This is a genomic window from Veillonella intestinalis (assembly GCF_943193155.1).
GTDB classification, from domain to species: domain Bacteria; phylum Bacillota; class Negativicutes; order Veillonellales; family Veillonellaceae; genus Veillonella_A; species Veillonella_A intestinalis.
On sequence record NZ_CALPDB010000004.1, the window covers coordinates 57672 to 173014 of the forward strand.

The window sequence follows — 115343 nt, forward strand, 5'->3', positions numbered from 1 at the left end:
CGCAGAAGAAATCCCTGTGACTGAGTTTGTATATACTTCGCGTCGCGCTCAGAAGGGCTTACTTAATTATTTATATAATCATCGCTCCCAAGGAAGTTCTATTCGTTGGAATGAAGGGTTACATGACGAGTCGTACATTTTTCATCCTAATGGTAAAATAGGTCATACAACTATGCCGTATATGATGAGTCGTATTGTGGATGTCAGCACTGCTATGGCTAGTGTACCAGTTCATATTGATGGCCATTGGCGTCATATTCCTTGCGTTTCAGAGTCTGGTACATATACTTTTACATTAGGTGTGAAAGATACATTAGCTACTTGGAATGAAGGAACGTATGAAGTAACAATTCAAAGCGATGGTAGTGTTCAGGCCAAAAAAATAGCTGACCAGATACTAGAGAGTGCACAAGTCGTTAGTGAAGTGGGAGCGTTAAGTTTAATCCTTATAGGCCGCATGACAGCTACCGAATTAGTATTTGAAGGAAAAATTAAGGGTGATGAAACGGCTTTAATGATGCTGAATCGTGTATATCCAAAACAAAAAACATACATTAATGAATGGTGGTAAGGCTAATCAGTGTTATAATGGATATAATGGAGTTATAATACTGTATTGTCATTAAAAGCATGGAGGACCGAATGAAAGATTTATATTGCATGTTAGAGAGAGAGGTACTACCTGCTTTTGGTTGTACAGAGCCGATTGCTTTGGCTTTTGCAGCGGCTAAAGCTGTAGAGGTTTTGGGAACATTTCCTACCACCTTACACGCTGATTGTAGTGGTAATATTATTAAAAATGCTAAAAGTGTGACTATCCCTAATGCAGAGGGACGCACAGGTTTTTATTATAGCTTAATTTTGGGGGCCATCGTTGGTGATGCATCTAAGGAGTTAGAAGTTCTGGAAGGCCTTACAAGTGCTGATGTAGCACGAGCTGATGAGTTATTTGACAGCAATTTCTGTACGGTTGCCTTAGCTGAAGGGGTAGCTAATTTATATATTCATGTGACAGCTAAAACGGCAGATCATGAGGTACAAGTTACTGTTCAGCAGAAACATACGAATATTACTCATATTGAAAAAGATGGGGTTGTATTGTTAGATATTCCTATGGAGCAAATATTAGCTGATGAACTTCAAATGACCTTTGATGATTGTTATGAATTTGCAGAAGAAGCTGATTTAGGGCGTTTAAAAGAAATTTTAAGCCGCCAGTTTGAATATAATATGGCGATTGCCGAAGAGGGAATGAAAAATTCTTATGGCTCTAATATTGGCAAATTAATTATAGAAGAGTCTGCCTCTATTGCTGATAAGGCACGCGCTTATGCAGCCGCTGGTTCTGATGCGCGGATGGGTGGCTGTAGCATGCCAGTTATGATTAATTGTGGCAGTGGTAATCAAGGTATTACCTTGTCAGTGCCTATTTTAGTATATGCAGAAGAATATAAGATTTCAGAAGAACGTCGTTATCGAGCATTGGCTCTAGCTAATGTATTAGCTTTATATATTAAGCATGATATTGGTCGTTTAAGTGCGTATTGTGGCGTGGTTAGTGCAGCGTCCGCTACGGCGGCGGGGATTGCCTATCTTTTAGATGAGCCTAAAGAAGTTGTTTGGGAAACCTTATCTAATGCTTTAGTAGGTACATCTGGGGTTGTTTGTGATGGGGCCAAAGCATCTTGCGCTATGAAAATCGGTATGTCCTTAGGCAATGCTCTGTTATCATATCGTCAAGCTAAGACGAATAATAGTTTTAAAAATGGCGATGGTATTGTGAAGGGCTCCATTGATGATACAGTGCACACAGTAGGGCGCATTGCTCGAGATGGAATGCGTGAAACCGATATTGTTATTTTACAATCAATGATTGAAAAATAAATTGTTAGTAATTCAAGCGTTACTGAATCGTTGTAGAGAGGATGAGAGTTATGAGTAAAACAGTGTTTATTACAGGAGCTACCTCTGGTATTGGTCGAGCTACGGCTGAAGCATTTGCTAAGGCAGGTTATAATTTGTTATTATGTGCTCGCCGCTTAGACGTGTTAGACAATTTAAAGTCTGAGTTTGAACCAGAATACAAGATTAAAGTAACTACCTTTGCACTTGATGTAACCGATCGTGAAGCGGTAAGTTCTGAAATACCTAAACAAATTGAAGCCGTTGGTGGTGTAGATATTTTAGTAAATAATGCAGGCCTTGCTCAAGGGTTAGATTCTTTTGAAACGAGCTCCATTGATGATATGGAAACTATGATTGATACGAATGTAAAAGGCTTGTTGTATGTGTCCCGTACAGTATTACCATTTATGATTGAAAAAAATCAAGGCCATATTGTTAACTTAGGTTCTACCGCTGGTATTTATGCCTATGCTAAAGGGGCTGTATATTGTGCCACTAAAGCGGCTGTTAAAACGTTAAGTGATGGTATTCGTATTGATACGATTGAAACAGATATTAAAGTGACTACTATTCAGCCGGGTATTGTAGAAACGCCATTTAGTGAAGTTCGTTTCCATGGTGATAAGGCTAAAGCGGCTGCTGTATATGCTGGTGTAGAAGCATTACAAGCTGAAGATATTGCTGAAATCATCGTATTTGCCGCTACACAACCAAAACGAGTACAGATTTCAGATATTACGATTATGGCAAATCAGCAAGCGACAGGCTTTATGATTGCGAAGAAATAAAATTATAGATTGACGCCAACTACAACCTTAATTTGGCTATAGTTGGCGCCTTTTTAAAAGTGAGGAGAATATATGAGTTCATTACCAATTGTTGACAATTTTAAAATGTGTATGACTAAAAAATACATGACTTTTCAAGGGCGTGCGAGTCGTGGTGAATATTGGAAGTTTGTTTTAGTGCAGTTTATTATTATGCTCATAGTAGGTATTATCGCTTGGATGTTTACCTTCGATGAAGGCACATTAGACATTATTACGACTCTTGTAGGCTTGCCATTTTTATTGCCTTCCCTAGCGGTACAAGTTCGGCGCTTGCACGATTTGGGCCGTAGTGCTTGGTGGCTGTTACTTCATTTAGTCCCTTATGCAGGCTCTTTCGTATTGTTTATTTTCTCGATTATGAAAGGGAAACCAGAGGCTAATGAATATGGTCCTGTCCCTAATTATAGTTATTATGGGGAATAATAAAGATTAGCAGTATGAAAAAGCAGATGCCTCTTAGCATCTGCTTTTATTGTATAAGGACTGTTACTTTGATAAAAATCATGTATAATAAAGAGTATCGTACAGTAGTTTATTTTAGAGGAGTGAGCTATATGCCATGTAAACAATGTGGGCGTGAACAGCAGGGTGGTCATTTTTGTTCTCATTGTGGTCAGCCTTTGGAACCAGGGGCTCGCTTTTGTACCCATTGTGGTCAAGCAACTATTATTACATCAGTGCCTATCGTAACTGATCGTATAGGCTCGTTAGGTTTAATAGATAATTTTAAAATGTGTATGACTAAAAAATATTGGTCAGTTCAGGGTCGTGCCACTCGCGGTGAATATTGGAAATTTCAATTATTATTGGTAGCTCTTTGGGTTTTAATTGGAGGGCCTTGCCTATTTGCTGCCATTATGTTAGGTGATACGGTAGGACATGATCTGTCTATGGGGCTATTTTTTCTGTTGTTAGTCGTGCTTTTTATAGCTTTTATACCACCTAATCTATGTTGTGAAATTCGTCGTTTTCATGATGCTGGTTTTAGTGGTTGGTGGCTACTTTTGAATTTTATACCAGGCGGTAGCATGGTTTGCTTTATTTTTACCTTGTTGCCAAGTCAATTAGGGCCTAATGAGTATGGGCCATTACCAGATTATTCTGAAATTAAGTCAAATATGCAAAATATCTCTTGACAAAGTATATGTGTTTGTGAGAGAATAACAACCATCAAATGAAATAAGCGATGAGCAGGTATAAAGAACTATTTAGTGGCTTACAGAGAGTTGCCGGTTGGTGTGAGGCAATAGGACGAATAGTATCGAAACTCTCCTGTGAGCTTTGTGGCTGAATAGAAGTAAGCCATGACGGTAGTTCCGTTATAACTAGAAGAGAACCAACTAGGGTGGTACCGTGTTATAGTTTATGATGCCCCTGGAACACAGTAATGTGATTCCAGGGGCTTTTTTGATACTTTCATTTGATACGATGATTAAGAAGAATATACATAGTGATTCTTCTTAATTATGGTATTCATTAATTGTATCAGCTATATCTATTAACTTATAACGCCCCTGGACGTGCAGTTATGCTGTGCTTCCGGGGGTGTTTTTTAGTATCAGTATTACATCAAGTAGTACGGGTCATTTATTTGCTACGTGTTAGTAATAGTGTAAATTAGTTAAGTCTAAGAGTAATTATTGAGAAAGAAGAGAGAGCCATTAAGAAAGACGAAGGAGAGAGCGTCATTTCTTAGCAAAATAAGGGGGCTATATTGAGTGAGAAGAGAGGTAATCTTATGAGCCAAGTACAAGCAATAACTAACAAACAAGACGTGAATCGAGTGTATTTTTTCGATACTACTTTACGTGATGGCGAACAGAGCCCTGGTGTATCTTTACAGACTCCGGAAAAAATTGAAATCGCTCAGAATCTAGTGCGACTTGGCATTGATGTTATTGAAGCGGGGTTTCCAGCGGCATCACCAGGTGATTTTGAAGCGGTAAAGACCATTGCTGAACAAGTGAAAGGAGCTACTATTTGTGGCTTAGCAAGAGCGAATAAGGCGGATATTGAGCGGACTGCAGAAGCATTACAGCAGGCTGAACGCAGTCGCCTTCACGTATTTATTGCTACTAGCGATATTCACTTGGAATACAAATTGAAAAAGACTCGTGAAGAAGTGATTGCTATTGTGAAAGAGTGCTTGGCTTTTGCAGCGGGGAAATTTGATGAAATTGAATTTTCCGCAGAAGATGCATCCCGTACAGATTTAGATTATTTATGTGAAGTCTTTGAAGTTGCCATTGTTGGTGGCGCTACTATACTTAATGTACCTGACACAGTGGGCTATATGACACCTGATGAATTTGCTTATAAAATTCGCTACATCAAGGAGCATGTGAAAGACATTGATAAGGCTATCATTAGTGTTCATTGCCACGATGACTTAGGTATGGCTAATGCCAATACCTTAGCAGCTATTCAAGCTGGGGCACGCCAAGTAGAAGGGACTATTAATGGTCTTGGCGAACGGGCTGGTAATGTGGGGATTGAAGAAGTGACAATGGCCCTTAAAACACGGCAAGATGTGTATGGTGTTACTACGGCTATTGATACGAAGCAGTTCACACGGGTTAGTAAATTAGTGAGTAAGCTAACTGGTATGGTCGTGCCGCCGAATAAAGCTATTGTGGGGCGCAACGCTTTTGCTCATGAGTCAGGCATTCATCAACATGGTATGTTAAATAATCCTACCACCTATGAAATTATGACTCCAGAGAGCGTAGGGGCTGAAAAAACGAGTATCGTCCTCGGCAAACATTCTGGTCGCCATGCTTTTGACAGTCATTTGGAAACAATGGGCTTCCATTTTACAGCTGAAAAAGTGAACGATTTATTTGCAAAATTCAAAGCCTTAGCGGATCGCAAGAAAGAGATCTTTGATGAAGATATTTTAGCATTGGTTATAGATAATATTGACCATGTAAAAGCTATTGAATTAGTGCATCATCACTATAAATCCAATGAGCGTGGCTATGCATATGCTGATGTGCGCCTTAAGACCCCACAGGGCATTCGTGAAGATGCCGCCGTTGGGGATGGCTCTGTTGATGCATCCCTTAAAGCAGCACAGCGTGTCATTGGTTTACCAATAGAACTTATCGACTATCAGGTGCGAGCGGTAACAGCTGGTCAAGATGCTCTTGGTGAAGTACAAGTGACTATTGCTTATAATGGGCGCCAATATAATGGGCGTGGTGTGAGTACTGACGTTATTTTATCTAGCGTGTTAGCTTATATTAATGCGGTTAACTATGTGTATTTAACAGAAGAAATTGAAAAAGAATTTGAAGAACAAGAAAATTAAATCAAAAGAATTATACCGTGAGAAGCAAATCAAGAGTATTACATTAAAAGCATTAAATTAAGAATAGCCAATTTAAGCAAAATAAATTAAGAGAATTAATGAGAGTAATATAAGGAGGCATTCGTTATGGGGATGACGATGACAGAGAAGAATATGGCGCGCCATGCAGGCGTAGCAACGGTGAAGGCAGGGGAAATTATAGAGTGTAAAGTAGACGCCGTGTTGATGAATGATATTACCTTTCCGCCAGCGTTAAAAGAATTTAAAAAGATTGGTAAACCTGTTTTTGATAGAGAGAAAATTTATCTAGTGCCAGATCATTTTACACCGAATAAAGATATCAAATCAGCGGAACAAGCGAAAGTTATGCGTGATTTTGTACGGCAAGAGAAAATCACTCATTACTTTGAAGTAGGCCGTATGGGCATTGAACATGTACTATTACCAGAGCAAGGATTGGTGGCGCCAGGTGATATGATTATTGGTGCCGATTCTCACACCTGTACATATGGTGCGCTAGGCGCGTTTGCTACGGGTGTAGGTTCTACTGATGCAGGCGTGGCGATGGCTATGGGCCAGACCTGGTTTAAAGTACCAGAAGCCATTAAAGTGGAGCTGACGGGTAAGCCTAACCAGTGGGTAACAGGCAAGGATATTGTCCTCGAACTTATTGGTCGCATTGGCGTTGATGGGGCGCGTTATAAAGCGATTGAATTTTGTGGCGATGGCATTGCCCATTTGACTATGGCCGACCGCTTGACTATTTGCAATATGGCGATTGAAGCAGGTGGCAAATGTGGTGTTTTCCCTTATGATGAAGTGACGGAGGCCTATGTGTCAGGTCGTGTGAAACGGGCTTATACGCCTGTGGTAGCGGATGAAGATGCCGTATATAGTGAAACGGTAGTTATTGACCTAGCTACTTTACAGCCAGTGGTAGCGTTCCCTCATTTGCCATCGAATACGCACTACATTACAGATATTGCTAACGATATTGCCATTGACCAAGTAGTAATTGGCTCTTGTACTAACGGGCGTTATGAAGATTTAGAAGCAGCGGCGTCCATTTTTAAAGATAGAAAAGTGGCGGACTTTGTACGTTGTATTGTAGTTCCAGGCAGTCAAGATGTGTATGATCAAGCCATAAAAACAGGTTTGGTAGATATCTTTATTGAAGCAGGCTGTGCCGTTAGTACGCCAACTTGTGGGCCTTGTTTAGGTGGTTATATGGGCATTATGGCAGCGGGGGAGCGAACTGTTTCCACAACGAATCGTAATTTTAGAGGGCGTATGGGCCATGTAGATAGTGAAGTATATTTGGCTAGCCCATATGTGGCAGCAGCTAGTGCTGTACTTGGGCGTATTGCAGGGCCAGAGGAGGTTTAATATGGATTTTCAAGGTAAAATTTGGCGCTACGGCGACAATGTAGATACAGATGTAATCATTCCCGCTCGATATTTGGCGATTGCTGATATGGCGGAGCTAGCTACCCATGCGATGGAAGATATTGATACGACCTTCGCTCCTAATGTAGAAGCTGGCGATTTGATGGTAGCTGGTAAGAATTTTGGCTGTGGTTCTTCGCGCGAGCATGCACCAGCGGTCATTAAAGCGAGTGGGGTACCTTGTATTATTGCCCATAGTTTTGCACGAATTTTTTTCCGTAATGCCATTAATATTGGCTTGCCGGTGATTGAAATTGGTGATGCGGTTGAACATATTAAGGCGAACCATGAAATTGGGATTGATATGAGTTCAGGTGAAGTGCATAATTTAACCACTGGTGAAACGTACCAAGGTACAGCGTTGCCTCCTTTCGTACAAGCCATTGCCAAAACGGGTGGCCTTGTAAACTTTGCTAAACAGCGGGGCTAAGTAAGGAATCCGCTTAAAAGAAAGCATGAAATAGAAAAAAGAGAAATACAACGGTAATAGATAGAATAAAACAGGAAAAATAGAATAAGATATAAAAAGATAGAATAAGCTATAAAAAGGATAGAGTGAAGTAGAAAAATAAACAAAAGAGAATAGAAGAGAGAAAGAGAGCATTTATATGAGTATAGAGAAACGAGTAGTCGCCATTAATGGCGATGGTATAGGGCGTGAAATTGTTAATTCCGCTCGTCGTGTTGTGGACAAAGCGGTGGCTAAAGATAATATCGTAATTCGTTGGGCGGAGCATAAGGCTGGTGGAGAAGCGATTGATGCCTATGGTGAGCCTCTACCACAATCGACCATTGAGGCTTGTAAAGCGGCAGATGCTGTGCTATTGGGGGCTGTAGGTGGCCCTAAATGGGATGCGGTAGATCCAGCCATTCGACCAGAAAAGGCTATTCTTGGCCTTCGTAAAGCGTTGGGCTTATTCTGTAATTTACGCCCTGTTCGTATTTTCAAAGCCTTGCAGGACTATTCTCCACTAAAACCTGAATTGGTGCAGGATGTAGACTTTGTTATCGTTCGTGAACTGACTGGAGGCATTTATTTCGGTGAACGTTCGGAAGCTAGCGGTGAAGGGGCCAATGAAGTGGCGTGGGATAAAGAAACGTATCATCGCTATGAGATTGAACGAATTATGGATGTAGCTATTAATACAGCCAAACAGCGCAAAGGAAAGGTAACGAGCGTAGATAAGGCCAATGTATTGGCATCCTCTCGTTTATGGCGTAAAGTGGCACAAGAAAAAGCCACTGCTAATCCAACAGTAGCTTTTGATTATTTGTATGTAGATAACACAGCCATGCAATTAGTAGTTAATCCTGGTCAGTTTGACGTGATTGTGACGACTAATCTATTCGGAGATATTCTAAGTGACGAAGGGGCGGTTGTTTCAGGATCCCTTGGTTTATTGCCATCAGCTTCGATTGGTACGGGCACAGCACTTTATGAGCCTATCCATGGCTCAGCGCCAGATATTGCGGGTCAGGGCATTGCCAATCCATTAGGAACGATTTTATCAGCGGCTATGATGTGTCGCCATTCATTAGGCGCTCCTAAGGCGGCTGCTGCGATTGAAAAAGCAGTGGAAGACGTACTTGTAGCGGGGTATCGTACGGGTGATATTTACAAGGCTGGCATGAAAAAAGTAAATACCGAAGGCATGACGGAGGCGGTGTTAGCATATATTAAATAAGTTATGTAACTAGTTTTATATTTATAGATTTTTGTGAATTGATGTTTTAAGATTTTATTAATTTAAATATTGTAAATATTATAAGTATAAAGAGATTATAGAGGACTTTTCTAAAGTAGAACGGTTAATGGTAAGATTGGTTTGCGGCAAGAAAGGTCCATTCTGTAATCTAGTTACTATCGGTTTTAATGTTTGAGATAGATTTAATGAGTCTAGCCTTTGAGATATAGGGAGTTATGTAAGGTTTTATAAACTTTTAAACTTTATATTGACTTCTTTTCCCTACCTGTGTATAATTGAAAAAAACATAAAGATATCGTCGACGAACAGGAAGAGTAATTATAAGAGTTCGGCTACAGCGAGTCGGGAATGGTGGGAGCCTGATGCAAGAGTTTATAATGAATGGACCTGGGAGACGTGGCCCGAACTTTGGTAGGCGCCACCGGTCATCTCCGACCGTTAACAAAGGAGCGCGTATCGCCTATGGGTAGGCCGTACGTAGTGAGCCGGGTCTTTATGACCAATTGGGGTGGCACCGCGGATAACCTTCGTCCCTAGATTTTCTGGGATTGAAAGGTTTTTTTTATACCCATTTTTAGGAGGAAAGAAGTATGGAGCGAATTCAAGATGTTTCAAAATTAGTATATACACATGTGCAAGGCGGTCAATTTCGCTGGGTTACAGTGAGCACGTTAATGTTGGCCTTGGGTACGATTTTGCACTTAGTTAGCCCTAGTGTAGCAGGGATTACACCAAACTGGATGATTGCTACTTATTGTGTAGCTATTCATTTGACACGACCTAATTTTCGTCAGTCTTTGGGGATTGGCTTAGTAGCAGCGCTCATCAATTTGATGACCTCTAAATCGGCTTTTCCTTATGCTAACTTATTAAGTGAACCAGCTGGTGCTTTAACTTGTGCTTTCATTGTGCATATGTTTAGCAAAGTAAAAATTGGTGGGAATATGATTCCTCCTGTTGTATCTGGGTTTTGTAGCACTTTAGTGTCAGGAGGTATTTTCGTAACCATTTTATTTTATGTACTAGCTTTACCGCTTGATGTATATCTTAAAGGGATGTGGCCTTTAGTTTTAATTGTAGCGCTTTGTAATGCAGTAGTAACGCCATTACTCTATGTGCCAGCCCAACGTTTGTTTGCTCGTCGTGGCTATTTACCAAATGCAGATGAAGTCATTTCTAGTGATCATAGTCAGTATGAATTAGTACCAACCACTGATGCTAAAATTTCAATTGAACATTTTTCCTATTACTATGGTAAACAAACGAAGCCCGCTATTAAAGATATTAACTTAGTTGTTAATGATGGCGATTTTCTAGTAATTACGGGACCTGCAGGCTGTGGTAAATCCACTTTGTGTATGGCTATGATTGGGGCCGTGCCTAAATTCTATGGTGGTCGCATGGAAGGCATGGTATATGTTAATGGCAAGGCGACAACGCAAGCGGAAATTTCCGAATTGGCTACTGAAATCGGTGTTGTGTTAGCCGATTACGATACGCAGCTTGTGACGATGACCGTAGCGGAAGAAGTAGCGTTTGCTATGGAAAATCGTGGGTATACGCCAGAGCAGATTAAAGAACGCAGTGCTATCGTGTTTAAACAAGTCGGCCTTGAAGGCATGGAACAGCGTAAGATTACAAGCCTTTCTGGTGGCCAACGTCAACGCTTGGCGATTGCCTCGGTGTTAGCTACGAATCCTTCTATTTTAGTGTTGGATGAGCCAACCAGCTCACTTGACCCAGAAGGTACCGATGAATTATATCGTTTAGTAGGTTCTTTGAATAAAGAATATGGCATTACCGTTGTGGTTATTGATCATGATTTACATGCTGTATTACCATATGCCAATCGTATGGCCCTTATGGTGGACGGGGAACTTCGCTGTGATGATGTGCCTGAAAACACATTGCGTTATATGTATAACCATACTATTTATGTAGATGCCTTACCATCTATCTTTACAACCTATATGCGCTTAGAAGAAGCCGGTTATGAATTTGAACAGCCATGGCTCAGTGTAACCGCTGCTAAATCTGGTTTACGCGTATCATAAGGAGGTTACTATGCTAGAAGTTAAAGGCTTGCGCTTTGGCTATGTCCTAGGGCAAGATATTATAGATAATGTAGATTTTACTATCGGTGAAGGTGAATTTATTGCCGTTGGCGGTCGTAATGGCTGTGGTAAAACAACAGTTACTCGTTTGCTGATGGGTCTTGAAAAGCCACGAAGTGGCAAGATGTACTATGATGGGGAAGATATTACTAATTTATCCCCTGCTGATCGTGGTCGTTTTATCGGGTATGTGTTTCAACAACCAGACCGTCAGATGTTTCGTCCTACCGTAGCTGAAGAAGTAGGCTTTGGCCCTGAACAATTAGGTTATACGAAAGCAGAAGTAGCTGATATTACGTCGAAGGCATTGGCAGCCACAGGGATTAGCCATTTGCGTGATGCTTATCCGCCAACGCTTCGCCGTGGGGAAAAACAGCGAGTAGCGATTGCATCGGCTTTAGCTATGAAGTCTAAAATTTTAATTTTAGATGAGCCAACGAGTGGCCAAGATGGCAAAGAAACACGGGAATTATTAGAGTTATTAGAAACCTTACGCTCTACAGGGCTTACCATTTTGTTGGTAACGCATGATATGGAGATTATGGCGGCCCATTGTACACGGGCTATCATTATTGGTTATGGAACCAAAGCGTTTGATGGTACACCAGAAGAATTATTTACTGCTCGTGAAGATTTATTTGATTTAGGTCTTACGAAACCACCTTGTGTGGAATTAGCCGAAGCGGTACCAGGCCTTGGTTATTGTAAGTCTATGAAAGATTTTGAAACAAAAATGCTAGCTCGTAAGGGTCGCAGTTAGGAGGAAACCCATGCAACGATTAGTACCTTTTACCAAAATATTGATGACTATTGCGTTTTCCGTATGGGCTGTTCTATTCCAAACTCCTTACGAATTAACGTTATTACTAGCCTTAGAGCTTATTATTTTATTAGTAACGGGCCTTTTGGGCAAACAGTTTAAAGCTGTTTTAGTCTTAGCGGCCTTTGCCGTATTCTTAGCAGTTGTACAATATCTTGGCGGTGGCACCTTAGAATCTGCTTATGTGACAGGGTTGCGCATGCTTTGTATGACGATGGTATTTATTATGCTCTTGGCTACAACTAAGTTGCAGGATTTAACGGCAGCTTTGGTGACACAATGTAAAATTCCTTATGAATATGCGTTTATGTTTACTGCGGCACTTCGCTTTGTGCCAGATTTTATTGCAGAAAGTAAAGCCGTACAAGAAGCACAGGCTTGTCGTGGTTTAGCGTTAGACGGGAACATTTTCAAACGATTTGCTTCCTACGGTTCGGTTATTCAGCCATTATTATTGAAATCTTTAGGCCGTTCTGAAACGATGGCACTTTCCCTAGAGTTACGTGGTTTTGGTAATAAAAATCACAGCTTTGTTGCTACAGTAGGGATGCGCGGGCTTGATTATGTAGTTGTATCTGTGTTAGCTATTTTAACAGTAGCTATTATTATGTATGTGCGTGGCGCTTTCTAAGATATTGTTGTACACTATAGGTAAGTATGTATTATCTAAGTGGGCCTCTCATAAGTACAAGACGTTAGGCCTTGTTGTTAGCAAGTAGGAGCCATTTATGAGTAAACAATATTCCATCGTAGGTCACAATCAATATGAGGGGCAATTGGTTGATGGTCATTTACACACTGAATTATGCCCCCATGGGAGTGGTGAAAAGGTTGCTCTTTTAATTGAAAAGGCTATTGAACTGGGGTTTTATAAATTGTGTTTAACAGAACACGCCCCCCTACCTAATGGTTTTACTCGGCGGTATAAAGGGGATAAAGAAGCCTATGATACGGCGTCAATTCGTATGGATCAAGTAGAACCCTATTTAGCCTTAGGTACTGAATTACAAAGAGAGTATGGTCAATATATTAATCTATCTATCGGCTTTGAAGTGGATTATTTGCCTGGCTTTGAGGAAGCGACTCGCGAATTTTTAGATTTGGTAGGGCCCTATACGGGGGATAATTTGTTGTCTGTTCATTTTATGCCCGGTGTGGACGATGGCTTTTGGTGTGTAGATTACAGTGAAGCGGAGTTTGCGAAGGGCTTTGGACCGTGGCTTACTAAGCAAGATGTGCTGTATCGTCGGTATTTCCAACTGGTTTTAGAGGGCGTGCAGACTGACTTTGGGCCTCACACACCAGTGCGTATTGGTCATTTAGATTTGATTAAAAAGTATCAGCACCATTTTAATTTTAAAAACACTTATGATAGTGTTACGCAGCAAGTGATTCGGCAGATTCTTGAAACGTTACGCTTCCAGAATCGTACCCTTGATTATAATATTGCTGGCTTATTCAAGACAAATTGTCGTGAAATGTATCCTAGTTCCTTTATCCAAGGGATGGCCTATGCGTTGGGCGTGCCGTATATGGTGGGATCTGACTCCCATGGGGTGAGTGCTTTTGAAACGGCTTGGGCTTAGAGTTATATAGCGCCGGTTACCTGATATAAATTGAAATATAATTAATAGATAGCGATTCAGAAAAATAAAAACATCCTTTAACTATTGTCATGAAGTTCACGTTGAATACGTGACGACATATAGTAAAGGATGTTTTTGTATATATGGCTTTAGGAGGTTCTGGCTTACTCACCTATGTTTTCGTTTATAGAGATAGGAGATGTTAGGGGATATGACTATAAGAATATAAAGATGTAAGAATATAAGAGTATAAGGATAAAGAGTATAAAGGCATAAAGATATAATAATATAAAGGTATAAGAACATAGGTCTTATACCTTTATATGACTGGAAGGCATAAAATCTATGCGTAATATTATATTGACGAAGTGTGTCTTACAGTGTATTATATCTTTAACACTTTAGTTAGATGAAGTGATAAAGAGTTAAATGCAAGATTAAAATTTAAGTAGTAGTCACATTATCATTTCTATTTGATGATGTATATAGATAGGCAGTACGAGTAAAGAGAGGGTTTGGGATATGAAACAAAAACGCTTGCCTCAAGGCTTTCGTGATGAGTTTGGTGAGGAAGCGCAGAAGAAGGCGCTCCTTAGCAATTTATTATCGAAATGCTTTTACAAACGAGGATATACAAAAATTATAACACCTTTAATTGAATATAAAAATGTCTTTGATGATTATGATTTAGCCATTCAACAAAAGCTCTATGAATTGGTTGATAGTTCGCAAGAGCGTTTAGTTGTGAGACCAGACTTAACCTTACCAATTGCGCGGTTTTTATCCAACATACAAGTAAGCTTGCCCACTAAATTTTACTATATTGGTGACGTGTTGGCTATGAATCAGGCTCACCGTGGCTGGGCAAATCAAGTGACACAGGCGGGCATTGAATTAGTTGGTTATGAGTCGAATCGAGCTGAACTGGAATGTTTGCTAGTTATCAATCAAGTAAATCGATTGTTATTAAATAATCGCCTGTATTTAGAATTAAGTGATGCTCGTTTTGCTCCTGCGATTGTGGAAGCCTTAGGCTTAACGGCTGATGAGGAAGAGACCTTGTTTGATGCTTTATTCAATAAGAATTTGCCACGGTATGAAACGATTATTGAAAGTTATGCTGAAAATGCTTTATATCCGCTTTTAGTGGTTTGGCCTCGTTTATTTGGCTCTGTAGAAGAAGTACAGCAAGAGTTAAATCAAGTGATTTTACCCATGACAGCCCAACGAATTGTCAATCAATTGATGGATTTAGCGAAAACGGTACAACATATGTCAAATCAGCAGGTTCGCCTTGATTTAAGTAGTCGACCACCGCAGCCGTATTATACGGGCTTGACCTTTAGAGGTTATGTTGATGAAGTGGCTAGCTATATTGTCAGTGGTGGCCGATATGATCGTTTGTTAGCTAATTTTCAAAAAGAACCTACTTGTGCTGTAGGCATGGCTTTTGATTTAGATGTGCTAGCTCAAGTAGCTGAAATGGAAGTGCCGAAAGCTAAACCAGTGCTAGTTTATTATGAGCCAACTGCCTGGCCTAAAGCAGCTGCGTATTTAGTGAATCATCCGGCGTATAGCTTAGTGCTAGCTGATAGTTTGGAGGACGCACGACGTCAGGCGGAGCGTGAAAATGCTGTATTATATGTAGTCACTGAAGAAGGAGTGAGTGAAGATGCTTAGTATAGCCCTAACAAAAGGCCGTGTGGAGGAGCAGGTCATTCCCCTTCTGGAGGCTTGTGACATTGATTGTGAACCTTTACGCAATAAGAAACGTAAACTCGTAATTCAGCTAGGGGATAGTTTAGAAGTGATTTTAGTTAAAGGTGGCGACGTTTTGACTTACCTCAATAATGGTGTCGTAGACATCGGCATTGTAGGTAGTGATATTTTAGAGGAACAGCAAAATACGAGCTATGAATTATTAGACCTTCAGACAGGACGCTGCCAATTTATTTTAGCCTCTTTAGCAGGCTATGACATGAATGAGCCACGGCGACATACAATTGGGACTAAATATCCTAACATTACTAAGGCCTATTTTGCCAGTCGTGGTAAGGACGTAGAAATTATTAAAATTGAAGGCTCTGTAGAACTGGCCCCTTTAATTGGCTTAGCCGATGCTATTGTAGATATTACCGAAACGGGTACGACCTTGCGAGAAAATAACTTGCAAATTTTTGATTGGCTGATGCCTATTTCTACGCGTTTGGTGGCAAATCCATTGGCTTTGAAACAAAAGCGTAGTGAGATTTTTAAATTTGTGGATCAGTTAAAGGCTGCTCAAGTCTGACAGCCTATATAGAGAAAACTAAGAGGAGAGAACGATGAAGATATATAGAGAGCCCTTAGCTAAGATGATTGACTTAGTTAATGAATATACAGCACAAACGACGGATATGGCGATTGAACAGCAGGTACGAACTATTATTGAAACGGTTATTGCTGGTGGCGATGAAGCCCTTCGTCAGTACAGCGAACAATTCGATGGTGTTACCCTTGAGGTGTTGCGTGTTCCACAGGAAGATATTGAAGCGGCGTATAATAGTTTACCTGCTGAATTAGTAGAAGCCCTCACAGTGGCTAAAGCGAATATTGAAGCCTTTCACAAACGAGAAATTGATCAAAGCTTTATTGATTTAGACACAACTGGTGTATTGCGTGGGCAAAAGGTGACGCCTTTGAAACGAGTTGGCATTTATGTGCCTGGTGGCACCGCTGCGTACCCATCTACTATTTTAATGTGTGCGTTGCCGGCAAAAATTGCAGGCGTGAAAGAAGTTATCATGGTGACGCCACCGCAGAAAGACGGCATTGCTCCTATCGTATTGGGGGCCGCCAAATTGGCTGGTGTTGATGCGGTGTATCAAGTGGGCGGGGCCCAAGCAGTAGCTGCCTTAGCCTATGGTACGGAATCGGTGCCAAAAGTGGATAAAATTGTAGGGCCTGGTAATATTTATGTGGCCACCGCTAAACGCCAAGTATTTGGGCAAGTATCCATTGATATGATTGCGGGCCCATCTGAAATCGGTATTTTAGCTGATGAAACGGCGAATCCTATTCACATTGCGGCCGATTTATTATCGCAGGTAGAACATGATAAACGAGCGCGTTCTATTTTAATTACTAATAGTGAATTGTTAGCCAATGCGGTAGCTAAGGAAGTGGAACGGCAACTCAAGGAATTACCGCGTGAAGCGATTGCTCGAACGGCTATTGAAGAGCGGAGTTTCATTGCTATTATTGACTCTATTGAAGATATGTTCACCTTGATGAATGAAGTGGCGCCAGAACATTTAGAAATTCAATTGGCGAATGCTGTGGAATATATGAGCTTAGTTGAAAATGCAGGCTCTGTATTCTTAGGCCCTTATACGGCTGAGCCAGTAGGCGATTATATGGGAGGCCCTAATCATGTATTACCTACCAGTGGTACGGCTCGTTTTTCTTCGCCCCTTGGTGTGTATGACTTTGTGAAACGTACTTCTTTTATGCAGTTCTCCAAAGCCCGTTTACAAGAATTAGCGCCTCACATTGCAACCTTAGCTCGCACCGAAGGCTTAGAAGGGCATGCGCGTTCTATTGAAATTCGTTTTGACGAAACAGCCGATCAGTTTACATTTGATGATGAGGAAGCGAGAGGTTCCTATGGACACTAAGAATAAAGAGATACCACTAGGTAATACTAAAGGGAACGCTATGGATATGAAAGGGTTGGTTGCGGCTGATACAAACAATTTGGTTACGGCTGATACGGTTAGCCAGCGTGCGGGGCGTTGTGGCGTTGTGAAACGAGTGACTGCAGAAACTAACATAGAAGTTAGTCTCAATTTAGATGAGCAGACCGGGGTAGACATTGCGACGGGGATCGGCTTTTTAGATCATATGCTTACCTTATTGGCCAAACATGGTCGCTTTGGCTTGACTATTACGGCCAAAGGGGATACCTATATTGATGCGCATCACACGGTAGAGGATGTAGCCTTAGCTTTGGGGCAAGCTTTAACGCAAGCCCTAGGGTCTAAAGAGCAAATTGAACGATATGGCAATGCGTGGGTACCGATGGATGAAGCATTGACTCAGGTGGTTATTGATTTAAGTGGTCGCCCTTATTTAGTGTATCAAGCGGCGCTTAGCACCCCTGTATTAGGTGGTAATTTTGAAACAGAATTGGTGGAAGATTTTTTTCAAGCTTTAGCTATGAATGGCTTAATGAACCTTCATGTGCGCAATGAGTATGGTCGTAATACCCATCATATTATTGAAAGTATGTTTAAGGCTACAGGCCGTGCGTTGCGACAGGCGGTTACATTTAATGCAGATATTGTAGGCATTAATTCCACCAAGGGTAGCTTAACTGTGTAGAGTAAAGGATAGATATGATTGCAATAGTGGATTATGATGCAGGGAATACATTTAATGTGCAAAAGGCGTTCACCCATTTAGGCATTCCTACTGTATTGACAGCGGATAAGGAGATAATTCTTAAGGCCGATGGGGTGGTTGTGCCGGGTGTAGGTGCTTTTAAACAGGCTATGGAAACGCTCACCCAAAGGGGGTTAGTGCCTGTATTACAAGACGTAGCCGCTAAGGAAACGCCCCTCTTAGGGATTTGTTTAGGTATGCAGATTCTCTTTGAATCGTCTACGGAATATGGCAAGACAGCGGGGTTAGGTTTAATTCCAGGTACAGTAGAAGCCATTCCTACTGATTTAGGTCTTATGGTGCCACATACAGGTTGGAATCAAAACCGAGTATATAAGCCCGCCAGTCCATTTAGCTTTGTGGATAATGAATATACTTATTTTGTTCATTCCTATTATGCTTGTTGTGATGATGAATATATAGTAGCTGCTGCTGATTATGGCGTTACGATACCAGCGATTGTGGGGCGAGGATCTATTTATGGTATGCAGTTTCACCCTGAAAAGAGTGCGGCCATTGGACTTCGTTTGTTAAAACAGTTTGGTAGTTTATGTGGCGCTGTGTAAAGTTGTAGGCGCTATTGAGGAGGTTTACATGATATTTCCTGGCATTGATATACAAAATAAACGAAGTGTGCGTTTATTTAAAGGCGACTTTAATCAAGAAGTCGTGATTAATCCCAATCCAGTCGATCAAGCCACTTCCTATGAGAAAGCGGGCATTAAGGCCCTTCATGTAGTTGATTTAGATGGGGCTAAAGCGGGCAAACCGGTTAATTATGATACCATTGTAGGCATTCGTCAAGCTTTCACAGGCATTATGGAAGTGGGGGGCGGTATCCGTGATGAAGCAACTATTCAGGCCTATTTGGAGGCAGGGGTTAATCGAATTATTTTAGGGTCAGTGGCACTGAAACAGGCAGATTTTACGAAACGTATGCTTAAGACTTACGGGGCTGAACGTATTGTTATCGGTGTCGATGGCATTGACGGTAAAGTGGCAACCGAAGGCTGGCTAGAACAGTCAGAAGTGACTATGGTTGATTTAATTCGTGAAATGATAACAGCAGGGGCCATTTACTTTATAGTCACCGATATTAGCCGTGATGGCACTATGTCAGGGGCTAATGAAACACTACTCGCTGATTTACAAAGGTTGTTTCCTAAAGCGGTTATCATTGCCTCTGGTGGGATTCGACATAAGGAAGATATTATCAGTTTAAGAGCTAAAGGGCTTACTGATTGCATCGTAGGTAAAGCGCTTTATGAAGGGCCTTTAACCTTGGCGGATGTAGTAGCGCTAGAGGAGGAATTATGTTAGCAAAACGAATTATTCCTTGCTTAGATGTGGATAATGGTCGTGTAAAAAAAGGCGTAAACTTTGTGAATCTTGTGGATGTAGGTGATCCAGTGGCCATAGCCGCATCCTATGAAACGCAGGGTGCTGACGAGCAAGTATTTTTAGATATTACGGCTACGACAGAAGGGCGAGGCACTTTTAAGGATGTAATTTCCGCTATATCTAAAGAAGTATTTATGCCGCTCACTGTTGGCGGTGGCATTCGTACTGTCGACGATATGCAACGTTTATTGCAAGCAGGGGCGGATAAAATTTCTTTGAATTCTGCGGCGTTAGCGAATCCAGAACTTATCCGTGAAGGGGCTGAAAAATTTGGCAATCAATGCATTGTAGTTGCCATTGATGTTAAGACTGACCCTGAAACGGGTAAACGCTATGCTTATACGCATGGTGGCCGTAAAAAGACGGATAAACTGGCCTATGAATGGGCACAGGAAGCGGTTCGGCTAGGGGCTGGTGAATTGCTTGTAACTAGCATGGATAAAGATGGTACTAAATCGGGCTTTGATATTGATTTATATAAAAACTTAGGTGATTTAGTGCAGGTGCCGATTATTGCCTCTGGTGGGGCAGGTACGGTGGCACACTTTGTGGAGGTATTTCAACAAACTAAAGTGACAGGAGCGTTAGCGGCATCTATTTTTCACTTCCAAGAATTAACAATTGAGGATGTGAAAGAGGCCTTGCGCGCTCATAATATACCAGTCCGTTAAGTTATATAGTATGAATGGTATGATAGGAAAAGTACGAGATGAAGAGTGCGCTATGAAGAGTGCGCTATGAAGAATACGATAGGAAGCATACGATTTGAAAAATACAATTTGAAAGGTATGATTTGATAGGAGTAAGATGGATGACACCTGATTTTGCAAAAGGACAAGGCCTATTGCCCACCGTCGTGGTTGATGCAAATACGAAAGAAGTGCTCATGGTGGCTTGGATGAATGAAGTAAGCTATGAGCGGACTTTACAGACTAAAGAAACCTGGTTTTGGTCTCGTTCCCGTCAAGAACTATGGCATAAAGGTGGCATTAGTGGGCATACGCAACAAGTAGTTCGAGCCGCCTTAGATTGTGATGGCGATACTTTGTTGTTAGAAGTGATTCCTAAGGGGCCTGCCTGTCATACTGGGGCTAGGAGTTGTTTTTTTAACACAATCCCCTTGGAAGGAGAGAACTAAGCATGGCACAAGAATTAGTTGAATTATATGATATTATTCAAAACCGCAAAGAAACGCCAAAAGAAGGGTCTTATACGAACTATTTATTTTCTAAAGGTTTAGATAAGATTTTGAAGAAAGTCGGCGAAGAAGCGACGGAAGTGGTGATTGCTGCTAAGAATGAGGGTACTGATGAATTGGTGAGTGAAACGGCCGATTTGCTATATCATTTGCTCGTATTGTTAGTTGAAAAAGGCGTTCCTTATGAGGCGATTACTGAGGAATTAGCACAGCGCGAAGGCTTGGTGAGTAAGACTACGGATCGCCCTAAAATTGAAAATCTATAAGTAATAGGTAGTATACGTGTTAGAAAGGATTGGCTATGAAAGAGAGTATTCAACAATTAAAACCATATATTCCGGAGGAACCAATTAGTCGTTTGAAAGAGCGGTTAGGATTAACGAAATTGGTTCGTTTATCAGCCAATGAAAATCCTTATGGCACATCGTCACAGGTAAAAGAGGCGGTACTCGCTTATGTAAATAGTTATGATTGTAGCCAATATCCTGACGGTTACGCTACCTCGCTTCGCACGGCTATTGCCGATTTTATTAAAGTTCCGGCAGAGTCTTTAGTTATTGGTGTCGGTTTAGATGAGGTGATTACCTTATTAAGTCGTACCTTTTTGACTGCTGGCGATTCTATCGTCATCAGTACGCCGACCTTTTCAGAATATGCCCTTAATGGTCAGTTGGAAGGGGCCATTATTAAAGGGGTACCTTGTAATGAAGTGACTGGGGCTACTGATTTAGAGGGAATGGTAGATGCTATTGATGAAACGACAAAATTAGTCTGGCTTTGCAATCCTAATAATCCGACAGGTACCTATGTATCTGTGGAGGCCATTCGTAAATTTATGAAGCAAATCCCTAAGGATGTTTTGGTGCTTATTGATGAGGCCTATATTGAATTTGTTTCTTCTGTTGAAGCGCCGAGTGCGCTTCCATTATTGGCTGAGTTTGAAAATATAGGGATTATGCGTACCTTTTCCAAAGCGTATGGTTTAGCTAATTACCGAGTGGGCTATTTAGTATTAGGAAAAGCTTTAGTGAATTATGTACAGACCATTCGTTTACCCTATAACTTAAATAGCGTTTCACAAGTGGCGGCGGAAGCTGCATTGGGAGACCAAGCGTTTATTCGTCGTGTAGTGGCGGCCAATGCAGTGGCTCGTGCAGGTTGGGAAGCGTATTTAGCAGAAAAAGGCCTCCATTATTATGCCAGTGAAGCGAATTTTTTATTTGTAGAATTTAAATCCCCAGAAGAGGCAAAGGCTGTAGCTGATATGTGGCTACAAGCGGGTTATCAAGTTCGTGTAGGATTACGGCCTCAATGGCTGCGCATTACCATCGGTGAAGCAGAAGATTGTAAAATAATGCAACAATTATTGGGGCAGTTTTTAGAGACTTGCACCATGTGATATGATAATAATAGAGCTATAGATAAGGGCAATCGGAGAAGATTCGCCCTTATTTTGGCTACTTTTATTAGATGTATTAGATGGTATAACAAATAGTTAACCAATACTGTAAGCGATAGATGGGAAGGATGTTCTTATGAAAGCAATTGTTTTATCTAGTGGTGGCGTTGATTCGACAACTTGTTTGGCCTTAGCCATTGACCAGTTGGGCAAAGACAATGTGGCGGCCGTTTCAATTTTTTATGGACAAAAACATGATAAAGAATTGCAATGTGCACGTAACATAGCAGCTCATTATGAAGTACCACATTATGAATTAGATGTGTCTCAAATTTTAAAATATTCTAATTGTTCATTGTTGCAAGGTTCCACCGAAGAGATTGCACATAAGAGTTATGCTGAGCAAATCGAAGAAGAGGGAGAAGGAATGGTGAGTACCTATGTGCCATTTCGCAATGGCTTGATGTTATCTGCTGTAGCTAGTTTGGGCATGAGCCTGTTTCCTGATGATACAGTGCAGATTTACTTAGGCGCTCATGCCGATGATGCGGCTGGTAATGCTTATGCCGATTGCAGTGAAGAATTCGTTAGTACTATGGCAAAAGCGATTTCTATTGGTACCTATGATAAGGTGCAGGTAGTAGCTCCTTTTGCGGCCAAAAATAAGGCTCAATTAGTGAAGGTTGGTCTGGATCTTAAGGTGCCTTATGAATTGACTTGGAGTTGCTATGAAGGGAGCGATACTCCTTGTGGCACTTGTGGTACTTGTATTGATCGTATTAAGGCCTTTGAGCTTAATGGGACAGTAGACCCTCTCTTAAAAGGCACTAAGGCATAAGGTTAGGCGAAACAGGTGGAACGAAGTAGGTGATACAATGAAGAACATATTATGTATTGGTGATAGTTTGACTCGTGGCTATGATGTTCCTTATGGGCAAGGTTGGGTTGAATTGTTACAGCAGGAGCTAGGCAAGGCCGGGCAAATTGTGAATGCTGGTGTAGATGGGGCTACTTTGCAAGCCATTTTTAACAATGTAGAACGGGTATTGAGTGAACAGACTTATGATATAGTATGTATCATGGGTGGCACCAATGATATTTTGCATGGTCGCTCAGCTGAGGATTGTTATTTTAATATGTTGCGCTCGGTGAAACGAATACAAAAAGTGGGAGCGGACGTCATTATAGGTTTAGCGCCTCAGATTGACTGTGATCCTGATGGGGAAGACGCTGTTTTGGTGGCATATAATACACAATTAAAACAATATTGTCAGAATCATGGGATTACATATATTGATTTCTATGCTACGATTGCTGAAGCGGATCAGCGGGGTGAAATCTTATATGCTGGTGATGTGCATCCTAATGAATTAGGCTATCGTTATATGTTTGAAACAGCCCTAACTGTGTTGGCCCCAAAATTAAAATAGTATAGAATCTATAGGTAAAATCAGGGATTTAGCTTTGATTGATGTTGTTATATGGAAAATTTTAAATTAAATCGAAAAAAATAAATTTTATGTATTGAACTTTTTAGATTTACATGTTATAATGGGTTCATAACAAGGGAACAGTAACTAACAGTTATTCAGAACTGGGCGTTACAGCTCGAAGTAATTCTTTATCCCGGAAGTACTTATGGGTGAGTCCACTTGTTAAACCTCTAAATACCTATACCTAATCGTGAGTACAGATATGTACGAACAACTTGCCGTTGCCTCCTCCCTAAGGGCAACGGCACTTTTCTTTTTATACATATTATGGCTTTCTTATAGTTTGTAGATAATCTTGTTAAGCCTATAGTAAGATAATAGGATAAAGGGCGTAATAATATAATGAACAGAATAAGTACATTATATAGTGAGTAGAAGAAGCCTGTTATATAGTGAGCAGAATGAGCCCATTAATGATTAATTCTAATAGTGTAAAGCTATTAGAATTTTTTTGTTGCAGTATAATTATTCATCTTAGCTTTAGAATTAGAATTATGAAGAAGTTCACAAAATGTTCATGAGAAAATTCATTTTTATCTCACTGAATGGCGATATTATGTACACATGCTAATCATTGCTTAGCAGATAACAACGGAATATAGAGAGTAAATAGGGCAGTAATTAGCTCTATGAAAATGTAAAATTATGCATATTTTTGTACTAGGAGGTATAGTTATGAAACGTAAGTTTGTATTGATGGTTCCTCTTGCTGCGGTCACGCTGTGGGCTAATTCCTTTGGGGTTTTAGTAAATGCACAAGATTTTAATGAAGTAAAAGGTCAGGCAAATAATGCGATTTGGCAACAAGCTGATCAAAATCAAGATAAAGCTGTAAAAAATCGTGAAGGTAACCAGCCAAAGGTAGCAGCACCGATTAACAATCAACAAAATCAGGTAAAACCAGGTAATGAGCCAGGTGCAGAGCCTGTTAAGGTAACTAAAGATAAAGCACAGACAAAGGTAAATGCTGATGTTAAAGAAAAACGTAGAGTTGCCTTAGCCAATGACTATGAACAGCGTAAAGCAAAAGATGGTAACATGGTAAAACCAAGAGGTGAGCAAAAAGTACAGCCTGATGCGAAAAAAACAATGCCACCTAAAAAAGAAGCAAAAAAGCCAGCGACTGTAAAACCTGATCAGAATTCTGAAAAGAGACCGCAGAATCCGCCAGCTCCACAAGCAGGTCTATTTATGAATGCATAGACTATAATACATAATCCCCTTTTTACTTGAAACAACACTAATCAACATACACACAAATAAACACAAAATAAATACAACACAAAAAACACACAAAAACACACAAAAACACACAAAAACACACAAAAACACACAAAAACACAAAACATCTATAATATAAAATAGAGTAACCTATAATATACTCACAACACATATACGAATGTAAAGTTTATAGAAAAGAGCTTTACAAACTACAATGCACCAAAGAGACTGTAATCAAGATAGTACAAACTTATCACAGATTACAGTCTTTTTGTATCTAAGTTGGTACTTATTAGAGTTTATACCTGAGTTAATATTTGTTATATAAGGAATAAAAGATATAAGGAATAAGAGTGTTTTTTGAGTGAATGCATTATATCAGTAAGCGTCAGTAAGCAGTTTAGTCGTATTGTATCCAATAAAAGTCAAGCTAAATATGAGTTTAGGTAATAGATGGATATTGATACTCTTAGCTACTGTCAGTATCAATATAGAGACAACAGAGCGTGGGGCGTGTGTAAAATTTTAAATATGAGAAAATAAGAATAAAATTGGATTGCATCAATGTTTTTGACGTTTTTAGGACGTTTTTAAGGGTTTATAATTACACGAAACGATGAACTGTGGTAATTATTGGTAAACGGCACATATTTGCTTTAAAATGGGTAATTGAGAATAGATTGGTATTTTGGATTCAGAAAAACCATTTTTTGACGTTTATTATGCAGAATTGATACGACTATTTATGTGACAAATTCATTTTAGATATTCCTTATACACAAAAGGTTTGCTATAATTAATATAGATTTTAAAGCTATCAATTTTTGTATTAAACCAGCACGAATAGATGATAGGTATGACTATTTCGGAGAGTGTAATACAGCATACGCAGTATGTTATGTGATAGCTCACAGTGAGGCTTTGGCCTGTGAAGAGCCAATAGATGAGGGACTCTATTGACCGGGAATTACAGGCCCTGTAGTCTTGCTTTATTTATGTCCTGCTAAGGATATGTTTTCTATTTACGATAGGTTATACCGAGCATAAATTTATATATGTATAACAGGAAAACAGTCTATTCTTATAGACTGTTCTTTCCTTACAGTATATAATTTATAAGGAACTATAAATATTGTTAGTTAATATAACAATAAAATCAAAAAGTTAAATTTTACAGTTGACACTTTTAATTCATAGTGTTATAGTAGGCATATGGTTTGAATAGGAATCATAGCGAGGAAGAGAAAAGTACACATATTGGTTTATGTGCAGCGAGCCCGGATGGTGAAAGCGGGTCATGAAAGATATGTGGAAGTGCATCTCGGAGCTATAAGGGCAAAGCTAATTATTAGGGGAGTCCTTTTCGGGTGTCGCCCGTTACAGCGAATCTGTATACAGTTAAGCAGTGAGAGTTTGATTTCTAAGTACATTGTTTGACCTGTACAGTAGAGGTTTGGTTGTGCGCACGATCAAATGAAACAAGGTGGAACCGCGATATATCGCCCTTGGTCACAAAAGTGACCAAGGGCTTTTTTTATTGAAATGAGAAATACTCTATTAGAGAAGAGAGATACTCTGTATGAAAGGAACGATGATTAATATGAGTACAAAACCTGTAAATGATACATTACAATTAATTGGTAATACGCCAGTTTATCAAATTGGTGATTCTAATGTATTTGTAAAATTAGAAAAATATAATGCTGGTGGTAGCGTTAAAGACCGTGCTGTATATGGCATGTTAAAAGATGCACAAGAAAAAGGTTTGATTAAACCAGATACTATTTTAGTAGAAGCTACATCTGGTAATACTGGTATTGCTTTAGCTATGTTAGGTGCAGTATTGGGTATTAAAGTAGTTATCTTAATGCCTGAAAGCATGAGTAAAGAACGCCGTGAGTTAGTAAAAGCGTATGGTGCACAGCTTATTTTGACACCAAAAGCAACGGGTATGAAAGGGGCTTTGGCAAAAGCACAAGAAATTTTAGATGCTAATCCAAGTGCTGTTACATTAGGCCAGTTTGTGAACCCTGCTAACCCTGGTATTCACTATGAAACAACAGCTACAGAAATTATTGAACAAGTACCTAATGTAGGTATCATAGTTGCTGGTGTTGGTACTGGTGGTACTTTTACAGGGGTTGCTCGTAAATTAAAAGAACAGAAAGCGGATGTGAAAGCCGTTGCTGTTGAACCAGCTGGTTCACCTATGATTTCTGAAGGTAAAGGTGGCGCTCACAAAATTCAAGGTATCGGTGCTGGCTTTATTCCAGAAAACTTTGATAAATCCCTTATGGATGAAGTGGTAACAGTTACTGATGATGATGCTATTGCACAAGTTCAGACTTTCATGCGTGAAAGCGGCATTAGTATTGGTATTTCTGCTGGTGCAGCTATTAAAGTTGCCAAAGATTTAGGCGCTAAAAATCCTGGCGTACCAGTAGTAGCGATTGCTCCAGATGGAGTAGAAAAATATTTATCTATGCTTGAATTTGATGACGTAGAATATGTAAAAGCTTAATTAGGGATTTGAGAAGAGAGAATAAATTGACCGCGTATTGGGTATAGTGTTAGAGGCTAGGGATTTACTGGCTAGGAGGGTATATGAAAGAAGTTTGGCAATCGATTCGCTATAATATTAAGCGAGTAATGGATTCAGATCCAGCGGCCACGTCCGTATTGATGGTGTTGTGGACCTATCCACATATTACAGCTTTATTTTGGCATTTCTTTGCACATCGCTTATATAAACGTGGCTATAAATTATTAGCCCGTCGGATTGCTTTACATTCTCGCCATGTGACTGGGATTGAAATACATCCGGGTGCACAGATTGGCAAAGGTTTATTCATCGATCATGGCATGGGAGTTGTGATTGGTGAAACGGCGATTATTGGTGATAATGTAACTTTATTTCATGGTGTAACCCTTGGTGGTATGAGTTCTAGGCGTGTGAAACGACATCCTACAGTGGGCAATGATGTGCTCATTGGCGCTGGGACTAAGGTACTCGGTGATATTTTAGTTGGCAGTGGTAGTCGCATTGGTTGTAATCTTGTAATTAAACGCGATGTTCCTGAAAATGTTATAATTTATGAAACAGAACCAGAAAACATTGTAGTACGCAAGATTCGCTCTACAATTCACTTAGTAGATAGTCATACGCGTAAACATATGCCGCGTCATAAAGTAGCCTTCACTCCAAAAGATATGACAGACGATATGGCTTGGTTCATTTAAAACATAGGCATAATTTATTGTAAATATAATATATGTGGATGTGACAATCACGTTTTAAGTGAAGCAATATAGGTCTTACTAATTGGGTGAAATAATTCCTCAGGACTCAGCGGGGGCTAGACCTGAGGGATTGATAAAATAGAGAAGAGAATAATTTGAATAGATATAGAGAACTGCAACGTTACATCAGATTGATGTAACGTTGCAGTTTTTTAGCAGTTAATTTATGGATACACGATTCGTGTAAATTTTGATTTGAGTACACGTAGAGTGGAATGTCTTGAAAATTAAAAACATATTATTTTAGAGGGATTATATTGGGATAAAGTAGAAAATTTGTGAATGTCTACCACAAAAAGACTTTTTAGGAGATTATGAACTTTTTTTTGATTGACGATATCGAAATGTATAGATTATTATTAGAAGGCAGCCTTATATGAATATCTGATTAATTTGATTGATGCTAATAAAAAATCAGATAAATTGATTTATAGTAAGGTTATTGTTAAGAATATGGACTATTTTATAAAAAAGATAAAATAGGATAAAAACAAAAAATAATAAGTAGTTAATAATGTGTTGTTTAGTGAAATTAGTGGTTTATTAAGAAAGGGAATCTTTAGTGTCTCAAGATTTAAAACAAATGAAAAAATTAGGTTTAGCATTGGTAGTAGCTGCCGTAACTGGCAGTGTCACAACGGCTGTATGGGCTGCAGATAATACAGTTGGTGAAGGTAGAGGGGTAGCTCTTGGTACAGGCTCAAGGGCGTCAGTTAATACTGAGGACTCTATCGCTATTGGTGAAGAAGCTAAGGCTTTATATAATCAGTCCATTGCCATTGGTAAAAAATCAGAAGTAGCAGGCATTGCTGCTGTGGCTATTGGTAGTACGGCAAAGGCACATGCTATGAATGCTATTGCGATAGGTACCAATGCATTTACTGATGAGAAAGATTCAATCGCCATTGGTACAGACTCTAAATCTGATGGTTCAGTAAGCGTGGCAATTGGGCAAAATGCATATGCTAATGGCTACGCAGTGGCCATTGGGGATAATACGTCAGCATCTCTCAATAAAGGCGTTGCCATTGGGTCTAAGGCAAAAGCTGAAAAGCCGCAAGCTATTGCTATTGGTAGTGATGTAAAGGCTGACGCTAGAAGCTCTGTTGCTTTAGGCGATCAAGCAGCAACTACAGGTGATGTGTCCATGGCATTAGGACCATTGGCGAATGCTTCGGCTACTAGCTCTGTGGCATTAGGTTGGGAATCCTTAGCCGATCGTGCTGCTGGCTCTGTTGGCTATGACCCATTGACCGGTCAAAACTCTAGCTTAACCTCCCCAGCGTGGAAATCTGTTGGCGGTGCAGTTTCTGTTGGTAAATCTGGTGCATTGACTCGTCAGATTATCAATGTGGCAGCTGGCACTGAAGATACAGATGCAGTAAACGTAGCACAGTTAAAAAATGTAGCTACATTAGCTAAAAATGCTGGTAATGTTAACTTAAAATTCAGTGGTAATGTTGGCACAGGTACAGTGAACTTAGCTACTCAAAACTTCAGCATTACTGGTGATGGCAATGTGACCACTACAGCAGCTGCTAATGGTATGATTGTGGGCTTATCCAATGATGTTAAAGCTAAAATTGACTCCATTACACCTGTAAAATACATGTCTGTTAACTCTAAATTAACTAATGAGACTATATCTAGCGCTGAGAAGAAAGCTGGAAAGGTGAGTAATTTGGCTAATGACGGGGCTACAGGAGATAATGCCGTCGCTATAGGTCCTGTTGCTGCAGCTGTTGACTCAGGAGCTGTTGCTGTTGGTAAATCTACTGAAGCAGGTAAATGGAGTGTGGCTATAGGCAATGGTGCTAGTGCGCTTGTGGGAAATTCGATTGCTATTGGTTATAAAGCTAAAGCTGAGAAAGGTCCTCGCTATAGAAATGGAGTACTTGATCCATCATTACCAGATGTTGACCCTCGGGCGATTGCTATTGGTGACCTTTCAAGTGCCATTGGTGTTGGAGCAACAGCAGTAGGTTATGATACTCGTGCCAAAGTTGAGGGTGCGGCTGCTTTTGGGCATTCGAGCTATGCTACTAAGGTTGATAGCTTATCTTTAGGTAAAAAGGCAAATGCTAAACATGATAGCGGTGTAGCTCTTGGTGCTTACTCTGTAACGAATCGTGCAAAGGGTGAAAAACTTGGTTATGATCCGTTAACTGGTTTGGATTCTACAAATGAGTCTGTTGTTTGGAAATCGACATATGGTGCTGTTTCGATAGGTAATGATGAATATACGCTTAATAATCAGCTCATGCCAGCTGGGTCTCGTCAAATTACCAATGTAGCAGCTGGTTCATTAGACACTGATGCGGTGAACGTAGCTCAGTTAAAAGCGGCTAAAGTAGAAATGGTAAAAGGCACTAATATTAGCTCCATTGATACTGATGTGACAGCTGGTTATACCAAATATACGATTAATGCGATTGATACAGTAGTAAAAGATGGTACCGCTACTTATAATACTGATGGTACCGGAACGATTACATTAAATACAGAGTCTAATGGTGTAACTGGTACTGTAACTGTAGATGGTTTGCAAGATAAATACATTACAGGTGCTAAGCTTGAAGGTAATACATTGACAATTAGTCGCAATGACAATGAAAAATTTACTATTGAAAATATTGCTACTAAGGACGATGTAACTAATGCAGGTGATTCTCTTTCCAGTAAATTGGCACAAGGCTTTAAGATTAAAGGTGGCACTGCAGATAGTGAAGGCACAACCATTGCTCTTGATGGTGATACAGCACCAGAAATTACCTTTGATGTAAAAGAAGCTGATAAAGGTTTGACTATTACACGTGAAGGCAATGTGATTTCCTACGGTATTGATGCTACTAAATTGGCTGAAACTTTAGGTGTAGATCCTACAAGCTTAAGTCAGGCAGGTGCGTGGACTATCCAAGGTGGTGGTGTTGATAAGGCTACCATTAGTGGGGCGAAAAAAGTAAACTTCGTAGGTGGTTCCTTTACAAAAGTTGATGTAACTTCTACTGGAGAGGGTGCTCAAGTATCTATTGGCTTAGACGACAAAGCTACTAAAGCAATTGAAAATGTTAATAATTTCATTACCACTGATGAAAATGGCAATGCAAAACTTAATGTAGTGGGCGATGATAAAACTGGTGTAAAAGTAGAGGCGCAAGCTGATGGGTCTACCAAAGTAAGCCTTGAAGAGAAGGCTCAAGTTGGTCAAGTAGCGATTGACGGTAAAGATGGTAAAGGTGAAATCACTGGTTTAACAAATACAACTTGGACTCCTGATAAACCTGAAACTATTAAAGCTGACCGTGCGGCTACGGAAGGTCAACTTCAAGGTTTAGCTGAACATATTGCAGGTGACATTTCTAAAATCAACACAGCTATCAATAATAATGGTAAAGAGCTTACCACTGAAAAAGCAACGATTGGTGGTAATACAATCATTGATAAAGATGGTATTACGGTAAAAAATCCGAACGGTGAAGGCTCTACAAAGATTACTGGTGATACGATTACTACGGGTACAGTAAATGCTGATAAAGTAGTAGTTGGTGGCAATACATATATCTCTGAAAACGGTTTAAATGCTGGTGATAAAACGATTACTGGCGTAGCGCCTGGTGTTAAGGGCACAGATGCAGTTAACATGAATCAATTAAATGAAGTTGCACAAGGTGTTAACAATGTAGGTTCTGCTGTCAATCGTTTGAGCAATCGCGTCGATAAGGTAGCAGCTGGCTCTGCCGCTTTAGCAGCACTTCACCCGTTAGATTTTGATTCTGATGATAAATTGAGTTTTGCCGTAGGTTTTGGTGGCTACAAAGGCGAACATGCAGCGGCTCTTGGTGCGTTCTATCGTGCCAATGACGACTTGATGTTCAGTTTAGGTGCTACAGTTGGTAATTCCAATGATCAATACAATGCTGGCGTTTCCTTCCGCTTTGGTGATTCTTCGCCATACACTAATATGAGTAAGACAGAGATGGCGACTAAATTAGAAAAGCAGAATCAAGAAATTGAAACATTGAAAGATCGCTTAGCTAAGCTAGAAGCGTTAGTAGTTCAAAAATAAAATTAAATATACGTTAGTTTCAAAATATTAACTTAGATATTGATTGAATATGTGATAGTTTGAAATGAAAAAAGAAATCCCTAGGACTTGTCCTAGGGATTTCTCTTTGGAATGAGTATAGGAAGAAAAAATTTCTCATATATTCATTATTTTCTTTTAAATTTTATTGTTTATATAAAAAGGCTCCACCTCTATGAAGTGGAACCTTTTCTAGTTTCACACTCTTAATTAAATTTGTTTTAATTAAATTAGAAAGTATTAATTTAGACTATATTAGTTACCAGCTACCAATGCTTCTAATTTAGCCAAACGAGCTTTTAATTCAGCATTATCAGCTTGTAATGTAGCCATGTTCTTTTCTTGTGTTTCTAATTTGTTAACCATATCAGCTTTGCTCATGTTAGTGTATGGAGAAGAATCGCCGAATTTGAAGGAAAGACCAGCATTGTATTGGTTATCGGAGTTACCTAAAGCAGTACCAATGCTGAACATTAAGTTATCATTTGGACGGTAGAAGGCACCGATAGCAGCAGCCTGCTCACCTTTGTATGCCCCGAAACCTACAGCGAATGTTAATTTGTCATCAGAATCAAAATCTAATGGATGTAAAGCAGCTAATGCAGCGGAGCCAGCAGCTACTTTTTTAACATTAGTTTCTAAATGACTGATAGAGGAGTTCAAAGTGCTAGTTGCTTGGTTTAATTGATCAAGATTAACTGCATCTGTACCATTTACACCAGGTGCTACATTTTTAATAGTTTGGTTATTAGCATCTATACCATCTTTAGTGATATATGTATTACCACCAACTACAACTTTGTCAGCATTAACTGTTGTTGTTGTAACGGAGTCACCATTAATTACTGTAGTGTTACCAGTTTCAGGAGATGTAACCGTAATACCACCTTCGTTGATAGTTGTGTTACCGCCAATAGTTGCGCTAGTAGAATCTAGGTTTTCAATTTTATCATTAAGATTGGATTCTAAAGATTTTAATTGTAATACATTTACTGCATCGTGGTCAGCAGCACCTCCAGCTACATTAGTAATACGGCGATATAAATTAGAGTCCGCATTACCTACGGACACAACGCCTGCTTCTTCAGAAGTATAAGCTTCTTTGCTCAAATAAGATTCTTCAGCTTTAGTATCTGCTACGTTAGCGGAAGTAGCATTACCCAAAGCAATAGAGTTGTCAGATACAGCATTAGCACCATGACCGAAGGCTAAGGATTTAGTGCCTTCAGCTTTTGCATTAGTGCCAATTGCTGCAGAATAGTTTCCTGAGGAGATGGCTTCATCGCCCATTGCTAAGCCATATTTACCACTAACATTAGCTTTATGGCCAACGGCAACACCAGCAGTGGCTTTACGTTCAACAACGGATTCATTACCTAAGGCAACAGATTGTTTAACCTGAGCAGAGCTCTTTACACCGATGGAAACGGCCTCACCGCCATCTGCAAAAGACTCATGACCAATGGCAATAGTTTCTCTACCTTGGGATATGGAATCTGTACCCATAGCAATGTTATTGGTCCAAGATGTTGCAGCATTTTTACCAATGGAGATAGCATTAGGCGATGCTGTTGTGTGGGCGTCTGTGCCAATGGCGATGGCATCATTACCACTTGGAGCGGCATTATTACCGATAGCGACGCTTCCTTTATAGGCGCCATCTGCATTAGTACCAAGAGCAACAGAACCTTCTGGTTTTTTAGTTGCTACAGCACCTTCGCCAAAGGCTACGCCATTGCCTGTACCAACTACATTAGTAGCTGCAAAGGCTGTTGTCATAGTACCAGTCAAAGCTGCTACAGCTAAGGCTAAAGAAAGTGTTTTTAAAGATTTTGTTTTTGTCATGATAATTAATCCCCCTAAATATAAATATATATCTATTGATATGTCCCCCTCCGGTAATTTATATGTGTCTTTTGGAGACGTATAAATTACCGGAGGGGGGTACACCTGTAGAGGATACCTAAGAGATATTATACCGAATGAGTTATGAATTTTCAATAGAAAATTCACTAAATAATTAAAAAAGAGTTAAATACTAATGATTTGCATGGGGATTATATTGCTTTTGATGATTAGGTGTATCGGTATTCATTTTATCTTTATGAAATTAGAATTTAACAATCAAATAGGTAAAATATAAAGATACAAAAAAGTAAAAAAATCAATAAATAAAAAATAGAACTAAATCAGCAAAAATAATATAGTAAAACAACAAAAACAATAAAAAACAACAGCGCTACTTAGAGACCTTCATAGGCCACAAACAAAGTTTGTAACCTTAGGATTCTCTAGAAAGAGCTGTTGTTATACATAGGTATATTAATTGTAAGATGAGTAATTGGCGCTTATTTAGTTATAGATGATTGATGATCAATGTTTAATGATTAATGTTTAATGTTGAAGTTTACGCTCTTTTATAGGTGTTCACTAAGTAATCAATAGCTTGATTATAGCCAGCTACACCTTGACCCATAATAATTTTTTCAGCATATTCACTTACATAGGAATGGTGGCGAAAGGTTTCACGTTCTTTAGGATTGGAGATATGAACTTCTACCGTAGGTAGGTGAACGGCTTTTAAGGCATCTAAGATAGCAATAGAAGTATGGCTATAGGCGGCGGGATTGATTATGATAGCATCTACATCAAAACGAGCCGCTTGAATGCGATCGACTAAGCTACCTTCATGATTGCTTTGATATAAACTTACTGAAATGCCAAGGGACTCTGCGTATTCCCGCAGTTGATGGACTAAATCCTCGTAGGTGGTTGAGCCATAGATTTCAGGTTCTCGTAGACCAAGTAGATTAATATTAGGACCATTAAGAATTAAAATGTGCATGATATTCCTCCTCAATGTGCTGAGCCCCTTCTTCTGGGTTTGTGAAATCTACTGCGTATTGTGAAAAAGCAGTATATAAAGGTTCGCGTTTGTTATAGAGTGCTTCTAAAGCCTGAAGGCCTCCTTGGGAGAGGGGACGATTATCAGTGGCTAGACTCGTTAATGGACGACGGAGCCAATAGATACGACCATTTTGGCGTAGGGCTAGATAATTTTCAGGACGAGTTACAACGCCTCCGCCAGTAGCGATAATAGCGCCGGTTGTTTTGCATAGCTCTTGTAATAAGGTGGTTTCTTTTTTACGGAATTCAGCTTCACCATGGGTAGCAATATATTCGCCAGGATGGCTATAGCGCTTTTCAAATTCAACATCACAATCAATTAGTGGTCGTTTAAATTGGTTAGCTAAGCTTTGCCCCACTGTGGTCTTACCAACCCCAGGCATACCAATAAGAATGATATTTTCTTGTTTTTTTCGCAGATTAGTAATAATTTTTTCTGTTTCTTCAGGACCAAAGGTTGTGTTTTGGAATAAAGTGGCGGCTGCCACAGCTTGTCCCACGAGCATAGGTAGACCATCGCTATAAGGAATTCCTTTTTGCTCGGCTTCCATGAGTAAAGCGGTACGATACGGATTATATACTACATCTACAACGCCACTAAGATTGGTGAAATCAGCTAAGGAAATTAACTGGTCAGGGCAGTTAGGATACATCCCTACGGGTGTTGTATTAATGATTATATCTGTATCTTGGCCGTGCTGTGGTGCGTCTTCATAGAAAGGAGACGCTTTGCGGGATAAATGTACGATTTCACGAGCACCTAAATCTTCAAGGGCAATGTGAACGGTATGAGAGGTAGCTCCATCACCAAGGATAAGTATTTTCTTATGTTTTACAGTAATGTGAGCCCGTTGTAACATGAAAATAAAACCATCGTAATCTGTATTATGACCGTACCAACTGTTATCGGCTTGACGTACCATGGTATTGACACAGCCAATGCGCTTAGCAGTGTCAGATAGACTTTGACAGGCACTCATTACATCTTGTTTGTATGGAATTGTTACATTAAGGCCCTTTAATTCAGGCTGTGCTAGAAATTGTGCTAACTCATGTGGTGAGCGTTCAAAGAGCGTATAGGCCGTATTGCCAAGGGCTTTATGAATTTCAGGGGAGTAGCTGTGCCCCAAGGTTTTGCCAAGTAGGCCATAGGGACTGAGCAATGGTGTTTGACTCATGGTTACTTCCTTTCGCTAGTAGTAGCATCAAATTGTATATTGTTATCTAATAAAAAATCTAATAGAACTAAGGCGGTAACAGCTTCGACAACAGGTACGGCACGGACTGCAATACAAGGGTCATGGCGACCTTTAATTTGAAGGTCTACATTTTCTTGCTTGTCATAACTGAAACTTGGTTGTACTTTAGCAATAGAAGCTGTTGGTTTCATGCCAACTTGAAGAATTAAAGGCATGCCATTAGTAATGCCACCTTGGATACCACCACTATTATTATTCAACGTACGAACGATTCCGTCCTCTAACATAAAGGGGTCATTTTGCTCGCCACCAGTGCTAAGACAACCTTCAAAACCACTGCCAAAGGCAACGCCTTTTACACCAGGAATGCCAAAAATTGCTTGGGATAAGCGATTTTCAATGCCATCAAAGTTTGGATTGCCAAGTCCTGCTGGTAAGCCCGTAGCAAATACTTCAATAATGCCACCAGTAGAATTACCAGCTTGACGTAGTTCGTCAATATAAGTAATAGCTCGTAGCCGTTCTTGCGGAGAAATCATCGCTACTGTTTCTAAACCAGCTTTTTGTAAATCTGCCATAGCGGGTTTGGTGAAGCTGATTGGTTTATCTTTAATAGGACCAATTTGTCGTAAATGAGCGCCTATTTCAATGCCCTTTGCTTTTAAAATTTGTAAGGCCACACCGCCAGCACAGCAGAGTGGCGCTGTTAAGCGCCCTGAAAAGTGACCGCCACCACGCATATCTACTGCTTCGCCATAGCGCATACGAGCGGTATAGTCTGCATGGGAAGGGCGTGGCACATCGCGTAGATTATTATAATCTTTGGAGTGTTGATTGGTATTTTCAATATAAAAGGCAAGAGGGGAACCACTTAATTGGCTGTTTACAAGGCCCGCTAAAAAGTGAGGTTTATCAGCTTCTTTGCGTTGCGTGGTTACTAAACTTTGCCCAGGGGCACGACGTTTCATAAAGCGTAAGAGTGCGCTTTCATCAATGGTAAAACCACAAGGGAGGCCATCTACGACGGCTCCAATAGCGGTGCCATGAGAGGCGCCAAATACGGAAATTTTAAGATTTTTACCAAAACTAGAGCTCATAGAAGGGCCTCCTAGGGATTAAATTAAAGTGATAAAAACATATAATATAAGTAAATTATATAAAAGGCTATAAACACACATAAAAAATATATAAAAATATATAAAAGCAAATATAGAGTTCGCAAAATTATATTTAGAAATATATAATTTTTAAAATGAGTGCTATTTCGTTTTTATAGCGTCGCCACCAAGTTGATTCCAGTGTTCAAAAAATAGGGGATAGGATTTGTTAATAGCATCACTATCGGTGATGGTAACGGGCTCTTCACTGATAAGCGCCATTAATGTAGCGGCCATTACTAGGCGATGATCGTTATGGGAATGCACCGTACCTCCCAAAAGACGCCCTGTACCAGTAATATATAAATTATCCCCTTCCACTCGTGCTTCGCCACCTAAGGTAGCGACCAATTCTTCGACGGCAGCAAGGCGATCAGACTCTTTCAAACGAAGTCGCTCACCATTCATAAACCAGCTTTCCCCTTCAATACTGCAAGCAAGGGCTGCTAGTACAGGGAGTAAATCAGGGCATTGTTCTAAATCTACTGTAATAGGGCTAAGAGCATGACCTGAACAATGTAAATTTGAGGACATGTTGTCATTCTGCCATGTTACGGTGGCACCAGTGGAGGTAATAATATCTATAATGCGTTTATCAGCTTGGGTAGAGTCTGCTTGCAGATTAGTAATTGTTAGGGTGTTACCTGTCATAGCTGCTGCTACGAGCCAAATGGCACTATTAGACCAATCTCCTTCAATAGGATAGTCTTGACGACCTTCGTAGTGTTGTTTGGATGGTACTGTAAATGTATTGCCATCATCACTTACTGTGGTTAAGACGCCAAAATCAGCCATAACTTTACGGGTTAATTCTACATAGTCTCGAGATTGTAGGGCTGTAGTGCTATGAATGGTTACAGGTGCTATTTTAGGGGCTGCTAACAGTAAGCCAGAGAAAAACTGGCTGCTAACATTGCCTACCATTTCAAAGGTACCACCTTTAAGCTTACCAGTCATAGTAAAGGGTGGTTTAGGCGCTGAAAAGCGAACACCATGGTCTTCTAGTTGACTTTTTAACGGCTCTAGCGGGCGCTCAGGTAAACGACCTGCGGCTGTGACGTTAGTTGATTCACTAAGGGCTGAACCGACTGGTAAAAGTAATCGCAAAGTTGTACCCGATTCATGAGCATTAATTGTTGTGTTTTGAATTGTTTCTGATTGCGCAATAGGGGTTACAGTTACACCTGTCGCTATTTTTTCTATGTGAGCGCCTAAACCTTGCAAGGAGGCAATGGTTGCATCAATGTCTTCGGAATAATGCGCAATAATAAGTGAAGATGGACTATCGGCTAAGGCGGCGGCAATTAAAGCTCTATGTGCATGGGCTTTAGCTGGAATAGCCGCGATAGTACCATGTGGAACGGCTTGTTTGATTGTGGTGGATATAGGCATATTACACCTCCTTAACTACATGGTTTGGTAATTCGTTATGGGGAATGGTGACTAAATCACAATGGCCCCATTGGATAGGGCGAACGATAGTAATCGTTTCTCCTTGACTTTTTTTATCGTGCAAAGCTGCTTGGCATAAGTCAGATGCTGAATAGTCTGTGTGAATTGGTAAATTATGTTTAATCAGTAAGTCTAAAAATGCAGTAAGTTCTGCTTGGTTTAAATAACCAGCTTTATAAGCGGAACGCATCATGAGGGCCATACCAATACTGACAGCCATGCCATGTTTTATTTTGAAATGACTTAACTGTTCGATACCGTGACCAAAGGTGTGACCGAAATTGAGGAGCGCTCGAATGCCACTTTCTCGCTCATCTTGACTTACAATAGCTGCTTTAGCTTTCACACAAAGGGCAATAATTGATTCTATATGGGGTAAGTCACCTTGTTCTAATGGTTTGGTTTGTAAATCTTGTAATAATTCTGGATAGCCTAGCATACCGTACTTGATGATTTCCCCACAGCCATTAGCAAATTCTTCGGCTGGTAAGGTTTGTAATGTCGTAGGATCACAGAGTACGAGAATAGGTTGTTTAAAAGCACCCCATAAATTTTTACCGGCCGATAAATTGACTGCTGTTTTACCGCCGACAGAAGAATCTACCGCTGCGAGTAGGGAGGTAGGAATTTGCACATAATCAATGCCCCGTAAATAGGTGGCGGCAGCAAAGCCTGCCATATCACCCACTACACCGCCACCGAGAGCAATGAGTAAGTCCTTGCGAGTTAAGGCCTTTTCTGCCATATATTCCACTAAATGAAGGAGTCGTTGTGCATTTTTTTCAGTTTCTCCATGGGGAAATACATAGGTATAGACCGTATAGCCTGCTGATTCAAGTTGTGCTTTAACGCAGTCTAAATAGTGGGTTGCTACTAGATCATCGCTGACAATAATGGTAGGTCGTGGACTTTTGAGAGGCTTAATATATTGGGCAATATGCTGGAGTGCTTCTTCTTCGATAATAACATCATAGGACGTAGAGGCATCGATGTGAATTCGTTCCATAGACTATCCTTTCTCATGCAATTGAATACGTATCTATTCTGAGTATACAATGATTAGTATAAAAAAGCCACGAGTTGCCAGCGTTAGGCTATCGTGGCTTTGGTGAAGTTTACATACAATGGCCCATTACTTACTCAATACGTCGCGTAAAGCGAATACTTCTTTAGTAAGGGCGGCGAATTGGTCTGGACGTAGTGCTTGTGGTCCATCGCAAAGGGCTTTAGCAGGATCGATGTGAACTTCAATCATAAGGCCGTCAGCACCGCCACCAGTGGAAGCGAGCGATAAAGGTCGAACCATACGGCTCATACCAGCTGCATGGCTAGGGTCCATGATTATTGGTAAATGGCTAAGTTCATGAATCATAGGAATAGCGGTTACATCTAAGGTATTACGAGTTTTAGTTTCAAAGGTACGAATACCGCGTTCACAAAGGACGATTTGCGTATTGCCTTCACTCATGATGTATTCTGCAGCCATTAACCATTCTTCGTAAGTTGCGCTAAGACCACGTTTTAAGAGAACGGGTTTATTGAGCTTACCTACTTCTTTCAATAAGGTGAAGTTTTGCATATTTCGTGCGCCGATTTGAAGCATATCTACATCATCGAAGTATTGTAGTTGTGATGGGTCCATGACTTCTGAAACGATAGGTAGACCAGTTTCTTTTTTTGCTAAAATTAAGAGTTCGAGTCCTTCAGGGCCCATACCTTGGAAGGAGTATGGAGAGGTACGAGGTTTGAACGCACCGCCACGAAGAATAGTAGCACCCGCTTCTTTTACCGCTTTAGCTGTTGCAATTACTTGTTCTGGTGTTTCTACGGAACAAGGACCAGCCATGATGGCGAAGTGGCCACCACCGATTTTTACGCCACTTACATCAACGACTGTATCTTCTGGATGGAATTTACGATTTGCTTTTTTGAAAGGCTCTTGAATGCGTGTTACTTTCTCAACAATATCAAGGGACTCGATTTGTCGTTTGTCGAGTAGTGAAGTATCGCCAATTAGTCCGATGAGGGAGTAGTTGCTCCCTTGCACTGGGTGTAAGATAACACCTTGGGCTTCTAATTTAGCTGATAATTCTTGAATTTTCTCTGGGGTTGCATTTTCTCTTAGTGTGATAATCATAGTAATCTCTCCTCTTTTTTCCGTAATGAATATTTGAAAATGTGTTTCTTCCATAATACTATCCTTCTATCTATCAAACATCATATCGTTATCAAGTATACAAAAAGGGAGCCACCCGCGTGCACTACGGGTAGCTCCCTAACTATACTAAGCCATCAATGATACCTAAATCAGCGTAGCCCAAATAGTCCTTTACCCGTAGACTGGATAAAGAACCAAAAATAGAAGTATTGGCTGTTTAATGTGCTGATTTGCATACTCATTGTATTGGCTCCTTTCTAAAAGTGATTGCCAACATTATAAACCTATGTTTTTCATTTGGCAAGTCTTTTTTACAAAACATTTTCAAAATGAGTGTAAAGTCTTTTATTCCAAGTCATCAAAATCGAAGGCAGCTGCCTTAGTATAGTTTGTTACTTTTGCTTCAAAGAAGTCTGTTTTAGTGCTATTAAGATTGGAGAAACTTTCAATCCAAGCCATTGGATTTTCTTTAATTTCTGGATATAGCGGTTTAAGACCAATCGCATCAAGACGAAGGTTAGCTAAGTATTTAATGTAGCGTTCAATGAGAACATTATTAATACCGAGAATTTTGTCATCAGTAATATATTGGCCCCAAGCGATTTCATTTTCAGTACCTTGGCGAAGCATGTCTGTCAATTCTTCTTCTAATTCTGGGGTAAATAACTCAGGTCGTTCTTGACGAAGTTCACGAATAATGTTCTGGAATAATACAAGATGGGTTACTTCGTCACGATTGATATATTTGAAAATCGTACTAGTAGCGGTCATTTTACCTTGGCGCGCTAAGGTATAGAAGAAGCTGAAACCAGAGTAGAAGTAAATCCCTTCAAGGATGTAGTTCGCCATGATTGTGCGAATTAAGTTGTGTTCCGATGGATCATCGCTGAAGCGTTGGTAGATGTCAGCAATGAAGCGGTTACGAGCCAAGAGGTGTTCATCGGTACGCCATTCGTCATAAATGCGGTCACGAGTAATCGGATTGGTTACGGTGTCCAAAATATAGGAATAACTTTGGGCGTGAATTTCTTCTTGGAATGCTTGAATATTAAGTAGTGACGCTACTTCAGCGGCCGTTACATAACGACTTAAGTTGGGTAAATTTTCACTTTGAATGGAGTCAAGGAAGTTGAGGAAAGAAATAATTTTATCGAAAGCGCGACGTTCGCTGTCAGTAAGGAATGGGAACTGTTTAATATCTTCGTTAAGTGAGATCTCTTCTGGAATCCAGAAGTTGTTAAGCATTGTGCGATAGAGGGTGGTAGCCCAATCGTATTTAATGCGGTTCCATTCGCGTAAGTTGGTGGTGTTACCGCCAATCATACTTTCTGTGCCACGTTCGCCGTGTTCGTTAAAAATTAATTTTTTTTCCATAATGGTATTCACCCTTTCTAGATTCAGTGATAGGCCCTCCGTAAGAGGGCCTTTCCTTTAGTATAGCATGACTGTTTGTAAAACGTCTGAAATATTTTGGTATTAAGAGGAACAGCTAGTGCATTCATCCATTTCAAGAGATTGGTTACGAATGTAGTAAATTGTTTTAACCCCTTGTTTGTACGCTTCTACATATAAGTTAAGAATTTCTTTGGCCTTCATCTGTGGTGTAATGTACAAGTTAAAAGATTGTGCCTGGTCAATGTGACGTTGACGGGCAGCGCACGCACGAATGCTCCATTGTTGGTCGATGGTATGCGCTTCTTTGTAGAGCCAGAAGGTAGAATTATCAAGATCTGGCGCTGTTTTAGGGGTGAAGCTACCTTTCTTTTCTTCGATGAAGAATTTTTTGAAGATTGGGTCAATACCAGCGGTTGTGTTGGCTATATTGGAGGTACTGCCAGTAGGGGCAATCGCCATAAGATAACCGTTACGAAGACCGTATTTAGCTACATCTTTGCGAAGTTGTTGCCAACGTTCAGACGTATAGCCACGGCGCTCAAAGTAAGCACCAGTTTCCCATTCGGAGCCTTTGAAGGCAGGGTAAGCCCCTTTTTCTTTGGCTAGTTCCATGGATGCTTTTATAGCGTAGTAAGCAATGTTTTCAAACAATTTGTCGGCTGCTTCAATATGTTCTTCTGTTTCCCATTGAATTTGATGACGCACCAAGTAGTGGTGGTAGCCACTTGTACCAAGGCCGATGGCGCGGTATTTTTCGCTTGTCATCTTAGCTTCTGGCACAGGGAATTGGTTAATGGAAATAACATTGTCTAACATACGAATTTGAAGGGCTACATTTTCTTCTAATTCTTCGTCAGTGATTTTACCAAGATTAATGGAGTTTAAGTTACAAGTTACCATGTCACCAGTGATAGTTTTGGTAGAAATAGAGCCATCTGGGTGGATGGTTTCATCAGAAAGATTAGTAAAACCAACGTTCTGTGCAATTTCGTGACATAAGTTAGATGCGTAAATCATGCCCGCATGTTTGTTAGGGTTTGTGCGATTAGCTGTATCACGGAAGAAAATGAATGGTGTACCGGTTTCAACAGCACTGCGCATGATTTTCTTCATCATATCGAGGGCGCTAACTTGAATTGAGTGAAGCTCTGGATTGTTTTCACAGAGTAAGTAATGTTCTGTAAATGCTTTTTTATCATCGTCGTCATAGAAATCTTCTAAGTTAAAGCCCATTACTTGTTGTACTTCATGAGGGTCGAATAGACTGAAGTTTTCACGAGCTAAAAGGCGTTCCATGAAAATATCTGGAATAGCAACCGCTGGGAAAATATCATGTGCTTTACGACGATCATCCCCATTATTTGTACGAAGTTCTACAAATTCATAGAAGTCTTTGTGCCAAATATCAAGGGTTACAGTAGCACCGCCTTTACGTTTACCTAATTGGTCAACGGCAACGGCTGTATCATTATATAAACGAATCCAAGGAATAACGCCACCAGAGGAGTTTTTATAACCGCGGATGTCACTGTTTAAGGCACGAACACGGCCCATGTAAATCCCAAGAGCACCACCGTGTTTAGATACGCGGGAGAACTTGCTGTTTACATCATAAATAGACCATAAATTATCGTCTACACCAGAGATAAAGCAACTGCTGAGCTGATGAAATGGCGTACCTGCATTAGCCAAGGTTGGTGTAGCCGTAGTCATTTTTAAGGTACTCATTAAGTCATAGAATTTTTTAGCAAATTCTACTTTGCGGTCTCCTTCAATGAGGGCTAAATGCATAGCGATAGCCATAAAACGTTCTTGTGGTAATTCGTATACTTCTTTATTGTAACCTTTTACTAGGTAACGATCAGCTAATAATTTAATGCCTTCGTAGTTAAATAAATAGTCCCGTTTAGGTTTAATATAGTCGCCCAATTCTTCTAATTCTTCTGGTGTATATTTAGTGAGGAAAAAATCGGCGTAGCGATTAGCTTCAACCAAGGTTTTAACTAGGGCTGGGAAATTGCCGTAGCCAAAAGCTTTATATTTACGCTGGATAGCTGCTTCTTTATATAGGTCGAAAAGGAAAAGTCGAGCCGCTACATATTGCCAGTCTTGGTTCATGCGATTTACCATGTTGCCGAAACCGTCGTCTGCTTTTTGGATTACTTTTTCAATCGCTGTTTGTACGAGAATTTTTTGAATTTCTTTGGTGCTCATACCATCAACGAATTGGAGTTTGGAGTCCATTTCTAGTTCGATAGGATCGCAACTATCGAGCCCCAAGCAAGCAAAAGCAATCATTTTTTTCGTTTTTTCTACTGAGAGCGGTTCATAATGGCCGTCTCGTTTTTTAATCATAATAGCCATGAAATACGTTTCCTTCCCTTTACAAAGTGTTAATTAATTGGCTTAAAAAAACTCAGTCCCTCTAAATACATGGATTATCGTTGAGTTATTTTGAAAAGTTTTATAAATCAATATCTTGTATATGATATTACTTATCATATACAAGATACACCTCATTATACTATTTTTCAGATTAGAAAAGAAAGGGGCAAATTTGAATATAGATTGAAAATTTTGCATATGGACATTGCGCGGACATTTATTTTAGATTTTTCGACTTGACAGGACCCTTAAGGTGGAATGTATAGGGGTGTAAGCGGGCTTACGAAGTAAGTAAAACCGCTTATGGCGTTTGCAAATGGTCAATGAGAATGTTGAGAAAGTCAGAGTACATGTACTTTTCATTTAAGATAGATTTTATTTTAATTCGTGAGATGTATGCTTTTTAGTCATAGATGACTAAGAGCAGTACCGATTTAGGAGGCAATTATGGCAACAGGCAATGTAAATATTTTAAAACATGAATTACAACTCGTATTTTTAGATGAAGATAATAAGGAAACTACGGTACGTATTTCTGTACCAAAAGCAGATGTTACTTTGGGAGCTGTTAAAACTGTAGCTGATATGGTGTTAGCTAAGCATTTAATGGCAAGTGCTAAAGGTAAAGTATTAACTGCTTTTAAAGGGGCGTATATGGTAGACAATACTAGTGCTCCGATTGTGGCATAGGAGGATTAGACGTGCCGACTACTGCTAGAAGTACCGATATTCTAGGAGAATTAGAAGGGACGATTGATTAAGGATGTTTTGTGTATAAAGTAAGTTTGCTTAGTATACAAGTATTGTGAATATTGTAAGCAGTGTGATTGAAGTATTTAGGAGGTTAATTATGGCAGACGTAGCAGTAAAAGAAGTAGTAAAAATTCAGATTCGTTTAGATTTAGGCGATAAAAAGGTAAAAAATATTAGTATTGGCAATATTAATCCCGAATTGACAAATGATGATTTTGAAGAAGTAGGCCAAGCTATGGCTACCCTTTGTGCATATCCTTATAAAGATGTAGTTCGTGTAGAAACTACAACTGTAGCACCTCAAGCTTAAAGGATAAATATATTAACGCTACATACTCGTTGGAATTGACGAGTATGTAGCGTTTTTTTATGCCTTTTACTTTACAAAAATAAGGTTCCTCGGTAAGATGTATCTAATTAGATATGTAAAGAATAGAGAGGTGATAGTTTGACGCCGACGGAGATGAAAATATTAATTGGTTTACATCGCAATGTAAATACCTTAGATAAAAAAACTGCTGATTTAGCGGCTGAATATGGCTTAACTTTTAGTCAGTTTATGGTTTTGGAAGCCTTATATAGTAAAGGTGATATGACGGTAGGCGAAGTGCGTGAACGTATTTTAAGTACAGTTGGTACCATCTCGTTAATCGTTAATAATTTGGTGAAGTTGAATTATATTGAACGTTTAGATGATCCTAAGGACCGAAGAGTCTGTATTTTACATTTAACAAAAGCAGGCTATGATATTATTAGTGAATTAGCACCTCGTAATGTGCAAGCCATTCAAGCTAGTATGGCTCATTTAGACACTACAGAACAAGAGACTTTGTTATCGATGTTAAAAAAATTAAGTGAAGATGTTAAGTAAATAAAAGGTCTAGCTATATTTTAAATTGCGTTACGATTTTATAAAGAATAGGCACACAGATATTATAAAAACTGGTAAAATAGTATATATAGGAAATGCGTGTAAATTTCGATATACTAAAATTAAAGGAATGTATTAGCTGAAGGATAAAGGAGGTTATGTACAGTGTTTGTGAATGTAATTCGTAAAAAATGGCTCTTAGCTTTGTTGGGGGTCACTTTTGTTTCAGGCAGTGCTATGGCGGCGACAGTGCCGACTGGCGGCTTACAAGATGTAGTTAATTATACGACCGCAGATTCTGTTGTGACTGGAGCGCCGTTAGCCGAACGAGGCGTACCAAAGAAATTATTAGAGGCCTATTTACCAGCATCAACGGCCAAAACAGAATTGACAAATAGTAGTAATTCTTTATATCGCCAACAAGCCTTGAAGGTAGCGTTACCGATGACAGATGTAACACAATATAAACAGATTCCTGCCTTTGATGGATTCCCAAAAGAAATTCCTAGTTTTGCTAAGGATGTGCAAGTATTTTATGTACCTCAATTTGGTAAAGCGGGCGGTGAAGCACAAGTTGCGTTCAAAGGAACAGTTAATGAGTTGGCACCATATCGTGCAGAGGCGATGAAATTAGCCATTATGCAAACGAATTTAGAGGATAGTCGCTCTGTGTATATTAAAATGGAATCTACTACTGATATGCGCTATGCTCATAGCTTACGTGAACTATTACCAGATTATCGCTTTAATGTATCTAAGGAATTGAGTAATTTAGGTCCATGGCGTGATTTCTGGAGCGATAGCATTGACGCTAAGACACAGACTTTGCACTTACAAGCTACCTCACAATTGTTTGATGAAGCGACTAATAAAGAATTGCAACAAAATCTATTAGGCTATTATTCGTATACCTATACATCGCAGCCTTTAGGAGATGCGTATGAATATTATGTTTTCAATGTAGGCACAACCTTTGATCACCCTTATGTAACAGGGGCGGCCTTTGCTAAAACTGGTACAGAAGTTATTTATTTCTATCGTCAGGTGTAGTTAAAAACCGAATGTTATTTAATTTTAACTTTATAATGTTCGGCTATTTATATTGACCCCTTATAGGTCCTATGATAGAATGAAATGAGATTATTCAGTCATTTTCATGGAGGTTTAACACACATGATTCAACGGTATACAAGAGAAAAAATGGGCCACATTTGGAGCGAACGTAATGAATTTGAACAAATGTTGGAAGTTGAAATTTTAGCTTGTGAAGCACAAGCGGAATTGGGAACCATTCCTAAAGAAGCAGCTAAAGTGATTCGTGAAAAAGCTAATTTTGACGTAGAACGTATTCACGAAATCGAAAAAGAAACAAATCATGATATTATTTCCTTCGTAACTGCAGTAGGTGAATATGTAGGGGAAGAAGCGAAATATATTCATCTTGGCTTAACATCTACGGACGTAAAAGATACAGCGCTTGGAGCTATGATGAAACAAGCTTGTGATATTATTTTGGAAGATTTACATACTTTGCGTGATGTACTTCGTCGTCGAGCTGCTGAATTTAAATATACACCGATGGTGGGGCGTACTCATGGGATTCATGGCGAACCGACTACATTTGGTTTAAAACTTTGCCTTTGGATGGCTGAAATTGAACGAGATATTGAACGTTTGGAACATGCTAAGAAAAATGTAGCTGTTGGCAAGATGTCTGGTGCTGTAGGTACTTACTCAGTAAATGATCCATTTATTGAAAAATATGTATGTGAAAAACTTGGTTTGGAACCAGTTAAAATTGCTACTCAGGTTGTTCAACGTGACCGTCATGCTGAACTTTGTAGTACCTTAGCTATTATTGCTAGTACCTTGGATAAAATTGCATTAGAAATTCGTCATTTACAACGTACAGAAGTGCGCGAAGCTGAAGAATATTTCAGCCCTAAACAAAAAGGATCTTCCGCTATGCCTCATAAACGCAATCCAATTACTTGTGAACGTATTTGTGGCTTAGCTCGCGTGGTGCGCGGTAATGCACAAGCAGCTATGGAAGATGTAGCTTTGTGGCACGAACGTGATATTTCTCATAGTTCGGTAGAACGCGTTATTTTACCAGATAGCACTATTACAGTGGATTACATGTTATCCTTAACAATTAAAGTAATTGATAAATTACTAGTATATCCAGAAAACATGATGAAAAATTTGGAATTAACGGGTGGTTTAATTTTCAGTCAACAAATTTTGACAGCCTTGGTTGATAAAGGAGCTGTTCGTGACCAAGCATATCGTTGGGTACAGCGTCATGCTATGGCTCGTTGGTTAGAAGGTAAAGACTTTAAAGCCGGTCTAAAAGGTGATGAAGATATTAAAAAATATTTGAATGATGAAGAAATAGATCATTTATTTGATCCACATCGTATGCTTCGTCATGTAGATACTATTATGGCTCGCTTTGGGTTATAATATAGACATACAATAGAATATAAATACATTAAAGGTGTATCTTGGAACTAGATGTTTTACTTTCTAAGATGCACCTTTTTCTTGTGTTTATTGAAGAAATAGATTATGGTTAAAGTAATCTCTCTTTTATCCTCAACTACCTAATGCACGCTTTTCAAAGGTATGCTATAATGAGGTGTATGAATACTCTGATTTAGAGTAGGCCATACCAACAACTGACACTATGTGAGATAAATGGAGGTTTAATATTATGGCAACCAGTATGGTTATCGGCACCCAGTGGGGCGACGAAGGAAAAGGTAAAATCGTAGATTATTTAGCAGAACAGGCAGACGTGGTAGTACGCAGTCAAGGTGGCAATAATGCTGGACATACCGTAGTGGTTGACGATAAAGCATTTGCTCTTCGTTTATTACCTAGTGGGATTTTGTATGATGACAAAATCAATGTTGTAGGTACTGGTACGGTTATCGATCCTAAAGTATTATTAGGTGAAATTGAAAACTTGGAACGAGAAGGAAAAAGTGCTAAAACTTTACAGATTTCCAATCGTGCTCATGTAATCTTGCCTTATCATAATCGTTTGGATGAAGCGGAAGAAGCATCTAAAGGGGCTCTTTCTATTGGCACCACTAAAAATGGTATTGGCCCATGCTATGCGGATAAAGTAAATCGTATTGGCATTCGTATTTGCGATTTGATGAATGAAGAAGTTTTCAAAGAAAAATTAACATATAATGTAAAGCTTAAAAATAAAATTTTGCGTGATGTATATGGTGCAGAGCCAGTAGATTATTATGAAATTCTTAAAGAGTATTTAGGCTATGCAGACCGTTTACGTCAATATGTAACGGATACAAACTACAATGTAGTGTCCTACATTAAAGATGGTAAAAAAGTATTATTTGAAGGGGCACAGGCTACTATGCTTGACCTTGACCATGGTACATATCCATTCGTAACAAGCTCCCATCCAATTTCTGGAGGTGCTTCAGTAGGTGCTGGTGTAGGTCCTAACTATTTGAAAAATATTGTAGGGGTTGTTAAAGCGTATGCTACCCGTGTAGGGGCTGGCCCATTCCCATCTGAGTTATTAGATGAAACCGGCGATTTGCTTCGTGAAACAGGTCGTGAGTTTGGTACTGTAACAGGTCGTCCTCGCCGTTGCGGTTGGTTAGATTTAGCTGTAGTTAGTTATGCAGCAGACTTGAACAGTCTTGATTATTTGGCGATTACTCGTCTTGATATTTTAGATAAATTGCCAGAGTTAAAAATTTGTATTGGTTATACGTTAAATGGTGAACCAGTAAAAGGGTTCCCTGCTGATTTACAAGAATTAGAAAAATGTCAACCAGTATACGAAACATTACCTGGTTGGCAGACTGATATTAGCCATATTCGCAACTATGAAGAGTTACCAGAAAATGCACGTCGTTATGTAGAACGCATTTCAGAAGTAACAGGTGTTCGTCTTGGTATTGTATCTGTTGGTCCTAATCGTAAACAGACGATTGTATTACAAGACGTATTTGGTGCGTAAGAATTAATTTAGAGTCGTGGAGTAAGCTTGCTCTACGACTCTTTTTACGTTTATCCTCTCTTAAGAGACATTTTATAAGGATTTTCCTTAAAAAAGGGGATTTTATATTAATTTTTAGCAAAATATGGTAAAATAAAATTTAGTGTAGTACATAATATTTTAAATTTGAATATTTATTTTTATGAGCGTACAGTATCTAGTGGTGGTTCGACGAGGTAGTCCATTCGTAGTGGAAACTATGTTGACACTGCAGGCTCATAGAAATGAATATACTGAGGTAATGGATTGTATTCGTAAAGGAGATTACAAAACGTGGAGTATTTAATTTCATTTTTAGAAACTTATGGGTATGCGGCTATGTTTATCGCCATGGTATTAGAAAATGCCAATGTGCCGATTCCTAGTGAAATTGTATTGGGCTTTTCTGGTTATCTGATCGCACAAGGTGTGTTTGAAATGAATATGACTATGATTGTAGCTACCGCTGCTGGCGTAGTTGGCTCAGTACTATCGTATTGGATGGGTGAACATGGTGGTCGTCCATTATTAAAAAAATATGGCTCCTATATTTTCTTTAATGAGCATAAATTTGAAATGGCAGAAAAAATGTTCAATAAATATGGTGGCGCTGCTGTATTTTTTGGTCGTTTATTGCCAGGGATTCGTACATTCATATCGTTTCCGGCAGGGATTGCCCGTTACCCTATGGGGCGCTTTGTGATTTGGACTTTATTAGGCACTATTCCTTGGACGATTCTTCTCGTATGGTTAGGTGTTAAATTAGGTGAGCATTGGCAAGATTTGATTGAATATAATCACGAATTTTTAGTGATTATGCTTGCTGTTTTTGCTGTGATTGCCCTTTTCTTTGGTATTCATTATTATCGCAATAAAAAGAAAAAAGCGGCCGCTACGTCGTCTGATACACAGGATACCCAGCAAGACTAAGGAGGGATTTGATGCGGCTTCATCGTTTGACCGTTATTTGTTTCCTCATTGCTTTGGCTATGTATGCTATTGGTAATGGAGGACTGCCGGTGACTGATCCGGTAGAGTCTAATTATGCACTGACGGCAAAGGAAATGGTAGTAACTGGTGATTGGTTATCGCCACAAATTTATCATAATTATTGGTATGATAAGCCGATTATGATTTATTGGCTTATCGGCTTAAGTTATAAATTATTTGGTTTTACTGATTTTGCAGCTCGTTTCCCGGCCGCTCTCTTTGGAGCGCTAAGCGTTGGTTTATTTTATCAGGTGGTACGCAGTATTTCAGGCCGTCGCTTGTTATCCTTGTGGAGCGCCATGATCTTAGGTTCATCTTTAGAATTCTGGCTCTTAGCTAGGGGTATTGTAACAGATATGGTACTCCTATGGGCTACGATTGGTACTTTTGCGTATGCGTATCGTGGTTTGACCGAAGGTAAGACACGCTTTATGGTATGGGCTTATATTTTTGCCGGCCTAGGGGTTCTTACTAAAGGGCCAGTCGCCCTTGTATTACCAGGTATTTTATTGTTAGTGTATGCCTTGGTTATGCGTTCGTGGCGCATGTTCCGTTATATTTTTGTTTGGCAAGGTATATTGGCATTTATTATTGTTGTTTTACCTTGGTACGGATACATGTATTTGACGCATGGTCAAGAGTTTATTGATGGTTTCTTAGGTCTTCATAATGTAGTGCGAGCTACGCAATCAGAACATCCTGATGTGAATCATTGGTGGTATTATTTAGCCATGTTCCCGATTGCTTCATTGCCTTGGACTGGAGCGATTATATATGGTATGTATTATGGTTGGCGTTTGAAACAACCATTTTATGTGTTCTCTATGGTCATGGGGTGGGGTACGTTGTTATTTTACTCCCTCATGGCGACTAAATATCCAACCTATACCTTTATTAGTTTAATTCCTTTTAGCTTCTTAGGCGCTTTTGGGGTAGTTAAACTATTGCGACCAGGTACACCATGTAAACGTTGGTGGATTCTTATGGGACCAGCCTTTTTCTTGTGGATTTTGTTTGGCGTGGCCAGCTTCTTTGTACCTTGGGGCTTTTGGTATTTACTCTATGTATTTATTGTAGTAGGGATTATATTAACAGTCCTTATGTACATGAATAGAAAGCGTTATATGTTGCCTGTTGTGATTGCTTTTGCCACTATGGCTATTGCCGGGTTAGTCATTCATGAAGGGGTACAGCCTCTTATTGAGCAACGATCCTCAGAAGTTTACGCGCCGATTGTAGCTAAGTATGATGGTAATATTTATTTTTACGGTAATTATAGCGCTTCTTTAGTGTATTATGCAGACAAAGAGGTTACAAAGATTGAAGATGACGCCATTCCGTCAATCCGTGAGAAGCGAAGTGCTGCCTGGGAAGGTAAAAATACTATGCCTACCAAGACAGTCGCTGAAGTGGTGCAACAGTTTGAAGTAACACAGTATAATGAAGAGCGTATTTTACGGTCCATGACTAATAATCAAGGGCGTCCTACGCGCTTACCAATGGGTGAAAAGGCGACGGCCCCAATGCCGATTGATAATCCAGTGCCGTTACAAGCCATGATTATTGTGCCTGAAAAATTACAACCGTATTTTGCTAATACGCCACTTTATAAGATGGTGGAATTGAAGCAACATATCAATAAAGTGTTGATTTATGAAACTCCATAAGTTTATTTTTATGAAATGTCATAAGGTATATCTTTATGACATTTCATAGGTTTTGGCCATAGGAGGTTTATTGCTGTGAAAATGACTGATAAGTACGTAGAATTAGAAGCTAAGGTCAATCAATTTATTGAACGGTTGACCTCCTATGAAGGTTCGCCTACAGTATTTAACCCTTGGCGAGATTATGAGGACGGTCTAGATAGTACTCTTGAAGCACCAGCTATTCGCCGAGAACAATTACGTCAGTATTTACTAGCGCGCCTTGGTGGCTGTCCGTATGTGATTATTGCCGAGGCTATGGGGTATCAAGGAGGACGCTTTTCAGGGATTGCTATTACTTGTGAACGCATGTTGTTAGGTTTTCATAATCAAATAAAGCCTACCATGATTTTGCCACAAGGAAAGGGAGAGCGTACGAGTTTAGCTACGAGTCCTTTGCTTACGAAAGCTAAGGTGCAAGTCGAAGGTTTTAATGAACCTACTGATACGGTGGTATGGTCCACCTTACTCGATAATGGCATTGATACATATAAAGCCTTGTTATGGAATATTTTCCCCTTCCACCCTCATGAAGAGGGTAAGCTATTATCTAATCGCACGCCTACAGAGGCGGAGTTAAAAATTGGTGGAACGTTTGCTAAAGAATTGTTAGTGTTAAATAATTTGGCTCTTCATGGCGATGAAACAATGGCTCGTGAACTAGCTTCTGCGATGACGGGTGAGGGTCTTAATGCGAGTGTTTTTGCTGTAGGACGTAAATCATCAGGCGTTTTACAAGAACAAGCTATTTTCGCCTATCCATTGCGACATCCAGCTAATGGGGGCGCACAACAATATCGCGATCAGTTTGCTGAAATTTATGCTACTTTATCCGCTCGTAACTAATGATTTGCTGTTTGTGGTTACATAAGGTGTTTGTGTTTATACTGAGAACCTCCGAGCTTAGCTCGGGGGTTCTTTGAGTTTTGCTATAAATATGATATACTAGATTTAAGATATTCGTTCGGCTTTGGGCAATGGATTTCATCGCCATGTTTATATAGAAGCTTGTGAAGCGCTATATACATGGCCTCGTTGATGAACAGCCCTTTAACTTTACAAGTAGTACTATGCATAGGGAAAGGTGTGTCTAGAAGTAGATTATCCTTTCATTTGTGGTGCATAGATTGGCTCATATACTGACAAGTTAATAATGAACGAGTTCCCTTGATAGAGTTATCGGGACAAGACAGAATGAGGACTGGCTTGACGGTAACTGTTACTATAAGGGAATTTTGTTTATATGCTGACAATACGTTTGATAAGTCGTTATTGGTAGCGCTAGGCGCTTGCGATTTATGTAGGTACATATAGGTTAATCAGATGTTAAGTAAAATTTAGGAGGAGTATTGAACTCATGTTGAAAGAATTATTTAATAAAGTAACAGGCCAGAGTAGCGAAGCGACTACTAATGGGCCTAAGAATACAGCAAATACAGCAATTCCTACAGAAACAGGTGCTGTAATTGCTGGGGAAACTGCTAATGAAGGAGCACCTCGCCGTAACACCCGTCGTACTTCCAATCGTAGTGAAGAAACTCGTGGTGAAACTAAGCGTACAACAACTCGTCGTACTGCCAATGGTGAGGGGACGAAAACGAGTGCACCGCGTCGTAAAAATACGAATGTAGCAGCGACTAGTGAAGGGGCACCTAAAGCGCAACGTACAAATAATCGCACGAATAATAGTAAGAGTAATGGCCGCTATAATTCACGTAATAATAATGAAGGCACTAAAAATACACGCTATACTAACAATGCGAACAGTAATAGTGAAGCGGCTAAAGCCAATGCTCGTCATACGGCCAATAAAAAAGATAAGCTCATGATTATCCCATTAGGTGGTCTTGGTGAAATTGGTAAAAATATGACAGTATTCCAATATGGCGATGATATTATTGTCTTGGATGCAGGGTTGGCGTTCCCAGAAAATGACATGCCAGGGGTAGATATTGTTATTCCTGACATGAGCTACTTGATTGAAAATAAAGATAAAGTGCGTGCTGTTGTTATCACTCATGGTCATGAAGACCATATTGGTTCTTTGGCGTACTTACTTAAAGAAATTAATGTGCCTGTATATGCGACTAATTTAGTATGTGGCTTAATTGAAGGCAAGTTAAAAGAAAATAAAGTAGGCGGCGTGAAACTTAATGTAGTCAAAGCGGGCGATGAAATCCGCATTGGTACTTTTAAAGTGGGCTTTATTCAAACAAACCATTCTATTCCTGATGCGTGTGCCGTATATTTTGAAACGCCAGTGGGCACGGTAGTTCATACTGGTGACTTCAAAGTAGATCAGACTCCAGTAGATGGTAAATTAATGGATGTACATAAATTTGCTGAACTTGGGAATAAAGGGGTATTGGCTTTAATGTCCGACTCCACTAATGTGGAAAAACCTGGCTTTACACCTTCTGAAAGTACAGTAGGTCCTGCTTTGTTACGAGCAGTGGGAGAAGCGCGAGGTCGTGTTGTGTTAGCTACATTCGCATCTAATGTATCTCGCTTACAACAAGCTGTAGATGCAGCGGTAGCGTTCAAACGTAAAGTCATTGTTCTTGGTCGCAGTATGGTTAACGTTTCAGAAATTGCACAAGAACGAGGTTACTTAAATGTGCCCGAAGGTACAATGATTGACGTGGATGAAATGAATCGCTATCGTGATGATGAAATCATGATTTTGACGACTGGTAGTCAGGGTGAACCGATGGCCGGCTTATCTCGTATGGCAACGAATAATCACCGCACTATCGAGATTACACCAAATGATACAATTATTATTTCGGCGACACCAATTCCTGGTAATGAAGCGGCCGTAGGTCGTACGATTGATAATTTATTGCGTTTAGGTGCTGATGTTATTTATGGTCGTGACCGTGGCATTCACGTATCAGGTCATGGTAGTCAAGAAGATTTGAAAACAATGCTTAATTTGGTACGCCCTAAATTCTTTATTCCAGTACATGGTGAATATCGCATGCTTAAAAAACATGGTGAGTTAGCTGTATCTATGGGGATTGTAAAACCAAATCATGTATTAGTAGGCGATAATGGTCAGATTTTTGAATTTACTAGTCGTACAGCTCGCAAAGGCGGTCATGTAACAGCTGGTAAAGTCTTTGTAGATGGTCTTGGCGTAGGTGATGTAGGAAACATCGTAATTCGTGATCGTCAGCAGTTGGCACAAGAAGGTATGGTTATTGTAGTGATGGCTATGGATTGGGCTAGTGGTCAAATCGTGGCAGGCCCAGATATTGTATCTCGTGGTTTTGTGTATGTTCGTGATGCGGAAGACCTTATGAATGAAGCACAAAAACGCATTGAGCAAGTGATTGAGAAATGTGAAGCGAATCAGATGAAAGATTGGGCTACTATTAAATCACAAGTTCGTGATACGCTTGGTAAATTCTTGTATGAAAAGACACGTCGTCGTCCGATGATCTTACCAATTATTCAAGACGTGTAATTTGTTAGGGTCTCTATAAGCTGTGTTATTCTAGATTTTATAAGGTGTTTTGCATAATTGCTACCCTTGATTTACTGGTTAATGATATTCAAAAGCAATACAAAATGATATAATAGTCGTGTGGCCTTGGTCACACGACTATTTTCTTAGGAGTTATTTATACATGAAATATACAGATACACGGGCCGTTGTGGAAACAGGATTTTTGACGGCTCTTATTATGGTATTTACCTTTATTGGCTTAACCGTACCGGCTATGGGTATTTTTGCTTCTATTTTAATGCCTGCCGTATTGGTCGTGCTAGGGGCACGACATGGCGTACGTTGGAGTATGTTAGCGACTATTACCTCTGGTGTGGTGATGAGTGTTGTCATTACTCCGTTAATGGCTTTTATGCAAGTGCTTACTTCAGGTGTTCCTGGTATTGTACTCGCTTATGGGTATGAACGGCGTTGGCCAACAGCACGGTTATTGACGTTACCAGCCCTTACGATGATGGCAATGATTGCCGTTCAACTAGGGATTGCACAATATGTTATGCAGGTAGATTTAGTGCAGATGTGGCAACAGTTTCAGCAAGAAACTCTTACTAGTATGGAAACCGCGTATCGTGAACAAGGTCTATTAGAAGAACAGATACAGCCTATGGTAGCTAGTATGGAGACTATGTTAAAACAGATGATATATGTAGCTTTTGCAGCTTTGTTCATATCGTCTGTGATTATGAGTTATGCTATATGTAAGGTGGCAAATGTGGTTGTGCGCCGAGCTGGTGGGCAAGGTGTTACCTTACCGCCGATTGATCAATGGCACGTACCGCAATGGGCTGTTTATATCTTCGCTTTAGGCATTTTACTCACCTATTGGGGTGACCAATATCAATCGGAATTGATTAATTTAGTAGCCTATAATTTATATGCCTTAGGGACGTATATGTTAGTGCTACAAGGGATAGGCTGTTTGTGGAATATCTTCAAAAGCTATCAGATGTCTGTAGTTTTCCGTTTAGTTTTGATATTTTTGACCTTATTAATGAATTTTGCCACCCTATGGATTGGCATACTTGATTTAATTTTTGATCTACGTCGTCGTTTGGCTAAAAAGACAGTAGATGATGAATAAAGGGATAGGGAGCGAGACTATGAAAGGGAATCAAGGCTTTTTAGGGGCCTTTGAAAAGACCGCGATTGTTGTTATTATCGCATTACTATTAGTGATTGCTTGGCTTAACTGGCAATTAGCTTTATTTGGCTTGTTGTTTGTTGTTGTAGCCTATTTATATAGCAGTAGAGCCATTCATAAACAGCGTCGTCAGATTTATGAACAATTTGATACGATTGCTAAAGGGATTACGCAGGCTTCAAACTTTGCTTTGCAAAATCTGCCAACTGCTATTGTTATTATTGACAGTAAAGCTCGTGTTTGTTGGTGCAATAGTGTATTCCGTGATTGGATGCCACAAGATCCAGACAAAACACAACGCTTGAATGTTTTTATTCCTAGTTTGCGTTTAGATAAGATTTGGGGCAAATCGGGATATTTTAATGAAAAAATTGAAAATAAATATTATCGTGTTATTTATAAATTTATTGATGGCACAGACCGTAAAGATTCAGAGTCCAGCGAAGTGGAATCCTATATGGCGTTTTACTTTGATGATGTGACAGAATCAGAACAGTTGCGTCATGAAGCGGAAGCTATGGCACCAGCCTTTGGTTTTCTTATGATGGATAACATTGAAGATGTAACTAAAGGGCTAAGTGATGTGGAATATACGAATCTGTGGGCTGAGATTAACAATGCCATTGTAGAAGAAATTGACCGTTATGATGGTTTTGTTCGTAACTATGCAGAGGATTCTTATATTTTCTGTATTTCTAAAAATGCACTAATGGATATGATTGAACAGAACTTCCCATTGTTGGCAAGAGTTCATAATATTCCAACTAGTCGCCGTATTCCAGCCACTATTAGTATTGGGATTGCTGCTGGCGAAGAAAACATTAAAGAACAGTCAGAACGGGCTCGTTCTGGTTTAGAATTAGCCTTAGGTCGTGGTGGTGACCAAGCGACCGTATATATTGGCGAAGAACTAAAGTTTTATGGTGGTAAAACACAGGGTGCTGAGAAGAATACACGTGTGCGTGCTCGTGTAGTGGCACAAGCTATCAAAGAGTTAATGGATGATGCGGATAATGTTATTGTTATGGGCCATGAACGGGAAGATTATGATAGCATTGGTGGCGCTATTGGTGTAGCTGCTATGGCTCGTGGGGCGGGTAAACCGGTCCATGTCGCTGTGAGCGATCAAACCGTAGCTATTAAGAAATTGTCTGATTTATTCCCTACTGAACCAGGGTTTGAAAGTTTATTGATTACGCCACAAGCAGCGGAAGAGCTTGTGACTGATTCTACTTTGGTATTTGTAGTGGATGTACATCGACCTGATATGGTTGCCGCACCAAAAGCGTTACAGAAAGCAAAACGTCGTGTGGTTATTGATCATCATCGTCGTGCTTCTGATTTTGTAGAAAAACCATTGTTGACCTATTTAGAGCCAGCTTCGTCTTCAACTAGTGAGTTGGTTACTGAATTGATTCAATATTTTGTAGCCCCTATTTCGTTAAATGTTGTAGAGGCGAGCGCTCTTTATGCCGGGATTGTAGTCGATACTAAGAATTTTGTTGTGCAAACAGGTTCGCGTACGTTTGATGCAGCTTCATTCTTGCGTCGTTCGGGCGCTGATTTGTCGATTGTACGCCATTTATTTATGGAAAGCTTTGATGGAGTTCAATTGCGGGCTAAAATGTTGGCCGACGCCGAACGATTTGATGGTTTAGCTTTAACTATATGCCCTGATGGTATTCAAAATGCCTCTATTATATCGGCACAAACGGCGGATACTTTGATTACAATTGAAGGGATTGAGGCAAGCTTTGTACTTTATCCAATGGCCGATGGCGGCATTGGCGTAAGTGCCCGTTCCCAAGGAGCGATTAATGTTCAGCTTATTATGGAGGCCTTAGGTGGTGGCGGTCATCGAACCGTTGCTGGAGGCCAATTATATGATATGACCATGGAAGAGGCTGTTGCGGCTGTTAAAAAAGCGGCAAAAGAACGGACTAATTCCATGAAGAAGGAGGAAGAAACAGAATGAAAGTAATTTTGTTAGAAGATGTAAAAAAAGTAGGTAAAAAAGGTGAAATTATTGAAGTAAGTGAAGGCTATGGCCGTAATGTACTGATCAAAAAAGGTCAGGCTTTAGAAGGTACACCAGCTAACTTGAATAATGCCAAACAGCAACAGGCCTCAGCAGCTCATAAAAAACAGGTAAATGCTGATGAAGCTAAAATCTTAGCCAGTCAACTTGCCAAAGTAGAAGTAACAATCCCTGTAAAAATGGGGGACGCTGGTCGCGTTTTTGGATCGGTTACGGGCAAAGATATTTCTGATGCATTGGCTAAACAGTTTGATGTTGATGTAGACAAAAAGAAAATTGAATTAAAAGAGCCATTAAAAACTTTGGGTGCCCATGATGTTTTAATTCGTGTACATCCTGAAATTACAACAACCATTAAAGTTGAATTAGTGGAAGGTTAATTATGGCAGAACCACGGATCCCTCCTCATAGTATAGAGGCTGAACGAGCTGTACTGGGAGCCTTGCTTACAGGGGAGAATGTATACGACTCAATTAGTAGCATTGTTACTCGTAGCGATTTTTACCGTGATGCCCATCGAATTATGTATGAAGCGATTGAGAATATTCAGCACTCTCATCAGCGGCCGGATATGATTCTATTAGTAGAAGAATTAAATCGTCTTAAAAAGCTAGAAGAAGTAGGTGGCATTAATTATATTACCGATATTACGAATGCTGCCTCGGCTGTATATAATGTGGAAGAGCATGCTCGTATTATAGCTGGTAAGGCGCAGTTACGCCGGTTAATAGATGTAGGTAATAGAATTGTTGGTGAAAGCTATGCGACGACTAAATCAGTGCCTGAAATTCTCAATGATGCGGAAGTAGGAATCCTTGGCGTAACAGGGCAATTAAAAGCAGAAACGTCCTTTGTAAGTTTAGGTAATGTGTTGCCTAATTTAATTTCGCGCTTAGGGGAACTACAGAATCATGGCGATACGTTGACTGGTATATCCACTGGTTTTAAGGATTTGGATAATATTACCAATGGTTTACAACGGTCAGACCTTATTTTAGTTGCCGCACGACCATCTATGGGTAAAACCGCATTTACGCTTAATTTAGCGTATAATGTGGCCGTTAAAGGTAAAGGTTCCGTTGCTTTTTTCTCCCTTGAAATGTCGGCGGAGCAGTTAGTAGGTCGTATTTTATCCTCGGCTACGGAAGTACCTTCCCATAAACTACGGACTGGTCAGTTACAGCCAGCTGATTGGGATGAAGTGGCAAAACAGATGGATAGTTTGATGTCCTCTAAATTATATATTGATGATACACCAGGGCTTACTGTACAGATGATGCGTTCTAAACTGCGTCGTTTAAAAGTAGAAAAAGGCCTAGATTTAATTATTGTGGACTATGTGCAGTTGATGACAGGCCGTAATGGTGGCAATAGTGATAATCGTCAGCAGGAGATTTCAGAGATTTCTCGAAATCTTAAATTAATAGCCCGTGAGATGAATGTTCCATTGATTGCCTTATCACAGTTAAGTCGTGGCGTTGAATCTCGTACTGATAAGCGCCCTGTATTAAGTGACTTACGTGAATCTGGCTCTTTGGAACAGGATGCGGATATTGTAGTCTTTTTGTATCGTGATAAGTATTATAGTAAAGACGATACACAAGAAGATATAACTGAAGTTATTATTCGTAAACATCGTAATGGTGCGCTGGGTACAATTAATCTCTTGTTCCAAGGGGAATTAACGAGATTTAGAGATACAACTTTGCGTACGGAAGAAGATGGCATGTAGGGAGGTAAAACTATGAAACGTTGGCGTCGAACATTAGGAGCAACAACCTTAGGTGTATTATTAGCTAGTGGCGTAGGGTTTTCGGGACCTACCGTAGAAGCAAGTTTATTTGATGTTTTACTCGGTGGCGCAGTAAATATGGTAGAAGTTAATACAGGAATTTCTAACTTAGATGATACTGAGCAAGGTCAGCAATACATGCTTGAACAGCGTAAGAGTCAAGTAGGGTATTATAATAATTATGCCTATCAAGATAGAGCTAAACGAATCTTTGAGGCCTTGACTAGCTCTCCTGATGTGAAACGGACGTATGTAGTTTTTGTAAATCCTCAAACAGATGCTAATGCTAGCATGGGGGTAGGTCGTGTTATGACAATTAACAAAGGCCTTATGGATATGTTAGATGATGATGCATTGGCTTCGGTAGTAGGTCATGAAATAGGTCATGGAGAAAATAAAGATATCGTTCGTGGTCTTCGTAAAAGTGTGGCATTGCAGACCGCTGTAGGCGCTGCAACAAATAATGCAGGCGGTCTTAGTGTAATATTGGGCAATGCAGCTGGCAATTACTTGAATGAACAAGTATTTAGTATGAGCCAAGAGAAGAAAGCTGATGAATGGGGCTTTAAGTTATTAGCTGATAGTCACTTTAATGTAGGCGCTGCGGCTGTTTCCATGGCGGTAATTCGCGATAAATATGGCGAGTTATACACGGATGGTCTAGGCCAGATTATTAATCCTAATGATCATCCTAAGATGAGTCAACGTATTTCAGATCATTTGAAACGTTTGCATGTGTATTCTAATAAGCATGTAGAGGTTAAAGAGGATGTCGTGTATGTTAATAATCAACCTGTCTATACAGGTGAGGCAGCCGGCAATTACACGGGTGCTATGCGTGCGTATTTAGTAGCTGGCAAATTAGCGCGCTATTATCATGATAATCAAGTAGGTGAGCCTGTAGTACAAGGTAATCAAGTATTGATGAATGGAGCTTCTTTGGTGACTTTAAGTTCTGCTGAAAAAGCGAATGCTATGGGACAGGCTTTAAGTGCAGCTATTGCTAAGCAGGATCATAAAGTAGATAAAAAAGCGGACAAAAAAGCGGACAAAAAAGCAAAAGATAAGAAATAAAATATAAATTTTGCTAAGCTGTAACGGTTTATGGCAATTCAGCTTATAGTAATTCAGTTTGTAGTAATTTAGCTGATACTTGAATAGAAAAGAAAACACCTTTGCCGGAAGTTGGCAGGGGTGTTTTTTCTAATTTGACATCTATTTTTGTTAAAAATACATTGTATTATTCTGAAAAATAGATGTCTTTTTACAATAATCAACTCTAAAAAGACGTAATTTTTTAAAAAATGGATTGCAACTATTAGTAAAATGCATTAATGGAAAAAACAAGTGATAACTAGTGGTTCGGGCATCCCATACCGTCAGTTATTCGTCAAAGATGCTTTGGCTATGCAGATTTAGTAATGGATTTTAGACGTTTTTCGGGCTTTGGAGTATTTAATAATCAAAGGGCCTGTGCTATAATGAACTTGTCTTTAAAAGGAAATAAGCAATTTGAGAAGGGGACCAAAAAACGTCAGAAATTAGGATTTAGATTAGGAATTTCTTGAAGAGCTTGTTTCAGGTATATGTTTTCGGAAAAGAGGATTAGACACATGGGAAACGTAGTAAAATTTAAGTATGAACAACTTGACCAACTTTGCGTAGATGCTTTCGTGAAATTTGGTTTCTCTGAAAAAGACGCTAAAATTATTCGTGATGTATTATTGATGTCTGATATGTATGGTATCCAAAGCCATGGTATGCAACGTCTTGTTCGTTACCATAAAGGTATTGAAAAAGGTACTATCAAAGTTGATGCACAACCAGAAGTTGTTTTCGAAACTCCAGTATCTGCTGTAATCGATGGTCATGATGGCATGGGTCAATTAAATGGTCATTATGCAATGGAATTAGCAATTAAAAAAGCTAAAGAATCTGGTGTAGGTATCGTTTCTGTACGTAACTCCAACCACTATGGTATTGCTGGTTACTATGCTAACATGGCTGTAGAAGAAGGTTTGATTGGCTTCTCTTGCACAAACTCCGAAGCTATCATGGTTCCTACATATGCTCGTAAAGCAATGTTAGGTTCTAACCCTCAAGCTTGGGCAGCACCTGCTGAACCTTACAACTTCTTCTTCGATGCTTCTACTACTGTAGTAACTCGTGGTAAATTAGAAATGTACAATAAATTAGGTAAAGAATTACCTGATGGCTGGGCTTTGAATAAAGATGGTAACCCTTCCACTGATGCAGCTGACGTATTGAAAAACATCTCTGCTCACGTAGGTGGCGGTATCATGCCACTTGGTGGTAACACTGAACAATTAGGTTCCCATAAAGGGTATGGTAATGGTATGGTTGTTGAATTATTCGCAGCTATCCTTTCCATGGGTGGTACTTCTAACCACTGCATGAAAGATGGTAAATCCAATATTTGCCACGGCTTCATGGCTATTAACCCAGCATTCTTCGGTGATGCTGATGCTATCAAAAAACATTTCTCCACATTCTTAACTGAACTTCGTGAAGCTCCTAAAGCTGAAGGCGAAGCTCGCATCTACACTCATGGTGAAAAAGAAATCGAAGCAGTTAAAGACCGTGAAGAAAATGGTATCCCTGTAATTGATAAAACAATGACAGAAGTATATGAACTTTGCGAATACTTAGGTCTTGATTTCTCCAAATACTTTGGCGATTACAAACCACCAGTAGCTGGTGATATGTTCACTGGTAACTATTAATACTAGTACATTTTATTGATAATGCACCTAGCACATATGACGCAATCCTTAATTGCGCAGTTTAATAGGAATGGCATAGCCTGTTAAGCAGAATGAATGGCAGCCCATACTCGCTTGAGTGTGGGCTGTTTTGTTTCTTCTTGAAATAACTCCTCAACAGGGATAGCTTAACATGATACAATAAAGAAAATAATTGTATTTGAATTATTGGTTGTATTTATAGAATATTTAAAAGTAATTAAAAGTATTTAAAATCTTTACAGTGTGATAATAAAATGCATAGTGTGAGGATGAATACATAATAGCAAGTTTTTGAGATAAAGGAGTCAGCAGTATGACGAAAAGAGAGATTAATGCCGTATGTCCTTACGATTGTCCTGATGCCTGTGGGCTAATAGTAACAACTGAAAATGGTCGTGTAACTAAAGTGGTAGGGAATCCTAACCATGCTTTTACGCGGGGAATGCTCTGTCCTAAAATGGCGCATTATGAGGAAACCATTCATTCCCCAGAACGCTTATTGACACCTTTAAAGCGGACGGGACCTAAGGGCTCTGGTGAATTTACGCCAATTAGTTGGGACGAAGCCATTCAAAGCATTGCTCAGAAATTTAAAGAGAGTTTGGCTTTGTATGGTGGTCAAAGTATTATGCCCTATTCGTATGCTGGTACTATGGGACTAATTCATAAAGCGGCGGGGTTTCCTCTGTTTGCTCGTTTAGGTGCGGTGCGACATAATCGAGGTATTTGTTCTCCTGCTAAAACTTATGGCTGGCAGATGATAATGGGAAATACTTTTGGAACACGGCCACAAGAGTTAGGTCATAGCGATTGTGTCATCTTGTGGAGTCTTAATGCACTTGCTACAGATATCCATATTATGCATGATGTGAAGGCAGCAAAAGCTCGTGGCGCTAAAGTTTGGGTTATTGATATTTATCATACGATTACTTGTGATCAAGCCGATGAAGTAGTGGTAGTGAAACCTGGCACCGATGGAGCTTTAGCTATGGGGATTCTTCATATACTAGAGCGAGATGACCTTGTAAACCGTGATTTTATTGAAAAGCATGTTATTGGGTATGATAAGCTTGTTCGAGCTGAGCTAGGTACTTATACACCAACTAAGGTAGCGGCGATTACAGGTGTTTCAGTAGAACAAATTGAAGCTTTAGCACAGGCTTATGGGAAGGCAAAAGCGCCTTTTATCCGTTTAGGTAGTGGTTTATCCCGTTATGGTAATGGCGCCATGACAGTGCGAGCTATTGCATGTCTGCCTGCTGTAGTTGGGGCTTATGAAACCTTAGGTGGTGGCATGTTAAGTGATGCTAAAGGTAGTTATTACATTAATGATGGTGTTATGTCTTGGGACCTTCATGCTGGTAAAGTAGTACCTACCGTGCCTATGGTAAAATTGGGAGATATATTAAATAAAAAAGAAGATCCTATTCGCTGTCTCTATATTTACTCCTCTAATCCTGCGATTACAGCGCCAGATCAGAATCAAGTGCGTCGCGGTTTACAGCGGGAGGATTTGTTTACAGTAGTACATGAAAGATTTTTAACTGATACGGCTAAATATGCGGACATTGTTTTACCGGCTACCTCTTCGGTAGAAGCAGATGATATTTATAATTCCTATGGCCATTATACAAGTGCTATTGGTTACAAGGCGATTGAGCCTATTGGGGAAAGTAAGTCTAATTGGGATACAATTTGCTTATTGGCTAAGGCTATGGGCATTACAGATCCCTTCTTTGATAAGACGGCGCTCGATTTAATTCAAGATACATTAGATAGGGCGACTCATGTTAGTGAAGCGGATAAAGCTAAATTATTAGCAGGCGAACCTGTTGAGATGGCCGTACCAGCTAATTATAAGATGAACTTTAAGACGTCATCAGGTAAGATTGAGATTTATAATCCAAGGGAACAGGCTATGTTACCTACTTATGTAGCACCTTATAGTGAAACGGTGGCTAGTGGTGAATACCATTTAATTAATGCCCCTGATATTCGTATTTTAGACTCTTCGTTCTGTGAACGTGTATTTGATAGGACTAAACCACTTATGGCAGCTTGGATACATCCTGACGAGGGGATTAACTTGGGGGTACAAGAAGGTGATTTAGTAGAACTCGCTAATGAGCAAGGAACTTTGCAAATGCCGGTATTTTTTGATAAAGGGGTACAACCTAAGACGGTTGTATCGTATGGTGTGTGGTGGCAACGTTATTCATCAGATGCTCAGGCAGGTATTAATGCATTAACCTCATCAAGGTTAACTGATTTTGCTGAAGGAAGCACTTTTTATGATGTAAAAGTAGATATTCGGCCTGTATCTTGATTTTTAATGCAATCTCATAAAAATTTTCTATAAATAGAGTGGTTCTATTAAAGGTGAAAAATAGTTTATTTAAATGCCTTGAATATAGGGAAAATGCGCATTTCGCTGTAATGGTGAAATGTGTTTTTTCTATATGGTTTTCTCTTTTTAAAGAAAGATATGCAAAAATGTAATAAATAAAACTAGGAAATATTTCAAAATACATTTGTCCAATTCTTAAAAACGTTGTATAATCTAATGCAAACCTTAATTTAATAAGAGAGAGGATGGGGATTATGAATACGGAAAATGTTAAATTAAGTAACCGAGCCTATATCGCTATTGGCTTGATGTTGTTCGCTCTATTTTTTGGAGCTGGTAATCTAATTTTCCCTGCGTCCTTAGGACAACAAGCAGGCGAAAATGTTTGGTGGGCTATTTTAGGCTTTATCATTACTGGTGTGGGTCTGCCATTACTTGGTGTTATGGCTATGGGTTACTCTGGTTCTAAGGACGTACAGGCTTTAGCTAGTCGCGTACATCCAGTGTATGGTTTCATTTACACGGTATTATTATATTTGACAATTGGACCTGCTTTTGCGATTCCACGTACGGGTACAGTATCTTATGAAATTGCAGTAAAACCATTTTTAGGTGGGGCGGCTAATGATACAGCGCAAACTATGTTCTTAGTTGTGTTCTTTGCCCTTACGCTTTGGTTATCTATTAACCCAGCTAAGTTAGTTGATCGCATTGGTAAAGTGTTGACGCCATTATTATTAATTAGTATTTGTGCTTTAATTATTAAATCATTGGTTACACCAATGGGTGGGTATCAAGAGCCGACAGATGCCTATGCTACTACTGGTGTAGCTATTGTGCAAGGTGTTTTAGATGGTTATAATACGATGGATGCGTTGGCATCATTAGTATTTGCTATTCTTGTTATTGATTTTGTTAAGTTGTCTGGTGCTCAGACAAAAGAAGAAATTACTTCGGCTACTTTTAAAGCAGGTTTAATTGCTGTGGCTTGGTTAGGCTTTGTATATATTTTCGTAGCTAATCTTGGGGCTACTAGCGTTAGTCAACTTGGTATTTTAGATACCGGTGCTCCTGTATTGGCAGAAAGTGCTAAATTGTTATTTGGTAACATTGGTGCTTTAATTTTGGCCGTAATTGTATTATTGGCATGCTTGACTACAAGTATTGGTCTTGTAACATCTTGTGCTAAATATTTCTACCGTGTATACTCTGGCATTAATTATAAAATTTATGCTGTTATTTTCTCGGTAGTGTCCTTCTTTATTGGTATGTATGGCTTGAAAACTATCATCGTAGCCGCTATTCCAGTATTAATGTTCTTGTATCCATTGACAATTGCTATTATCACTTTGGCTTTCTTGAATAACACATTCCAAGGCCGTCAATGTGTATATGTTTGGACTATGGGTTTAACTTTAATCAGTGCTTTTGTAAGTGGTTGTGAAACAGCGGAAGTAAATCTTGGTGCTTTTGGTCAATGGTTTGCTACGTATGTGCCATTCCATGATGTAGGTATGGGTTGGATTACCTTTACGGTAGGTGGTTTAATTATTGGCTTTATCCATAAAACGCTTGTATCTAAACCAGAAGTAGCACCTGAACAGGAAGAATCTGTAGCCTAAAGGATAGACGCTAATCGGGGGAATCAGCGTACTACAATCAGTAAATAAGATTTTAGGTAAAACTTAATCAGAAACTTTATAAAATGAGTAGTTCTACATAGAACTACTCATTTTTTATATGTCTACAAATTATGAAAATAGTGTATAATGGATAAGTAAAACAGTAGCTTATAGTAGTATAGGAGGATTTTTGGTGAGTTGGTTGCGTAGGAAGCCCTTAGCTGATTTAACAGCAGTGGCAGAGGAGAAAAAATTGTCAAAAGCCTTGAGTGCTTTTGATGTTACCCTATTAGGGTTAGGTGTTATTATTGGGACTGGTATTTTCGTATTGACGGGTATTGGTGCTGCTGATTATGCAGGCCCTGGTTTGATGCTCTCGTTCGTATTGGCAGCCATTACTTGTGCCTTTGTTTGTTTAGCCTATAGTGAACTAGTTGCTATGCTACCTGTATCTGGTAGTGCCTATACCTATACATATGCATCCCTAGGCGAGTTTTTCGGCTGGTGGGTTGGCTGGGGCTTAGTGTTGGAATACTCCGTAGGCGCTAGTGCTGTAGCCGGTGGCTGGTCTGCCTATTTGGTGGGGATTTTACATGCTGCCGGAATTGATTTACCTCATGCTTTAACAGCGGTTCCTCATGATGGTGGAATCGTTAATTTACCAGCGGTTTTAGTGGTGTTATTTGCTACAGGTCTCTTAGTATTGGGGATTCGTGAGAGTGCCAAAGTAAATCGGGTGCTTGTATTAATCAAAGTAGGTACAATCTTCTTGTTTTTATTCCTAGCAGCCCCTCATGTAGATCCTGCTAATTGGGATCCATTTTTACCTTATGGTTGGCAAGGGGTTACAGCGGGAACCGCTATTCTTTTCTTTGCGTATTTAGGTGTAGATTCGTTAGCTACAGCGGCGGAAGAAACGAAGAATCCAAAAGTAGATATGCCGATTGGTATTATTGCTTCGCTCGTTATATGTACGATTTTATATATTGCTGTTAGCGTTGTTATGACTGGCGTAGTACCGTATCCTCAATTAGATACAGCAGCACCAGCCTCCTATGTGTTGGAATATGTAGGTATGCGGGCTGGTTCGGCCATTGTAGGGACTGGTGCTCTTTGTGGTTTATCTACGGTGTTGTTGGTTATGATTTATGCGCAGACCCGTGCTTTTTATGCTATGAGCCGAGATGGTCTAATTCCACATAGCTTATGTCGTATTCATAAGAAATATCGTACGCCTCATATTATTACGATGGTTGTTGGCGTAGTAGTAGCCTTGATTTCTGGGTTTACCCCTATTCATGTGGTGGCTGAAATGTGTTCCGCTGGTACCTTATTTGCTTTTATGTGTTCCGCTTTAGGCATTATGGTATTGCGTCGGGTATATCCTGATGTGAAACGAGATTTCCGTTGTCCTGCTGTATATGTGGTGGCGCCTTTAGCTATTTTATTCTGTGCATTTGTTTTTTCCCAATTATCAGCCCATACAATTCAATTATTTATGGCTTGGAGTGTATTAGGATTTTTGATTTATATGGGTTATAGTCGTAAACATAGTGTGTTAGGACAGGCTCACCGAAGTGATTCTTAAGATAACATAGAATATGTATTTAAGATAAAATAGAATATGCATTCAATGTGCACTATGAGTGGATATATGCTCATAGTGCATATTTGTTTTGTTTAATAGATATGGATATTTGTCCGCAAAATTTTGAAAAAATTAAAATTTTTACTTGCTATTTTAGAAATAGGGTGTTAATATAGTGTACAACAATACACAAGCAGTGGATGTATTGTTTGATGAATTTATAATTTCGTGCTAGTTAGCACATAGCGTATACAGTGGAAAGGAGGACATGTCATGTTAGGTTTAGTAGTAGTCATTATTAGCTTGCTCATTATTATTGACATTATTGTCATTAGCCATGAATACAACTTAACAGACATCGTCTTAAAAGTTTCCACAAATCATGGGCCTGAGCTCACCTCAATGAGAGGTTTTGCAAGCTAATATAAAGTAGCTTAGGACATGTAATACATTTTCATATTTGTGCGAGACAATACGAATATTTTATACGGTACTTTTGAGACGATTCTTCGGAATCGTCTTTTTTTATTACATCACCTAGTGGTGATAAAGGAGAGAAGAACATGCGTAGTGATAATTTTTCAAAAGGTGTAGCGAGAGCACCTCATCGGTCCTTACTAAAAGCATTGGGTTTTGTGAATGAAGAAATCGGTAAACCTGTTATTGGTATTGCGAATTCCTTCAATGAGATTATCCCGGGCCATATGCATTTACGAAACCTAGTGCAAGCTGTTAAGGATGGCATTCGCGAAGCTGGTGGTATTCCTATGGAATTTAATACCATTGGTATTTGTGACGGCACGGCGATGAATCATATTGGCATGAAATACTCCTTAGTAACGCGGCAGATTGTGGCTGATTCCATTGAAGCCACGGCGATGGCCACCCCGTTTGATGGGCTAGTATTCATTCCTAATTGTGACAAAATTGTGCCAGGCATGTTGATGGCAGCAGCTAGACTCAATATTCCTTCAGTCTTTGTAAGTGGTGGTGCTATGTTAGCCGGTAAGCATAAGGGTAAGCGAGTCGGTCTTAGTGATGTGTTTGAAGCGGTTGGCAAAGTAGAGGCTGGCTTGATGAGCGAAGAAGAACTAGCACAGTTAGAAGATACCGCATGCCCTACCTGTGGTTCTTGCTCTGGTATGTACACGGCGAACACAATGAATTGTTTGACTGAGGCTTTGGGAATGGCGTTACCTGGTAATGGTACAATTCCTGCGGTGTATTCAGAACGATTGCGCTTAGCAAAACGAGCTGGATTACAGATTATGGAGGTTCTTAAAGCCGATTTACGGCCAAGGGATATTTTAACACGTGAAGCCTTTGAAAATGCAGTGGCTGTAGATATGGTCTTAGGTGGTTCTTCGAATACGGCGCTTCACTTGCCAGCGGTAGCGTATGAAGCAGGTGTTCCACTCACGTTAGCAGATTTTGATAGAATTGCACAAACTACACCGCAATTATCTAAGCTGTCTCCTTCAGGGTCGTATTTCATTGAAGATTTGTATGAAGCAGGTGGCATTACAGCCGTATTGCACCGTTTACAAGAAGCACATAAGCTTCATGAAACAGCAAAAACTGTAGCATTAGTTACGCAAGGTGAGTTAGCTCAAGTAGCTAAGGTAATAGATGAGGATGTGATTCACTCTTGGACAGATCCAGTATATCCAACGGGCGGGATTGCCGTTCTAACTGGTAATTTAGCACCTGATGGCTCTGTAGTTAAGGCTGGTGCGGTGGATCCAGAAATGTTGGTACATAGTGGCCCTGCTCGAGTTTTTAATAGTGAGGAAGAAGCTTGTGAGGCTATTACTAGCAATCAGATTAAGAAAGGAGACGTCGTTGTTATTCGGTATGCAGGACCAAAAGGAGGTCCTGGGATGCCTGAGATGTTAACGCCTACCTCTACGATTACGGGAATGGGCCTTGGCAAAGAGGTAGCTCTTATTACAGACGGTCGTTTCTCGGGCGCTACACGGGGTGCATCCATTGGTCATATTTCACCAGAAGCGGCGGCTGGGGGGCCGATTGCTTTGATTGAAGAAGGTGACATTATCGAAATTGATATTCCGAACCGTAAGTTAGCAGTACAGTTGAGTGATGAGGAATTAGCGGCGCGTAAGGCCAAGTTTACACCTCGTGATTCAGGGGCTACAGGGTATTTGAAAAAGTATGCCAGCCATGTATCGTCGGCCGCTGAAGGGGCTATTGAGAAATATTAATTGACGACGTGAGAAATCGTCATATGGGAGAGCGGACATTTTATATAGAGCGTTTAACGCAATATGCTATAAAGAGCAATACCCTATAATAGGGAGAACTAGTGAGAATTAGTGAAAATTAGAGAGAACTTGAGAGCAGAGAGAACTAGATATAGAAGAAATATCGAATAAGGGGTGTTGAGAGAACCCTAACTGATATTTGAAGGATAGAGAGTAGAGAGAACTAGGTATAGAGAATACAAGTAAGAGAGCAAAAGAAAAGGATTGGTACGATGTTAACACTTTATGATTTTATAGAAGCCCGTGAGCGATTAAGCACTGTGACAGTAAAAACAAAGTTAATTCACAGTAATGTTTTTTCGGAAGAATCGGGAAATGATGTATATATTAAGCCGGAAAATTTACAGCGTACAGGATCCTTTAAATTGCGAGGCGCCTATAACAAGATTGCTAAGCTAACCAAAGAGGAAAAGGCTTGTGGGGTTATTGCTTCGTCGGCTGGCAACCATGCCCAAGGGGTTGCTTTAGGGGCTCAAAAATTAGGTACAAAGGCGGTTATTGTTATGCCAAAGCCTAGCCCTCTTATTAAAGTGGAGGCTACCCGCCAATATGGTGCTGAGGTTGTATTAGCTGGTGAGGTCTATGACGAAGCTTATGCAGAAGCGGTGCGTTTACAAAAAGAGAATGGTTATGTGTTTGTTCATCCTTTTAATGATGAAGATGTCATTGAAGGGCAAGGTACCATTGCTCTTGAAATTTTGGAAGAATTACCTGATGCTGATATTTTATTGGTTCCTGTTGGTGGTGGTGGTTTAGTAGCCGGTGTAGCGGCAGCGGCTAAATTAAAAAATCCTTCTATTAAAATTGTTGGGGTTGAACCAGAAGGGGCAGCCAGTGCTGTAGCTGCTTTGAAAGCGGAATCGCCAGTCGCATTAGAGAGTGTGAGTACCATTGCTGATGGTGCGGCGGTGAAGCAAATTGGGGACGTTACCTTACAATACATAAAAGAGTATGTAGATGAGATTGTAACGGTGTCTGATTATGAATTGATGGAAGCTTTTTTATTATTAGCGGAAAAGCACAAAATTGTTGGTGAAAATGCAGGTCTTTTATCTGTGGCAGGGCTCAAGAAGTTAAAGGAAAGAGGCAAAAAGGTAGTCTCTATTTTGAGTGGAGGCAATATTGATGTATTAACTATCGCTTCTATGATTAATAAGGGTCTTGTTCTACGAGGACGAATTTTTACTTTTTCTGTTAATTTGCCTGATAAGCCAGGTCAATTGGTGGCAGTTTCACAAATTGTTGCAGGACAGAATGCGAATGTAATTAAATTAGAACATAATCAGTTTAAAAATCTTGACCGTTTCCATGAAGTGGAGTTGCAAGTAACGGTTGAAACAAATGGGGAAGAACATATTCAACGAATTACAGAAGTGTTTGCAGAACATGGCTATACGATTCATCGTATTAATACAAGTGAAGTCAACGAATATAGCCGCTAAGGAATGAGAGTTGTCGAGATAGCGGTAAAAGAGAAGAGAGGATGTGAACACATGAGTACAGAGACAATCAATGGGGCTAGAATCGTACTGGAAACATTACATCGCATAGGTGTAACGGACTTTTTTGGCTATCCTGGGGGCGCGGTTATTCCTATTTATGATGAAATTTATAAATACCATGAGTTAACACATTACTTTGCTCGTCATGAGCAAGGGGCTGCGCATGAAGCGGATGGTTATGCGAGAGCTACCGGTAAATGTGGTGTTTGTTTAGCTACTTCGGGACCTGGAGCAACTAATTTAGTGACTGGCTTGATGACAGCGCACATGGATTCGGTGCCGGTGTTAGCTATTACGGGACAAGTGGGGAGGTCGTTACTGGGTAAAGATGCCTTTCAGGAATCCGATATTGTAGGTATCACTATGCCGATTACTAAAAATAATTACCTAGTTAAATCCATTTATGATTTACCACGGATTTTGCGGGAAGCCCATTATATTGCTACCACAGGGCGTCCTGGGCCAGTGTTAGTAGACATTCCTAAAGATGTACAGTTAGCTAGTATTTCGAGAGCTGAATTTGATCGTCTTTGTGAAGAGCCCTTTGCTTTGGAAGGCTATGAGCCAACCTATAAAGGTCATCCTTTACAGATTAAAAAGGCGGTGTCCTTGCTGAAATCTGCCAAACGGCCTCTCATTATTGCAGGGGCAGGCATATTAAAAGGGCGGGCTGCGGATGAACTGTATGAATTGGCTACGAAAGCACAAATTCCAGTGACGAATACTTTGTTGGGGCTTGGTTCTTTTCCAGGTAATCATGAACTATTTTTAGGAATGCTTGGCATGCACGGCACGGCAGCGGCCAATTTTGCTACTGATGAAGCGGATGTGGTATTAGCAGCGGGGATTCGCTTTGATGATCGCATTGCGGGGAATCCAGAAGCCTTTTGTAAACAAGCTAAGATTATTCATATTGATATTGACCCTGCTGAGATTGAAAAGAATCGCAAAGTAGATGTGCCCATTGTAGGTGATGTAAAGCAAGTTTTGCAAGCAATGAATAGCGCTATGACTGAACTTTCGCATGAAGAATGGGTAGGGCAAACGAATAGGTGGAAAGAAGAATATGCCCTACGCTATCGAGACGTTTCAGAAACGCAATTAGTACCACAAAAGGTATTGGCTACATTGAATGAATTGCTACAAGGAGACGCTATCATTGTTACCGATGTAGGGCAGCATCAAATGTGGGCGGCTCAATATTTTACCTATCAATCGCCTAATAGTATTGTCACCTCTGGTGGTGCCGGCACAATGGGCTTTGGTTTGCCAGCTGCTATTGGCGCGCAAGTGGGACAACCAAATAAAAAGGTTGTCTTAATTGTTGGTGATGGGGGCTTACAAATGACGGCCCATGAATTATTGCTTATCAAACAATATAAGTTGCCAGTAAAAGTTGTTTTACTAAATAATTCTTATTTGGGCATGGTGCGACAATGGCAGGAATTATTCAATGATAAACGGTATTCCTTCGTTGATTTATCCGTGAACCCTGATTTCCAAACCTTGGCTGCTGCTTATGGTGTACGCAGTGTTAAAGTGGAAGGACAACATGATTTAAAGGCAAAATTACAAGCGGAACTTGAATCTGATGAAGGCGTATTAATTGAATGTATCGTAGAGCGTGAAGAGAATGTGTATCCTATGATTCCAGCTGGTATGACTGTAGGGGATATGCGTGGCGCAAAGGGGGTGGCCGACGATGGCGAATGAACATCAAATCTTAGTGATTACTAAAAATACACCAGGTATTGGTGCTCGCGTGTTAGCGTTGTTTAACCGTCGTGGCTACTCTGTAAAAAAGATGACTTCTGGGGTTACCGTCCAATCAGGCTATGCGCGGATGACGTTGACTGTAGATGCAGATAGTAATACATTAGATCAAATTCAAAAACAAATTTATAAAATTATTGATGTTGTTAAAGTAAAAGTGTTTCCTAAAACGGATGTAGTTCGACGTGAACTGATGCTCCTTAAAGTAAAAGCGGACGATCAAACGCGGTCGCAAATTGTACAAATTGCCAATATTTACCGTGGTAATGTATTGGATGTAGGGCCAAGTTCATTGATTATTGAGCTGACTGGTGATGAGGAAAAGCTCCGTGGTTTTATTGATATTATGAAGCCTTATGGAGTGCTTGAAATGGCTAAAACGGGCGTGACGGCTATGAGTCGAGGCGAACGATTATAAGCATAGAGTAAGAGGATATATTTATTATTATTCTACGACGGACGTAATTAATAGCGTGATTCGTTGAGGATAGGTTAGCTAGTTAACTAGCAGAGAGAGAGGAATTATTATGGCAGGAACTATCTATGGTGCAACAGTGTATTATGATGCAGATTGTAATTTGGACGTATTAAAAGGTAAAAAAATTACCGTTCTAGGTTATGGCTCACAAGGTCATGCCCATGCTCTTAATTTAAAAGAAAGTGGTATGGATGTAACTGTAGGGCTTCGTGAAGGCTCTAAATCGTGGCAAGTAGCAGAAAAAGACGGTCTTCCCATTAAGACCACCGCAGAAGCTGTTAAAGATGCTGATGTAGTTATGGTATTAATTCCTGATGAATTGCAGGCTGAAACTTATGAAAAGGATATTGCACCTAATTTAAAACAAGGTGTATATCTTGGGTTTGCTCATGGCTTTAATGTGCATTATAAAAAAATTGTGCCACCAGCTGATGCCAATGTATTCATGGTAGCCCCTAAAGGACCGGGCCATCTTGTACGCCGTACCTTCCAAGAGGGCAGTGGTGTGCCTAGCTTATATGCAGTTGAAAAAGATCCATCTGGCGACACAAAAGAGTTGGCGCTTGCTTGGGCTACAGGCATTGGCGCGGGGCGTGCGGGTATTTTAGGTACGACGTTCCGAGAAGAAACAGAAACAGATTTATTTGGTGAACAAGCAGTTCTTTGCGGTGGTATTTGTGAATTAATGCAAGCTGGTTTTGAAACGTTGACAAAAGCTGGTTATCATCCAGTAAATGCTTATTTTGAATGCGTTCATGAAATGAAATTGATTGTTGACCTTATTTATGAAGGTGGTTTCCATACTATGCGCAGTTCTATTTCAAATACAGCGGAATATGGTGATTATGCTACAGGTACTAAATTAATCACAGAAGATACGCGCAAAGAAATGGAACAAGTATTGGCGGATATTCAGTCAGGGGATTTTGCTGATGAATTCTTAGCCGATTATAAGGACGGTTTTAAGAAATTATATGCGCGCCGTGAAAAAGCAGCTAATCATGAATCTGAAAAAGTGGGAGCTGAACTTCGTGGCTTAATGTCTTGGATTAAAAAATAAAATATCTCCTGTAAAAGGGAACACAAATGAAATTTAATTTGTGTTCCCTTTGTGTTTATGGGGTGAAAATTTTAATAAAGAAAATCTTTATGCATTTCTAACTGATGTGTTACAATAAAAGACGATAAAAGATGATTTTCGTTCGTAACAACACGATTTGTTGGAGGTTATATGCAGGATATAGTAGTTGGTGGCTTATACCGTCATTTTAAAGGGATGTATTATTACGTAAAAGATATTGCTATCCATTCAGAAACAGGCGAGCCTTTCGTGGTATATCAACAATTATATGGTGAGCGAAAGACGTATATTCGTCCATTAGGTATGTTTGCGAGTCCTGTTGATCATGAAAAATATCCTGAGGTACAGCAAAAAGAACGTTTTAAATTGATGTCAGGTCGTGATAAAGGGTAAAAATTAATCGAGTATGATAGGAGGCATGGATGAAAAAGAAATTTTTCTTTTTTGACATTGATAATACATTGGCTGTTTGGCCAGATGGCGTTATTCCGGCGAGTGCGCAAGAAACGTTGGATACATTAAGAGCTAATGGCCATCGAGTAGCTTTGGCGACGGGGCGTCTACAAAAAGATGCGCAACGATTTGCAGAGTTAGCCCGTGTTACTGATTTTGTGGCTGATGGGGGCAAAAGCGTTACGATTAATAATGAAATTGTATTTATGGAAGGCATGGATCGTGAAGCTTGTGTCAAGTATTTGTCTCATTTAGATGAGCTTGGTTTACATTGGGCGGTTACAGATGTGAATGAATTGGTGCGTGTGACCCCTTATGAAGATGTGCTACAGTGGCATCCAGATTGGGATGTATTTAAAACTATATATGATCCAGCCTTTGATTATCGACAGGTAAAGCATTTTTATAAAATTTATGCCTTTATGACACCCGAGCAAGAAGCAAGTAAACAAGTGGTTCATATGACGAAGGATTTGATTCGCTATGGAGAGAATTGTATTCTCTTTGAACCAATGGCTAAAGCAGACGGTGTGCGTCGTATGATTGCTCATTATGGTATGGAGCCAGCCGATGTAGTTGTTTTTGGTGATGGCTATAATGATTTATCCATGTTCAGTTCAGAGTGGCTTAATATTGCCATGGGCAATGCTCGTGAGGAATTAAAGGCGGCAGCTGATTATATTACCTCTGATTGTAAGCGAGATGGTATCTATGAAGCGTGCAAAAATTTTGGCTGGATTTAAGTTGTTGCCCTAGCGTAATTTAATAGCTTATGTTATAATGAAATGTCAAAAGTACCGCTCATATTGTTTGTGAGCGGTTTTTCATATATAGGAGATACGAATGAAACTAATAAAACAGTATGGGAATTGGCGACGTTTGTGTACCGCCGGGCTATTGGGTGTAGCTCTATTAGTAACGAGTGCTTGTGGTGCGGCTCAGACGGATAACACGGATGCGGCTAAACAGGGAAACACAGCTACAGCGCAAGTAAAAACTTTGCAAGCCCCTAATTTAGATAATACGCCAGTAAAAGATCATTATGCTGTGTTTGAAACATCAGAAGGGACTTTTAAAGTTCGTCTGTTTGGAACTAAGACACCGATTACAGTTAAAAACTTTGATTATTTAGTTAATCAAGGCTACTATAAAGATTTAACCTTCCACCGAGTTATTGATGATTTTATGATTCAAGGTGGTGATGATGGGAAAGGTGGGCCAGGCTATACCATTCCTGATGAATTTGTAAATGATTTGCATTTTAATAGAATGGGCCTTTTGGCGATGGCGAATCGAGGTCCTGATACAGGGGGCGCTCAATTTTTTATTACTTTAGGACCGACTCCATGGTTAGATAATAAACATACGATTTTCGGTATGGTTACACAAGGTATGGATGTAGTGGCTAAAATTGGTAAAGTAGCCACGGATAAGAAGGATAAACCGATTGAGCCAGTGGTGATTAAGTCCATTACCTTAGAACCGATTACGGATACACAAGGTAGTGCTAAATGAGGTGCTTATGAGTAAGGACGCCTTTTATACCTACATGGTAGAATGTGCTGATGGTTCTTTGTATACGGGTTGGACCATGGATTTGGTACAACGGGTAGAGAAACACAATGGTGAAATTCCTGGTGGCGCTAAGTATACACGGGCACGTAGGCCAGTTAAATTAGTATGGTATACATCATTTCAGCGTAAGCAAGACGCTCAATCTATGGAATATCAAGTGAAGCGCATGCCAAGAAATCAAAAAAGAGCCTTAGTCGTAGCTTTTGCTAAAGCACATCCTGAGGCTATTGAACAACTTATGACAGAGGCTAAGTCAGGTAGTGAGATGGGCCAAAAATCGGAAGGGAATCTTGGAGAATAGGCTTGGATTTGGGGAAAGAAATTTCTTAAACTTCCTTGTTTTCTATGGTATAATGAACTGATGTATAGTTTATCAAAATAAGCTATGAAGTGAGTTGTAAAAACGCGGAAGGAGGACTTCGATGAAGCGCGTTTTAGTTGGCGTGAAAAGCACGCAACGTGATGCTGACGGGAAAGACGCGGTCATTGAAATGGTTTCTCCCGGTGAATATCACGAAAAAAATGATACAAAATATATTATGTATAGTGAAACCGAACTATCTGGGATGGAGGGTTCACATACAACCATAAAATTGAAACCTCATTCCATTGTGTTAATTCGTAATGGGAAGGTATCTATGCGTCATGAGTATGTTCTTGGTGAAACGCGCCAAACAGTATATGAAACGCCTTTTGGGGAGTTGCATATGGCATTTAAAACTCATGAGTTAGATGCAACGTTACAAGATGGAATTGGTTCAATTCATTTAGGCTATGACATTTCTGTTGGTGGTGAATGGCAATATTACAACCAACTAGATATTAATTTACAGGAGGACTTAGAGTATGGAACTAAAGGACAAGCTCAAGCAAGGAATTGAGGCTGCATTAGCAAAAGCGTTGGCTGCGGGCACATTGCCAGAAGGGACATACCCTGAAGTTGTGCTAGAAGTGCCACCACAGAAAGAATTTGGTGATTTCTCTACGAATATTGCTATGCAGTCTGCCCGAGTTGCTCATATGAATCCAGCTGCTATTGCAGATATTATCATTGCTAATATGGACTATGATTGGTTAGAAAAGGCAGAAAAAGCAGGGGCAGGCTTTATCAATTTCTTCTTAAAAAATGATATGGTGTATGACACTTTGAAATCAGTGTTAGAACAAGGTATTTGCTATGGTACTCAGCCAGTGCGTGAAGATGATACCATTCAAGTAGAATATGTAAGTGCGAATCCTACGGGGCCACTTCATGTAGGTCATGGTCGTGGGGCTGCTTATGGGAGCGCTCTTGTTAATCTATTGCGGGCTGCTGGTTATAAAGTAGAATCAGAGTATTATATTAATGATGCCGGTAATCAGATTGATAATTTAGCCAAATCAATTAATGCTCGCTATTTAGAATTACTAGATATGAAGAATGAATTCCCAGAAAATGGGTATCATGGTCAAGATATTGTAGAAACAGCACAAAGCATTATTAACTGGCGTGGCGATTTCTTTGCTATTTTATCTGATGAAGAACGGTTGCCATTCTTTAAAGAATTTGGTTTGACAGAAAAATTAAATGCTTTGCGTGTAAGCCTTCGTAATTTCAATGTAGAATTTGACCGTTGGTTTAGTGAACGTTCCTTGCATAAGAGTGGGGAAGTTAATAAAGCGGTGCAGTTCTTAAAAGATACGGGCGATGTATATGAAAAAGATGGTGCTTTGTGGTTTGCCTCCACTCATTATGGCGATGACAAAGACCGTGTAGTCATTCGTGAAAATGGCGAACCTACCTATTTAGCATCAGATATTGCGTATCACCGTAATAAATTTGAACGGGGCTTCCAAAAAATGATTAATATTTGGGGCGCTGATCATCATGGCTATGTAGCACGTGTAAAAGCTTCGATGGAAGCGTTAGGCTATAATCCAAATCGTTTGGAAATTCTCTTATTGCAGATGGTAGCTTTATATCGTGATGGGGAGCTTGTTAAAATGTCGAAGCGTACTGGCCAGTCAGTAACGCTTGATGAATTGATTGAAGAAGTAGGCGTTGATGCGGCTCGTTATTTCTTCCTTATGCGTTCCTTGGATAGCCAATTGGATTTTGATATTAATTTGGCCGCCTCTAAGAGCAATGATAATCCTGTATATTATATTCAATATGCCCATGCACGTATCCATAGTATTTTCAATCAAGTGAAAGAAGCTGGCATTGAATATGGTGATTGGACAGGTGTTAAATTTGATACCTTAACAAGTGAGTTGGAATTAGATATTATCAAGAAATTAGGGGCGTATCCAGAAGAAGTTCGTTCTGCTGCTGAACATCGCGCACCTCATCGTATTGCTCGCTATCTCTATGACTTGGCTAGTTTATTCCATTCATTCTATAAACGAGGCCGTATCATGGGCGTAGATAGTGATTTACAACAAGCTCGCTTAGGTTTGATTACTGCGATTGCAGCCGTTTTACACAATGGATTAGATATCTTGGGGATTTCAGCACCTGAAAAGATGTAAGCGTTTGAAAAGAGGTAGCTTTTAGGCGTTTAAGGCATAAGCGAAAGCTTGTAACATTAGTTTTTAAAAACTGTCGCAGTGCGGCGATAGTGTGTATATACCATTCATAGCTTTGGGAGGAATCATGGCAACAAAGTATATTTTCGTAACGGGTGGGGTTGTTTCTTCATTAGGTAAAGGTATTACAGCAGCGTCCTTAGGTCGTTTGCTTAAGAATCGTGGTCTAAATGTTACGATTCAGAAATTTGACCCTTATATCAACATTGACCCTGGTACGATGAGCCCATATCAACATGGGGAAGTGTTCGTTACTGATGATGGAGCAGAAACGGATCTTGACCTTGGTCATTATGAACGTTTTATTGATATTAACTTGGGGAAACGTTCTAATGTAACAGCTGGTAAAGTATATTGGTCTGTTATTAATAAAGAACGTAAAGGTGACTATTTAGGTGGCACTGTTCAAGTTATTCCACATATTACGAATGAAATTAAACAAAACGTATATCGTGTAGGTAAAGAAGATAATGCTGATGTAGTTATTACTGAAATCGGTGGTACCGTTGGTGACATTGAAAGCTTACCATTCTTGGAAGCCATTCGTCAGGTAAAAAAAGAAGTAGGCCGTAATGATGTACTTTACATTCACGTTACGTTAGTGCCTTATATTAGCGCAGCTGGTGAGTTGAAAACAAAACCGACACAACATAGTGTTAAAGAATTACGTAGTATCGGTATTCAACCAGATATCATCGTATGCCGTACAGAAAAACACATTTCTGATGAAATGAAAGAAAAATTAGCGTTATTCTGTGATATTGATCCAGATGCAGTTATTGAAAACCGTACTTGTAATACGATTTACGAAGTGCCATTGATGATGCAAGAAGAAGGTCTTGATGATATTGTAGTTAAAAAATTACAATTGCCAGAAGTGCCAGCTGATATGGAAGCTTGGAAAGAAATGGTAGCTAAGATTCTTCAACCAAATAAAGAGATTACCGTAGCTTTAGTTGGTAAATATGTAGCCCTTCATGATGCGTACCTCAGCGTGGCTGAAGCGTTAACGCATGCAGGGATTGCAACGGATACAAAAGTTAACATTAAATGGGTAGATGCTGAAGAATTAGAAGAAAATGACTGCGATGTAACAGAAATCTATAAAGACGTAGATGGCATTGTGGTACCAGGTGGCTTTGGCTATCGTGGGGTAGAAGGCAAAATCCGCACAATTCAGTATGCCCGTGAACATAAAGTGCCATATCTTGGTTTATGCTTAGGCATGCAGTCCGCTGTTATGGAATTTGCTCGCCACGTTGCAGGATTAGAAGATGCTAATTCTACGGAATTTGATGAAAGCGTAGCAAACCCAGTTATTGACTTAATGCCAGATCAAGTGGATGTGGATCAAAAAGGTGGCACTATGCGCCTTGGTGTATATCCATGTAAAACAGTGGAAGGTACTAAAGTACGGGAAGCGTATGGGGAAGACTTAATTTATGAGCGCCATCGTCATCGTTATGAATTTAATAATGCATTCCGTCAATTATTGACAGAAAAAGGCTTGATTATTAGTGGTACATCCCCAGATAATCGTTTAGTAGAATGTGTGGAAGTGGCTGATCATCCTTGGTTTGTAGGAGTTCAGTTCCATCCAGAATTAAAATCTCGTCCAACTAAAGCACATCCATTATTTAAAGGCTTTGTTGATGCTATTTTAAAACTTAAAGGTATGTAGTTGTGCGTAAAACTGTACGCACAGCGCGTTACCAGCAAATTGCGGCTGATGTAGCTGGTAAAATCGTATCGGGTGGCTACAAGGAAGGGGAGCGTATTTTTGCGCGCTCTGCCTTGTCTGTCCATTATGGAGTATCCCCTGAAACCTCGCGCCGTGCCATAGCTTTATTAGCTGATTTAGGCATTGTTGAGGTAACTAAGGGCAGTGGTTGCACTGTTTTATCAAAAGAAAAAGCCGAGCAATTTCGTATGCAGTTTAATGATTTTGACTCAGTTGATTCATTGCGTCGTGATTTAGACCAGCAAATTGAATCACAGATTAAATCGATGCAGGTGCTAAAAGATACCATGCAGCGATTAAGTGAATCAGTGGGACATTATCAGTATAAAAATCCTTTGCAACCTATGAAGATGGCCATTACTGAAGAGTGCCGTTATTTAGGACAGTCTATTGGCTCTATTCAATTATGGCAACATACAGGGATTACGATTGTGGCCATTGAGTCGCAAGATAAGACTATGACTATATCCCCAGGGCCATATGCTACCTTTACGGCTGGAGAGGAAATTTATTTTATTGGGCCTGCTGATAGTTGGCCTCGATTGAAACGATTTTTATATAGTGAAAACAAGGAAGAGGAAATATAGCTTCTTGTTTATAAATTTTATACAACATAACACAAGTGAGCGCTCAACAGTGGTTGGGCGCTTTTTTGTATGCACTAGATTATAGACAGTGATTATGCATTAAGGTAATAAAAATTATTCTATATTTATAAAAGTCGATATTTGACCAAAGTAACAACTTGGTGATATAATTAGGTTGTCACTTGAAGAAGGGGCAAAATATATAGTTTTAATTAATCCATATAATACGTGAGTTTATATATGTGTAAGCAGCCTGAGGTGACTGCTCATACATAAAAATATATAGTAAGTAAGCGTATTAACAGTTGTAGTTATTATAGCGTGCAGTTAATAGATGTGAGTTGTAGTATTGATTGTAAAAGGCTGTAAGAACTAGAACTGTTAGTTTTTTTAGGGAGGTCTTACATGATTGAAATTAAAAATGTAAAAAAACGCTATGGCAAAAAAGAAGTATTACATGATATTACCTTATCTATCCCTGATGGTGAAATCGTTTCCCTTATCGGTGGTAGTGGTTGCGGTAAATCAACATTACTTAAAATGATTAATCGCTTGATTCCAATTACGGGTGGCGATATTTATGTAAATGGCGAAAATGTTCATGATATAGAACCAGTAGCATTACGCCGTAAAATTGGTTATGTTATCCAGCAAACCGGCTTATTTCCGCATATGACAATTCGTAAAAATTTAGAATTGGTTATGAATCTTCATAATATGCCGCAAGAAGGACGTGCTGAAAAAATTAATGAAATGATGGACTTGGTTGATTTATCCCGTGATTTATTAGATCGATATCCCATTGAATTATCTGGTGGTCAGCAACAACGTGTAGGGGTAGCCCGTGCACTTATCGTAGATCCCGATGTTATTTTAATGGACGAACCATTCTCGGCGATTGACCCTATTACTCGTGTATCCTTACAGGATGAATTGCGTAGTTTACAAGAGACTTTGAAAAAAACTATCGTATTCGTAACTCATGATATGGACGAAGCCATTAAGATTTCTGACCGTATTTGTTTGATGCGTGAAGGGCATGTAGAACAGTATGATACACCAGAGCAGATTTTACGAAATCCAGCTACTGAATATGTAGAAAGCTTTATCGGTAAAAACCGCATTTGGAACTCGCCAGAGTTTATTAAAGCCGAAGATATTATGATAGAAGCAACCAATACAGCCTATCCAACCGATAGTTTGTTGCGTTGTATGAAAAAAATTAAAGATATACCTCAAGACTTTTTAATCGTTATTGATCGTGGCACCCGCCGTTTCAGAGGCCTTGTTAATGCTCGTATGATTCGTGAGCAAGATAGTTTACAAGGGCCTGTTAGTGAAATTATGGCACAGCCTCAGAAGGTGGCTCATATCGGTGATTCCTTATTGGAAATTGTTGAAACAATTCAAACCTTGCACCGTCCGTATATGCTAGTTTTAGATGATTCGGAACGTTTAGCAGGCGTTATTACTCAAAGTAGCTTAATTACTACTTTAGGGAGCCAGTATGTAGATGATGCGGAGGTAATATAATTGAGTATATTTAGTTATATGTTTGAAAATACAGATCAGATTATGCGTCTTTTGTTAGAGCATATTCAGTTGACTGCCATTGCCGTAGGTCTTGCGATTATTGTAGGCTTGCCGCTTGGTATTTTAATTAGTTATGTAAAACCCCTTAATAAACCTGTTATGGGGGCAACCAATTTAATTCAGGCCGTGCCTAGTATGGCTCTATTAGGTTTTGCGATTCCTCTATTAGGGATTGGTACTTTGCCGTCGGTCATTGTAGTATTCCTATACTCTCTATTGCCAATCGTAAAGAATACTTACATTGGTATTAGCCAGATTTCACCAGGGACGATTGAAGCCGCCCGTGGTATCGGTTTAACGCGTCAGCAAATTTTGTGGAAAGTACAGTTGCCGTTGACGTTGCCTATGTTGATGGCTGGTGTTCGTATTTCTGCCGTAACAGCAGTCGGTCTTATGACAATAGCGGCCTTTATCGGAGCTGGTGGTTTAGGTTTCTTAGTGTTTAGTGGTATTAGTTCCGTCAATAATGGTATGATTTTGGCCGGTGCGATTCCAGCCTGTATTTTAGCCTTAGTTATTGACTGGGTATTATCTCAAGTAGAGTCTTTGGTAACGCCTGTAAGTTTACAGCCAGAATTATTAAAAACTAGAGCTACGCTTACAGCGAAACGTCGTCGTCAAAAGTGGAGCGTCGGTATTGTTGTAGCTTTGTTAGTTGTTATGTTTGGTAACAATGTATACAGTAGTTTTGTCAAAGATCCAAATACTATCCGAATTGGTAGTAAGCAGTTTACAGAGCAGTTAGTGCTTGGTAATATGTTATCTGAAATGATTGAAAAAAATACTGATATTAAAGTAGAAAGTCATTTAGGCGCTGGTGGTACGCAGGTGTTATTTAATGCCATGGAAAAAGGCGATATTGATGCCTACATTGATTATACTGGTACAGCGTATGTAGATATTTTGAAACATGATCCTATTAATGATGCAGAGCAAGTATATAATACGTCTAAGCAAGAATTAGCGGATAAACATAAGATTGCTTTGTTGACGGCGGCACCATTTAGTAATACGTATACCTTAGCAGTAGATCCTAAAGTAGCCCAAGAATATAACTTGCATACGATGAGTGATTTGAGCCAAGTTGCTAGCTCTTTGAATGCAGGGACTACGCTTGAATTCTTAAATCGTCAAGATGGTTTATTAGGGGTACAAAAAGAATATGGATTTACCTTTAAAGATGCTAAAGGGATTGACGGCGCTACTCGTTATGTAGCATTAGCTAGTGGTGACGTGCAGGTTGTAGATGCTTTTTCTACGGATGGTTTGTTGAAAAAGTATAACTTAACAGTACTAGAGGATGACAAAGGGGTATTCCCGCCATATTATGGTGTACCTTTGGTTCGTGAAGAAACATTAGAAGCCCATCCTGAATTAAAAGGTGTTATTGACCGTATGATGGCAACCTTAGATACAGAAACTATGCGTGAGTTGAATTATCAAGTAGACGTAGAGCATAAGAACCCTAAAGAAGTAGCTCATAACTTTTTAGTAGCTAAAGGTTTAATCAAATAATAAATAGTATATAAGTAGTATGATTCAGTTAAAATTGAGTTGATTTAATTTGAAATCAGTGAAACTACAGATAATAGCTATATTGGTGGCGATAAGATAAAAGTATCTTATCGCCATTTTTCATAGTTTGCATAATAGATTTTCTAATTTAGATTGATTTTTTTCGTTGTATAGTGTATGATGAATATATAATCAATATAGATTATTTGTTGTTAACAACTATCAATTAAAAATTATTAATTGGTAGCTTATGATGTTATAGTAGATAATAAGGAGTGACTCACACATGGCAATTATTGGTAAAGAACTTCCAGAATTTTCCTTACAGGGTTTCAGAAATCCAGATGTAGTAACCGTAACTAAAGCAGATGTTGTTGGTAAATGGAGCGTATTCGTATTCTATCCAGCTGACTTCACATTTGTTTGCCCTACAGAACTTGAAGATTTACAATCTCATTATGCAGAATTACAGGAAATGGGCGTAGAAGTATTCTCCGTATCCGTTGACTCTGAATTCGTACATAAAGCATGGGCTGATGCATCTCCTAACATCGCTAAAATTCAGTACACTATGTTGGCTGACCAAAAACATGAATTAGCTGATTTCTTTGAAACTTTCTCCGAAGAAGATGGCCGTGCTTATCGTGGCTCCTTCGTAGTTAACCCAGAAGGTAAAGTAGAAACAGCTGAAATCCATAACATGGGCATTGGCCGCTCCGCTGACGAATTAGTTCGTAAAGTGCAGGCTGCTCAGTTCGTAGCAAAACATGGTGATCAGGTTTGTCCAGCAAAATGGAAACCAGGTGCTGATACTTTAAAACCAGGTTTGGACTTAGTAGGTAAACTATAATATAAATAAGTGGTTAGTGCGTCCCTCCCCCTTTGCACTAACTACTGTCATAGATTAGTTTAATCCCTTTTCCTCAAAAAACCGGCGGTGCGAGAGCTTCTCGACCGCTGGTTTTTTCTATCTGGCTGTTCATAATTTTTTATCGGCTCTTATAATTAGTTAGGTGACTGATAAATGGATTGTTATTTAAAATTTTGATAACCTTGTGTGTGATAGGGAGTAAAACTTGATTAATTAAGTATTATGAATTAGAATTTTTATTCATGATTATTATCAAAAACTTGGTGAATTGAAATTATTAGATTTATTGAGGAATTTAGTATATAATATATTACATAGAATAAGGTTAAAGGAATGAAAAGCTAGGGTTTAGTAAAAGGAGTATTGGGTATGGAAGTATCATACGAGAGATTGGCGAGTATTTTTAAGGCGTTAAGTGATGAGACTAGATTGCATATAATCGACATGTTGTCATGTAATGAATTATGTGCTTGCGACATTTTAGCAAGTTTTAATCTGTTTCAATCCACGTTGAGCTATCATATGAAAATTCTCATTGATGCCGGTGTTGTAAATTCACAGCGTAATGGTTTATGGACACGGTATTCAATTAATGAAACTACGTTTGATGAGTTAGTAAAAATTCTGCCTGAGTTATATAAAACTAAAGATGAATGTATTTGTGCTCAGATTAAATACTGTCGCTTAGAAGATAAGCCAGAATAATAGGAGTAACTATGAGACGTTGGATTATGCATGTGGATATGGATGCTTTTTATGCATCAGTGGAACAACGTGATAATCCTGAGTATAGAGGCCGCCCGGTAATCGTTGGCGGCCTTTCTTCGCGTGGTGTAGTAGCTACGGCCTCTTATGAAGCTCGTAAAATGGGGGTTCATTCTGCTATGAGTATGGTAAAGGCCAAGGAACTATGTCCGGAGGGGATTTATTTACGACCACGATTTGCTGCCTATTATGCTATTTCAGAGCAAGTCCATGAAATAATGCACCGCTATACGCCTTATATTGAGCCCTTATCCTTAGACGAAGCTTTTTTAGATGTTACGGGACTCCATGGTCGCTTTACAGGCCCTTACGCCTTAGGTAAAGCAATTAAAGAAGACATTTGGAAGGCTACCGGTTTGGTGGCCTCTGTAGGGGTGGCGCCTAATAAATATTTGGCGAAATTAGCCTCAGATATTAAGAAGCCCAATGGCCTTGTGGTGGTTCCCTATGGTAAAGAGGCAGAATTTGTGGCTCCATTACCAGTCAAACGCTTATGGGGCGTTGGGCGTCATATGGCAAAGCGCTTACAGGAGGCAGGCTATTATAAAATTGGTCAATTGGCAGCCTTGCCGGATGAACAAGCATTGAAGCCTATTGTGGGTAATCAAGCTAAGCGATTATATGATATGGCACGTGGTTTGGATGACAGGCCTGTTGAATATGAACGACAGGTACATTCCATTGGCAATGAATTGACCTATGAGGAGGATTTAGTAGATCCTCAAATTATTAATCAAGAATGGTATTTTTTTGCTCATAAAGTCGCTAAGCGTTTGCGCCAGCAAAATTTGAAAGGTCGTACCATTGCTATAAAGGTTAGGTTTAATGATTTTGAAACGTTGAGCCGCCAAAAACGAATTGAAGTGCCAACAGATAATGAAGAAACACTGTACCGAGTAGGTATGATGTTGTATAATAAACTCAATATAAATAAACCAATTCGCTTATTAGGTCTTACGGTCAGTGATTTTGCTGGTGCATTGGGGCAGACATCTCTATTTGAGGAGGAGACGTTTCAGGAAGAACTGGCAAGAGCGATGGATGGGCTAGAAGCGAAATTTGGTGAAGGGATTGTTATGAAGGGGGCTCTTTGGCAACGGGCTACCCAACAGAAGAGAGAGGAAGAGAATCACAATGAAACATTTTAAATTAAAATATGGCCGTGGCTATGTAGAGTTTGATTTGCCAACACAAGAGGTATTAAATGTAGTGGAAGGGGCCGAATATCCAGCCCTTGAAGATATGAGCAGTGCGTTAGTTGAAAGCTTGAATAATCCTACGGGAACAGCTCCTTTAAAGGATATTGTTCAACCTGATGAATCAGTTTGTATAGTTGTATCAGATATTACGCGCGCTTGGATTGGCTATCAGAAGTTCTTGCCAACTTTATTAAACTACTTGAATGAGGCAGGCGTGCCAGATGAAAAGATTTTCTTGTTGATTGCCTATGGGGCTCATCGTTTACAAACAGAAGCCGAATCTCGCGCTGAATTTGGGGATGAAGTTGTAGATCGCGTTCGTATTGAACATAGTAGTGGCATTAATCCAGACAGCAAATTCCGTCGTTTAGGTGTAACTAGTCATGGTGTACCAATTGAAGTCAATGAGTTAGCACTTGATGCAGATCGCCTCATTTTAACAGGGGGCTGTGTATATCATTTAATGGCTGGCTTTGGTGGTGGTCGCAAAGCGATTTTACCAGGTATTTCCTCCTATGAAGCAATTCAAAAGAACCATTGTTTATGTTTACGTGACAATGTGGGGGAAGGTACTAATCCTGAAATTGTGAGCGGTAATATTAGCCATAATATTATGCATGATGACCAAAGAGAACATGGTTGTGCTGTAGAGGCTGACTTCCTAATCAATACAGTGGCTAATACAGAAGGCAAAGTGGCTAAGTTTGTTTGTGGTCACTGGGAAGATGCATGGCTTGAAGGCACTCAATTAGTTGAAAAAATTTATGGTGTTGATATTAATGGATTAGCAGATTGTGTCATTGCTACGGCTGGTGGCTATCCAAAAGATATAAACTTATATCAAGGGGTTAAAACACAGGTTAATGCCGTAGGCGCATGTAAACCAGGTGGTGTTGTTATCTTGTTGATGGAATTAGATGACATTGCTGAGCCAGCTGAATTTATTGATTGGTTTGAAACTCGTGATCTTCGTGAGCGTGAAATCAAACTTCGCAATGGCTTTACCGTACCAGGGTTTATTTCTTTACATTTAGGTGAAGACTTCCAAAAATATCATCATATTTTAGTTACTAAGCCTGAAAATAAAGAAACTTGTGATCGAGTGGGAATCGATGTTGTTACGTCCATCGATGATGCCTTGGCTCATGCGGCGAAGATTTTAGGTCGTGAAGATTACACAGTTAACATAATGCCGTTGGCAAGTAATACGGTGCCTATGTTGAAAAAATAGAAGCAGTACGTAAGACTTTTAGTTGTTAGTAATATTGTGATAGCACGTTTTCTTGTAAAAGATAGGAGCTGGGAATATGCATAATCGTCATGGCATTATTGGTAAGTCCGTTATTGATTCAGTTCGTCGTTCGTTACAAAATAAGTATGCCGAGGATCGTCACATTCAACAAATGATTGAAGAGTTGGATGCAACCGATGATTTGACATATGAAGAGTTACATATTACAAAGCAAGCCTATGAAGAAGTAAAGTCTCGTTTATTTTATACGGCTTTGTTAGATAGTTTGTGGCAAGAAATCAGTGAAACGCAGGATTTATTAGCACAACTTCACGTATATGATTCCCTAGAAGACGAGTTCCAAAGTCAAGGTGAGGAATTAACTAGTGAAGAGTTGGATATTGATCAAGTGGATTTGGATGATGTGGATGTAACCGAGCGCCCTCTTGCGCTTCGCCAGACTAGTGCTGTGGCAGCGCGTCAAGCTGGTACGGTAGCAGCTCGACAAGAGGGGACTGTAGTAGCACAGTCTGATGGTGAAACACTAAGTTCGGTTAATTCTAAAGCGAATACAACCAACCCTAATTTAACAAATTCTAAATCCGCTACCTCAGGGGTGTCATCAGCTAATCCCCTTCATGATACAGAAGTACCATGGGCGCCATTAACACAAGGTCGTGATGAGGCTAGTGATTTAGCTGTTGATAACGCTGTAGAGGGCACTAATGCAGTTATTAATGCAAAAGCGGCTACTGCTAGCTCAGTTGCTGAGTCAGATACTCAGTCTTCAAAAACAGAAACATCTGATGTGGTAAAAAATAGTTCTAAAGCTGCAAAGGCTGATGTAGTGAATGATTCCTCTAAAACTTCTGAAGCGATTGAAGATAGCACTGAAGAAACGGGCTTCCCTACTGGGGAGATTTTCTTGCAAGACATTTTTAATATGTTGAGTAAGGGTCTTAATAAAGGGGAATCAGTGCAAGCTACGATTGAAGACTTGATGCAACATACTGAATGGAAAGAGTTTAAAAAGTTAGCTAAACAGGCTAAAAAATCTATTAAAAAAGCTCAAAAATCAGCAAAAAAAGAAGCGAAAAAATTAGCTAAAGATGCTAAAAAAGAAAGTAAAAAAGCTTTGAAAAAAGCAAAACATGCTAAACAGGATGTAGAAGCTCGTAGTGAGGAATGGTATCAAGATTTTGATGCGGCAAGTGAAGAGTTGGCTAAAGAGGTTAAAGCCTCAACGGAGCAGGTAAAGGAAAAAACTTATGAAACTGTAGAGGCTACAAAATTAAAAGCCTCAGAAGTGTTACAGACTGCAGAAGAAAAAACAGGTGAAGTAAAAGCTAATGTTGAGGGCGTTGCAACGCAAGTGAAACAAAAGGCTAGCGAAGTGAAGGATACTGTACAAGATTTAGGTCGTTCAGCAGTTCTTCAAGTATTGGATATTGTGGAATCAGCCATCCAAAAAAAGCCAAAAAAGTAAATGACCTTGGTGGGCATACTACAAAACGTGATGTTTATAAAAAGCAACTTACGTCGATCAAGGGTGGTTTTATTGGTGAGTTGATTCATGGAGTGTTAGCTGGTATATTTGCTAGGCCTAATACAAGTAGCAAACAAAATGAGGCTGAGCAGAGGGTTTCCGATATACGAGTACCTCAAGAACCTAAGAAGCAAAGTTTAAATGTTGAAAAATCTAGTAAATTTACTAGAACTGTTCAACCTGAGCAGGGGGCTGTTTTGCCGTTGACTGATGCTAAAGGGCGTTGCCAAGTGTGTAGCAACCATTGTAGACCAGTTAAACAGAATTGTAAAAAGCGGCAAAGAGCGTTGGCTAAACGAGGGTATTAACTATAAAACTTTAGTTATAAAAATTATAATAAAGAAAATAAATGAAGAAACTTCTTCTTCATTATTGCGAATTATGCAATAAAATATCGATAAACTTAGAAGTTTATTTATAAAAAATGTTGATGATATAAGAATTTTTTTAGCTCTGTGCAGCAAATCGAGATAAATTATCAATATTTTCTATGGATATTCTTTTATGCAATGTGAATATGTAAACACGAAAAATAACAAAACATTAAAAAATAATGAAAAAATTGTAAAAGAACTGTAAAATAATGATGTTATATTTCAAATATAATATATGTCAAAATATAGATTAATATAAATTACTTGTGTATAATGATATAGAGTTTATCTAAAAAAGTGAAATAAGAAATAAAATAAAGTAATAATTAATATATGATGAATATTTTGCTTTTTTGTATAAATGGTGTGTTGGATTTTAGTGAGTAATTTAAGTTTAAAAGATTTAAGGAATGGTAAGGTTTGTGTTTTTAGTAAGGAGTAAAGGGTTATGAAGAAAAAAACTACGTTAAGTGTTTTAGTGTTAATGGGACTAACAGCGACAACCTTAGGGAGTGTAGACGCAGCAAGTACAGGTGCTAAATTTTTAGGTATTGGCCCAACAAATCCCGAAATAAATTCAGGACAAAATTATAATGGTGACGGTGCCACTGGCGTTAATGCAGTGGCGATAGGTGTGAATGCATTAGCTACAGAAAAAGATAGTGTAGCTATAGGCTCTACTGCTAAGGTAAATAATGAGGGTGGTCCCGCTATAGGTGGTATTGCTATAGGTACTAATGCTCATTCTCATAATATGAGTAATGGCAATCATGAAAGTATAATTGTTTTTGGCCGAGATAAATCAGTACTTACTGGAGGTATTGCTATTGGTCAAGATACACATGCACGAATTGGCAATGTGGAATTGGGGAATCGCGACTATCGAGGGCAGATTGGTGATTTTGATTTTAGTACGGCTAATGGCAAAATCGGTGGAACAGCAATTGCTAATAATGGAAAATTAGCGAATTCAAATGTAACAACTGGCGTAGGTTCTACTACAGTGGGTGATAACTCATTTAATATGGGGAACTTCTCTAGTATCAATGGTTCCTATAATGTTATATCAAAAGCGTATGATAAGCCAACGGCATCTTGGGTTGGGAATCAGATAACTCGTGGTACGAATGCCCTTCATAATGCTGGGGCTGCTATTCAAGGTTTTGGCTCTAGTATTAGTGGCTCTTTAAATAGTATTGAAGGCAATGAAGAATTAAGTGCTAATATCTTTTCGTTGTTGGGTGGTTCTTCTGATCCTGTTTCAGGGCTTATGTATTCAGGGACGGCTTCTAATATTGTTGGGACAGCGAATCGTATTAATAAGAGTAATGGGGCACTGATTTTTGGTACGGGCAATGAAATAACTAATTCCTATATTACTCCAGATAGTCCTATCATAATGGACTCGCTTTCTACCAATGTGCCATTTTTAGGTACATTAACCTTAAATCCTACAGTAGCTAATAATTCAATTAAAGAATTAGCAGAAACGCTTCGCAAGTATTCTCAAGATAATCGCATGGGTTCTGTGGGGATTATTGGCGGTGCGAATAAAGCTGATTACGCCTTATTCTCTACTATTTCCGGGGTAGGCAATACCTTAACGGGGCGTGGTGTAGATACCAATTTTGTTTTGAATTCAAGAGATACTAAATTGACGGAAGCTATCAATGGAAATTCTTTTGCTGCTTTTAATGCCATTACCGGGTATGAAAACACTGGTAAAGCTGTATCTCATAGCTATATTAGTGGCTCCTATAATACTCTTGAAAATGCCGTGAAAAATGCTGTAATCGGTAATCATCAAACTCTTGCAGGCTCAGCAACTGAGGCTGTTGAAGGGAATATTATACTAGGCTTTAGAGATAAGAAAGACGAATCTGCTTTTGCTACTAGCTTAAAGAATTCAGTTGTTCTTGGTAATGAAACAGGTGCGACAGCTAATCAAGTGGTAGTTATAGGTCATAATGCTAAAGCTACTGTGGTTGATGGTGTAGCTTTAGGATCACAATCAGTGGCAGGAACTGCAGTTGGCGTAGCTGGCTATGATCCAGTAAAAGGGATACAATCAACTGAAACTGATAAAACTTGGAAGTCCACTTTAGGGGCTGTATCTGTAGGTAATGATACTAATACGCGTCAAATCACTAATTTGGCAGCTGGTATGGCACCTACCGATGCGGTCAATGTGGCTCAGCTTCAGGCCGTTAGAGGGCTGATTGTTAGTCCTACGATTTCTATCTTTAGCAAAGGGAGAGAAGCAGATAGCACATATAAAGAAGGCACGCCAGTAGTGACTAATCAGGCTGTTCATGGTATGATGTTTGACTTTGGTGATGGTTTATATGCGGAAGAAAAGGAAAATAGTGAAGGCAAAAAAGTTATTTTAGTTGGTGTGGATCAAAGCGTTATTAAGCCAGGTTCTCCAGGCAAAGATGGAACTGTAGTAGAAGTATCAAAAGATGAAAAAACTGGAGAAACTACTATTACCACTAATCCTAATACGGCTGAGGAAAAATCTGTTGTTGTAAAAGATGGAAAAGATGGTAAAGATGGAGTTAATGGTAAAGATGGTGCTTTTGACTTCTCAATTACAGCGGATAAAACAGTATTACCTATTACTGTGGCAAAAGATACACCGCACGTTCAAGTGCATGGCGATAATAATATTCAGACGACCGCTAATGGCAATACGTTAACTGTTAGTCTTGCTAAGGATATTACAGTTGATTCAGTTACAGCGAAGACAATTCAAGCAGAGGCGTATAAAGTAGGCGAGGCAACGTATATTAGTGAACAAGGTCTTAATGCTAATGATAAGATTATCAAGAATGTAGCGCCTGGCGAAGAGGCTAGTGATGCAGTGAATGTAGGACAGTTGCGTGAATTAAATAATACAGTGAGTCATTCTATTCATAAATTACAAAAAGATAGTAATCGTGCTGATGCTATGGGGGCTGCATTAGCTGCACTTAGTCCACTTCAGTATGATCCATTAGAACCAACACAAATCATGGCTGGTTATGGCTATTATGGCGGTGAGAATGCCTTTGCTTTAGGGCTTGCACATTATAAACATGAGTCCTTGTTATTCCGTGCCGGCGTAGCTATGAATGGTGGTAATAGTAAATTAATGGCTAATGCGGGGGTAACTTGGAAGTTTGGCGATAGTAAAAAAGAACGTGCTCTTGTAGAAGAATATCGTCAAGGTCCAATTTCTTCTAGCTATGTGTTGCAAGATAAATTGGCAATTTTAGAAGCTGAAAATATTCAGATGAAAGCAATGCATGAAAAATTAATAGCTGATTATACACAATTAGAAAAAGATAATGCAGATATGAAAGCTAAAATTGATATGTTAATGCAACGTATGGGGCTATAAGTAGATATTCTTTCAGTAATACTGAAAACTGGACTTTAATACATTATGAGGAGTTGTAAATGGGAAAGTTGCAAAAAAAGCAAAATCATTTGAATAAATTAATGGTAGCTAGTTTAGTATGTGGTGTATTTGGGACATACTTTGGCTCTACTGTATGGGGCGCTACTGTTACCTATGATGAGACTAAAAAGAATATCATTTTAGGCAATCAAATTTCTGATGCTGGTGGGGCAGGCAATACGGCCGTAAATGGCAAGTATAATTTTATTCGTGGTAATGGCAGAGCTGATAGTAGTAATAATTATGCTGGTTGGATTGGTGGAGATTTCAATACTGTTATTTCCGAACAAGTGGGCCGTGATAGAAGCGGAAAATATAATGTAAGTATAGGCGACTATGCACATGAAGTGTCCTCTGGTGATTTTAAATTTGCCATGGGCTATAAAGCAGGTATGACATCTAAAGGCAATTATAATTTTGCATTTGGTTCAGAAGCTGGCCACAATGTAACGGGGAATAATAATATTGCTTTAATGGATGGTGCTGGCAGTGACCTACAAAGTGTTACAACTGTTGAAAATGGTATAGCAAAATCTGAAGATAGTAATTATAACTTAGCTATAGGTTATCAAGCGGGCTCAGATTTAATAGGTAGTTTTAACTATGCCTTTGGCTCACAAACTGGTAAGCAAGTGCGGGGCAATGATAATGTAGCCTTTGGTGCGAAGGCAGGTACAAATGTTGTGGGAACCTCAAATTATGCTTTTGGTACAGATGCTGGTAAAGATGTAAATGGTGATGGTAACTATGCATTAGGGACTCAAGCAGGTCAAAATATTCGAAAATTTGTCAATACTGCTGGTGCTACCGGTCAATCTGTGGGCAATAATAATATAGCGTTAGGTAAGTTTTCTGGCTCGAATATTGTAGGTAATTTCAATGTGGGCATTGGTGAAAATGCAGGACGTTATGTAGGCTATGAAGCTAGCAGTTATGATGTGTCTAATGTAGATAGTTTTGGTGAGCCTCAAGTAAATGTGAAGGGGACCACTCTGGTTGATGGGGCAGAGCATAATATAGCATTAGGTTTTTCCTCAGGGAATTATGTAGCTGGTCAAGATAATTTCTCTGTAGGGGTTGCTGCTGGCAGTTATATTAAAGGTGACAGTAATGTGACCTTAGGCAAACACAGTGGTCAATTTGTTACTGGTGGCGAAAATATGACTTTTGGTGCTCGCGCTGGTGTATTTGTAACGGGCGATGATAATGTGGCCATCGGTGTGGAGTCTGGCCGATATATTCAGGGCGATAAAAACATAAGCATCGGCAGTCGTGCAGGAATTAATGATAATAGTGGACATACTGCTTTAGCTAAGAAATCTAATACAATTGCAATTGGCAATGACTCCAATTCTGAAGTAGCTACGGGTATAGCCATAGGATCTGAGGCTAAATCTAAGAAGTCAGGAGCCAGTGCTTTTGGTGCCAATGCTGAGGCTGTAGAAGAAGATTCCTTAGCATTAGGCGCTGGTGCAAGTGCTGGAGTAGCTAATTCCGTGGCTTTAGGCAGTGGATCAAGTATTGCGGCTAGTAAAACAGCTAATACTGCTGGTAATACTGAATATGGAGCGGCAACGATTAATTCCTTGGAGTTGACTTTTGCTGGTGGCAAGAGCAATGGCATTATTAGTGTAGGCAGTGTGGGGAATGAGCGGCGCATTCAACATGTAGCAGCGGGCCTTATTTCTGCTACATCGACTGATGCTATTAATGGATCACAGTTATATAGTGTAATTAATACAGTTACTACACCTACCATATCCTTGCGTTCTGCTGGTGTAAATGGCGGCAAAAATGCAGCCACTAGTTATACAGCAGGTACAAATGTGGTAACTAATGCAGCCATTCATGGTATGATCTTTGACTTTGGCGATGGTTTATATGCTGAAGAGAAACAAGGTATTGATGGCAAAAAAGTAATTTTTGTAGGGGTTGATGAAACGGCTATAAAAGCCGGTGCTGATGGGGCACCTGGCAAAGATGGCGTTACGATTAAGAGTATTGAGTCCGATGGAAAGGGTAATACTACAGTAACCTTTACAGATGATCAGAGCTTTATAATCAAAGATGGTGCTATTGGTCCACAAGGTCCTAAAGGTGATACAGGTGAAACTGGCCCACAAGGCCCTAAAGGTGATACAGGTGAAACTGGCCCACAAGGCCCTAAAGGTGATACGGGTGGTACTGGCCCACAAGGTCCTAAGGGTGATACGGGTGAAACTGGAGCTACTGGCCCACAGGGCCCTAAAGGGGACAATGGTGAAACAGGAGCTACCGGTCCACAAGGACCTAAAGGGGATACGGGTGGTACTGGTCCACAAGGTTCTAAGGGGGATGCGGGAGATACCGGCCCACAGGGCCCTAAAGGGGAAACAGGTTCTCCAGGTAAAGATGGAAGCATAGTAGAAGTATTAAAAAATGAAAAGTCTGGAGAGACAACAATTACGACGACTAATCCTAATACAAAGGAGAGCCAATCGGTAATTGTAAAAGATGGTCAGGATGGCGTATTTGATTTCACAATTACCGCTGATAACACGATAACGCCAATTACTATAGCTAAAGAAACACCGAAGGTCCATGTGCAAGGTGATAGTAATATTCATACAACTACAGAAAACGGCGTATTATCCATCAATCTTGCTAAGGATATTCAAGTAAATTCAGTAACGGCTAAGACCGTTCAAGCAGATTCCTTTAAAGTAGGCGATGCTACGTATATAAATGAAGCAGGCCTTAATGCTAATAGTAAGACTATCAAGAATGTAGCTCCTGGAGAAGCGGATACAGATGCCGTTAATGTTTCTCAATTACGGGATTTAGGACAAAGTGTAACGCACTCAGTAAATAAATTACAAAAAAATAGTGATAGAGCTGATGCTATGGGTGCTGCTTTAGCTGCGCTTAGTCCACTTCAGTATGATCCATTAGAGCCAACTCAAATTATGGCAGGCTATGGTTATTATGGTGGTGAAAATGCCTTTGCTTTGGGGCTTGCTCATTATAAACATGAGTCTTTGCTTTTCCGTGCGGGCGTAGCCATGAATGGTGGGAATAGTAAATTGATGGCTAATGCAGGTGTAACTTGGAAGTTTGGTGATAGCAAAAAAGAACGCGCTCTTGTAGAAGAATATCGTCAAGGCCCAATTTCTTCTAGCTATGTGTTGCAGGAAAAAGTAGATTATTTAGAAAACTTAGTAGCACAACAGCAAGAACAATTAGCTTTACAAGAAAATCGTCTAAAACAACAAGATGAGAAGATTGAAGCATTGTTACAGCAATTTGCTAAGCAGTAAAAGGTTATATAAAAGCAGTGTTAATTAAACCAAAAAACTCTGACCTCATATTATGGGGTCAGAGTTTTTTTATTATGACAATATTAATCCTTATTGTGAAATCTCTTCATGACTGGTTGTTTGTTCAATTACATGCGAGCGGAAGTAATTAACCCACAAACGAATAGCAGGTACAATCATAGAGCGTTCATTCCAAATCATACCTAAGACCCAATTGATGCGAGGTTCAATTGGGATAGATATAAGATGTTTGCGGTCAAGGCGCTCACAAATTGTTTGCGGTAAAATAGCTGTACCTAAACCACTTTTTACTAGCTCCGTAATGAAATCCCAATTGTTACTTTGCGCTACAATTTGTGGAACTACACCGATTTCTTGAAAACGACCAAGGATGATATCGTAGAGTGAAAAAGACGGGTGAAAAAATACAAGCGGTTCTTTACGAATTTCTTGTAATGTAATGGACTCATAATTGGCAAATGGCGAGTCTGGCTGCATTACATAGTATAGAGGCTGATGATTGAAAATATAGGTTTGAGTATCTGGATTGGTAAAATCCGATACAGGCAATGTAACAAAGCCGACTTGTAGTTGTCCATCTTGTACTAATTGGGCAATTTGAGGTGAGCCATGTTCGCTAACTTTTAGGGATATTTGAGGGTAAGCGGCCATGAAATCGCGAATGATAGGGGATAAAAAGGAAGATCCGATCATCGGCGGAATGCCTAAGCTTAATTCACCAGACTCCATATCGTTCGTGTGATGCATTTGATGTTCTAATACTTCAAATTGGCGCACTAAAGCTTCAATCTGTGGTAATACGGCGCAGGCCTCGTTAGTTAACTCGATACGATGGCCACGACGACGAAATAGTTGTTTATTCCATTCTCCTTCTAAGAGGCGAACGGCTTTACTGAGAGAAGGCTGACTTACATGTAAAGTTTGAGCGGCTTTAGTAAAACTTTTTTGTCGAGCCACTTCAACAAAATATTTTAAATGGGTAATATCCATACTGTCCTCCTGCAATTTTTTCTTTATTTATTATAACTAAAAAGAATAGTGTCGTATAGGGAAAAAATATTATTTTTTTTATAAAAAATGAGATACAATAAGTCATGCCAAAGAGGATATCGATAAATTACAATTTAAGTAAATGATTCGTTTAACATTCATTTGGAGAATGAATATATCTATTAGGGGAGGCAAGGACGAATGAGACGTGTGGCGATGGTAGTAGGTCAAATTCTATTGCTCGCCTTAATTGGGGTGTTAGGTGGTTACCTAAAAGACTGGTTGCAATTGCCATTGCCAGGCACCTTAGTGGGCATGATTTTATTATTCCTATTGCTTTGTTCAGGGATTATTAAATTAAACTGGGTAGAGCAAGGTGCAGCCGTATTGATTGGGGAATTATTGTTGTTCTTTATTCCCTCGGCTATTGGGATTATTCAGTATACACAACTCTTCGGTAGTACAGGGGCTATGTTACTAGGTGTTATCGTAACGAGTATTATAACGCTTTTAGTGTCTGTCACTGTCATTACTTTGAGTATTATGAAATTACGTAGAAAGGGGTACAGATTATGGTAAACTACACATTATTTCAGATGATTAGTATTCATATCATCGAATCATTAGTGGGTACTGTAGTATTGTACTTTCTTTTCAAAAAATTGTATGAACGGTCTGGTAAGAAATTATTTCTTACGCCTTTGTTAGCCGTGCCAGTAGTGATTGGTTTATTCTTAGTGACGATGAACATTCCTTATGATGTGTATCAAGAAGGCAGTCAGTATATTACCATGATGTTACAACCGGCGACGGTAGCCTTTGCCGTGCCTTTATATAAATTCCGCAGTGTAGTGAAAGAATATTTTATTCCTCTACTTGTGGTTATTGGTATGGGCTGTTCCATTGCCTTTTTAGGATCGATGGGGCTAGCAGAACTTGTAGGATTAAGTCCAGAACTTGTTCACAGTGTGGCACCGCGTTCAGTAACAACACCACTTGCTTTAGCGGCCTCTGATACGATGGGTGGGGATCCGACGATTACAGCCATTTTAGTTATTGCAACGGGTTTAATAGGTATGATTATGACAACGATGATGATTAAGCGTGCTCATATTCATAATCGATTGTTAAAAGGCATGCTTTATGGTATATCGGCTCATGGCACGGGGACGGCTAAAGCGTATGAAGATGGCCCTAAAACGGGTGCTATTGCTTCTTTAGCCATGATTTTCATGGGCATTATGACTACGGTGATTGCACCAATTGTAACGGCTGTATCAGCCGTTTTGTAAGGGCTATATAGATTAAAAAGTAATCTTGATTTTAAGTTTACTTGTAGTTAGTCAATAGTTAGTCAGTAGCTATACTAACACATAATTTGAAAATTGGACGGTATTTATTGAATAAAAAACGTCCGTACCTAATTAAGGTAGTTCTTTGACTGGCTTCGCCAGTTAGTTAACTATAAACGTATTTACACAAACTTACACAAACTTACTTAAACAGAAACGCCATTGCTACATAAGATAGCTAATTTATTAGTTATGCTTAGGAAGCGATGGCGTTTCTGTTTATTTTAGGGTATACTAAGTTCAATTATTGAAATGTTATTTTATTGCTATTGTTATTGTTATTGTTATTACTATTGCTATAGGTGATCTTTGGTAATAGGCAGTGAGTCATAAATAGAGTAGATTCTGTTGATTAGGAGTTTAATAATATGGATGGTGTAAGTGGTGTAATATTAGGCATGTCTATAGGTGTGCTTTTACAATTTATTTTGCTTGGCATTGGCGTAGGTGCTTTTGGAACCTTAATTGGTGCTGGTGGCGGCTTAGTCTTTGTGCCTGTTTTTTTATATACTTTTACCGATTGGTCGCCTGCTATGGTAGTGGGAACATCGCTTACGATTGTTATGTTTAATGCTATGTCAGCTTCGACGGCGTTTATTAAGCAAAAGAAAATTTTATACAGTGCGGCTATTTGGTTCACGATTGCCACTATTCCTGGGTCTTATCTAGGTGCAGTAGCTTCTGAAGGATTTGACATAGCCATGTTAAAATTTTGGTTTGGTCTTTTTTTATTATGTATGTCTACGTTTATTGGTTATAAGAATTTTACAAAAGGGCAACGAAAAGAGGAATCTCTTCAGTTGCATGAATTAACTTATAGTAAAACAATTGGTTGTTTAATCAGTGTTGTAGTTGGGTTTATTTCCAGTGTCTTTGGCATTGGTGGCGGTCTAATTCATGTAGCGGCCTTCGTGTATTTATTGGGATTTCCAACCCATATTGCAACTGCTACGAGTCAATTTATCTTATTTTTGTCTACGATTAGTGGAGTAGCGACTCATTTTTATTTAGGGCATATTCAGTGGAATATTGCTATTGCTTGCGGCATTGGTGCAGTTATAGGGGCACAAGTAGGGGCGGCTATAGCTAAACGATTGAAGGCAACAAGTATTTTATTAGTATTTTCATTAGGTGTAGGTTTGTTGGCGCTACAGTTGATCTTTTCCTCTGGGAAATTGTGGTAGTTTTAAAGTATAATTATTAAATGAAAAATAGTGCTTTATATGGTAAGATGGATATAGGCACTTAAACTAGACATTTTATTATTCTTAAATAGTGCTTATTTATAATCAACTTGTGCGAAACTGTAGCATTTTGTGAAATGATGGGAGTTTCGCACTTAAAGTTGTTAAAATTAATTTATCATATTTATATATACTGATGAAATTAATTGTCTGAGCTTATGAAAGAGCTCAGTTTGCTGGGTATAGTAGAGTTGGTCTACTATATGTAGCTGTCGCTCCTTATTCGGGGGGCGTGGATTGAAGTGAAACATACTGGTTTCACGCCAGTAATACCGATAGTCGCTCCTTATTCGGGGGGCGTGGATTGAAGTTTCGGTACTCCCATTTTTAATATAGGTTTCTACCGTCGCTCCTTATTCGGGGGGCGTGGATTGAAGTTAGCCACTCAATGACGTTGCTATAGGTAATAAGGTCGCTCCTTATTCGGGGGGCGTGGATTGAAGTTAAAGGGGACACTCCAAGCCGTTCCCCTTTAGAATGTCGCTCCTTATTCGGGGGGCGTGGATTGAAGTTTCCCATACCACGCCTTTATTGATTATCAAGGAGGTCGCTCCTTATTCGGGGGGCGTGGATTGAAGTGCATATGTAATCTATAAAACTGGGGGTGGTCTTTGTCGCTCCTTATTCGGGGGGCGTGGATTGAAGTAACTTGCGAACGAAGTAGGAATCATTGACGAAGACGTCGCTCCTTATTCGGGGGGCGTGGATTGAAGTGCTGAAGACTTTTCAAAGTACGATAAGATTTACTGTCGCTCCTTATTCGGGGGGCGTGGATTGAAGTCTGCTCAAGAGATGACAAAAGGAATACGCAAAGGTGTCGCTCCTTATTCGGGGGGCGTGGATTGAAGTACAAGGTTTTGTGCATGTTGATGTGCGGGGGTGGGTCGCTCCTTATTCGGGGGGCGTGGATTGAAGTTACTTGTGGCACGGGCAATATAAATCCTTGTGCTAGTCGCTCCTTATTCGGGGGGCGTGGATTGAAGTTTCGTTTCTCTTAACGCCAATTGTTGATACGCTAGTCGCTCCTTATTCGGGGGGCGTGGATTGAAGTGTCCGCTCTTAATTTGGCCTCTGCACTGGCTACAGTCGCTCCTCTTTTGGGGAGTGTGGATTGAAGTGTTGTCCCATTTATCTGGTTTGCCTCCGCCTGCTGGTCGCTCCTCTTTCGGGGAGCGCGGATTGAAGTAAACAGAGTGGGTACCGCTTAAAGAAAGAATGCGTGTCGCTCCTCTTTCGGGGAGCGTGGATTGAAGTATTCCACCGGTGTTAGTCTTATACCCATTTGATGGTTGATCCTTTTTTTTGGACGCGAGAGTTTGGTAAGTTATTTGGTATAGAGGGCTGATTTTAAGAAAGAATATCTAAGAAATAAGGTTGCGTATAAAAATAAAACTACAGTATTATTTGTATCAGATGGACAATTAATATCAAATTAATATAAAAATAACTTTGCTAGAATATATAATAAATAGGGGTGTTTTGAAAATGGGTGAAATAAAAGAGTGGTACTGTCCATATTTTAATTCAACAATTGAAGATAGTGAATGTTATGATATTAATGCTGTTATAGATAGGTGTTTAAAGCCTAGTTCGGTTCCGGAAGTAAAGGAATGGGATAAAGCTATAATTTGTTGTGAGAATTGCATATACCGAGGATATTAAAGGAAATCATTACTTTGAGTGCTTTTTATGCTAGCGATAAGCAAGCGTGCAAGAAAAAGGGCAAAGAAACAGTCAAAGAAACCGCAAAAAGTCGGTAAAGAAATAGCAAAGAGATATAAAGAAACACCAATAAAATCAAATAAATACAAATACAAGCAAAGAAATACAAAAAAATACAAAGAAATATAAAAAACATAAAAAATATAAAAACATAAAAACATAAAAACATAAAAAAGAAAAGAGAAGTAAATAATAACGGAATGATAAATAAGAAGGAAAAATCCGTTAACAAGATAAAATAGAGAATATAGATCAACTTAAGTTGGAACATACTAGATAGTAAATATAAAAATATCCTCAAGCCATCAATTTTAGCAGAGAGCTAGAATTTGATAGGCAAGAGGATATTTTTTATAGACTGTTATATATAAAGGTTAAGCATATGATGTATATATTGGGGTTTATGTATTTTGTATTTTATATTTTAGAATCACGCATATTAGCGCTACACACTCATACCTTTAGCATAGTTTTCATATAACGTTGTATAGTAGCCACCTTTAGCCAACAGTTCTTGGTGTGTACCTTGTTCTACAATTTGACCTTGGTTAACTACAAGTAATAAATCAGCATCACGAATAGTTGATAGGCGATGGGCAATAACGATGCCTGTTCGGCCACGTAATAATTGTTGCATGGCTTTTTGCACCTCTACTTCGGTGCGTGTATCTACGTTAGCCGTAGCCTCGTCGAGTATGAGAATACGAGGGTTTGCTAAAAAGGCACGGGCAATTGTTAATAATTGTCGTTGGCCTTGCGATAGGTCATCGGCTCCATTTTTCAGTACCGTATCATAACCTTGTGGCAAGGTGCGGATAAAATGGTCAGCCATGGCAAGTTTCGCAACAGCAACGATTTCCTCACGTGTTGCTTCTGGTTTGCCGTATGCAATATTATCCGCAATGGTTCCTGTAAAAATCCAAGTGTCTTGTAGAACCATTCCTACTAACTGGTGGAGCGTTTTACGGCTGAGGTCCCGAATATCTACACCATCAATTGTGATTGAACCACCATTAATTTCGTAGAAGCGCATAAGCAAGTTAACAATCGTTGTTTTACCTGCCCCAGTAGGACCTACAATAGCGACAACATGACCGCCAGGAATTGTAAAGTTGACCTCATTCATTAATAACTTGTCAGGACTATAGCCAAAGCTTACATTTTGAAACTCGATAGTCCCTTTCAGTGCATCTGATTGGGTTGTCGTTTCAAATGAAGTGTTGGCACCAGAATCTTCTTCTGGTGTTTGATCAAGAATTTCATAAATTCGTCCTAACGCAGCTTGGGTTTCTTGAAATTTGGTTAAGATGTAGGAGCTACGTGAGATTGGATCGGAAACTTGTGTTACATAGAGGAAAAAGGCTTGAATATCACCTAGTGATATTTGACCACGCAATACAAGTAAGCCACCTTGAATAGCGACTAATACATAGCCTATCTGGTTGATAAAGTTTACTAGAGGCATAATAATTTGCCCCATAAAACCAGAGCGTCTTTCGTGTGTAAATAAGTTACGGTTTAGTTGGTTTAGATTATCGGAAGTGACTGTTTCTAAATTGAAGGCTTGTACAATTTGTTTGCCTGATATTAGTTCTTCAACACCACTATTAACAGCACCCAGCGCTTCTTGATTATGAAGATAGATGGTGCGAGCTTTTTTTGAGGTAATCACTAAGCCAATGATACCTAAAACGATAATACCGATGATAATGCTAGCCAGTAAGGGGCTAATCCAAAGCATCATAGCAAGGGCGCCGATGATGCCAATGAATGATGAAATTAACCCAGGAATACCTTCTCGAAGGGTTTCACTAATGGAGTCTAAATCGCTAGTAATTCGGCTTAATAAATCGCCACGATTATGATTGTTGAAATAGGACATAGGTAATCGATAGAGATATTCGCTCACTCGATTACGCAAATTTAATACCATGTTTTCCGCTACACCAGCAATAATATATTCGCCTACATAGGTAAATATAGAATGACCACTATATAGAATGATTAGCATGAGAATGGTATCGGTAGTATTGTCGATAATATAAGAAATATCTTGATTACTACGCAAGCCTTGAACAATCGCATCTACGATTTGGCCCAGTAGTTTAGGGGCAATAATTTCAAAACAAGCGGCCAAAATAAGGGCAAAAATAATTGCAATCAGCCAGCCCCATTGTGATTTTGATTCATAGAGAAAACGTCTGAATAATGTCATAGGGCCACCTCCTGAGAGGCCACAATTTGTTGATAAATTGGGCAGTTTTCTACGAGCTCATCATGAGTTCCTAGACCGACCGCACAGCCTTGATTAATAACGAGAATTTTATTCGCTTTGCGAGCGGCACTTACTTTTTGCTCGATGGAAATAAAGGCTCGTTGTGGGAAGTCTGCAATTTCATGAGCCACAGCTTTGCGAACTTGTTGCTCAGTAATACCGTCTAAGGCAGAGAAACTATCGTCAAAGATAAGTAAGTTTGGTTGACGAATGAGTGCTCTTGCCATAGCTAGTCGTTGGCGTTGACCACCAGATAAATTGGTGCCCCCTTGTGATAATTGATGTTCATAGCCATCATTAAAACGGCTGATAAATTCGTGAGCCCCTGCTAGTTTACAAGCTCGTTCCATATCAGCTAATGATAAGGTCGACGTAGTATTAGGGGAATTTTCAGATGGCTTGGTACCATGAATGCCGTATTCTAAGTTCATAGCAATAGAGCCAGTAAATAAATAGGCTTTTTGTGGTACATAGCCGATTTGAGCTCGCACAGTATGTATAGGCTGCTCAAAAATAGATTGCCCTTGGAATAAAATATCGCCAGATTCAATTGGATAGAGTCCCAGGATTAATTTAGCAATGGTACTTTTGCCAGAGCCAATATCACCCATAATAGCTAAGGTTTCACCAGCTTGTAAGGTGAATGAAATGTTGTGTAACGCCGCTTCTTCTGCATTGTCGTAGCGGAACGTAACATTGCGAAACTCTAAAACTGGTGAATTTAAATTAGAAGCCGAACTCTCATGAATACTAGGTTCTTGCTCTGTTTTAGTATATGGCGTGAGTGGATGGGTGAATAACTCTTGCACCCGTTGATAACAAATAATTGCTTCAGGCACGTCTAATAGAACAAAGACCGCCATTAATAGGTTGAGCAAAATGAGCGTTGCATATTCGATGATAGCCATAATATCACCGATTTGAATATTACCAGCACTAATTTGGTAACCACCGAGCCAAAGAATAACGACCGTACTCATATTAAAGATAATAAGAATACTTGGTAAACCAATCGCATAGGTGCGTGATAGGCGGGCTGATGAGCGCGCAATATTGCTAAATGCAGATTTTTCACGTGATTGTTCGTCATTGCTACGGTTAAACGCTCGAATAACGGCCATCCCGATCATATGGTCACGAACTAGATCGGTAATATAGTCTAATTGTTGTTGGACTGATTTTACAATAGGCAGTGCTTTTTGCTGTAAGAAGGCCATAATGGCCACCATGATTACCATCAAGCTTAAAATCACAAGACCTAATTCGAAACTTTTGTAAAAAGTTAAGCCTAGACCAACGAGAATCATGAGTGGCATAGGCAGAATCATGTTAATGCCTTCCGCCAAAACAGATTGAATTTTTTCTACATCACGAGTGGCACGCATTAGTAAGGTACCCGTTCCATATTTTGAAAAGTCTGTGAGTGAAAAGTCTTGTAAGGCTTGCACTAACTGTTGGCGTAGACGAAGGCTGACACTAGCAGCAATATGTGAGCTCATGTAAACGGCACTAATAGAAGCAACGACAGTTAGTAAGGAGGCTCCCAGCATAGATATACTAAGAGCGCTGATTGTGTCTAAATCGCCATGCAATACCCCTTGGTTGATAATGTCAGCTGTTAATGTTGGCACGATGAGTGCGCTGACTACATGTATAAGTGATAATATACAGGCTGCAAAAAAAGCCCATTTTACAGGGCTTAAATATGTATGTATAAATTTCATATATATATTTTCCTTTCCCCAGTAATGTTCAAGGGCATTATAGCATATTGCTAGGTAATAAGAAACCATAAGAAACGTATGTTAGATATGAAAAAGTGTAATACAGAGGCAAAAAAATATAGAAAAAACAAGAATATAGATATATAGAAGTATAAAATATAATTAAATAAGATTATTTGATTATTTTTACAGTATATCCATTGGCGTGGATATTGCTGTTAGTAGTGTCCTCATTGTGCAGGTCGGTTAAATAGGAATCGGCCGTAACATTCCAAATAGAGTCTTTGCTGAGAAAGAGGCTGGCCTTCTTGGCTGTGTGATTAGGATTAATTGCCCCGGTTAGAGTAGAGCCTTGATTTAATTTAATCTCTACAGTGCTAACATTGTCTGCTTTGATATGCCCATTGAGACTTTGTTTGTTGGCAGTGAGTTTAACTTGACCGCCGTTTTTACCATTACGACCCCATTCATTGGCTTTAGCCTCTAATATGGTGTCACTATGTGGTGCGTGTAAGTCTACTTGTTGTAGCTTAATTTGGCCCTTTGTGTTAGATACTGTGAAAAATGGTGTTCGTCCCGTATTGGTAAGGGTACTGTTTTGAATTGTTAATTGAGTTGTGCCGTCATCAGCGGTATTAAGGTCACTGAAATATAAGTTGAAACCGTCAGCACCAGTCAGGCTTGCTTGCGTTAGGTTCACTTTGGTAGCTCCTTCTAATACACCTAAGGCACTGTGGCGCGCTTCGCCAGTTAGGCCCGTTAATTTCATAGTTCCTGTTGTTGAAATGAGAGGACTATTGAAACCGTTGGTAGTGAGTTGGAGTGTGGCGGCTATTAATTCGCTCTTAGCTTTACTGCCGATGAGTAAAGCGGGGCTACGATCGCCATACGTAGTAATGGCACTTTGTTTTATGGTGGCTACGGCACCATAAGCTAAAGATAAGCCTGGTGAAACGCGTCCATCAGTTCGCAACGTGATGCCCGTGGCTTGTATTTTAACATCTTGACCACTGCCGACTAAGGCGGCAGATCCTTGTCCATTGGTACGTAATGTGCTATTGGTTATAGTCGCTTGGCTATAAGGGGCTACTAAGAGGGCTGCATTTTGGCCACGCCAAAGAGCAATGCCTTCGTTATCCGCATTACCTGTTTTAGAAAGGGTAGCCCCTTTTAATTTGGCGTGACCTGTTTTTTGCACGAGTATTACATTTTCATTGTGTTTGGTATTAGTAAGACTCTTTTTAAAGGTTTGCGTACCATTAACTACTTTAGTAGCTTTGAATTTATAGTTTTTATTTACTTTTTTGCCTTTTTTGATATCATTATCAGAATCGCTGACAAGACCTAACAGTTTGCCTGCTGCTTTAATAGGGTTAATCGTGGGCATGTCAGGCAATACTTTGCTAGCTACATAGGCACTGACTGGATCGGCTGCGTACATAGTTGGTGTTGTGTATATGGTGAACGTGCTACCAATGAGGGTAGCAGTTATGATTCGTTTGAGCAATGTGTGTTTCATAGGAACTCCTTTGTTGGTGAAATGGGGGAGAAAAATAAGATAATTTAATATATATTATACCGTAGGCCACTTGCAGAATAAAGAAAAGCTAATAAAAAAGAGCCTGTACAGAATCATGTCTGTATAGACTCTAAACATATTTGTTGATCTTTTTCGCTGAGGTTTAACAGCATACCTACTTCGATTTGTAATCCTGTAGCAATATGGACTAGCATTGCAATGGATACATTGTCGTTGTATTTGCCTCGTTCAATGCGACCAAGAGCTCCAGGACTGATAGAGGCTTTACTGGCTAGCTCGTCTTGCGTTAAACCGCGCAAGGTTCGATAGTAGGCAATGCGTGCGCCGATTTGTTTAATTACAGCCCGCTTTTTTATATCTATATCTTTGTCCACTTAGGTCACCTCGCAATGATTGTATTATGGCGTATTAATTACATATATAAATTATGTCATAAAACGATTAGAAGGAAGGCGCCTAAATGTGGTGTATTTGCGACTAAATAGTTTTCTTTTGTATTTTAAAGCTTAAGGACTTGATTTGTTGGTCAAAACAAGGTAATATAGTAGGGTAATAATTAAATATGGAGAGGTGTCCGAGTGGTTTAAGGAGCTGGTCTTGAAAACCAGTGACTCCGCAAGGGGCCGTGGGTTCGAATCCCACCCTCTCCGCCATCTAATACGGCTTTTACTTGATAATATTCAATAAAAGTCAAAACCCCTATAAAGCTAGTTATTGACTAGGATATAGGGGTCTTTTTATGTCCGCATGTTATTCTCGTTTAAGGCTATTTTGTGCAATAATAAGTAATGCTTTGTTAACAATTTGTTAACATTTTTTTGGTTATAAGCTTGTAATGTTTGGATTGTTTTTCCCCTTCCTCTTACCTTATTTGTTACATAGCTGTAGAGGACTATTCTTAATAAATTTTAAAATAATTAAAGGATTTATCGATAAGGTCAATTACTTAGAATAATATTTTAGTGAACCCTATTAGCATAAAAGATTCGAAAGATTATAGAAATATAAGGCTTGATCTTTTCTTATAGATATTGTAGACTTTTAGATAAGGAGGGATATGTTATGAAATATAAATCTGAAGTATTAACTATGATGGATTCTGATTATGAGGCTTTCTGTAAAGCTTTATTCAGTATAGAGCTAGACGTTAATAATCAGGAAGAATTGGCGTTATTATATGCTCGGTATATGAGAGGGGATAATATTTCCTTATTAAATGAAAACCTTGTAGTAAAGGAATAATTAAAACTGGTGACTTTATGTTATAATAAGCCATACGTTCAATTTTTGCGAGAAGTATGGTGATAACAGTGACTAAGTTACCTTATGATAAAACAAATCCGGCAGACATTTTGAGATATTCAGAAGAATTAGAAGGAATTACTTTTCAGAATGTACTCCAAAAAATCTTTAGAGGTGAAGAATTAGAAGAAAAAGTAAAATATTATGATAATCCGCGTAGTAAAGGTGGTCTTGGCAATTTATTAGAAGAACACTATTATTTTTATTCACCCAATAGTATTTCAGACGCTGATTTTGTTGAAGCCGGCGTAGAATTAAAGGTTACACCTTATGAGATAAATAAAAATAACCAATATAAAGCGGGCGAACGTTTGGTTATTACAATGATTCCGAATAATGAACCTATATCGGATGATTTTGAAACTTCTCATTTAAAACAAAAAATTAGTCATATTTTAATGGTTTGGTATGAAAGAATTCGTGGTGAAGCACGGACTAAGCAACGAATTCAGTACGTTAACTTATACAATTTATATAGTGAAATTTGTAAGAATGATTTAGAGATTATTCGTAATGATTATAAACGAATTACTGAGAAGATTATAGCAGGTAAAGCCCATGAATTGTCCGAAGGTGATACGCAGTATTTGGGAGCTTGTACAAAAGGGGCGACTGCTGAACGTAGTTTGCAACCACAGTATTATAATGATAGTATTCCGGCAAAACGGCGTGCATTTTCTTTGAAACAGTCGTATATGACATATGTATTAAATCAGTATGTTAAAAAACGTAAAATGAGTTTTGATGCTATTTTTACACCAGCTGATTTACAGAAGGCAGATTTAGAAACTCAAGTTATTGAACGGATTGAAAAGTATGTAGGTAACACTGAAGACGCATTATATTCCATGTTCGGTTTTACATATACGCAAGGTAATCGGCCAAAACATATTAATACATTATTAGTTAATCGAATGCTTGGGGTTCAGACTGATCAAGCTGAAGAATTTGCAAAAGCAGATATTAAGATTAAAACAATTAGAGTTCAGAAGAATGGTAAGCCAAAAGAAAGTATGTCGTTTCCAAAAATAAAGATTAAAGAGTTTGTTAAGCAAGACTTTGAGGAGTCTGCTGAATATAATTTTTTCCAAGAAACTAAGTTCTTGTTTGTTGTCTTTAAAGAGACAAACACTGGTGAATATATTCTAAAAGGTGCTAAATTTTGGAATATGCCAATTATAGAATTAGAAGAAATTGGTAGAGTTGAATGGGAGTCATATAAGAAAAAGTTTTTAACTGGAGTTAATTTTACTATAACTAAAGATAAATCCGGTAAAGAAATTATTAAAAATGATTTACCTAGTAAATCAGAACATACAATATTTCATTTACGACCACATGCACAAAAGAGTGCTTATGTAATTAACGGTAAACGTTATGGTATGGGAAATGATAGGGATATGGATGACTTGCCAAATGGAGATAAAATGACTTGCCAATGTTTCTGGTTGAATAATGATTATATTGCAAAGATTATTGAAGATATATAACAAATTATTTAATGAAATAATTTGTTTATTATAAAGGAGATTATAGTTAATGAGGCTAACTGTAGCAGAGTTGTTTGCTGGTGTTGGAGGATTTCGTGTAGGGCTGAATCATATCGAAGAGGTTGATATGCAAGAGCGAGCTGTTGAAAATGGTCCTTGGGAATTTGTATGGGCTAATCAGTTTGAACCATCTACTAAGGAACAACATGCTTTTAATTGTTATGTAACACGATTTGGTGAAGCAAATCACTCTAATCTTGATATTCATGAAGTGGATAAAAGAAAAATTCCAGATCATTCGTTAGTAGTAGGTGGATTCCCGTGTCAAGATTATTCAGTAGCACGCTCTTTATCTAACGAGCAAGGGATTGAAGGGAAAAAAGGGGTTTTATTTTGGGACATTAAAGATGTATTAGTGGCAAAACAGCCCCCATTTGTTTTATTAGAGAATGTAGATCGTCTTTTAAAATCACCAGCCAGTCGTCGTGGTCGAGATTTTGCAATTATGCTAAAAACGTTTGATGAACTCGGCTATATAGTGCAATGGCGCGTATTAAATGCAGGCGAGTATGGAATGCCTCAGAAACGGCGCCGTGTATTCATTTGGGCGCACAAGCGTGATTTACAGTATTCGCAGGAATTTTTAAATAACGTTCTTGATTTAAAAGAAAATAACATTTTTAATCAAGTTTTCCCTGTCGTGGACATAGAAATCTCTAAAGATATTGACTTGAATATATATGAGTCTATTTTAGAAACTTCTAATGGGTACAAGGACGGAAAATTCTTAGAGACAGGCATAATGGTTAATGGACATGTTATACATGGAAAGCCGTTAGCTAGAATGGAAGTTGTCTATCCATTGTCTAATATTTTAAAAAAGGCACAAGTGTATAATGAAGATTTGTTAGTATATAAAGTCTCTGAAGATAAGTTAGAAAAATGGCAATATTTAAAAGGACCAAAGAAGATTGAACGTACATCTAGTAATGGGCATAAGTATATTTATAGTGAAGGTGGGATGGCTTTTCCTGAAAAAATGGATGAACCAGCTCGAACAATGCTTACTAGCGAAGGCACTTTAAATAGATCCTCTCATATAGTATTTGATGAAAGCTTACACGCTTATCGTATTTTGACACCAGTGGAATGTGAGTTAATTCAAATGTTTCCACCTAATTGGACGGATACGATGCCAAATAGAAAGAGATATTTTATGATGGGAAATGCTTTGGTTACGGGAATTGTATCTCGATTAGAGCCAGTGATACGCAATATTATTGAACAAGAGGTAGAATAAGAAAGGGATACCCTCATTGTCTGAGGGTATCCCTTTTGTTATACTTATATAGCGGTCGTACGCAATACTAATAATGTAATTATATAATTTTTCATATATTCAAGGAGCTTTTATGTCATCCACATATTCTGTTTACCGTCGTATTAAATTAGCTGCCAATGGGACGATTGACTTATTGTCATCTTTATTTTTGCCTATCATAGCGTTATTAGTATCTACTGGTATTTTAAAAGGCCTTTTTATTCTGCTCATGGTGAATCAGTTTGTATTGCCTGAAACGAGTACATATGCGATTTTAAATGCTATGAGTGATGCTTTTTTCTATTTTATACCCGTATTTTTAGCATATACAGCGGCTAAGCGTTTTCAAGTAGATCCCTTTACAGCTATGTTACTTGCCTGTGTATTAGTATATCCTGATGTTACGCAGCTTATGAAAGCACCTGCGGCAGGTGGTATGGAATCAGCAGAAGCG

The 115343-nt window shown here is 39.3% G+C and carries 93 protein-coding genes, 1 tRNA gene, 1 CRISPR repeat array and 3 other annotated features (2 of these 98 cut by a window edge); of the genes, 80 read left to right on the forward strand and 14 right to left on the reverse strand.

From position 1 onward, the window contains the following. From NFR44_RS05570 to NFR44_RS05710, 29 genes are all read left to right on the forward strand, one after another. Positions 1-571, forward strand: partial view of a GNAT family N-acetyltransferase gene (locus NFR44_RS05570; RefSeq protein ID WP_251441778.1) — the end only. Its footprint begins 650 nt before the window's first position; the window shows 571 of its 1221 coding nt (coding positions 651-1221); the start codon falls outside the window, past its left edge; it ends in the stop codon at positions 569-571. A gap of 71 nt (positions 572-642) precedes the next feature. After that, positions 643-1884 carry an L-cysteine desulfidase family protein gene (locus NFR44_RS05575; RefSeq protein ID WP_251441781.1) on the forward strand — a complete coding sequence of 414 codons (1242 nt, stop codon included), beginning with the start codon at positions 643-645 and terminating at the stop codon, positions 1882-1884. A 50-nt stretch (positions 1885-1934) separates the two neighbouring features. Next, complete coding sequence (locus tag NFR44_RS05580; protein ID WP_251441784.1) at positions 1935-2693, forward strand: SDR family NAD(P)-dependent oxidoreductase; 759 nt, start codon at positions 1935-1937, stop codon at positions 2691-2693. A gap of 72 nt (positions 2694-2765) precedes the next feature. Beyond that, complete coding sequence (locus NFR44_RS05585) at positions 2766-3158, forward strand: DUF805 domain-containing protein (protein ID WP_251441787.1); 393 nt, start codon at positions 2766-2768, stop codon at positions 3156-3158. Positions 3159-3289: 131 nt separating this feature from the next. Further along, positions 3290-3871, forward strand: coding sequence for a DUF805 domain-containing protein (locus NFR44_RS05590; protein ID WP_251441792.1), 582 nt, complete (start codon positions 3290-3292; stop codon positions 3869-3871). A gap of 41 nt (positions 3872-3912) precedes the next feature. Next, positions 3913-4114 (forward strand) — a binding site (T-box leader). 359 nt (positions 4115-4473) lie between these two features. After that, complete coding sequence (locus NFR44_RS05595; RefSeq protein ID WP_277612534.1) at positions 4474-6045, forward strand: 2-isopropylmalate synthase; 1572 nt, start codon at positions 4474-4476, stop codon at positions 6043-6045. A 126-nt stretch (positions 6046-6171) separates the two neighbouring features. After that, on the forward strand, positions 6172-7431 hold the full coding sequence (gene leuC, locus NFR44_RS05600) for a 3-isopropylmalate dehydratase large subunit (protein WP_162099749.1): 1260 nt from the start codon (positions 6172-6174) through the stop codon (positions 7429-7431). Between the two features lies 1 nt (position 7432). Further along, positions 7433-7921: a 3-isopropylmalate dehydratase small subunit gene (locus tag NFR44_RS05605; RefSeq protein WP_251441795.1), complete on the forward strand. Its 489-nt coding sequence runs from the start codon at positions 7433-7435 to the stop codon at positions 7919-7921. 178 nt (positions 7922-8099) lie between these two features. Further along, positions 8100-9176: a 3-isopropylmalate dehydrogenase gene (gene leuB, locus NFR44_RS05610; RefSeq protein ID WP_251441796.1), complete on the forward strand. Its 1077-nt coding sequence runs from the start codon at positions 8100-8102 to the stop codon at positions 9174-9176. 313 nt (positions 9177-9489) lie between these two features. After that, positions 9490-9735 (forward strand) — a binding site (T-box leader). Between the two features lie 52 nt (positions 9736-9787). Further along, positions 9788-11251: an energy-coupling factor ABC transporter ATP-binding protein gene (locus tag NFR44_RS05615; protein WP_251441799.1), complete on the forward strand. Its 1464-nt coding sequence runs from the start codon at positions 9788-9790 to the stop codon at positions 11249-11251. A 10-nt stretch (positions 11252-11261) separates the two neighbouring features. Continuing rightward, positions 11262-12071: an energy-coupling factor ABC transporter ATP-binding protein gene (locus NFR44_RS05620; protein ID WP_251441802.1), complete on the forward strand. Its 810-nt coding sequence runs from the start codon at positions 11262-11264 to the stop codon at positions 12069-12071. Between the two features lie 10 nt (positions 12072-12081). Further along, a complete protein-coding gene (locus tag NFR44_RS05625; protein WP_251441804.1) occupies positions 12082-12762 on the forward strand; it encodes an energy-coupling factor transporter transmembrane component T family protein in 681 nt (226 codons plus the stop codon). A gap of 97 nt (positions 12763-12859) precedes the next feature. Then, positions 12860-13717 (forward strand): histidinol-phosphatase HisJ, encoded by an 858-nt coding sequence (hisJ, locus tag NFR44_RS05630; protein ID WP_251441812.1) that lies wholly within the window; start codon positions 12860-12862, stop codon positions 13715-13717. Positions 13718-14239: 522 nt separating this feature from the next. Continuing rightward, positions 14240-15397 carry an ATP phosphoribosyltransferase regulatory subunit gene (locus NFR44_RS05635; protein WP_251441814.1) on the forward strand — a complete coding sequence of 386 codons (1158 nt, stop codon included), beginning with the start codon at positions 14240-14242 and terminating at the stop codon, positions 15395-15397. Next, positions 15390-16007 (forward strand): ATP phosphoribosyltransferase, encoded by a 618-nt coding sequence (gene hisG, locus NFR44_RS05640; RefSeq protein WP_251441828.1) that lies wholly within the window; start codon positions 15390-15392, stop codon positions 16005-16007. The genes NFR44_RS05635 and hisG overlap by 8 nt, the downstream gene beginning before the upstream one ends. A gap of 34 nt (positions 16008-16041) precedes the next feature. Beyond that, entirely contained in the window at positions 16042-17373 is a 1332-nt protein-coding gene (hisD, locus tag NFR44_RS05645) for a histidinol dehydrogenase (protein WP_251441830.1), read from the forward strand. 46 nt (positions 17374-17419) lie between these two features. Then, positions 17420-18079 carry an imidazoleglycerol-phosphate dehydratase HisB gene (gene hisB / locus NFR44_RS05650; RefSeq protein WP_371875194.1) on the forward strand — a complete coding sequence of 220 codons (660 nt, stop codon included), beginning with the start codon at positions 17420-17422 and terminating at the stop codon, positions 18077-18079. Between the two features lie 14 nt (positions 18080-18093). Beyond that, entirely contained in the window at positions 18094-18705 is a 612-nt protein-coding gene (gene hisH / locus NFR44_RS05655) for an imidazole glycerol phosphate synthase subunit HisH (RefSeq protein WP_251441834.1), read from the forward strand. A gap of 28 nt (positions 18706-18733) precedes the next feature. Then, on the forward strand, positions 18734-19459 hold the full coding sequence (gene hisA / locus NFR44_RS05660; RefSeq protein ID WP_251441846.1) for a 1-(5-phosphoribosyl)-5-[(5-phosphoribosylamino)methylideneamino]imidazole-4-carboxamide isomerase: 726 nt from the start codon (positions 18734-18736) through the stop codon (positions 19457-19459). Continuing rightward, complete coding sequence (gene hisF / locus NFR44_RS05665) at positions 19453-20211, forward strand: imidazole glycerol phosphate synthase subunit HisF (protein WP_251441848.1); 759 nt, start codon at positions 19453-19455, stop codon at positions 20209-20211. The genes hisA and hisF overlap by 7 nt, the downstream gene beginning before the upstream one ends. Before the next feature lie 140 nt (positions 20212-20351). After that, positions 20352-20678: a phosphoribosyl-AMP cyclohydrolase gene (hisI, locus tag NFR44_RS05670; RefSeq protein WP_251441850.1), complete on the forward strand. Its 327-nt coding sequence runs from the start codon at positions 20352-20354 to the stop codon at positions 20676-20678. Between the two features lie 2 nt (positions 20679-20680). Further along, positions 20681-21004, forward strand: a complete 324-nt coding sequence (gene hisE / locus NFR44_RS05675) for a phosphoribosyl-ATP diphosphatase (protein ID WP_251441853.1) — start codon at positions 20681-20683, stop codon at positions 21002-21004. A 35-nt stretch (positions 21005-21039) separates the two neighbouring features. Next, positions 21040-22137, forward strand: a complete 1098-nt coding sequence (gene hisC, locus NFR44_RS05680; protein WP_251441856.1) for a histidinol-phosphate transaminase — start codon at positions 21040-21042, stop codon at positions 22135-22137. Between the two features lie 136 nt (positions 22138-22273). Then, complete coding sequence (gene queC, locus NFR44_RS05685) at positions 22274-22975, forward strand: 7-cyano-7-deazaguanine synthase QueC (protein WP_251441860.1); 702 nt, start codon at positions 22274-22276, stop codon at positions 22973-22975. A 37-nt stretch (positions 22976-23012) separates the two neighbouring features. After that, positions 23013-23567, forward strand: a complete 555-nt coding sequence (locus NFR44_RS05690) for an SGNH/GDSL hydrolase family protein (protein WP_251441863.1) — start codon at positions 23013-23015, stop codon at positions 23565-23567. Between the two features lie 738 nt (positions 23568-24305). Continuing rightward, positions 24306-24833, forward strand: a complete 528-nt coding sequence (locus tag NFR44_RS05695) for a hypothetical protein (RefSeq protein WP_251441866.1) — start codon at positions 24306-24308, stop codon at positions 24831-24833. A gap of 1245 nt (positions 24834-26078) precedes the next feature. Further along, positions 26079-26361: a binding site (T-box leader), on the forward strand. 90 nt (positions 26362-26451) lie between these two features. Continuing rightward, positions 26452-27372, forward strand: a complete 921-nt coding sequence (locus tag NFR44_RS05700) for a PLP-dependent cysteine synthase family protein (protein ID WP_251441868.1) — start codon at positions 26452-26454, stop codon at positions 27370-27372. An 83-nt stretch (positions 27373-27455) separates the two neighbouring features. Continuing rightward, positions 27456-28091 (forward strand): serine O-acetyltransferase EpsC, encoded by a 636-nt coding sequence (epsC, locus tag NFR44_RS05705; protein ID WP_251441871.1) that lies wholly within the window; start codon positions 27456-27458, stop codon positions 28089-28091. Between the two features lie 643 nt (positions 28092-28734). Beyond that, positions 28735-32217 carry a YadA-like family protein gene (locus NFR44_RS05710; RefSeq protein ID WP_251441874.1) on the forward strand — a complete coding sequence of 1161 codons (3483 nt, stop codon included), beginning with the start codon at positions 28735-28737 and terminating at the stop codon, positions 32215-32217. A gap of 273 nt (positions 32218-32490) precedes the next feature. On the opposite strand, the gene NFR44_RS05715 is transcribed toward NFR44_RS05710, so the two are convergent. The 9 genes from NFR44_RS05715 to NFR44_RS05755 all read right to left on the reverse strand — a co-directional run bounded on the left by NFR44_RS05715 (position 32491) and on the right by NFR44_RS05755 (position 44867). Then, positions 32491-34080 (reverse strand): YadA-like family protein, encoded by a 1590-nt coding sequence (locus tag NFR44_RS05715; protein ID WP_251441877.1) that lies wholly within the window; start codon positions 34078-34080, stop codon positions 32491-32493. 562 nt (positions 34081-34642) lie between these two features. Beyond that, positions 34643-35080 carry a type II 3-dehydroquinate dehydratase gene (aroQ, locus tag NFR44_RS05720; protein WP_251441880.1) on the reverse strand — a complete coding sequence of 146 codons (438 nt, stop codon included), beginning with the start codon at positions 35078-35080 and terminating at the stop codon, positions 34643-34645. Further along, entirely contained in the window at positions 35061-36320 is a 1260-nt protein-coding gene (locus tag NFR44_RS05725; RefSeq protein ID WP_251441883.1) for a shikimate kinase, read from the reverse strand. The genes aroQ and NFR44_RS05725 overlap by 20 nt, the downstream gene beginning before the upstream one ends. 2 nt (positions 36321-36322) lie before the next feature. Then, complete coding sequence (gene aroC, locus NFR44_RS05730; protein WP_251441886.1) at positions 36323-37438, reverse strand: chorismate synthase; 1116 nt, start codon at positions 37436-37438, stop codon at positions 36323-36325. A gap of 162 nt (positions 37439-37600) precedes the next feature. After that, positions 37601-38890: a 3-phosphoshikimate 1-carboxyvinyltransferase gene (aroA, locus tag NFR44_RS05735; protein WP_251441889.1), complete on the reverse strand. Its 1290-nt coding sequence runs from the start codon at positions 38888-38890 to the stop codon at positions 37601-37603. A gap of 1 nt (position 38891) precedes the next feature. Continuing rightward, complete coding sequence (gene aroB / locus NFR44_RS05740) at positions 38892-39956, reverse strand: 3-dehydroquinate synthase (protein ID WP_251441892.1); 1065 nt, start codon at positions 39954-39956, stop codon at positions 38892-38894. Positions 39957-40082: 126 nt separating this feature from the next. Next, positions 40083-41087, reverse strand: a complete 1005-nt coding sequence (gene aroF / locus NFR44_RS05745) for a 3-deoxy-7-phosphoheptulonate synthase (protein WP_251441895.1) — start codon at positions 41085-41087, stop codon at positions 40083-40085. 366 nt (positions 41088-41453) lie between these two features. Further along, positions 41454-42482, reverse strand: coding sequence for a ribonucleotide-diphosphate reductase subunit beta (locus tag NFR44_RS05750; protein ID WP_251441897.1), 1029 nt, complete (start codon positions 42480-42482; stop codon positions 41454-41456). Between the two features lie 102 nt (positions 42483-42584). Next, on the reverse strand, positions 42585-44867 hold the full coding sequence (locus NFR44_RS05755; RefSeq protein WP_251454690.1) for a ribonucleoside-diphosphate reductase subunit alpha: 2283 nt from the start codon (positions 44865-44867) through the stop codon (positions 42585-42587). Between the two features lie 468 nt (positions 44868-45335). Here NFR44_RS05755 and NFR44_RS05760 point away from each other — a divergent pair, with 468 nt between their 5' ends. The 43 genes from NFR44_RS05760 to NFR44_RS09445 all read left to right on the forward strand — a co-directional run bounded on the left by NFR44_RS05760 (position 45336) and on the right by NFR44_RS09445 (position 99908). After that, positions 45336-45578, forward strand: coding sequence for a DUF2922 domain-containing protein (locus NFR44_RS05760; protein ID WP_251441910.1), 243 nt, complete (start codon positions 45336-45338; stop codon positions 45576-45578). A gap of 160 nt (positions 45579-45738) precedes the next feature. Then, entirely contained in the window at positions 45739-45951 is a 213-nt protein-coding gene (locus tag NFR44_RS05765) for a DUF1659 domain-containing protein (RefSeq protein ID WP_162099764.1), read from the forward strand. Positions 45952-46104: 153 nt separating this feature from the next. Continuing rightward, positions 46105-46512, forward strand: coding sequence for a MarR family winged helix-turn-helix transcriptional regulator (locus NFR44_RS05770; protein WP_251441913.1), 408 nt, complete (start codon positions 46105-46107; stop codon positions 46510-46512). Positions 46513-46677: 165 nt separating this feature from the next. Beyond that, positions 46678-47562, forward strand: coding sequence for a hypothetical protein (locus NFR44_RS05775; RefSeq protein ID WP_251441916.1), 885 nt, complete (start codon positions 46678-46680; stop codon positions 47560-47562). A 123-nt stretch (positions 47563-47685) separates the two neighbouring features. Beyond that, positions 47686-48978, forward strand: coding sequence for an adenylosuccinate lyase (purB, locus tag NFR44_RS05780; RefSeq protein ID WP_251441920.1), 1293 nt, complete (start codon positions 47686-47688; stop codon positions 48976-48978). A gap of 250 nt (positions 48979-49228) precedes the next feature. Continuing rightward, on the forward strand, positions 49229-50518 hold the full coding sequence (locus tag NFR44_RS05785) for an adenylosuccinate synthase (protein ID WP_251441923.1): 1290 nt from the start codon (positions 49229-49231) through the stop codon (positions 50516-50518). Positions 50519-50830: 312 nt separating this feature from the next. Continuing rightward, positions 50831-51466 carry a DedA family protein gene (locus NFR44_RS05790; RefSeq protein WP_251441926.1) on the forward strand — a complete coding sequence of 212 codons (636 nt, stop codon included), beginning with the start codon at positions 50831-50833 and terminating at the stop codon, positions 51464-51466. An 11-nt stretch (positions 51467-51477) separates the two neighbouring features. After that, entirely contained in the window at positions 51478-53193 is a 1716-nt protein-coding gene (locus tag NFR44_RS05795) for an ArnT family glycosyltransferase (protein ID WP_251441928.1), read from the forward strand. A gap of 81 nt (positions 53194-53274) precedes the next feature. Then, a complete protein-coding gene (locus NFR44_RS05800) occupies positions 53275-54078 on the forward strand; it encodes a uracil-DNA glycosylase (RefSeq protein WP_251442453.1) in 804 nt (267 codons plus the stop codon). Positions 54079-54589: 511 nt separating this feature from the next. Beyond that, positions 54590-56701: an RNase J family beta-CASP ribonuclease gene (locus NFR44_RS05805; protein ID WP_277612777.1), complete on the forward strand. Its 2112-nt coding sequence runs from the start codon at positions 54590-54592 to the stop codon at positions 56699-56701. Between the two features lie 163 nt (positions 56702-56864). After that, positions 56865-57824, forward strand: a complete 960-nt coding sequence (locus NFR44_RS05810; RefSeq protein ID WP_251441931.1) for a YybS family protein — start codon at positions 56865-56867, stop codon at positions 57822-57824. Positions 57825-57843: 19 nt separating this feature from the next. Then, a complete protein-coding gene (locus NFR44_RS05815; protein WP_251441934.1) occupies positions 57844-59859 on the forward strand; it encodes a DHH family phosphoesterase in 2016 nt (671 codons plus the stop codon). Next, positions 59856-60302, forward strand: coding sequence for a 50S ribosomal protein L9 (gene rplI, locus NFR44_RS05820; protein WP_251441937.1), 447 nt, complete (start codon positions 59856-59858; stop codon positions 60300-60302). The genes NFR44_RS05815 and rplI overlap by 4 nt, the downstream gene beginning before the upstream one ends. A 2-nt stretch (positions 60303-60304) precedes the next feature. Then, positions 60305-61654, forward strand: coding sequence for a replicative DNA helicase (dnaB, locus tag NFR44_RS05825; protein ID WP_251441940.1), 1350 nt, complete (start codon positions 60305-60307; stop codon positions 61652-61654). A gap of 12 nt (positions 61655-61666) precedes the next feature. After that, on the forward strand, positions 61667-62788 hold the full coding sequence (locus NFR44_RS05830) for a M48 family metallopeptidase (protein ID WP_251441943.1): 1122 nt from the start codon (positions 61667-61669) through the stop codon (positions 62786-62788). 539 nt (positions 62789-63327) lie between these two features. Further along, the gene (locus NFR44_RS05835; RefSeq protein WP_251441953.1) at positions 63328-64458 is read left to right on the forward strand and encodes an Ldh family oxidoreductase; all 1131 of its coding nucleotides are present in this window, start codon (positions 63328-63330) and stop codon (positions 64456-64458) included. A gap of 334 nt (positions 64459-64792) precedes the next feature. Continuing rightward, positions 64793-66805 carry a molybdopterin-containing oxidoreductase family protein gene (locus NFR44_RS05840; RefSeq protein ID WP_251441956.1) on the forward strand — a complete coding sequence of 671 codons (2013 nt, stop codon included), beginning with the start codon at positions 64793-64795 and terminating at the stop codon, positions 66803-66805. A gap of 275 nt (positions 66806-67080) precedes the next feature. Further along, positions 67081-68448 (forward strand): branched-chain amino acid transport system II carrier protein, encoded by a 1368-nt coding sequence (brnQ, locus tag NFR44_RS05845; RefSeq protein WP_251441959.1) that lies wholly within the window; start codon positions 67081-67083, stop codon positions 68446-68448. A gap of 193 nt (positions 68449-68641) precedes the next feature. Then, complete coding sequence (locus NFR44_RS05850; protein ID WP_251441961.1) at positions 68642-70036, forward strand: amino acid permease; 1395 nt, start codon at positions 68642-68644, stop codon at positions 70034-70036. 273 nt (positions 70037-70309) lie between these two features. Beyond that, complete coding sequence (locus tag NFR44_RS05855; protein WP_251441963.1) at positions 70310-70459, forward strand: hypothetical protein; 150 nt, start codon at positions 70310-70312, stop codon at positions 70457-70459. 140 nt (positions 70460-70599) lie between these two features. Then, positions 70600-72258: a dihydroxy-acid dehydratase gene (ilvD, locus tag NFR44_RS05860; protein WP_251441966.1), complete on the forward strand. Its 1659-nt coding sequence runs from the start codon at positions 70600-70602 to the stop codon at positions 72256-72258. A gap of 272 nt (positions 72259-72530) precedes the next feature. Further along, entirely contained in the window at positions 72531-73760 is a 1230-nt protein-coding gene (ilvA, locus tag NFR44_RS05865) for a threonine ammonia-lyase (RefSeq protein ID WP_251441968.1), read from the forward strand. 51 nt (positions 73761-73811) lie between these two features. Continuing rightward, a complete protein-coding gene (ilvB, locus tag NFR44_RS05870; protein ID WP_251441970.1) occupies positions 73812-75533 on the forward strand; it encodes a biosynthetic-type acetolactate synthase large subunit in 1722 nt (573 codons plus the stop codon). Next, the gene (gene ilvN, locus NFR44_RS05875; protein ID WP_251441973.1) at positions 75523-76011 is read left to right on the forward strand and encodes an acetolactate synthase small subunit; all 489 of its coding nucleotides are present in this window, start codon (positions 75523-75525) and stop codon (positions 76009-76011) included. The genes ilvB and ilvN overlap by 11 nt, the downstream gene beginning before the upstream one ends. Positions 76012-76120: 109 nt before the next feature. After that, positions 76121-77131 (forward strand): ketol-acid reductoisomerase, encoded by a 1011-nt coding sequence (gene ilvC, locus NFR44_RS05880; protein ID WP_251441975.1) that lies wholly within the window; start codon positions 76121-76123, stop codon positions 77129-77131. 171 nt (positions 77132-77302) lie between these two features. Further along, positions 77303-77545, forward strand: a complete 243-nt coding sequence (locus tag NFR44_RS05885; protein WP_251441977.1) for a DUF1653 domain-containing protein — start codon at positions 77303-77305, stop codon at positions 77543-77545. A gap of 29 nt (positions 77546-77574) precedes the next feature. Beyond that, complete coding sequence (locus NFR44_RS05890) at positions 77575-78348, forward strand: HAD family hydrolase (protein ID WP_251441992.1); 774 nt, start codon at positions 77575-77577, stop codon at positions 78346-78348. A gap of 100 nt (positions 78349-78448) precedes the next feature. Continuing rightward, positions 78449-79120 carry a peptidylprolyl isomerase gene (locus NFR44_RS05895; protein WP_308795373.1) on the forward strand — a complete coding sequence of 224 codons (672 nt, stop codon included), beginning with the start codon at positions 78449-78451 and terminating at the stop codon, positions 79118-79120. A 7-nt stretch (positions 79121-79127) separates the two neighbouring features. Beyond that, positions 79128-79481 (forward strand): GIY-YIG nuclease family protein, encoded by a 354-nt coding sequence (locus NFR44_RS05900; RefSeq protein ID WP_251441995.1) that lies wholly within the window; start codon positions 79128-79130, stop codon positions 79479-79481. Between the two features lie 121 nt (positions 79482-79602). After that, positions 79603-80061: a YwiB family protein gene (locus NFR44_RS05905; RefSeq protein WP_251441998.1), complete on the forward strand. Its 459-nt coding sequence runs from the start codon at positions 79603-79605 to the stop codon at positions 80059-80061. Beyond that, complete coding sequence (gene argS / locus NFR44_RS05910) at positions 80027-81691, forward strand: arginine--tRNA ligase (RefSeq protein ID WP_251442001.1); 1665 nt, start codon at positions 80027-80029, stop codon at positions 81689-81691. Before NFR44_RS05905 ends, argS begins: the two co-directional genes overlap by 35 nt. Before the next feature lie 124 nt (positions 81692-81815). Beyond that, positions 81816-83429: a CTP synthase gene (pyrG, locus tag NFR44_RS05915; protein ID WP_251442004.1), complete on the forward strand. Its 1614-nt coding sequence runs from the start codon at positions 81816-81818 to the stop codon at positions 83427-83429. 2 nt (positions 83430-83431) lie between these two features. Beyond that, positions 83432-84076, forward strand: a complete 645-nt coding sequence (locus NFR44_RS05920; RefSeq protein ID WP_251442019.1) for a GntR family transcriptional regulator — start codon at positions 83432-83434, stop codon at positions 84074-84076. Between the two features lie 405 nt (positions 84077-84481). Next, complete coding sequence (locus tag NFR44_RS05925) at positions 84482-85609, forward strand: betaine/proline/choline family ABC transporter ATP-binding protein (RefSeq protein ID WP_251442023.1); 1128 nt, start codon at positions 84482-84484, stop codon at positions 85607-85609. Beyond that, complete coding sequence (locus NFR44_RS05930; RefSeq protein ID WP_251442026.1) at positions 85610-87184, forward strand: ABC transporter permease/substrate-binding protein; 1575 nt, start codon at positions 85610-85612, stop codon at positions 87182-87184. Between the two features lie 286 nt (positions 87185-87470). Continuing rightward, positions 87471-88034, forward strand: a complete 564-nt coding sequence (gene ahpC, locus NFR44_RS05935; protein ID WP_251442029.1) for an alkyl hydroperoxide reductase subunit C — start codon at positions 87471-87473, stop codon at positions 88032-88034. A 390-nt stretch (positions 88035-88424) separates the two neighbouring features. Beyond that, positions 88425-88760 (forward strand): ArsR/SmtB family transcription factor, encoded by a 336-nt coding sequence (locus tag NFR44_RS05940; protein ID WP_251442032.1) that lies wholly within the window; start codon positions 88425-88427, stop codon positions 88758-88760. A gap of 11 nt (positions 88761-88771) precedes the next feature. Further along, positions 88772-89968, forward strand: coding sequence for a DNA polymerase IV (locus tag NFR44_RS05945; RefSeq protein ID WP_251442035.1), 1197 nt, complete (start codon positions 88772-88774; stop codon positions 89966-89968). Next, entirely contained in the window at positions 89955-91250 is a 1296-nt protein-coding gene (gene larAH10 / locus NFR44_RS05950) for an NPN-dependent 2-hydroxyacid racemase, LarAH10 family (protein ID WP_251442038.1), read from the forward strand. Before NFR44_RS05945 ends, larAH10 begins: the two co-directional genes overlap by 14 nt. A 76-nt stretch (positions 91251-91326) precedes the next feature. After that, a complete protein-coding gene (locus NFR44_RS05955) occupies positions 91327-92736 on the forward strand; it encodes a hypothetical protein (protein WP_251442041.1) in 1410 nt (469 codons plus the stop codon). Between the two features lie 80 nt (positions 92737-92816). After that, a complete protein-coding gene (locus NFR44_RS05960; protein ID WP_251442044.1) occupies positions 92817-93104 on the forward strand; it encodes a hypothetical protein in 288 nt (95 codons plus the stop codon). Between the two features lie 514 nt (positions 93105-93618). Further along, positions 93619-96552: a YadA-like family protein gene (locus NFR44_RS05965; RefSeq protein WP_251442048.1), complete on the forward strand. Its 2934-nt coding sequence runs from the start codon at positions 93619-93621 to the stop codon at positions 96550-96552. Positions 96553-96611: 59 nt separating this feature from the next. After that, complete coding sequence (locus NFR44_RS09445; protein ID WP_277612530.1) at positions 96612-99908, forward strand: YadA-like family protein; 3297 nt, start codon at positions 96612-96614, stop codon at positions 99906-99908. A 90-nt stretch (positions 99909-99998) separates the two neighbouring features. Here NFR44_RS09445 and NFR44_RS05985 read toward each other — a convergent pair whose 3' ends face one another. Next, positions 99999-100919 carry a LysR family transcriptional regulator gene (locus NFR44_RS05985; protein WP_251442051.1) on the reverse strand — a complete coding sequence of 307 codons (921 nt, stop codon included), beginning with the start codon at positions 100917-100919 and terminating at the stop codon, positions 99999-100001. A 201-nt stretch (positions 100920-101120) separates the two neighbouring features. On the opposite strand from NFR44_RS05985, the gene NFR44_RS05990 reads away from it, so the two are divergent. The 3 genes from NFR44_RS05990 (at position 101121) to NFR44_RS06000 (ending at position 103455) form a co-directional block, all read left to right on the forward strand. Beyond that, the gene (locus NFR44_RS05990) at positions 101121-101498 is read left to right on the forward strand and encodes a CidA/LrgA family protein (RefSeq protein WP_251442054.1); all 378 of its coding nucleotides are present in this window, start codon (positions 101121-101123) and stop codon (positions 101496-101498) included. Beyond that, entirely contained in the window at positions 101492-102211 is a 720-nt protein-coding gene (locus tag NFR44_RS05995; RefSeq protein WP_251442057.1) for an LrgB family protein, read from the forward strand. The genes NFR44_RS05990 and NFR44_RS05995 overlap by 7 nt, the downstream gene beginning before the upstream one ends. Positions 102212-102639: 428 nt before the next feature. Next, positions 102640-103455 (forward strand): sulfite exporter TauE/SafE family protein, encoded by an 816-nt coding sequence (locus NFR44_RS06000; protein ID WP_371875192.1) that lies wholly within the window; start codon positions 102640-102642, stop codon positions 103453-103455. A gap of 271 nt (positions 103456-103726) precedes the next feature. Further along, positions 103727-104769: direct repeats of the CRISPR family, unit length 33 nt; unit sequence GTCGCTCCTTATTCGGGGGGCGTGGATTGAAGT. A gap of 913 nt (positions 104770-105682) precedes the next feature. Here the strand turns inward: NFR44_RS06000 and NFR44_RS06005 are convergent. The 4 genes from NFR44_RS06005 to NFR44_RS06020 form a co-directional block, all read right to left on the reverse strand. Beyond that, positions 105683-107452, reverse strand: coding sequence for an ABC transporter ATP-binding protein (locus NFR44_RS06005; RefSeq protein ID WP_251442060.1), 1770 nt, complete (start codon positions 107450-107452; stop codon positions 105683-105685). Continuing rightward, positions 107449-109236 carry an ABC transporter ATP-binding protein gene (locus NFR44_RS06010; protein ID WP_251442063.1) on the reverse strand — a complete coding sequence of 596 codons (1788 nt, stop codon included), beginning with the start codon at positions 109234-109236 and terminating at the stop codon, positions 107449-107451. The genes NFR44_RS06005 and NFR44_RS06010 overlap by 4 nt, the downstream gene beginning before the upstream one ends. Positions 109237-109408: 172 nt before the next feature. Continuing rightward, entirely contained in the window at positions 109409-110755 is a 1347-nt protein-coding gene (locus tag NFR44_RS06015) for a hypothetical protein (RefSeq protein WP_251442066.1), read from the reverse strand. 113 nt (positions 110756-110868) lie between these two features. Further along, positions 110869-111150 carry a helix-turn-helix domain-containing protein gene (locus tag NFR44_RS06020; protein ID WP_251442070.1) on the reverse strand — a complete coding sequence of 94 codons (282 nt, stop codon included), beginning with the start codon at positions 111148-111150 and terminating at the stop codon, positions 110869-110871. 190 nt (positions 111151-111340) lie between these two features. Here NFR44_RS06020 and NFR44_RS06025 point away from each other — a divergent pair. The 5 genes from NFR44_RS06025 to NFR44_RS06045 all read left to right on the forward strand — a co-directional run. Continuing rightward, positions 111341-111429: transfer RNA gene (locus tag NFR44_RS06025), tRNA-Ser, on the forward strand. 409 nt (positions 111430-111838) lie between these two features. Next, complete coding sequence (locus tag NFR44_RS06030) at positions 111839-112018, forward strand: hypothetical protein (protein ID WP_251442073.1); 180 nt, start codon at positions 111839-111841, stop codon at positions 112016-112018. Between the two features lie 56 nt (positions 112019-112074). Further along, entirely contained in the window at positions 112075-113568 is a 1494-nt protein-coding gene (locus tag NFR44_RS06035) for a Sau3AI family type II restriction endonuclease (RefSeq protein WP_251442076.1), read from the forward strand. 49 nt (positions 113569-113617) lie between these two features. Continuing rightward, a complete protein-coding gene (gene dcm / locus NFR44_RS06040; RefSeq protein WP_251442079.1) occupies positions 113618-114868 on the forward strand; it encodes a DNA (cytosine-5-)-methyltransferase in 1251 nt (416 codons plus the stop codon). A gap of 112 nt (positions 114869-114980) precedes the next feature. Continuing rightward, positions 114981-115343, forward strand: partial view of a PTS transporter subunit EIIC gene (locus NFR44_RS06045; protein ID WP_251442082.1) — the start only. Its footprint extends 810 nt past the window's final position; only the first 363 of its 1173 coding nucleotides appear in the window; its start codon is at positions 114981-114983; the stop codon falls past the right edge of the window.

Coding starts and splice junctions, on each gene's coding strand:
- aroQ (WP_251441880.1), bottom strand. CDS start 35,080: ATGCACATTTTAATTCTTAATGGTCCTAATATTAATCTACTTGGTCTA.
- NFR44_RS05615 (WP_251441799.1), top strand. CDS start 9,788: ATGGAGCGAATTCAAGATGTTTCAAAATTAGTATATACACATGTGCAA.
- leuC (WP_162099749.1), top strand. CDS start 6,172: ATGGGGATGACGATGACAGAGAAGAATATGGCGCGCCATGCAGGCGTA.
- hisC (WP_251441856.1), top strand. CDS start 21,040: ATGAAAGAGAGTATTCAACAATTAAAACCATATATTCCGGAGGAACCA.
- NFR44_RS06010 (WP_251442063.1), bottom strand. CDS start 109,236: ATGAAATTTATACATACATATTTAAGCCCTGTAAAATGGGCTTTTTTT.
- hisH (WP_251441834.1), top strand. CDS start 18,094: ATGATTGCAATAGTGGATTATGATGCAGGGAATACATTTAATGTGCAA.
- NFR44_RS05900 (WP_251441995.1), top strand. CDS start 79,128: ATGAGTAAGGACGCCTTTTATACCTACATGGTAGAATGTGCTGATGGT.
- hisA (WP_251441846.1), top strand. CDS start 18,734: ATGATATTTCCTGGCATTGATATACAAAATAAACGAAGTGTGCGTTTA.
- aroA (WP_251441889.1), bottom strand. CDS start 38,890: ATGCCTATATCCACCACAATCAAACAAGCCGTTCCACATGGTACTATC.
- NFR44_RS05895 (WP_308795373.1), top strand. CDS start 78,449: ATGAAACTAATAAAACAGTATGGGAATTGGCGACGTTTGTGTACCGCC.
- rplI (WP_251441937.1), top strand. CDS start 59,856: ATGAAAGTAATTTTGTTAGAAGATGTAAAAAAAGTAGGTAAAAAAGGT.
- NFR44_RS05925 (WP_251442023.1), top strand. CDS start 84,482: ATGATTGAAATTAAAAATGTAAAAAAACGCTATGGCAAAAAAGAAGTA.
- NFR44_RS05770 (WP_251441913.1), top strand. CDS start 46,105: ATGAAAATATTAATTGGTTTACATCGCAATGTAAATACCTTAGATAAA.
- pyrG (WP_251442004.1), top strand. CDS start 81,816: ATGGCAACAAAGTATATTTTCGTAACGGGTGGGGTTGTTTCTTCATTA.
- hisE (WP_251441853.1), top strand. CDS start 20,681: ATGGCACAAGAATTAGTTGAATTATATGATATTATTCAAAACCGCAAA.
- NFR44_RS05885 (WP_251441977.1), top strand. CDS start 77,303: ATGCAGGATATAGTAGTTGGTGGCTTATACCGTCATTTTAAAGGGATG.
- NFR44_RS05890 (WP_251441992.1), top strand. CDS start 77,575: ATGAAAAAGAAATTTTTCTTTTTTGACATTGATAATACATTGGCTGTT.
- dnaB (WP_251441940.1), top strand. CDS start 60,305: ATGGCAGAACCACGGATCCCTCCTCATAGTATAGAGGCTGAACGAGCT.
- NFR44_RS05750 (WP_251441897.1), bottom strand. CDS start 42,482: ATGGAAAAAAAATTAATTTTTAACGAACACGGCGAACGTGGCACAGAA.
- ilvN (WP_251441973.1), top strand. CDS start 75,523: ATGGCGAATGAACATCAAATCTTAGTGATTACTAAAAATACACCAGGT.
- NFR44_RS05835 (WP_251441953.1), top strand. CDS start 63,328: ATGGGAAACGTAGTAAAATTTAAGTATGAACAACTTGACCAACTTTGC.
- NFR44_RS05585 (WP_251441787.1), top strand. CDS start 2,766: ATGAGTTCATTACCAATTGTTGACAATTTTAAAATGTGTATGACTAAA.
- NFR44_RS05815 (WP_251441934.1), top strand. CDS start 57,844: ATGAAAGGGAATCAAGGCTTTTTAGGGGCCTTTGAAAAGACCGCGATT.
- NFR44_RS05575 (WP_251441781.1), top strand. CDS start 643: ATGAAAGATTTATATTGCATGTTAGAGAGAGAGGTACTACCTGCTTTT.
- NFR44_RS05580 (WP_251441784.1), top strand. CDS start 1,935: ATGAGTAAAACAGTGTTTATTACAGGAGCTACCTCTGGTATTGGTCGA.
- NFR44_RS05855 (WP_251441963.1), top strand. CDS start 70,310: ATGTTAGGTTTAGTAGTAGTCATTATTAGCTTGCTCATTATTATTGAC.
- hisG (WP_251441828.1), top strand. CDS start 15,390: ATGCTTAGTATAGCCCTAACAAAAGGCCGTGTGGAGGAGCAGGTCATT.
- NFR44_RS06005 (WP_251442060.1), bottom strand. CDS start 107,452: ATGACATTATTCAGACGTTTTCTCTATGAATCAAAATCACAATGGGGC.
- larAH10 (WP_251442038.1), top strand. CDS start 89,955: ATGAAACATTTTAAATTAAAATATGGCCGTGGCTATGTAGAGTTTGAT.
- hisF (WP_251441848.1), top strand. CDS start 19,453: ATGTTAGCAAAACGAATTATTCCTTGCTTAGATGTGGATAATGGTCGT.
- NFR44_RS05590 (WP_251441792.1), top strand. CDS start 3,290: ATGCCATGTAAACAATGTGGGCGTGAACAGCAGGGTGGTCATTTTTGT.
- NFR44_RS05620 (WP_251441802.1), top strand. CDS start 11,262: ATGCTAGAAGTTAAAGGCTTGCGCTTTGGCTATGTCCTAGGGCAAGAT.
- brnQ (WP_251441959.1), top strand. CDS start 67,081: ATGAATACGGAAAATGTTAAATTAAGTAACCGAGCCTATATCGCTATT.
- NFR44_RS05810 (WP_251441931.1), top strand. CDS start 56,865: ATGAAATATACAGATACACGGGCCGTTGTGGAAACAGGATTTTTGACG.
- NFR44_RS05955 (WP_251442041.1), top strand. CDS start 91,327: ATGCATAATCGTCATGGCATTATTGGTAAGTCCGTTATTGATTCAGTT.
- epsC (WP_251441871.1), top strand. CDS start 27,456: ATGAAAGAAGTTTGGCAATCGATTCGCTATAATATTAAGCGAGTAATG.
- ilvB (WP_251441970.1), top strand. CDS start 73,812: ATGAGTACAGAGACAATCAATGGGGCTAGAATCGTACTGGAAACATTA.
- aroF (WP_251441895.1), bottom strand. CDS start 41,087: ATGATTATCACACTAAGAGAAAATGCAACCCCAGAGAAAATTCAAGAA.
- ilvD (WP_251441966.1), top strand. CDS start 70,600: ATGCGTAGTGATAATTTTTCAAAAGGTGTAGCGAGAGCACCTCATCGG.
- hisD (WP_251441830.1), top strand. CDS start 16,042: ATGAAGATATATAGAGAGCCCTTAGCTAAGATGATTGACTTAGTTAAT.
- NFR44_RS05715 (WP_251441877.1), bottom strand. CDS start 34,080: ATGACAAAAACAAAATCTTTAAAAACACTTTCTTTAGCCTTAGCTGTA.
- NFR44_RS05755 (WP_251454690.1), bottom strand. CDS start 44,867: ATGGCTATTATGATTAAAAAACGAGACGGCCATTATGAACCGCTCTCA.
- NFR44_RS05710 (WP_251441874.1), top strand. CDS start 28,735: ATGAAAAAATTAGGTTTAGCATTGGTAGTAGCTGCCGTAACTGGCAGT.
- NFR44_RS05840 (WP_251441956.1), top strand. CDS start 64,793: ATGACGAAAAGAGAGATTAATGCCGTATGTCCTTACGATTGTCCTGAT.
- NFR44_RS05625 (WP_251441804.1), top strand. CDS start 12,082: ATGCAACGATTAGTACCTTTTACCAAAATATTGATGACTATTGCGTTT.
- NFR44_RS05965 (WP_251442048.1), top strand. CDS start 93,619: ATGAAGAAAAAAACTACGTTAAGTGTTTTAGTGTTAATGGGACTAACA.
- dcm (WP_251442079.1), top strand. CDS start 113,618: ATGAGGCTAACTGTAGCAGAGTTGTTTGCTGGTGTTGGAGGATTTCGT.
- ilvC (WP_251441975.1), top strand. CDS start 76,121: ATGGCAGGAACTATCTATGGTGCAACAGTGTATTATGATGCAGATTGT.
- NFR44_RS05830 (WP_251441943.1), top strand. CDS start 61,667: ATGAAACGTTGGCGTCGAACATTAGGAGCAACAACCTTAGGTGTATTA.
- ilvA (WP_251441968.1), top strand. CDS start 72,531: ATGTTAACACTTTATGATTTTATAGAAGCCCGTGAGCGATTAAGCACT.
- NFR44_RS05995 (WP_251442057.1), top strand. CDS start 101,492: ATGGTAAACTACACATTATTTCAGATGATTAGTATTCATATCATCGAA.
- NFR44_RS05595 (WP_277612534.1), top strand. CDS start 4,474: ATGAGCCAAGTACAAGCAATAACTAACAAACAAGACGTGAATCGAGTG.
- purB (WP_251441920.1), top strand. CDS start 47,686: ATGATTCAACGGTATACAAGAGAAAAAATGGGCCACATTTGGAGCGAA.
- NFR44_RS05605 (WP_251441795.1), top strand. CDS start 7,433: ATGGATTTTCAAGGTAAAATTTGGCGCTACGGCGACAATGTAGATACA.
- argS (WP_251442001.1), top strand. CDS start 80,027: ATGGAACTAAAGGACAAGCTCAAGCAAGGAATTGAGGCTGCATTAGCA.
- ahpC (WP_251442029.1), top strand. CDS start 87,471: ATGGCAATTATTGGTAAAGAACTTCCAGAATTTTCCTTACAGGGTTTC.
- aroB (WP_251441892.1), bottom strand. CDS start 39,956: ATGGAACGAATTCACATCGATGCCTCTACGTCCTATGATGTTATTATC.
- NFR44_RS05805 (WP_277612777.1), top strand. CDS start 54,590: ATGTTGAAAGAATTATTTAATAAAGTAACAGGCCAGAGTAGCGAAGCG.
- NFR44_RS05795 (WP_251441928.1), top strand. CDS start 51,478: ATGCGGCTTCATCGTTTGACCGTTATTTGTTTCCTCATTGCTTTGGCT.
- NFR44_RS05690 (WP_251441863.1), top strand. CDS start 23,013: ATGAAGAACATATTATGTATTGGTGATAGTTTGACTCGTGGCTATGAT.
- NFR44_RS05945 (WP_251442035.1), top strand. CDS start 88,772: ATGAGACGTTGGATTATGCATGTGGATATGGATGCTTTTTATGCATCA.
- NFR44_RS05725 (WP_251441883.1), bottom strand. CDS start 36,320: ATGAGTCAAACACCATTGCTCAGTCCCTATGGCCTACTTGGCAAAACC.
- hisI (WP_251441850.1), top strand. CDS start 20,352: ATGACACCTGATTTTGCAAAAGGACAAGGCCTATTGCCCACCGTCGTG.
- queC (WP_251441860.1), top strand. CDS start 22,274: ATGAAAGCAATTGTTTTATCTAGTGGTGGCGTTGATTCGACAACTTGT.
- NFR44_RS05760 (WP_251441910.1), top strand. CDS start 45,336: ATGGCAACAGGCAATGTAAATATTTTAAAACATGAATTACAACTCGTA.
- NFR44_RS06035 (WP_251442076.1), top strand. CDS start 112,075: ATGGTGATAACAGTGACTAAGTTACCTTATGATAAAACAAATCCGGCA.
- aroC (WP_251441886.1), bottom strand. CDS start 37,438: ATGAGCTCTAGTTTTGGTAAAAATCTTAAAATTTCCGTATTTGGCGCC.
- NFR44_RS05700 (WP_251441868.1), top strand. CDS start 26,452: ATGAGTACAAAACCTGTAAATGATACATTACAATTAATTGGTAATACG.
- NFR44_RS05765 (WP_162099764.1), top strand. CDS start 45,739: ATGGCAGACGTAGCAGTAAAAGAAGTAGTAAAAATTCAGATTCGTTTA.
- NFR44_RS05635 (WP_251441814.1), top strand. CDS start 14,240: ATGAAACAAAAACGCTTGCCTCAAGGCTTTCGTGATGAGTTTGGTGAG.
- NFR44_RS06000 (WP_371875192.1), top strand. CDS start 102,640: ATGGATGGTGTAAGTGGTGTAATATTAGGCATGTCTATAGGTGTGCTT.
- NFR44_RS05785 (WP_251441923.1), top strand. CDS start 49,229: ATGGCAACCAGTATGGTTATCGGCACCCAGTGGGGCGACGAAGGAAAA.
- hisJ (WP_251441812.1), top strand. CDS start 12,860: ATGAGTAAACAATATTCCATCGTAGGTCACAATCAATATGAGGGGCAA.
- NFR44_RS06030 (WP_251442073.1), top strand. CDS start 111,839: ATGAAATATAAATCTGAAGTATTAACTATGATGGATTCTGATTATGAG.
- NFR44_RS06015 (WP_251442066.1), bottom strand. CDS start 110,755: ATGAAACACACATTGCTCAAACGAATCATAACTGCTACCCTCATTGGT.
- hisB (WP_371875194.1), top strand. CDS start 17,420: ATGAAAGGGTTGGTTGCGGCTGATACAAACAATTTGGTTACGGCTGAT.
- NFR44_RS05985 (WP_251442051.1), bottom strand. CDS start 100,919: ATGGATATTACCCATTTAAAATATTTTGTTGAAGTGGCTCGACAAAAA.
- NFR44_RS05905 (WP_251441998.1), top strand. CDS start 79,603: ATGAAGCGCGTTTTAGTTGGCGTGAAAAGCACGCAACGTGATGCTGAC.
- NFR44_RS09445 (WP_277612530.1), top strand. CDS start 96,612: ATGGGAAAGTTGCAAAAAAAGCAAAATCATTTGAATAAATTAATGGTA.
- NFR44_RS05990 (WP_251442054.1), top strand. CDS start 101,121: ATGAGACGTGTGGCGATGGTAGTAGGTCAAATTCTATTGCTCGCCTTA.
- NFR44_RS05695 (WP_251441866.1), top strand. CDS start 24,306: ATGAAACGTAAGTTTGTATTGATGGTTCCTCTTGCTGCGGTCACGCTG.
- NFR44_RS05800 (WP_251442453.1), top strand. CDS start 53,275: ATGACTGATAAGTACGTAGAATTAGAAGCTAAGGTCAATCAATTTATT.
- leuB (WP_251441796.1), top strand. CDS start 8,100: ATGAGTATAGAGAAACGAGTAGTCGCCATTAATGGCGATGGTATAGGG.
- NFR44_RS05940 (WP_251442032.1), top strand. CDS start 88,425: ATGGAAGTATCATACGAGAGATTGGCGAGTATTTTTAAGGCGTTAAGT.